General features: G+C 66.5%; 99 protein-coding genes, 1 other RNA gene, 1 pseudogene and 2 riboswitches (2 of these 103 cut by a window edge). Of the genes and pseudogenes, 40 read left to right on the forward strand and 61 right to left on the reverse strand.

Features of this window, described 5'->3' with window-relative positions:
- A protein-coding gene (locus CR919_RS12355; RefSeq protein ID WP_133119610.1) for a hypothetical protein crosses the window boundary here: on the forward strand, nt 1-1,231 show its 3' portion. The gene continues 842 nt to the left of window position 1, outside the view; the window shows 1,231 of its 2,073 coding nt (coding positions 843-2,073); its start codon lies off the left edge, out of view; it ends in the stop codon at nt 1,229-1,231.
- A 95-nt stretch (nt 1,232-1,326) separates the two neighbouring features.
- On the opposite strand, the gene CR919_RS12360 is transcribed toward CR919_RS12355, so the two are convergent.
- The 3 genes from CR919_RS12360 to CR919_RS12370 all read right to left on the reverse strand — a co-directional run bounded on the left by CR919_RS12360 (nt 1,327) and on the right by CR919_RS12370 (nt 3,884).
- Nucleotides 1,327-2,487 (reverse strand): MFS transporter, encoded by a 1,161-nt coding sequence (locus CR919_RS12360; RefSeq protein ID WP_099820260.1) that lies wholly within the window; start codon nt 2,485-2,487, stop codon nt 1,327-1,329.
- A 218-nt stretch (nt 2,488-2,705) separates the two neighbouring features.
- Nucleotides 2,706-3,455 carry a TerC family protein gene (locus CR919_RS12365; RefSeq protein WP_099820261.1) on the reverse strand — a complete coding sequence of 250 codons (750 nt, stop codon included), beginning with the start codon at nt 3,453-3,455 and terminating at the stop codon, nt 2,706-2,708.
- A gap of 33 nt (nt 3,456-3,488) precedes the next feature.
- Nucleotides 3,489-3,884, reverse strand: coding sequence for a diacylglycerol kinase (locus tag CR919_RS12370; protein ID WP_025877898.1), 396 nt, complete (start codon nt 3,882-3,884; stop codon nt 3,489-3,491).
- Between the two features lie 223 nt (nt 3,885-4,107).
- Between CR919_RS12370 and CR919_RS12375 the strand changes: the two genes are divergently transcribed.
- Nucleotides 4,108-4,806, forward strand: coding sequence for an SGNH/GDSL hydrolase family protein (locus CR919_RS12375; protein WP_099820262.1), 699 nt, complete (start codon nt 4,108-4,110; stop codon nt 4,804-4,806).
- Between the two features lie 242 nt (nt 4,807-5,048).
- Here CR919_RS12375 and CR919_RS12380 read toward each other — a convergent pair whose 3' ends face one another.
- The 3 genes from CR919_RS12380 to CR919_RS12390 all read right to left on the reverse strand — a co-directional run bounded on the left by CR919_RS12380 (nt 5,049) and on the right by CR919_RS12390 (nt 7,922).
- A complete protein-coding gene (locus tag CR919_RS12380) occupies nt 5,049-6,320 on the reverse strand; it encodes a HAMP domain-containing sensor histidine kinase (protein ID WP_099820263.1) in 1,272 nt (423 codons plus the stop codon).
- 150 nt (nt 6,321-6,470) lie between these two features.
- Nucleotides 6,471-7,184 (reverse strand): response regulator transcription factor, encoded by a 714-nt coding sequence (locus CR919_RS12385; protein WP_002811889.1) that lies wholly within the window; start codon nt 7,182-7,184, stop codon nt 6,471-6,473.
- A 90-nt stretch (nt 7,185-7,274) separates the two neighbouring features.
- Nucleotides 7,275-7,922, reverse strand: a complete 648-nt coding sequence (locus CR919_RS12390; protein ID WP_099820265.1) for an arylesterase — start codon at nt 7,920-7,922, stop codon at nt 7,275-7,277.
- A gap of 75 nt (nt 7,923-7,997) precedes the next feature.
- On the opposite strand from CR919_RS12390, the gene CR919_RS12395 reads away from it, so the two are divergent.
- Entirely contained in the window at nt 7,998-8,645 is a 648-nt protein-coding gene (locus tag CR919_RS12395) for an ATP-binding cassette domain-containing protein (protein ID WP_033832045.1), read from the forward strand.
- Nucleotides 8,642-11,155 carry an FtsX-like permease family protein gene (locus CR919_RS12400; protein ID WP_099820266.1) on the forward strand — a complete coding sequence of 838 codons (2,514 nt, stop codon included), beginning with the start codon at nt 8,642-8,644 and terminating at the stop codon, nt 11,153-11,155. The genes CR919_RS12395 and CR919_RS12400 overlap by 4 nt, the downstream gene beginning before the upstream one ends.
- 86 nt (nt 11,156-11,241) lie before the next feature.
- Here CR919_RS12400 and CR919_RS12405 read toward each other — a convergent pair whose 3' ends face one another.
- From CR919_RS12405 to CR919_RS12435, 7 genes are all read right to left on the reverse strand, one after another.
- Nucleotides 11,242-11,637, reverse strand: coding sequence for a hypothetical protein (locus CR919_RS12405; RefSeq protein ID WP_099820267.1), 396 nt, complete (start codon nt 11,635-11,637; stop codon nt 11,242-11,244).
- The gene (locus CR919_RS12410) at nt 11,631-12,389 is read right to left on the reverse strand and encodes a hypothetical protein (protein WP_243380119.1); all 759 of its coding nucleotides are present in this window, start codon (nt 12,387-12,389) and stop codon (nt 11,631-11,633) included. The genes CR919_RS12405 and CR919_RS12410 overlap by 7 nt, the downstream gene beginning before the upstream one ends.
- Nucleotides 12,386-13,321 carry a DUF6607 family protein gene (locus tag CR919_RS12415; protein WP_099820269.1) on the reverse strand — a complete coding sequence of 312 codons (936 nt, stop codon included), beginning with the start codon at nt 13,319-13,321 and terminating at the stop codon, nt 12,386-12,388. The genes CR919_RS12410 and CR919_RS12415 overlap by 4 nt, the downstream gene beginning before the upstream one ends.
- A 72-nt stretch (nt 13,322-13,393) precedes the next feature.
- On the reverse strand, nt 13,394-13,996 hold the full coding sequence (locus CR919_RS12420; RefSeq protein ID WP_099820270.1) for a Hemin transport protein: 603 nt from the start codon (nt 13,994-13,996) through the stop codon (nt 13,394-13,396).
- A 4-nt stretch (nt 13,997-14,000) separates the two neighbouring features.
- Entirely contained in the window at nt 14,001-16,187 is a 2,187-nt protein-coding gene (locus CR919_RS12425; protein ID WP_207761035.1) for a TonB-dependent hemoglobin/transferrin/lactoferrin family receptor, read from the reverse strand.
- A gap of 152 nt (nt 16,188-16,339) precedes the next feature.
- Nucleotides 16,340-16,534 (reverse strand): hemin uptake protein HemP, encoded by a 195-nt coding sequence (locus CR919_RS12430; RefSeq protein WP_005412278.1) that lies wholly within the window; start codon nt 16,532-16,534, stop codon nt 16,340-16,342.
- A 197-nt stretch (nt 16,535-16,731) separates the two neighbouring features.
- Nucleotides 16,732-17,703, reverse strand: a complete 972-nt coding sequence (locus CR919_RS12435; protein ID WP_099820271.1) for an aldo/keto reductase — start codon at nt 17,701-17,703, stop codon at nt 16,732-16,734.
- A 193-nt stretch (nt 17,704-17,896) separates the two neighbouring features.
- Between CR919_RS12435 and CR919_RS12440 the strand changes: the two genes are divergently transcribed.
- The 4 genes from CR919_RS12440 to CR919_RS12455 all read left to right on the forward strand — a co-directional run bounded on the left by CR919_RS12440 (nt 17,897) and on the right by CR919_RS12455 (nt 22,361).
- Complete coding sequence (locus CR919_RS12440) at nt 17,897-19,195, forward strand: nucleoside transporter C-terminal domain-containing protein (RefSeq protein WP_025877855.1); 1,299 nt, start codon at nt 17,897-17,899, stop codon at nt 19,193-19,195.
- A gap of 25 nt (nt 19,196-19,220) precedes the next feature.
- The gene (locus CR919_RS12445) at nt 19,221-20,186 is read left to right on the forward strand and encodes a ribokinase (RefSeq protein WP_099820272.1); all 966 of its coding nucleotides are present in this window, start codon (nt 19,221-19,223) and stop codon (nt 20,184-20,186) included.
- A 341-nt stretch (nt 20,187-20,527) separates the two neighbouring features.
- Nucleotides 20,528-21,523 (forward strand): tRNA dihydrouridine synthase DusB, encoded by a 996-nt coding sequence (dusB, locus tag CR919_RS12450; RefSeq protein WP_099820273.1) that lies wholly within the window; start codon nt 20,528-20,530, stop codon nt 21,521-21,523.
- Nucleotides 21,524-21,533: 10 nt separating this feature from the next.
- Nucleotides 21,534-22,361 (forward strand): class I SAM-dependent methyltransferase, encoded by an 828-nt coding sequence (locus CR919_RS12455; protein WP_099820274.1) that lies wholly within the window; start codon nt 21,534-21,536, stop codon nt 22,359-22,361.
- A gap of 90 nt (nt 22,362-22,451) precedes the next feature.
- Here the strand turns inward: CR919_RS12455 and CR919_RS12460 are convergent, their stop codons facing one another.
- The 3 genes from CR919_RS12460 to CR919_RS12470 form a co-directional block, all read right to left on the reverse strand.
- Entirely contained in the window at nt 22,452-23,486 is a 1,035-nt protein-coding gene (locus CR919_RS12460) for a metal-dependent hydrolase (protein ID WP_099820275.1), read from the reverse strand.
- A 154-nt stretch (nt 23,487-23,640) separates the two neighbouring features.
- On the reverse strand, nt 23,641-24,441 hold the full coding sequence (locus tag CR919_RS12465) for a UDP-2,3-diacylglucosamine diphosphatase (RefSeq protein WP_099820276.1): 801 nt from the start codon (nt 24,439-24,441) through the stop codon (nt 23,641-23,643).
- A complete protein-coding gene (locus CR919_RS12470) occupies nt 24,438-26,147 on the reverse strand; it encodes a lysophospholipid acyltransferase family protein (RefSeq protein ID WP_099820277.1) in 1,710 nt (569 codons plus the stop codon). Before CR919_RS12470 ends, CR919_RS12465 begins: the two co-directional genes overlap by 4 nt.
- A gap of 314 nt (nt 26,148-26,461) precedes the next feature.
- On the opposite strand from CR919_RS12470, the gene metK reads away from it, so the two are divergent.
- Entirely contained in the window at nt 26,462-27,673 is a 1,212-nt protein-coding gene (metK, locus tag CR919_RS12475) for a methionine adenosyltransferase (RefSeq protein WP_099820278.1), read from the forward strand.
- A 140-nt stretch (nt 27,674-27,813) separates the two neighbouring features.
- Complete coding sequence (locus CR919_RS12480; RefSeq protein WP_089238821.1) at nt 27,814-28,320, forward strand: acyl-CoA thioesterase; 507 nt, start codon at nt 27,814-27,816, stop codon at nt 28,318-28,320.
- Between the two features lie 67 nt (nt 28,321-28,387).
- On the opposite strand, the gene ppc is transcribed toward CR919_RS12480, so the two are convergent.
- Together ppc and CR919_RS12490 are read right to left on the reverse strand one after the other, a co-directional pair.
- Complete coding sequence (gene ppc / locus CR919_RS12485) at nt 28,388-31,099, reverse strand: phosphoenolpyruvate carboxylase (RefSeq protein ID WP_099820279.1); 2,712 nt, start codon at nt 31,097-31,099, stop codon at nt 28,388-28,390.
- A 447-nt stretch (nt 31,100-31,546) separates the two neighbouring features.
- On the reverse strand, nt 31,547-34,063 hold the full coding sequence (locus CR919_RS12490; protein WP_099820280.1) for a prolyl oligopeptidase family serine peptidase: 2,517 nt from the start codon (nt 34,061-34,063) through the stop codon (nt 31,547-31,549).
- A gap of 123 nt (nt 34,064-34,186) precedes the next feature.
- Nucleotides 34,187-34,269, forward strand: a riboswitch (S-adenosyl-L-homocysteine riboswitch).
- Between the two features lie 36 nt (nt 34,270-34,305).
- Here CR919_RS12490 and ahcY point away from each other — a divergent pair.
- From ahcY to CR919_RS12515, 5 genes are all read left to right on the forward strand, one after another.
- On the forward strand, nt 34,306-35,751 hold the full coding sequence (ahcY, locus tag CR919_RS12495) for an adenosylhomocysteinase (protein WP_099820281.1): 1,446 nt from the start codon (nt 34,306-34,308) through the stop codon (nt 35,749-35,751).
- A gap of 273 nt (nt 35,752-36,024) precedes the next feature.
- Nucleotides 36,025-36,789, forward strand: coding sequence for a lysozyme inhibitor LprI family protein (locus tag CR919_RS12500; protein ID WP_243380121.1), 765 nt, complete (start codon nt 36,025-36,027; stop codon nt 36,787-36,789).
- A 49-nt stretch (nt 36,790-36,838) separates the two neighbouring features.
- Nucleotides 36,839-38,209, forward strand: coding sequence for a peptidoglycan-binding domain-containing protein (locus CR919_RS12505; RefSeq protein ID WP_243380123.1), 1,371 nt, complete (start codon nt 36,839-36,841; stop codon nt 38,207-38,209).
- Nucleotides 38,210-38,380: 171 nt separating this feature from the next.
- Nucleotides 38,381-38,854 carry a Cys-tRNA(Pro) deacylase gene (ybaK, locus tag CR919_RS12510; protein ID WP_099820284.1) on the forward strand — a complete coding sequence of 158 codons (474 nt, stop codon included), beginning with the start codon at nt 38,381-38,383 and terminating at the stop codon, nt 38,852-38,854.
- Nucleotides 38,854-39,348 carry a hypothetical protein gene (locus CR919_RS12515; RefSeq protein ID WP_099820285.1) on the forward strand — a complete coding sequence of 165 codons (495 nt, stop codon included), beginning with the start codon at nt 38,854-38,856 and terminating at the stop codon, nt 39,346-39,348. The genes ybaK and CR919_RS12515 overlap by 1 nt, the downstream gene beginning before the upstream one ends.
- A 67-nt stretch (nt 39,349-39,415) precedes the next feature.
- Here CR919_RS12515 and CR919_RS12520 read toward each other — a convergent pair whose 3' ends face one another.
- Nucleotides 39,416-40,051, reverse strand: coding sequence for an energy transducer TonB (locus CR919_RS12520; RefSeq protein ID WP_099820286.1), 636 nt, complete (start codon nt 40,049-40,051; stop codon nt 39,416-39,418).
- Nucleotides 40,052-40,162: 111 nt separating this feature from the next.
- Nucleotides 40,163-40,720, reverse strand: coding sequence for a DUF3228 family protein (locus CR919_RS12525; protein WP_099820287.1), 558 nt, complete (start codon nt 40,718-40,720; stop codon nt 40,163-40,165).
- 105 nt (nt 40,721-40,825) lie between these two features.
- Between CR919_RS12525 and CR919_RS12530 the strand changes: the two genes are divergently transcribed.
- The 5 genes from CR919_RS12530 to CR919_RS12550 are packed head-to-tail and all read left to right on the forward strand — an operon-like array spanning nt 40,826 to nt 45,434.
- Entirely contained in the window at nt 40,826-41,950 is a 1,125-nt protein-coding gene (locus CR919_RS12530; RefSeq protein ID WP_099820288.1) for a type 1 glutamine amidotransferase domain-containing protein, read from the forward strand.
- 17 nt (nt 41,951-41,967) lie between these two features.
- The gene (locus CR919_RS12535) at nt 41,968-42,642 is read left to right on the forward strand and encodes a response regulator transcription factor (protein WP_198512185.1); all 675 of its coding nucleotides are present in this window, start codon (nt 41,968-41,970) and stop codon (nt 42,640-42,642) included.
- Entirely contained in the window at nt 42,639-43,943 is a 1,305-nt protein-coding gene (locus tag CR919_RS12540) for a HAMP domain-containing sensor histidine kinase (protein ID WP_099820289.1), read from the forward strand. The genes CR919_RS12535 and CR919_RS12540 overlap by 4 nt, the downstream gene beginning before the upstream one ends.
- Before the next feature lie 43 nt (nt 43,944-43,986).
- On the forward strand, nt 43,987-44,814 hold the full coding sequence (gene metF, locus CR919_RS12545; RefSeq protein WP_099820290.1) for a methylenetetrahydrofolate reductase [NAD(P)H]: 828 nt from the start codon (nt 43,987-43,989) through the stop codon (nt 44,812-44,814).
- 41 nt (nt 44,815-44,855) lie between these two features.
- Entirely contained in the window at nt 44,856-45,434 is a 579-nt protein-coding gene (locus CR919_RS12550; protein ID WP_099820291.1) for a DUF4124 domain-containing protein, read from the forward strand.
- Nucleotides 45,435-45,587: 153 nt separating this feature from the next.
- On the opposite strand, the gene CR919_RS12555 is transcribed toward CR919_RS12550, so the two are convergent.
- The 3 genes from CR919_RS12555 to CR919_RS12565 all read right to left on the reverse strand — a co-directional run bounded on the left by CR919_RS12555 (nt 45,588) and on the right by CR919_RS12565 (nt 50,498).
- Complete coding sequence (locus tag CR919_RS12555; RefSeq protein WP_099820292.1) at nt 45,588-46,541, reverse strand: Nudix family hydrolase; 954 nt, start codon at nt 46,539-46,541, stop codon at nt 45,588-45,590.
- A 96-nt stretch (nt 46,542-46,637) separates the two neighbouring features.
- Nucleotides 46,638-49,355, reverse strand: coding sequence for a preprotein translocase subunit SecA (secA, locus tag CR919_RS12560; RefSeq protein WP_099820293.1), 2,718 nt, complete (start codon nt 49,353-49,355; stop codon nt 46,638-46,640).
- Nucleotides 49,356-49,544: 189 nt separating this feature from the next.
- Entirely contained in the window at nt 49,545-50,498 is a 954-nt protein-coding gene (locus CR919_RS12565) for a M23 family metallopeptidase (RefSeq protein WP_099820294.1), read from the reverse strand.
- Nucleotides 50,499-50,510: 12 nt separating this feature from the next.
- Between CR919_RS12565 and CR919_RS12570 the strand changes: the two genes are divergently transcribed.
- Nucleotides 50,511-50,960: a DUF721 domain-containing protein gene (locus tag CR919_RS12570; protein WP_162292002.1), complete on the forward strand. Its 450-nt coding sequence runs from the start codon at nt 50,511-50,513 to the stop codon at nt 50,958-50,960.
- Between the two features lie 280 nt (nt 50,961-51,240).
- Here the strand turns inward: CR919_RS12570 and lpxC are convergent, their stop codons facing one another.
- The 15 genes and pseudogenes from lpxC to mraZ all read right to left on the reverse strand — a co-directional run bounded on the left by lpxC (nt 51,241) and on the right by mraZ (nt 68,112).
- Nucleotides 51,241-52,152, reverse strand: a complete 912-nt coding sequence (gene lpxC / locus CR919_RS12575) for a UDP-3-O-acyl-N-acetylglucosamine deacetylase (protein WP_099820296.1) — start codon at nt 52,150-52,152, stop codon at nt 51,241-51,243.
- A gap of 192 nt (nt 52,153-52,344) precedes the next feature.
- Nucleotides 52,345-53,580, reverse strand: coding sequence for a cell division protein FtsZ (gene ftsZ, locus CR919_RS12580; RefSeq protein WP_025876577.1), 1,236 nt, complete (start codon nt 53,578-53,580; stop codon nt 52,345-52,347).
- A gap of 161 nt (nt 53,581-53,741) precedes the next feature.
- Entirely contained in the window at nt 53,742-54,977 is a 1,236-nt protein-coding gene (ftsA, locus tag CR919_RS12585; protein WP_025876580.1) for a cell division protein FtsA, read from the reverse strand.
- Between the two features lie 68 nt (nt 54,978-55,045).
- Nucleotides 55,046-55,723, reverse strand: a pseudogene (locus tag CR919_RS12590) (cell division protein FtsQ/DivIB); the annotation flags it as partial.
- The gene (locus CR919_RS12595; protein WP_099820297.1) at nt 55,720-56,682 is read right to left on the reverse strand and encodes a D-alanine--D-alanine ligase; all 963 of its coding nucleotides are present in this window, start codon (nt 56,680-56,682) and stop codon (nt 55,720-55,722) included. The pseudogene CR919_RS12590 and the gene CR919_RS12595, both read right to left, overlap by 4 nt.
- The gene (murC, locus tag CR919_RS12600) at nt 56,679-58,115 is read right to left on the reverse strand and encodes a UDP-N-acetylmuramate--L-alanine ligase (RefSeq protein WP_099820298.1); all 1,437 of its coding nucleotides are present in this window, start codon (nt 58,113-58,115) and stop codon (nt 56,679-56,681) included. The genes CR919_RS12595 and murC overlap by 4 nt, the downstream gene beginning before the upstream one ends.
- A gap of 40 nt (nt 58,116-58,155) precedes the next feature.
- Nucleotides 58,156-59,244: an undecaprenyldiphospho-muramoylpentapeptide beta-N-acetylglucosaminyltransferase gene (gene murG / locus CR919_RS12605; protein WP_099820299.1), complete on the reverse strand. Its 1,089-nt coding sequence runs from the start codon at nt 59,242-59,244 to the stop codon at nt 58,156-58,158.
- On the reverse strand, nt 59,241-60,560 hold the full coding sequence (gene ftsW / locus CR919_RS12610) for a putative lipid II flippase FtsW (protein ID WP_099820300.1): 1,320 nt from the start codon (nt 60,558-60,560) through the stop codon (nt 59,241-59,243). The genes murG and ftsW overlap by 4 nt, the downstream gene beginning before the upstream one ends.
- On the reverse strand, nt 60,560-61,645 hold the full coding sequence (gene mraY, locus CR919_RS12615; RefSeq protein ID WP_025876592.1) for a phospho-N-acetylmuramoyl-pentapeptide-transferase: 1,086 nt from the start codon (nt 61,643-61,645) through the stop codon (nt 60,560-60,562). The genes ftsW and mraY overlap by 1 nt, the downstream gene beginning before the upstream one ends.
- A complete protein-coding gene (gene murF, locus CR919_RS12620; RefSeq protein ID WP_099820301.1) occupies nt 61,635-63,029 on the reverse strand; it encodes a UDP-N-acetylmuramoyl-tripeptide--D-alanyl-D-alanine ligase in 1,395 nt (464 codons plus the stop codon). The genes mraY and murF overlap by 11 nt, the downstream gene beginning before the upstream one ends.
- On the reverse strand, nt 63,026-64,585 hold the full coding sequence (locus CR919_RS12625; RefSeq protein ID WP_243380126.1) for a UDP-N-acetylmuramoyl-L-alanyl-D-glutamate--2,6-diaminopimelate ligase: 1,560 nt from the start codon (nt 64,583-64,585) through the stop codon (nt 63,026-63,028). The genes murF and CR919_RS12625 overlap by 4 nt, the downstream gene beginning before the upstream one ends.
- The gene (locus CR919_RS12630) at nt 64,582-66,426 is read right to left on the reverse strand and encodes a penicillin-binding protein 2 (protein WP_099820302.1); all 1,845 of its coding nucleotides are present in this window, start codon (nt 66,424-66,426) and stop codon (nt 64,582-64,584) included. Before CR919_RS12630 ends, CR919_RS12625 begins: the two co-directional genes overlap by 4 nt.
- The gene (gene ftsL / locus CR919_RS12635) at nt 66,423-66,686 is read right to left on the reverse strand and encodes a cell division protein FtsL (RefSeq protein ID WP_025876599.1); all 264 of its coding nucleotides are present in this window, start codon (nt 66,684-66,686) and stop codon (nt 66,423-66,425) included. Before ftsL ends, CR919_RS12630 begins: the two co-directional genes overlap by 4 nt.
- A complete protein-coding gene (gene rsmH, locus CR919_RS12640; protein ID WP_025876600.1) occupies nt 66,683-67,651 on the reverse strand; it encodes a 16S rRNA (cytosine(1402)-N(4))-methyltransferase RsmH in 969 nt (322 codons plus the stop codon). The genes ftsL and rsmH overlap by 4 nt, the downstream gene beginning before the upstream one ends.
- Nucleotides 67,652-67,665: 14 nt before the next feature.
- Nucleotides 67,666-68,112, reverse strand: coding sequence for a division/cell wall cluster transcriptional repressor MraZ (mraZ, locus tag CR919_RS12645; protein WP_025876601.1), 447 nt, complete (start codon nt 68,110-68,112; stop codon nt 67,666-67,668).
- Nucleotides 68,113-68,436: 324 nt separating this feature from the next.
- Here mraZ and CR919_RS12650 point away from each other — a divergent pair, with 324 nt between their 5' ends.
- Both CR919_RS12650 and CR919_RS12655 read left to right on the forward strand, forming a co-directional pair.
- Nucleotides 68,437-69,213 carry an NRDE family protein gene (locus CR919_RS12650; protein WP_099820303.1) on the forward strand — a complete coding sequence of 259 codons (777 nt, stop codon included), beginning with the start codon at nt 68,437-68,439 and terminating at the stop codon, nt 69,211-69,213.
- A gap of 251 nt (nt 69,214-69,464) precedes the next feature.
- Nucleotides 69,465-69,935 (forward strand): DM13 domain-containing protein, encoded by a 471-nt coding sequence (locus CR919_RS12655; protein ID WP_099820304.1) that lies wholly within the window; start codon nt 69,465-69,467, stop codon nt 69,933-69,935.
- A gap of 102 nt (nt 69,936-70,037) precedes the next feature.
- Here the strand turns inward: CR919_RS12655 and rnpB are convergent.
- From rnpB to rsmI, 3 genes are all read right to left on the reverse strand, one after another.
- An RNA gene (rnpB, locus tag CR919_RS12660) (RNase P RNA component class A) lies at nt 70,038-70,389 on the reverse strand.
- A 115-nt stretch (nt 70,390-70,504) separates the two neighbouring features.
- Nucleotides 70,505-71,272 carry a PDZ domain-containing protein gene (locus CR919_RS12665; RefSeq protein WP_165787270.1) on the reverse strand — a complete coding sequence of 256 codons (768 nt, stop codon included), beginning with the start codon at nt 71,270-71,272 and terminating at the stop codon, nt 70,505-70,507.
- 205 nt (nt 71,273-71,477) lie between these two features.
- Nucleotides 71,478-72,296, reverse strand: coding sequence for a 16S rRNA (cytidine(1402)-2'-O)-methyltransferase (gene rsmI, locus CR919_RS12670; RefSeq protein ID WP_099820306.1), 819 nt, complete (start codon nt 72,294-72,296; stop codon nt 71,478-71,480).
- Nucleotides 72,297-72,377: 81 nt separating this feature from the next.
- On the opposite strand from rsmI, the gene CR919_RS12675 reads away from it, so the two are divergent.
- From CR919_RS12675 to CR919_RS12690, 4 genes are all read left to right on the forward strand, one after another.
- On the forward strand, nt 72,378-74,099 hold the full coding sequence (locus CR919_RS12675) for a penicillin-binding protein activator (protein ID WP_099820413.1): 1,722 nt from the start codon (nt 72,378-72,380) through the stop codon (nt 74,097-74,099).
- Nucleotides 74,065-74,457 (forward strand): YraN family protein, encoded by a 393-nt coding sequence (locus tag CR919_RS12680; RefSeq protein WP_099820307.1) that lies wholly within the window; start codon nt 74,065-74,067, stop codon nt 74,455-74,457. The genes CR919_RS12675 and CR919_RS12680 overlap by 35 nt, the downstream gene beginning before the upstream one ends.
- Before the next feature lie 110 nt (nt 74,458-74,567).
- On the forward strand, nt 74,568-75,149 hold the full coding sequence (locus CR919_RS12685; RefSeq protein WP_099820308.1) for a metal-dependent hydrolase: 582 nt from the start codon (nt 74,568-74,570) through the stop codon (nt 75,147-75,149).
- A complete protein-coding gene (locus CR919_RS12690) occupies nt 75,146-76,531 on the forward strand; it encodes an FAD-linked oxidase C-terminal domain-containing protein (RefSeq protein WP_099820309.1) in 1,386 nt (461 codons plus the stop codon). The genes CR919_RS12685 and CR919_RS12690 overlap by 4 nt, the downstream gene beginning before the upstream one ends.
- 250 nt (nt 76,532-76,781) lie before the next feature.
- Here the strand turns inward: CR919_RS12690 and CR919_RS12695 are convergent, their stop codons facing one another.
- Nucleotides 76,782-79,718, reverse strand: coding sequence for an autotransporter outer membrane beta-barrel domain-containing protein (locus CR919_RS12695; RefSeq protein ID WP_243380129.1), 2,937 nt, complete (start codon nt 79,716-79,718; stop codon nt 76,782-76,784).
- Between the two features lie 129 nt (nt 79,719-79,847).
- Here CR919_RS12695 and CR919_RS21335 point away from each other — a divergent pair, with 129 nt between their 5' ends.
- The 4 genes from CR919_RS21335 (at nt 79,848) to CR919_RS12720 (ending at nt 85,077) form a co-directional block, all read left to right on the forward strand.
- Nucleotides 79,848-80,132 carry a hypothetical protein gene (locus CR919_RS21335; RefSeq protein WP_243380131.1) on the forward strand — a complete coding sequence of 95 codons (285 nt, stop codon included), beginning with the start codon at nt 79,848-79,850 and terminating at the stop codon, nt 80,130-80,132.
- A gap of 214 nt (nt 80,133-80,346) precedes the next feature.
- Nucleotides 80,347-82,758 carry an autotransporter outer membrane beta-barrel domain-containing protein gene (locus CR919_RS12700; protein WP_099820311.1) on the forward strand — a complete coding sequence of 804 codons (2,412 nt, stop codon included), beginning with the start codon at nt 80,347-80,349 and terminating at the stop codon, nt 82,756-82,758.
- A 378-nt stretch (nt 82,759-83,136) separates the two neighbouring features.
- Nucleotides 83,137-83,685 carry a hypothetical protein gene (locus CR919_RS12705; RefSeq protein ID WP_099820312.1) on the forward strand — a complete coding sequence of 183 codons (549 nt, stop codon included), beginning with the start codon at nt 83,137-83,139 and terminating at the stop codon, nt 83,683-83,685.
- A gap of 978 nt (nt 83,686-84,663) precedes the next feature.
- On the forward strand, nt 84,664-85,077 hold the full coding sequence (locus CR919_RS12720) for a hypothetical protein (RefSeq protein WP_099820315.1): 414 nt from the start codon (nt 84,664-84,666) through the stop codon (nt 85,075-85,077).
- A 110-nt stretch (nt 85,078-85,187) separates the two neighbouring features.
- On the opposite strand, the gene CR919_RS21340 is transcribed toward CR919_RS12720, so the two are convergent.
- The 4 genes from CR919_RS21340 to CR919_RS12740 all read right to left on the reverse strand — a co-directional run bounded on the left by CR919_RS21340 (nt 85,188) and on the right by CR919_RS12740 (nt 90,233).
- Nucleotides 85,188-86,105 (reverse strand): fimbrial protein, encoded by a 918-nt coding sequence (locus CR919_RS21340; protein ID WP_243380133.1) that lies wholly within the window; start codon nt 86,103-86,105, stop codon nt 85,188-85,190.
- 59 nt (nt 86,106-86,164) lie between these two features.
- Nucleotides 86,165-86,674, reverse strand: coding sequence for a fimbrial protein (locus CR919_RS12730; protein WP_243380136.1), 510 nt, complete (start codon nt 86,672-86,674; stop codon nt 86,165-86,167).
- A gap of 38 nt (nt 86,675-86,712) precedes the next feature.
- Nucleotides 86,713-89,127, reverse strand: coding sequence for a fimbria/pilus outer membrane usher protein (locus tag CR919_RS12735; protein WP_099820316.1), 2,415 nt, complete (start codon nt 89,125-89,127; stop codon nt 86,713-86,715).
- Nucleotides 89,128-89,474: 347 nt separating this feature from the next.
- On the reverse strand, nt 89,475-90,233 hold the full coding sequence (locus CR919_RS12740; protein ID WP_243380152.1) for a fimbrial protein: 759 nt from the start codon (nt 90,231-90,233) through the stop codon (nt 89,475-89,477).
- A gap of 442 nt (nt 90,234-90,675) precedes the next feature.
- On the opposite strand from CR919_RS12740, the gene CR919_RS12745 reads away from it, so the two are divergent.
- From CR919_RS12745 to CR919_RS12755, 3 genes are all read left to right on the forward strand, one after another.
- Nucleotides 90,676-91,188, forward strand: coding sequence for a fimbrial protein (locus CR919_RS12745; RefSeq protein ID WP_099820317.1), 513 nt, complete (start codon nt 90,676-90,678; stop codon nt 91,186-91,188).
- A 60-nt stretch (nt 91,189-91,248) separates the two neighbouring features.
- Nucleotides 91,249-91,971, forward strand: coding sequence for a fimbria/pilus periplasmic chaperone (locus CR919_RS12750; RefSeq protein ID WP_099820318.1), 723 nt, complete (start codon nt 91,249-91,251; stop codon nt 91,969-91,971).
- 199 nt (nt 91,972-92,170) lie between these two features.
- Nucleotides 92,171-92,581 (forward strand): hypothetical protein, encoded by a 411-nt coding sequence (locus CR919_RS12755; RefSeq protein ID WP_133119613.1) that lies wholly within the window; start codon nt 92,171-92,173, stop codon nt 92,579-92,581.
- Nucleotides 92,582-92,653: 72 nt separating this feature from the next.
- Here CR919_RS12755 and thiL read toward each other — a convergent pair whose 3' ends face one another.
- The 5 genes from thiL to CR919_RS12780 form a co-directional block, all read right to left on the reverse strand.
- Nucleotides 92,654-93,616 carry a thiamine-phosphate kinase gene (gene thiL, locus CR919_RS12760; protein ID WP_099820320.1) on the reverse strand — a complete coding sequence of 321 codons (963 nt, stop codon included), beginning with the start codon at nt 93,614-93,616 and terminating at the stop codon, nt 92,654-92,656.
- 126 nt (nt 93,617-93,742) lie between these two features.
- A complete protein-coding gene (gene nusB / locus CR919_RS12765; protein ID WP_049469504.1) occupies nt 93,743-94,222 on the reverse strand; it encodes a transcription antitermination factor NusB in 480 nt (159 codons plus the stop codon).
- Nucleotides 94,219-94,686: a 6,7-dimethyl-8-ribityllumazine synthase gene (gene ribH / locus CR919_RS12770; protein ID WP_025876639.1), complete on the reverse strand. Its 468-nt coding sequence runs from the start codon at nt 94,684-94,686 to the stop codon at nt 94,219-94,221. Before ribH ends, nusB begins: the two co-directional genes overlap by 4 nt.
- A gap of 221 nt (nt 94,687-94,907) precedes the next feature.
- Nucleotides 94,908-96,008 carry a 3,4-dihydroxy-2-butanone-4-phosphate synthase gene (gene ribB, locus CR919_RS12775; protein WP_099820321.1) on the reverse strand — a complete coding sequence of 367 codons (1,101 nt, stop codon included), beginning with the start codon at nt 96,006-96,008 and terminating at the stop codon, nt 94,908-94,910.
- Nucleotides 96,005-96,631 (reverse strand): riboflavin synthase, encoded by a 627-nt coding sequence (locus CR919_RS12780; RefSeq protein ID WP_099820322.1) that lies wholly within the window; start codon nt 96,629-96,631, stop codon nt 96,005-96,007. Before CR919_RS12780 ends, ribB begins: the two co-directional genes overlap by 4 nt.
- A 77-nt stretch (nt 96,632-96,708) precedes the next feature.
- A riboswitch (FMN riboswitch) is annotated at nt 96,709-96,855 on the reverse strand.
- A gap of 295 nt (nt 96,856-97,150) precedes the next feature.
- Between CR919_RS12780 and CR919_RS12785 the strand changes: the two genes are divergently transcribed.
- The 3 genes from CR919_RS12785 (at nt 97,151) to CR919_RS12795 (ending at nt 99,427) form a co-directional block, all read left to right on the forward strand.
- Nucleotides 97,151-97,774 carry an outer membrane beta-barrel protein gene (locus CR919_RS12785; protein ID WP_099820323.1) on the forward strand — a complete coding sequence of 208 codons (624 nt, stop codon included), beginning with the start codon at nt 97,151-97,153 and terminating at the stop codon, nt 97,772-97,774.
- Nucleotides 97,775-97,923: 149 nt separating this feature from the next.
- Entirely contained in the window at nt 97,924-98,805 is an 882-nt protein-coding gene (locus CR919_RS12790; RefSeq protein ID WP_099820324.1) for a hypothetical protein, read from the forward strand.
- 1 nt (nt 98,806) lies between these two features.
- Nucleotides 98,807-99,427, forward strand: a complete 621-nt coding sequence (locus CR919_RS12795) for a hypothetical protein (RefSeq protein WP_099820325.1) — start codon at nt 98,807-98,809, stop codon at nt 99,425-99,427.
- A gap of 63 nt (nt 99,428-99,490) precedes the next feature.
- Here CR919_RS12795 and ribD read toward each other — a convergent pair whose 3' ends face one another.
- The 7 genes from ribD to CR919_RS12830 form a co-directional block, all read right to left on the reverse strand.
- Nucleotides 99,491-100,576 carry a bifunctional diaminohydroxyphosphoribosylaminopyrimidine deaminase/5-amino-6-(5-phosphoribosylamino)uracil reductase RibD gene (gene ribD / locus CR919_RS12800; RefSeq protein ID WP_099820326.1) on the reverse strand — a complete coding sequence of 362 codons (1,086 nt, stop codon included), beginning with the start codon at nt 100,574-100,576 and terminating at the stop codon, nt 99,491-99,493.
- 151 nt (nt 100,577-100,727) lie between these two features.
- A complete protein-coding gene (gene nrdR / locus CR919_RS12805) occupies nt 100,728-101,249 on the reverse strand; it encodes a transcriptional regulator NrdR (protein ID WP_025876654.1) in 522 nt (173 codons plus the stop codon).
- Nucleotides 101,250-101,343: 94 nt separating this feature from the next.
- Nucleotides 101,344-101,778 carry a hypothetical protein gene (locus CR919_RS12810; RefSeq protein ID WP_099820327.1) on the reverse strand — a complete coding sequence of 145 codons (435 nt, stop codon included), beginning with the start codon at nt 101,776-101,778 and terminating at the stop codon, nt 101,344-101,346.
- A gap of 86 nt (nt 101,779-101,864) precedes the next feature.
- Entirely contained in the window at nt 101,865-102,302 is a 438-nt protein-coding gene (locus CR919_RS12815) for a hypothetical protein (protein ID WP_099820328.1), read from the reverse strand.
- A gap of 30 nt (nt 102,303-102,332) precedes the next feature.
- Entirely contained in the window at nt 102,333-102,761 is a 429-nt protein-coding gene (locus CR919_RS12820) for a hypothetical protein (protein WP_099820329.1), read from the reverse strand.
- A 123-nt stretch (nt 102,762-102,884) separates the two neighbouring features.
- Nucleotides 102,885-104,138 (reverse strand): serine hydroxymethyltransferase, encoded by a 1,254-nt coding sequence (gene glyA, locus CR919_RS12825; RefSeq protein ID WP_099820330.1) that lies wholly within the window; start codon nt 104,136-104,138, stop codon nt 102,885-102,887.
- Between the two features lie 185 nt (nt 104,139-104,323).
- Nucleotides 104,324-104,800, reverse strand: a complete 477-nt coding sequence (locus CR919_RS12830) for an RcnB family protein (RefSeq protein WP_099820331.1) — start codon at nt 104,798-104,800, stop codon at nt 104,324-104,326.
- Between the two features lie 256 nt (nt 104,801-105,056).
- Between CR919_RS12830 and ettA the strand changes: the two genes are divergently transcribed.
- The 3 genes from ettA to CR919_RS12845 all read left to right on the forward strand — a co-directional run bounded on the left by ettA (nt 105,057) and on the right by CR919_RS12845 (nt 109,034).
- A complete protein-coding gene (gene ettA, locus CR919_RS12835) occupies nt 105,057-106,721 on the forward strand; it encodes an energy-dependent translational throttle protein EttA (protein ID WP_025876664.1) in 1,665 nt (554 codons plus the stop codon).
- A gap of 243 nt (nt 106,722-106,964) precedes the next feature.
- The gene (locus tag CR919_RS12840; protein WP_165787271.1) at nt 106,965-107,654 is read left to right on the forward strand and encodes an outer membrane beta-barrel protein; all 690 of its coding nucleotides are present in this window, start codon (nt 106,965-106,967) and stop codon (nt 107,652-107,654) included.
- 63 nt (nt 107,655-107,717) lie between these two features.
- A complete protein-coding gene (locus CR919_RS12845) occupies nt 107,718-109,034 on the forward strand; it encodes an NCS2 family permease (protein ID WP_099820333.1) in 1,317 nt (438 codons plus the stop codon).
- A gap of 51 nt (nt 109,035-109,085) precedes the next feature.
- Here CR919_RS12845 and bcsZ read toward each other — a convergent pair whose 3' ends face one another.
- The 3 genes in view from bcsZ to bcsB are tightly spaced (at most 6 nt apart) and all read right to left on the reverse strand, a layout consistent with a single transcriptional unit that may run on beyond the window.
- Nucleotides 109,086-110,222: a cellulose synthase complex periplasmic endoglucanase BcsZ gene (gene bcsZ / locus CR919_RS12850; protein ID WP_099820334.1), complete on the reverse strand. Its 1,137-nt coding sequence runs from the start codon at nt 110,220-110,222 to the stop codon at nt 109,086-109,088.
- Nucleotides 110,206-113,778: a cellulose synthase complex outer membrane protein BcsC gene (gene bcsC / locus CR919_RS12855; protein WP_243380139.1), complete on the reverse strand. Its 3,573-nt coding sequence runs from the start codon at nt 113,776-113,778 to the stop codon at nt 110,206-110,208. Before bcsC ends, bcsZ begins: the two co-directional genes overlap by 17 nt.
- 6 nt (nt 113,779-113,784) lie before the next feature.
- Nucleotides 113,785-115,343, reverse strand: the 3' portion of a protein-coding gene (gene bcsB / locus CR919_RS12860) for a cellulose biosynthesis cyclic di-GMP-binding regulatory protein BcsB (RefSeq protein ID WP_099820336.1). Its footprint extends 814 nt past the window's final position; 1,559 of the gene's 2,373 nt are visible here — the last part of the coding sequence; the start codon falls outside the window, past its right edge; the stop codon is at nt 113,785-113,787.

Here is a 115,343-nt window from a genome sequence, read left to right on the forward strand (position 1 = left end):
CCTCCCAGTCGGCCCCGAAGCTTCATTGGATGCCATCTCGCATCTATTCAAGTCAATCGATGAGGCGCCGGTACGGCGCATCGCCGCGCGCCCGCCGATGGACGGCGAGAAGATGTCATTGCAGTGGCACCCCATCCAGGGAATTCAACCCGGCAGCAACGCCGGCCAGATTCGTCCGCTGTCCGATGACCAGTTCCATATCGCGCCAGGACGCGAGGGCGCCGATGGCTTCCTCGCCGCAGCCACCACCAGTTCTTACGGTTACATCGTCGCGAAGAAAGATGGGGGCGTTGTGGCTCGGCCGATTGGCGGAGCCCAGCCGATCATCGAGACGAGGGTCGACCGACAGGGACGCCTATGGGCTCTGACAGCGGTCCGGCCAAGCCTGACGCAACAGGTTCTCACTTCCTGTCCAGTACGGATCAGCGGTAATGAGGTGGGTTCGAGCCAAAGCAATCGTTGCATGCAGAGCACCCTGGCTCCCGGATGGCAGCTCGACGTCAAGGGCAACTCTTATCTCTACTCGGAATCTCATATGGCAACAGAGGCCCGCTTTCCTGAGCGAATCATGGAAACAAGATCAGGAGAATCCGTGGAGATGAAGTGGCTTTGGAAAGACAGATCCGCGTTGACCCGGCGCGTATTCGGCAACCTGCACTCCTGTTCCAAGGAGCCCGCACCTGACCTGGGTGACGGACTTTTCTGGTTTACCAGCTGCGGCTTGGTAGGTGTTTCGCCCGCGTCAGGCGATGCAGTCAAGAGCTTTCCTGTAACGCTGGCAAACCAAGAGCGCGCGGTGTTCGGGAGCGCCGCTGGTGACTGGGTCGTCGCAGAAGCAATTGATCCAATCGACCTGAAGAGCCTTTTCCGGGTCCATCGTCTTTCCAGCGGGAAAACGGCCTTTGAGATGGCACGAAGATCCGGCACTTACGCACTGGCACGCACGGCTCATGGCAGGCTGCTCGCGATGACGGTCACAGGAGATTCGCAAGGGCGATACGTCGATGTCTGGCGCATGGAATCCGGCGAGCACGCCTCACGCCTTGCCATTCCAGAAGGAATCACCATCAAATCCCTCGCATTCAATCGAGCCGGGACCGAGCTCTGGATTCATGCAGATCGTCTCGCCGACAATGAATCAGGCGTACTCATCTGGACAATACCGGGGTCATTGCAGGACGTCGCTGACGACAGCTGGGGACCTGAAGAGGCCGTGATCGAGAAACGCTGAGGAATCAAGTTCCACCTCGTATTGGTCTCAAAGTCGTCCAGAGCCAGTTTGGCTCTGGACGTTGCGTCGGAGGGCACGCGGCCCATCCTCCACCCTCAGCAGGCTTCGGCCACCGCAGTGCGGCTGCGCCCCAGCCACGCCAGCAGCAGCGCCGACGCCGCCAGCAGGCCACCGGCCACCGGAATCGCGGCGTAGCCCAGCCCCAGGCTGATCACCGCACCACCCAGCGCCGCGCCAAGTGCATTGCCCAGGTTGAACGCACCGACGTTGATCGACGACGCCAATCCCGGCGCCTCGCTGGCGGCCTGCATCACCCGGATCTGCAGCGGCGGCACGATGGCGAAGGTTGCCGCGCCGAACAGCAACACGCCAAGCGCTGCGGTCGCGTGGCTCATGAAGGCCAGCGGCAGCACGAACATCAGCACCGCCAGGATGGCCAGCAAAATGCGCGTGGCGCCGTCCAGCGACCAGTCGGCCATGCGTCCACCGATGCCGTTACCGAAGGTGAAACCAATACCGATCAGTGCCAGCGACAACGCGATGAAGGCATTCGACGCGCCGGTCAGCTCGGTCAACACCGGCGCCACGTAGGTGTAGAGGGTGAACATCGCGCCTGCGCCCAGCACCGTGGTCGCCATCGCCAGCAGCACCTGCGGCTGCATGATCGATTTCAGTTCACGTCGAACATCCGGGCGTGCACCTGCGGCCGACGGCGGCAGCGCCATCGCCAACGCGGTGATCGCCACCACGCCGAGTACGGCAGTGCCGGCAAAGGCCAGGCGCCACCCCAGCTGCTGGCCGACCCAGGTCGCCAGCGGTACGCCGCCGATGTTGGCGATGGTCAGGCCCATGAACATCGTTGCCACTGCTGCCGCCTGCTTCTCCTTGGGCACCAGACTGGCGGCGACCACCGCGCCGATGCCGAAGAACGCGCCGTGATTGAGGCTGGTCACCAGCCGCGACAGCAACAGCAGGCCGTAGTTCGGGGCCAGCGCCGACAGCACGTTGCCGACCACGAAGATCGACATCAGCAGCATCAGCGCGGTGCGCTTGCCGAAGCGTCCCATCAGCAGGGTCATCACCGGCGCGCCCAGCATCACGCCCACCGCGTAGGCGGTGATCAGCATGCCGGCAGTGGGGATGCTGACCCCCACCCCGCTGGCGATGACCGGCAACAGGCCCATCGGGGTGAACTCGGTGGTGCCAATGGCGAAGGCGCCGACGGCGAGTGCCAGCAAAGCGGCTCTGGAATTCATGGGGGTTGCCTGCGTGGGGCAGGCCCTGTGGAAAATGAGCGCGTAGCCTGCGCGCTTTGCCGCCCGAGAGTAAGCCTCGGCGCGGGAAAACAGTGTTGATCCCGATTCACAAGTGGCGGGCAGGTCGGCCATCCGGGTAGCGCCGGGCCATGCCCGGCGAGCGCAGCGGGGCCCGGAAAACAGAACCCCCGGCGCTGGCCGGGGGTTCGGGGTAATGCTTACCAGTCGCCGGCACCCGGCACGTGGTGTTCGCGTGCGCGGCGGCGCATCAGCAGGTTCAGCCACTCCACCAGCACCGAGAAGCCCATCGCGGCGTAGATGTAGGGCTTGGGCACGTGCACGTCCAGGCCGTCCAGGATCAGCACCGCACCGATCAGCAGGATGAAGGCCAGGGCCAGCATCTTCACGGTCGGGTTGGCGTCGATGAAGCGGCCCAGCGGGTTGGCGGCCAGCAGCATCACCGCCACCGACAGCAGGATCGCAGCCACCATCACCGGCACGTGGTCGGCGATGCCGACGGCGGTGATCACCGAGTCCAGCGAGAACACGATGTCGATGATCGCGATCTGCGCGATCACGTAGCCAAACACGGCCGAGGTCTTGGTGGTGGTCGGATCCTCGTCCTCGCCACCGGAGATCATTTCCTTGATCTCCATCCAGCCCTTGATGATCAGGAACAGGCCACCGACGATCAGCACCAGGTCGCGGATGGAGATGCCCATGCCGGCCACGGTGAACAGGTTCGCCTGCATGTGCGCCAGGTACGCCAGCGACACCAGCAGGCCGATACGGGTGATGCACGCCACCGCGATGCCGAGGCGGCGCGCGAACGGGCGGCGCTCTTCGGGCAGCTTGCTGACGGCGATGGAGATGAACACCAGGTTGTCGATGCCGAGCACGATTTCCAGCGCGCTCAAGGTGAACAGGGTCAACCAGACATTCGGATCGGCGAGAAGCTCAAGGGACATGGGAAGTCTTCAACAAGGGGGGAGGAAGAAGGATCAGCCGACGCTGGCCGGGAACAACCGCGGCACCAGCACCAGGGCCCAGCACAGCAGCACGTTCATCATCAGCACGAACACTGCCGCCGAGCCCATGTCCTTGGCACGGCCGGCCAGTTCATGGATTTCCGCGCCATAGCGCTCGATCACCGCCTCGATGGCCGAGTTGGCCAGTTCCATCGCCAGCACCAGCAGCATCGAGCCGATCATCAGCGCGCGCTCCACCGGTGTCTGGCCCAGCCAGATCGCCAGCGGCGTCAGCAGCACCAGCAGGTAGACCTCCAGCCGGAACGAGGACTCGTGCAGCCAGGCGGCTCGCAGGCCCTGCCAGGACCAACGGGCGGCCTGGAAGATGCGGCGCGGGCCGCGGGGCATGTGGCCGAACTGATCAGCCACGGGTGAAGGATCCAGCAACAGAGGCGCGGCGCAGCGACCGCTCAGACGCACGGCAGGGAATCATGGGTGCACAGGGATAGGCAGACAGCCCCCATTTTGCCACAAGGGCGGCAATGGCAGCCCGGAAGCCCCGCCGGGAGGCCCTGCGAACGGCCCAGCACGGCCAAGCGCAGGGCCGGACCAGCTTCTATGATGGATGCCCCCTGCCCTGCCGGAGTGCCTGATGACCCGTCCCCGCACCTGCCTGATCCTGCTTGGCCTGCTGGCCGCGCCGCTGGCCCAGGCCCTGAGCCCGCCGGCGCCGCCGCAGGTACCCGCGCAGGTCTCCAACGTGGCCTGGGCCGCCGACATGGCATCCTTCGCCACCGCCGACCGCACCAATCCGCCGCCGCGCGGCGGCATCGAATTCATTGGCAGCTCGTCCTTCCGCATGTGGGACAGCCTGGCCGAGGACTTCCCGGGGCAACCGGTGTTCAACCGCGGCTTCGGTGGCTCGGAAGTACGCGACAGCACCTGGTACGCCGGCCAGGCCATCGTGCCGTACGCGCCGTGCAAGGTGTTCTTCTACGCCGGCGACAACGACCTCAACAGCGGCCGCAGCGCGACCCAGGTACGCGACGATGTGGTGGCCTTCGTGCAGCGCGTGCATCGCGACCTGCCGAAGACCAAGGTGGAGTACGTCTCCATCAAGCCCAGCCCGTCGCGGGCGCACCTGCTGCCGGCGATCAACGACGCCAACGCGAAGATCAAGGCTGCGCTGGCGAAGCTGCCCAACACCGGCTACACCGACATCTACACCCCGATGCTGGGGGCCGATGGACAGCCCGATGCCTCGCTGTTCCGCGAGGACATGCTGCACATGACCCCGGCCGGCTATGCGATCTGGACCAAGGCGCTGGCGCCGAAGGTCAACTGCAACTGAGTGATGCTGGGGTTGCCGGCCAGCGGCCGGCACTACCGGGACGCTTCATCCACGCATGGCGTGGATCTACTGCAGATCGCGGAACCTGTCGAAGGCGGGGCGCTGTGGGTTTGCAGGACCGTTGGCGCCATGGATGGCGCCATCGAGCCCCCATGGATGGGTTTACGGCGTGTCCTGCAAACCCACAGCGCCCCGCCATCCCACGGAATGTCCGCTGTTGCTGTTGCTTCGCAGCCCGGCCCTCAGCGGAAAATCACCGTCGCCTCGGTGCCCTTGCCCAGCTCGCTGGTCAAGCTGACCTTCCAGCCGAAGCGTTCACACAGGCGACGCACGATCGACAGGCCCAGGCCCGTACCCTGCGGACGGCTGGGATCAGCACGATAGAACGGCTCGAATGCACGCGACAGCGCGTCGGCGGACATGCCGATGCCGGTATCGCTTACCACCACCCGGTCGTTGTGCACGTGCACGTCGATGCGACCTTCGTCGGTGTAGCTGCAGGCGTTGCGCACCAGGTTGCTGACCACCACCTGCAGCACCCGCGGCGGTGCATGCAGCTGCACGGCTGCGTCACTGTGCAGGTGCACCGCCAGTGGCCGGCCCACCAGCAGCTCGTTGGCGTTGTCCACTTCGTAGCGGACGATGTCGCTGACGTCGAACAGTTCCACCTGCGGCTCGACGTCGGCCTCGCGGGCCAGGATCAGGAACGCATCGATCACCGCTTCCATGTCCCGCCCGGCACGCTGGATGCGCTGCAGGCTGCGGCGCAGGCGCGGCTCCAGGCTTTCATCGCCCAGCGCCATGTCGCTGGCCACCCGGATGACCGTCAGCGGCGTGCGCAGTTCATGGCTGGCATCGCGGGTGAAGTTGCGTTCGCGTGCCACGTGCGCAGTCACCCGGTTGGCCAGCGAATGCAGCGCCGCCGCCAGCTGCCGGGTCTCGCCCTGCATGTCCGCGGGCAGCTTGTTCGGCTCCAGATCGGCCGCTTCCGGATGACCCGGATCCCAGCGCGAGACGCGCCGCGCCAGCCAGTTCACCGGTGACACCAGGCGTTTGGACGCGCGGTAGGTGATCCAGGAGGCGCCATACACCGCCAGCAGGGTCAGCAGCACCGGCACGATGCCGAACCAGAACGCCAGCATCTCCGCGCGCGAGCGCAGGAACACCAGGTACAGGCGGCCCTCTTCGCGGGCGTCGACCAGCACCAGCTGATCGTCGTCGGGCAGTTCGTGGAAACCCGGTTCCAACGTGCGCAGGTTGGCGGGCAGCGACAGGCTCGATTGCCCGCGTTCCAGCAGGTAGCCACGGATGTTCTGGGTATTGGGCGGCGGCTGCACGGGCGAGGCCTCGTGCAGCGTCCAGTAGTACGCCGCTTCTTCGCGCAGGGCAGCGCCGACCAGGCTGTGCTTGATCACCAGCGAAACCAGCCAGGCGCCCAGCAGGATACCCAGGCTGGCCAGCACGGCTTGCAGGATGAAGGCGATACGGATCTTGCGCGGCAGGCCGTGCGGCATTGCGGTATCCCGGTCAGAGCGCTGCGATTATAGGCAGCGCGCTGTGCCGTGATCGTGCATGGACGATGACGACCGGGCATCCGGAACGTTCACCCCTTCCCTGCCGACCACAGCCGTGCCGGTTCTGCTGCAACACCGGCACGACGTCGATCAGGCCATCGGCTGGGCGATATCGGCGATGCGATAGCCCGCGCTCTGCACGGTGTGCAGCAGCGGCCGATCAAACGGCTTGTCGATGATCTTGCGCAGGTTGTACAGGTGGCTGCGCAACGTGTCCGAATCAGGCAGGCCGTTGCCCCAGATTTCGCGCTCGATTTCCTGGCGGGTGACCACACGCGGCGATTCGCGCATCAGGATGGTCAGCAGGCGCAGGCCGATCGGCGACAGCTGCAGCTCGGTGCCGGCACGCGTGGCACGCATGCTGACCGGATCGAGCACCAGGTCGGCGACCTTGAGCACTTCCGAACCGACCTGGCGACGTTCGCGGCGGATCAGCGCGCGCAGGCGGGCTTCCAGTTCCTGGATCGCGAACGGCTTGGTCAGGTAATCATCGGCACCAAAACCAAGGCCGGTGAGCTTGTCATCCAGCGTGTCACGCGCGGTCAGCATCAGCACCGGGGTCGACTTGCGCGCATCGTTGCGCAGCCGGCGGCACACTTCGATGCCATCCAGTCGCGGCAGCATCAGGTCCAGCACGACCACGTCGTAGCTGTTCTCGGCAGCCAGACGGTAGCCGTCCAGGCCATCCTGCGCATAGTCCACCTCGAAGCCACGGCCTTCCAGGTACTCCCCGATCATCTCGGAGATGTTGCGGTTGTCTTCGACTACCAGCACCAAGCCGGAAGTCTCCTTCGTCTGACGCATGAGAATCCCTTTTTCTTCAGCTTTGTGAAACATGCCCGATCGACGGTGCACGCGATGTGAAGTTGCGTCAATGAAAAGAAGATGGCGTGCTCACAGCAGCGGTTTCAGCAGCGGCCATACGTTGTCCAGCACTTTCGGCTGCGCCTGCGCGGTCGGGTGCAGGCCATCGGCCTGCATCAAGCCCGGCTGCAGGGCCACGCCTTCCAGCAGGAACGGCAGCAACGGTACCTTGTACTGGGTGGCCAGGGCCCGGTACGCCGCCGCCAGGCGCTGGCGGTAGCCGGGCCCATAGTTGGGCGGCACGTCGATGCCCAGCAGCAGCACCTTGGCACCGGCCTTCTGGCTGGCCTGCACCATTTTTTCCAGGTTGCCCTGCACCTGCGCCGGGGTCAGGCCGCGCAGCGCATCGTTGCCGCCGAGGGCGATCACCACCACCGTGGGCTTCTCCCGCGCGAGCAGGCCCGGCAGCCGGGTCAGCGCGCCGGCGGTGGTTTCCCCGCTCATGCTGGCGTTGACGATGCGCGGCGGAGTTTTCGACTGCTGCCTGACCCGCTGCTGCAGCAGGCTGACCCAGCCTGCGTCGGCCGGGATATTGTGGGCGGCACTGAGGCTGTCACCGAGCACCAGCACGGTACCGGTGGCCGGACCTTTGGCACACGCCAGTGCCGGCAACAGCAGCAACCCTAGCAACAGCACCATCATTGCGCCGGCTTGCCGGCTCCATCCCGTCTTGTGCATTGGAGTCTCCTCATCGACAGCCTGTCCCCCCGCAGCGCGCCCGTCGCCATCGCCGTCGACCAGGTCGGCAAATCCGTGCATGGCCCGGAGGGTGAAGTCCACATACTGGACAACATCACCCTGACCGTCCATGAAGGCACCAGCGTGGCCATCGTCGGCGCCTCCGGTTCCGGCAAGACCACCCTGCTCGGCCTGCTGGCCGGGCTGGACCTGCCCAGCCGCGGCCGCATCACGCTGGCAGGCCAGGATCTGACGGCATTGGACGAAGAAGCCCGTGCACAACTGCGCGCCCGCGACGTCGGCTTCGTGTTCCAGAGCTTCCACCTGCTGCCGGCGCTGACGGCGGCCGAGAACATCGCGCTGCCGCTGGAACTGGCCGGGCGCGAGGACCGCACGCGGGTGGACGAGGTGCTGGCTGCGGTCGGGCTATCGCACCGCGCCCGCCACTATCCGCGGCAGTTGTCCGGCGGCGAGCAGCAGCGTGTGGCCCTCGCCCGCGCGTTCGTCAGCCGCCCGCGCATCCTGTTCGCCGACGAGCCCACCGGTTCGCTGGACCAGGCCACCGGCCAGCACATCAGCGATCTGCTGTTCGAACTCAATGCCGGCAGCGGTACCACGCTGGTGCTGGTCACCCACGACCTGCGCCTGGCGCAGCGCTGCCAGTACATCCATCGCATCGACAACGGCCGCCTGCAGCCGGTGGAACATGGAGTGGACGCATGAACCTGCTGCGGCATGCGTGGCGCGCACTGCGCCGCGAAGCCCTCGCCGGTGACCTGCTGACCGTCTTCGCCGCCCTGGTACTGGGCGTGGCGGTGATGACGGCGGTGGGCACGCTGGTCAACCGGGTCAACCTGGCCCTGACCGGTAGCGCCGCGGAAATGCTCGGCGGCGACCTCGGCGTGTCCGGGCGCGATGACCCGCCTGCGGCATTCGCCGACGAGGCGCAGCGACGCGGCCTCGCGCACACGCGGCTGGCCAGCTTCGGCAGCGTGCTGTTCCAGGGCGATGCCAGCCAGATGGCCAGCATCAAGGCCGTGGAAGCAGGCTATCCGCTGCGTGGCGCGCTGCGCGTGCGCGCCACGCCGGGCGGCGCGCTGATCGCCGATGCCGGGATGCCGGCCAAGGGCCAGGCCTATGCCGATCCACGCCTGCTGCAGGCGCTGGGCCTGAAGGCCGGCGACGATCTGGAATTTGGTGCAGGCACGCTGCGCATTGCCGGCATCATCGAATCCGAGCCCGATGCCGGCGGCGACCTGCTGACGCTGTCGCCGACCCTGTTGGTCAACCGCGCCGATGTGGAAGGCACCGGCCTGCTCGGCCCCGGCAGCCGTATCAACTACCGGCTGATGTTCGCCGGCCCGGCCACCGATATCGCTGCATTCCGGCAATGGCTGCTGCCGCAGGTGAAGGGCATGCGCCTGCTCAGCGTGAACGATACCCAGCGCGGGGTGCGCCAGGCCTTCGACCTGGCCGGTCGTTTCCTCGGCCTGAGCGCGCTGCTGGCGGTGCTGCTGGCCGGCGTGGCCACCGCACTGGCGGCCAACCGGTTCGCCCTGCGTCGCATCGACCAGGTGGCGATCCTGCGCTGCCTGGGCGCACGCCAGCGCGACATCCTGGCTGGCCTGGCCCTGCAGCTGCTGATGCTGGCCGTGCCGGCCTGTGCGATCGGCATCGGCCTGGGCATGGCGGCGCAGGAAGGACTGGTGCAGGTACTGGGCAGCCTGGTGCCGCAACGCCTGCCGTTGCCCGAAGCGATGCCTGCGCTGACCGGCGCGGGGATTGGCCTGTTGCTGCTGTTCGGCTTCGGACTGCCGCCGCTGCTGCGCCTGCGTGGCGTGCCGCCGATGCGTGTGCTCAACCGCTCGTTCGCCGCCTTGCCGCCTGCTTCGCTGTTGGCCTATGTGGCCGCACTGGCCGCCAGCCTGGTACTGGCGGTGCAGGTCACCGGTGATCTGAAGCTGGCCCTGTGGGTGCTGGGTGGGCTGGCCGGGCTGGCGGTCGCCGCAGGCGTGGTCGGGTTCCTGCTGCTGCAGCTGCTGCGTGGCCTGCAGCACCGCCTGCACGGCAACTGGCGATTGGGCCTGGCGGCGCTGACACGGCGGCGGATGCTGGCGGTGATGCAGCTGGTGGGGCTGTCTCTGTCGCTGTGCGCCCTGCTGTTGCTGGCGGTGATCGGCCCCGGCCTGCTGCAGCAGTGGCGCGAGCGCCTCCCCGCGGACACGCCGAACTACTTCCTGATCAACATCCAGCCCGAGCAGCGCGACAGCGTGCTGGCCGCGCTGCAGGGCCTGGGTGCGGATGATGCCAGCATCGAACCGATGGCCACCGGCCGCCTGATCGCAATCAACGGCAAACCACCGCTGCGGGTGGACCGCACGCCGGCCGACGACACCCAGCCGCAGGGCGAAGGACAGCGCGACGACGATGACGAGAACCGGCCACTGAACTTCAGTTGGCGCAGCACGTTCCCGCCGGCCAACACACTGGTCAACGGCACGTTCTGGAAACCGGACAGCACCGCCGCCGAGGCATCCGTGGAGATCGGCTGGGCCAAGCGCTATGGCGTGTACCCGGGTGATCGCATCACCATTGCGGTGGGCGAACAGGAGCGCGAGTTCACCGTCACCAGCGTGCGCAAGGCCGACTGGAACACCTTCCGGCCGAACTTCTTCGTGCTGTTGAACCCGAATGCGGTGGGCGATACGCCGCACAACCTGCTGTCGGCGTTCCACCTGCCGGCGGGACAGGCGGCGGGTCTCGGGGCCCTGGTGCGCGCGCAGCCGAACCTGTCGCTGCTGGACGTGGATGCGGTGATCTCGCAGGTGCGCGATGTGATGGAACGGGTGGCGCAGGCGGTGCAGCTGGTGATGGTGTTCAGCCTGCTGGCCGGCGTGCTGGTGCTGCTGGCGGCACTGCAGGCGACGGCTGGCGAGCGCCGCTATGACAGCGCGGTGCTGCGCACGCTGGGTGCAACGCGGCGCCAGCTGCGTGGCGCGGTACTGGTCGAGTTCGGTGCGCTGGGCGCGCTGGCGGCGCTGTTGGCGGTGGGTGCGGCAGCGGTGATAGGCGTGGCGGTGTCGCAGAAGGTGTTCGAGCTGCCGCTGCTGCCGCCGTGGCCGGGTCTGCTGCTGGGTGGGCTACTCGGTATTGCGCTGAGCCTGCTGGCCGGCTGGTTGGGCACGCGGCGGATCCTGCACACGCCCCCGGCATTGGCATTGCGCGAGGCCTGACGCTGTTGTGAAAGCAAAGGCATCCACGCATGGCGTGGATCTACCAGCGATGGCCCCAGTAGATCCACGCCATGCGTGGATTCGGGTCACGACGCCTGTTGTTGCGCCCAGGCCAGGGCCGTGCCCATCGCGCGCTGCATGCCCGGCAACGTTATGAACAGGCAGAGCTCGTCCTTTTCGTCGTTGTCTCCCACCCGCTTATGGACTTCGCTGTATTCAGGCGAACTATCGAAAATGACGATACGGACGATGTGGCCGCTGGGCAGGTGCTTGGCGGAGAAGATCGGGTTGGCATCGCGATCCTTGGTGCCATCGACGAAGAAGGTGTTGTAGTGCGGGCTGCGAAAGTCTCCAACACGCAGTCCGGCCGCTTGGATTCCGGTCGCAAAGGTGTCGAGGAAATGCTGTTCGAGACGATCATAGATCTGCGGATCTGACAGATAGGTTTCGAACATCAGGCGTTCTGGCACGACCATCAGCACGCCTCATTTCCATGCATTGGAATCGCATAGACACGAACCACTTCGTAACCCGGAGGGCCATCGGTGCGGCTTTCGCAGAAGCGGAAACCTGCGAGCAGACCAGCATCTTCGAACACGGAGCGCACGGCGTCGATTTCCGTCGAGGTGTTCCTTCCGCATTTTTCCCCGCACCTGTTTCCAAACGCGATCCCCTCCGAACCCGGATAGCAGAAAACGTTGGGGAGCAGAACGCCATCCTCCGCCTGCAGCTCGAAGTCGGTAAAGCTCAATGCCAGAAACATCTTCGTGCCGGCTGGGTCGCGCGCGCTGCCGGCGATACGAACGGTCGCCAGCACATGCATGCAGAGACTGAGCAGATAGGCCGATGTCCATCGAGGTCCCAATCGCTCCAGCAAGTCATCGATCCGACTCAAGCGCGAAACAAGCGGCACCTCCTCGAAGTCATCGATTTCGAGGAAGAAGCTCTCGATGTCATCGCACGCTTCGCCGGGCAGCAGCTGACTGCAGAGAGTGGAGAGTTTCATCGACGGGGGAAGATCGTGGACAGCATGGGCTGCCCATCCTATCGCGTGCCCGCCTCTCGCAGAAATGCGCGAAAAATCGTGGTGAAACGCGTCATAGCCAGGCGCATTCGGCGCCAAACAACGCGGCACGACGCGTGGATGCCGGGTGCAATCACCGTCGGAGAGCGTGCCGAGCAAGCTCGGCACCCACCAGTGCAGTGCACGTCCGGCACCCTGCGCGCCGATCAACCTTCCTTCGGCGCCTTTTCCACGTACTTGGCGAAAACTTCGTCGATCTGGGTGTCCTTCACCTTCTTGCCGGCCTGCACGTCTTCGGCCTGAGTGAACAGCGGGATGATCATCGCCATGCCGTCGAGCTTGGTCTTCAGGTGCACGCCCGGGGCCTGGGTCAGGAAGCCGTCCCAACGCTGGCGCACCTTGCTCCAGTAGCCGGCAGTGGCCTTCCAGTAATCACGCGCCGGGGTGAAGTCGACCTCGGTGGTCCTGATGTAGTCGTTGAAGCCGAATTCGCGGGCGATTTCGACCTGGCTGCCATCAGCGTTGCGCTGCACCTTGGTGTTGAACTGCTCGTGGGTCCAGCCGTTCGGGGTGAGCGTGTGGCGGTTGACCACGGCCAGCGCGTTGTAATCGCTGCGCTTGGTGTACTCACGCCGCGGCAGCGGGCGCCAGCTGATGTCGCTGGTCCAGGTCGGCACGTTGTTGCCGTAGGTCCACGTGCCGGTGCCGCAGTAGCGCGGTGCATCGCTGACTTCGTACACGCACTGGGTCCAGGCGCCCTGGTTGGTCGCCGCCGGAATCGTGCGCACCTGCCAGGTCTGGTCGGCGCTGAACTCGAAACGGTTCGGCGCTTCGTACACCCAGTCCTGACGCCAGTGCTTGGTCACATGGCCGCTCTTCTCGTCCAGCAGCAGGTGCTGCAGCACGATGCGCTTCGGGCTGTCCTCGACCACGATCACCACTTCGTTGCCGCCGCTGCGCATGGCCGGTGCGCGCTCGTAGCCCGGCTTCAGCAGCACCGTCTCATCGAAGGCAAAATCCACCGTGTACTCACCCTGCATGGCCAGGATGCTGTCGTGGTCGCGGGCGATGTCGGAGGGCTGCGCGTCGGCGGCGCCACTGGCGGCGAGCAGCACCATCACGCTGGCTGTCTGGAACTTCATCGGGTCTTCCTTCGGGGTTGCAGGTTTCGTGGAAAGGCCATCCTGGCCAGCAGGCGATCCATCGCAATCAGGTCACAGGCGGACCAGCGGCAGGTCGCCGGGAGCGCGCGCGGCAGGGCGGCGTGCGGCATCGGCACAACAACAATCGTCGATCGCCAGTTCGCCTTCGGCGCCTTCGATGCGCGCGATCCGGCGCGCGGTGGCGGCTCCCAGCGACGACAACGTGGACAGGCTGGCAGCGAGCGTGCGGCCTTCGTCGGCGGCGTGCAGGCGCAGCGTGCACAGGCGCCAGCGTTGGCCGCCCAGGTGCCCGGCCAGGCGCCGCCACAGGCGCTCACCAACGCTGCCCTCGGCATCGTGCGAAGGACCGGGCGGCAGCGTCGCCACCAGCCGGTCCCAGGCCAGGAAATCACTGTCCGGCAACAGGTACAGGCGCCACACGCAGCGGCCGCGTGCATCGAGGAAGCACAGGCTTTCGCGCAGGCCCTCGCTGTCCACGCCCTGGCAGGCATGCACCGATACCGCCTGGCGCCAACCGCCCAGCTCGTTGCCATCGGCGTGGTACAGGCACAACACGGTGCCGAGCGCTGCCAGCTGTGCCGGCGCAGGCCAGGCCCGCAGCGACGAACGCGACAGGGAGGACGGCAGGCGACGTGCAGACAGGGCTCGGCTCATGGGATCACCAGGACACGGCAAGGCTGGCCGACAGAGTGCGGCCGGGGCTGGTATAGCGGTCCAGAACGGTGCTGCTGGCCGACAGGGTCGAGCCGACGTTGGACCAGTCGATGTAACGCTTGTCACCCAGGTTGAAGACACCGACGTTGAAGGTGGCGCCCGGGGCGAAGTTCCAGTGCGCCATCAGATCGGCCACGCCGTAGCCGGCCGGTCGATAGATGCTGGCCGAGGCCACGCGGTCCTTGCGCTTGACGAAGGTACCGGCCAGTTCGACGCCCCAGGAGTCGGTGTCGTACATCAGGCCGACGGTGCCGCGCATCGGATCGACCGAATCCAGCGGCACATCGGCGGTCTTGTTGTCGCCGCGCGACCACGCCACCGCACTGCGCAGCGCCCAACCCTGCAGCGCCGGGCTGATCTGGCCGAAGTCGACCCCGGCCTTCAGTTCGGCACCGTAGATGCGTGCGTCGGCGATGTTGCGCGACTGGAACACCATCAAGCCCTGCGCGTTGGTGCCCACCAGCGTCTGCGACTCGATGAAGTCCTTGTAGTCGTTGTAGTAGCCGCTCAGGCTCACGTACGCCGCCGGCGACAGGAAGCGCATGCCCAGTTCGACGCCGTCGCTGGTTTCCGGCTTCAGGTCCGGATTGGGAATGGCGGTGTAGCCGAAAGCGAAGTTGGTGAAACCGAGGTTGACGTCGTTGTAGGGCGGCGAGCGGAAGCCACGCGAGTAACCGGCAAACAGCGACCACGCGTCGGTGAAGCGATAGACCAGGCCGAACTTCGGCGACACGCTGGTCTTCTTCAGCTCCGACACGGCCACGCCGGGGTTGTCCTCGGCGAAGATGCTGTCCACGTCCGGCTTCAGTTCGTAGCGGTCCACGCGCACGCCCGGCACCAGCGACAGCTTGCCGTCGGCCAGGCGCATTTCATCCTGCGCGTACAGGCCCAGCTCGGTGGTCTTGCTGATCGGGAAATCGCGCACCGGGAACGCGTCGGGCAGGATCGTCGTGCTGACCACGCCACGGTTGCTGACCTGGTAGCCATCGCGCTTCTGGCGGATCTCGGTGCGGGCGCCATCGAAGCCATAGGTCAGCGCGTGTTCGACACTGCCGGTGCTGAAGGCCTTGTTGAACACCGCCTGCAGGCCATACACGCGCTGGTCGAAACTGAACTCACGATGGCGGCGGCTGCCATTGGCGCGCGCTTCATCGGTACGCTGCGTGGTTTCGCTGTCCTGCGTGTAGACCTGCCAGTGCAGGCTGTCGGCGAAGCCCTTGTCCAGCGCATCCATCTCGTGGGCGAAGGACACGCGGGTGCGGTTCTGCGTGTCGCGCGCCTTCATGCCGGTGGTGGTGGTGCGGTCGATCGAGGACAGCACGTCGGTATCGGTGTTGTCTTCGTTGCCTTCCACGGTCAGGCGGAAACGCTGGTCGTCGCTGGGCGCATAGACCAGCTTGGCCAGGCCGCTGCGACCATCGCGGTCCTGCGGGTTGGCCGCGGTGCGCGTGTTGTCGCTGCTGCGCACGTCGCCCTTGTTGTCGGTTTCCTGGCCCTGGCGGTGGTTGATGTTGACCATGCCGCTCCAGTGCTCGCCACCGAAGGCGCTGGTGACGCCGCCGAGCAGGCCTTTCCACTCGCCGTCGTAGCCGAACTTCAGGCCGACGTAGCTGTCCTTGCCATCCTTGAGGTAATCGGCCGGGTCCTTGGTGACGAAGGCAACCACGCCACCGAGTGCGTCCGAGCCGTACAGCGAGCTGGCCGGTCCGCGCACGATCTCCACGCGCTTGAGCGTGTCCAGGTCGGTGAAGTTGCGGTTGGCGTTGGAGAACGAGCCGATGTTGAAGCTGGTCGGCATGGCGATGCCGTCGGTCTGGATGCGCACACGGTTGCCGTCCAGGCCGCGGATGCGGATGCTGCCGAGGCCGAAGCGGGTGGCGCTGCGGCTGACCGACAGGCCCGGCTCGTAGCGCACCAGATCCTTGATGTCCTGCACCAGCTGCCGGTCCATCTGCTCGCGGTCGATCACATCGACGGTGGCAGCGACATCGCTGACCGCACGTTCGGTACGGGTGGCGGTGACCTGCACGCGATCGAACTCGCGCGCGTCGGGCGCGGCGTCGGCAGCAGCATGGGCGGACAGCGGCAGGGCCATCCACAGGGCAATGGAAAGGGCAGTCGGGCGGGTCATCGGCATCGTTCGGTCAGGCAGGGGAACCCCCGGCCACCGCCACGCCAAGCAGGCATGAACGGTAGACCGAGGGGGAGAGAGCAGGAGCGGACGGGTCGCCCACCCTGCCGGCGCGGCCGACAGGAGGGAGGGAGGCGGGCGACCAGACCGCGTTACTTGGTCAGGATCAGCTTGTCGTTGCTGGTATGACGCAGACGGTAGAAACGATCACCGTGCTGGATCAGGATTTCACGACGGCCCTTGAGCAGGGCTTCGCTGTCGATGACCTCTTCCGGCGGCACGACACGAACCGGGCGGTCGCGGAGGGTCAGCGTTTCGGGGCGCAGCAGTACAGGTTGAGCATTCATGAGCATCTGGACTCGTGCGAGGGACGAGTTAAATGATAATGATTCTCAGTTGACAATCAACAATCATTCTCAACTTAATTGATGGAATTAATGATCGAAATTAAAAATTCGATAGATTTCATCTATTGAAACGAGCCGAACTGGTCGAGGTAAGGCCGGCCAAGCGTGGGCTCGGCCCTACAACCTGTCCCCGGCCCTCAGGCGAATACGGCTTCCACCTGCGCCCAGCCGGTGTCGTCCACCTGCGCCAGCACGTCCAGCGCCTGCAGGTTCTGCAGCAGCTGGCTGACCCGGCTGGCGCCGAGGATCACGCTGGAGACGTTGGGGTTGCGCAGGCACCAGGCGATGGCCAGGCTGGCCGGGGCATGGCCCAGCTCGCGGGCCACGGCACTGAAGCGACGCACCCGGGCCAGGCGCTCGTCGGCGTTGTCGCCCAGCACCAGGTCCTGCAACCAGCTCATGCCTTCGCGGCCCAGCCGCGCATCGGCCGGCACACCGTCGTCGTACTTGCCGCTCAGCAGGCCCGAGGCCAGCGGCGAGAAGATCGTGGTACCCAGCCCGGCGGTGGCATACAGCGGCGCGTACTCCACCTCCACCCGCTCCCGATGCAGCAGGTTGTACTGCGGCTGCTCCATCGAAGGCGCCTGCAGGTTATGGCGCGCGGCGATGTCCACCGCTTGCTGGATCTGGTTGGCCGACCATTCCGAGGTGCCCCAATACAGCACCTTGCCCTGCCGGACCAGGGTATCCATGGCATGCACCGTCTCAGCGATCGGGGCGTCCGGATCCGGGCGATGACAATAATAAAGGTCCAGGTAGTCCACCCGCAGGCGCTTGAGCGCGGCGTGGCAGGCGTCGGTCACGTGCTTGCGCGACAGGCCACGCTGGGTCGGCCGCGGGTCCTTGGCACTGCCGAAGAACACCTTGCTGGACACGCAGAAGCCATCACGCGGCAGCCGCAGGTCGGCCATCACATCGCCCATCACCTGCTCGGCGCGGCCGTTGGCATAGCCCTCGGCGTTGTCGAAGAAGTTGATGCCATGATCCCATGCCGCCGCCACCAGGTTGCGCGCCTCATCGCGTGGCACCTGGTCGCCGAAGGTCACCCAGGCGCCGAAGGACAGGGCGGACATCGGCAGGCCGGTGGAGCCAAGGCGACGGTAGAGCATGCGATTCTCCTGCTGCGGGCCCGCATTCGGGCCGGGATCAAGCCACCATTCTACCTGTCCCGGCAGGCGCAACCCCTTGCTGTTGCTGGCCTGATCGGAGCCGATGGCCGCGCGCAGACCGCTTTTCCTTGCTCCGGCCCCTGCCCTGCACTAGGCTTCCCGTTTTTCGCGACGCCCCAGGGGAGTCACTCAGATGGTCGAAGGTTTGGGCAGGATCGGCTTCGGCCTGTTCGGTTTGGCGGTGCTGATCGGCATCACCTGGTTGTTTTCCAACAACAAGCGCGCGGTGGACTGGAAGCTGGTTGCCACCGGCATCACCCTGCAGATCGCCTTTGCGGCACTGGTGATCCTGGTACCGGGCGGGCGCGACGTGTTCGATGCGCTGGGCCAGGGCTTCGTGAAGGTGCTGAGCTTCGTCAACGAAGGTTCGAAGTTCATCTTCGGCTCGTTGATGGACGTCAAGAACTACGGTTTCATCTTCGCCTTCCAGGTGCTGCCGACGATCATCTTCTTCTCGGCGCTGATGGGGGTCATGTACCACCTCAACGTCATGCAGGCGATCGTGCGGGTGATGGCCTGGTCGATCACCAAGGTGATGCGCGTGTCCGGTGCGGAAACCACCAGCGTCTGCGCCAGCGTGTTCATCGGCCAGACCGAGGCACCGCTGACGGTGCGTCCGTACATCGCCAAGATGACCCAGTCCGAGCTGCTGACGATGATGATCGGCGGCATGGCCCATATCGCCGGCGGCGTGCTTGCCGCATACGTGGGCATGCTCGGCGGTGGCGATCCGGTGCAGCAGGCGTTCTACGCCAAGCATCTGCTGGCGGCCAGCATCATGGCGGCCCCGGCCACCCTGGTCGTGGCCAAGCTGCTGATTCCGGAAACCGGTACCCCGCTGACCCGCGGCACGGTCAAGATGGAAGTGGAGAAGACCTCCAGCAACATCATCGACGCGGCCGCTGCCGGCGCCGGTGACGGCCTGAAGCTGGCACTGAACATCGGTGCGATGCTGCTGGCCTTCATCGCCCTGATCGCCCTGCTCAATGCGCCGCTGACCTGGATTGGTGAAGTCACCGGCCTGGCGGCTGCGATCGGCAAGCCGACCGACCTGTCGACCATCTTCGGCTACGTGCTGGCGCCGATTGCCTGGGTGATCGGTACCCCGTGGGCCGACGCCACCACCGTCGGTTCGCTGATCGGCCAGAAGGTCGTGATCAACGAGTTCGTCGCCTACACCGAACTGTCGAAGATCGTGAATGGCCAGGTGCCGGGCATGAGCCTGTCCGACGAAGGTCGCCTGATCGCCACCTACGCGCTGTGCGGCTTCGCCAATTTCAGCTCGATCGCGATCCAGATCGGCGGCATCGGCGGGTTGGCACCGGAGCGACGCCACGATCTGGCCAAGTTCGGCCTGCGCGCGGTGCTGGGCGGTACCATCGCCACCTTCATGACGGCTACCATCGCCGGCGTGCTGACGCATTTCAGCTGAACCCTTGTTTGAGAAAAGATTCCCTATGAGCAGCAGTGTCGTTGTCGTCGGTTCCTTCAATGTCGATCACGTGTGGCGGTGCGAGTCGCTGCCGGCGCCGGGTGCGACCATTGCCGGCCGCTACAGCACCGGTCCGGGTGGCAAGGGCTTCAACCAGGCCGTTGCCGCCTGCCGCGCCGGCGCTGACACCAGCTTCCTGTGTGCGCTGGGCGACGATGCGGGTGGTGCCACCGCCCGTGACCTGGCCGCGCAGGATGGCTTCGCGCTGATCGCCGAAGCCAGCAGCGAGCCGACCGGCACCGCCGGCATCTATGTCGATGCCCGTGGCCGCAACACCATCGTCATCGGCCCGGGCGCCAACGCGGCGCTGAGCACCGACTTCGTGCAGCAACAGCAGGCCCTGCTGACCAGCGCCAAGGTGGTGCTGGTGCAGCTGGAATCGCCGGTGCAGACCATCGAAGCGGCGCTGGCCGTGGCCCGCGAGGCCGGTGTCACCACCGTGCTCAACACCGCACCGGCCGACGCTCCCTCGACCATCGGCCTGCTCAAGCTGGCCGACGTGATCACCCCGAACGAGACCGAGTTCGCTGCCCTGCTCGGCCGTCATGTCGGCGAGCGCGTGGATGCCAACGACGTCGCCGCGCTGGACGGCGCCAGCCTGCATGCGCTGTGCCGCAAGCTGGTCGGCAACGGCACGGTGGTGGTGACCCTGGGTTCGGTGGGCGTGTTCGTGTCGCATGCCGACGAGCACCTGCGTGGCGACGCCCAGCCGTATTACCGCGTGGGTGCCGAACAGGTGCAGGCGATCGACACCACCGGCGCCGGCGATGCCTTCAACGGTGCGCTGGTGGCCTCGCTCGCCCAGGTGCCGGACGCTCCGTTCGCCCGCCACGTGCGCTTCGCCAACCAGTTCGCCGGTCGTTCGACCGAGAAGGAAGGCGCGGCGGCGGCAATGCCGCGCTTCACCCCGGCCGACGCTGAAGTGAAATAACGCCACCTCCCTGCGGGGATGATGATCGGGCCCGGGCATGCAGATGCCCGGGCCTTTTCACGTTCATGGGCAAGGCCCCATCCACGCATGGCGTGGATCTACCGGGACGCGGGGCGCAACGGCGCCGTCCGACCGGGTCGGGCCCGTAGTAGATCCACGCCATGCGTGGATGCGCGCTACCGGTAGACCCAGCCGCCCACCATCACCCGCCCTTGGGGGCGACGGAAGCAACCGTCAAGCATCTGCTGATGCCCGTGCGGCATGAGGTCGGTCCGGATCGGCCTGAACCGGCAGGCCGCCCCCCCCCCGCCGGGGCGCCGGCCGCGCCCTACAATGGGCGCATGCAGATTGGCCCGTACTCCATTGCCCCCAACGTCGTGCTTGCGCCCATGGCCGGCGTCACCGACAAGCCCTTCCGCCTGCTGTGCAAACGGCTGGGCGCAGGTCTGGCCGCCTCGGAAATGACCATCAGCGACCCGCGCTTCTGGAACACGCGCAAGTCGATCCACCGCATGGACCATGCCGGTGAACCGGCGCCGATCAGCGTGCAGATCGCCGGTACCGAGCCGCAGCAGCTGGCCGAGGCGGCGCGTTACAACGTCGACCATGGCGCGCAGATCATCGACATCAACATGGGCTGCCCGGCCAAGAAGGTGTGCAACGCATGGGCGGGCTCTGCGCTGATGCGCGATGAGCAGCTGGTCGCGCGCATCCTGGAAGCCGTGGTCAACGCGGTGGACGTGCCGGTGACGCTGAAGATCCGCACCGGCTGGGACTGCGACCACCGCAACGGCCCGGTCATCGCCCGCATCGCCGAGGCCAGTGGCATCGCCGCCCTGGCCGTGCACGGCCGTACCCGCGACCAGCACTACACCGGCCAGGCCGAGTACGCCACGATCGGCGAGATCAAGGCCGCGTTGCGCATCCCGGTGATCGCCAACGGCGATATTGATTCGCCGCAGAAGGCCGCCTTCGTCCTGCAGCAGACCGGCGTGGACGCGGTGATGATCGGCCGCTCCGCACAGGGCCGGCCGTGGATCTTCCGCGAGGTGGCGCATTACCTGGCCACCGGCGAGGAACTGCCGCCGCCGTCGCTGGCCGAAGTGCGCGACATCCTGCTCGGCCACCTGCACGCACTGCACGATTTCTATGGCGAACCGCAGGGCGTGCGCATCGCGCGCAAGCACCTGGGCTGGTACGCCAAGGACCGGCCGGAGAATGCCGCGTTCCGCGCGGTGGTCAACCGTGCTGAAGATCCGGCCAGCCAGATCGCGCTGACCACCGACTATTTCGACCGCCTGATCGCCGGGGAACCGGCGATGTCTTCTGCTGCCTGAGCCCGCCATCATGACCCCGCCGATTTCTTCCCCGACCTACCTGCACGGGTTCTCCGGCACCGAGCAGCAGCGCCTGATGACCCAGGCGCGCCTGCTGGAATCGAGCATCTTCGGCCAGATCGATTACAGCGGCGCAAAGCGCCTGCTGGAAGTCGGCAGCGGCGTGGGTGCACAGACCGAGATCCTGCTGCGCCGCTTCCCCGAGCTGCACGTGACCGGCGTGGACCTGAGCGAGACCCAGCTGGAAACCGCACGCGAAAATCTGGCGCGCACGCCGTGGTGCAGCGACCGTTACACGCTGCAGCAGGCCGATGCCGGCGAACTGCCGTTCGAGGCGCGCACCTTCGATGCGGCCTTCCTGTGCTGGGTGCTGGAACACGTCCCCTCGCCCGCGCGCGTGCTGAGTGAGGTCCGTCGCGTGCTGGCCCCGGGCTCGCCGGTGTACATCACCGAGGTGATGAATGCTTCGTTCCTGCTTGATCCGTATTCGCCGCACATCTGGCGCTACTGGATGGCCTTCAACGATTTCCAGTACGACCATGGCGGCGACCCGTTCGTCGGCGCCAAGCTGGGCAATCTGCTGCTGGCCGGCGGCTTCCGCGATGTGCACACCGAGATCAAGACCATCCACCTGGACAACCGCGAACCGGCACGTCGCAAGACGATGATCGCGTTCTGGGAACAGCTGTTGCTGTCGGCGGCCGACCAGCTGCTGCAGGCCGGCACGGTGGATGAAGCGACGGTGGAGGGCATGCGCCGCGAGTTCCGGCTGGTGCAGAACGATCCGAATGCGGTGTTCTTCTATTCGTTCGTGCAGGGCCGCGCAACGGTGTACTGAGCGGTCCCGGCACTACCGATTGAAGCAGTAGAGCCACGCCATGCGTGGCTGCCGCCGCCGATGCACACCCTATCCACGCGTGGCGTGGATCTACTGTTCGGGTTCGTGCCAGATGCGCTGCCACATGGCCGACAACCGGCGACCGGCATCGGCACGCGCGGCCGGGCTGCTGTAGTCCACCCGCAGCTGCTCGGGCACGATCGCGCGCCACTGGCCGTCAACCTGCTCGGCCACCGCGAAGTTGAAGGTGTAGTCCGGCTCCAGGCCCATGCGCAGGTCGCTCAGCACCAGCCGGCCGTCCACCACCTGCGCGCGCATGAAGCCACGGTTGAACCACTGCAGACGCTGTACTGCTGGAATTCCCCCGGCTTCGCGCAATGCCTGCACGTTGGACGGATACCCCTCGAAACGCATCGGCGCGTGGTCGGCCACCAGCGAGCGGTCACCGACCACGTAGCCATTGGGGGTCATCGCCACCACCCGCCACAACAGGGTATTGAACGGCATCGGCACCGAGAACCGCGGCGCGTCGCCCAGGCCCATCGCGGCCAGGCTCTGCTGCGCGGCACGGTCGACCTGTGCCTTGGCGATCAGCCCCCAGCCCAGGTACGCACTGCTGAGCAGCAACGCAGTGCCAAGCACCTTGCCCGCCCACGGCCGCGCGCGACCGAACCAGGCCAGCACGCAGCCCAGCAGCAACCACACCGTGTAGCCGGGATCGATGATGAAGACACTCGAGCCCATCGCCGGATGCGGCTGCAACGGCCACCACAGCTGCGTGCCGTAGACGGTGAACGCATCCAGCACGGGATGGGTGACCAGCGCCAGCTGGATCGCCCAGAACCAGCGCACCGGTGACTGCGCCACCCGGCCCTTGCCGAAGCGCTTGAACAACCACCAGATCAACGCGGCTACCCACGGCAGCACCAGCAGCGAATGGCTGAAACTGCGGTGGTCGGTCATGTTCGCCACCGGGTCGGCGGCGGCAAAGCCCAGCCACAGGGCGTCCAGGTCCGGCAGGGTACCGAGCGCGGCACCGGCCAGCAGAGCGGCACGGCGGTGTCCGGGCGGGGCGATGGCGGCAGCGACAGCGCCGCCGAGAACGATCTGGGTCAATGAGTCCATCGGCCGATGCTAGCGGGTTGCGCGCGGTGTATGTAGAGCCGAACCCATGCTCGGCTGCGCTTCGTTCGGCGCCACGACAGCCGAGCCTGGGCTCGGCTCTACAGGGGGACACCTTGCACGCCCGTCGAGCATGGCTCGACGCTACAGGAGCGATTTACGCCGCCTGCGACAATCGCGCGCCGGGCAGCTCGACCAGTGTCTGCCCGTTGTGGTCCAGCAGCCGCAACGCGCCGTCGTGGTCCTCGGCCAACGCGGTCAGGCTCTCCACCCAGTCGCCGTCATTGGCATAGACCAGACCGTCACGTTCGATCAGCGCGGCGCGGTGGATGTGTCCGCAGACGATGCCATCCAGGCCGCGACGGCGCACATCATCCAGACCGGCCTGCACGAAACGCTCGATGTAGCGTTCGGCTGCACCGCTCTGGCGCTTCAGGAATTCGGACAGCGACCAGTAGCGCATTCCGAGTCGACGCCGCACCGCATTCAACAGATGGTTGCCGGTGAGGATGCGGTAGTACAGCCAGTCACCAAACCGCTCCTGCAGGCCGCCGAAGTGAGTGACACCGTCATAGTCGTCGCCATGCGCCACCAGCAGCCGGCGGCCATCGGCCGTGGTGTGGATCGCGCGGCGGCGCACCTGCATCGCCGGCAGCATCAGCCCACATACCTGGCGCAGCGACGCGTCGTGGTTGCCGGGGATGTAGATGATCTCGGTACCGGCGCGCCGCAGCGCGTGCAGGGCCAGGATGACCTCGCTGTGCGACTGCCGCCAGTTGGCGCGCCGGTGTGCCATCCACCACAGGTCGATGATGTCGCCGACCAGGTACAGGCGCTCGCAGCGCAGCGTGCCGAGGAAACGCGCCAGCTCGGTGGCATGGCAATGCCGCGACCCGAGATGCACATCGGAGACGAACACGGCGCGACGATGCGGTGCCAGGTTCGCCAGCGTGCTCATGCCGGCATCCCCGCATCGCGCAGGTAGCGTTTGCGCTTGTGTGGCCGGATCGCGTGCAGGTCGACTTCGATCAGGCCGTCGATCGAGTCGCTGAAATCCGGGTCGACGCCGAAGGCCAGGAACCGTGCACCGCCGGGTTCGCACAGGTCGGTGTACTGCCGGTACAAGGTGGGCACACCGGTGCCGAGCGCGGCGAGGTTGGCCTTGAGCACGTCGAAGGCGGCCGCCGCGTCCAGTTCACCGAAGCACGGTGGCGCGGCGAAATACTGGAACGGCCGGTTCGATTGCACCCGACCATCGGCCGCACCGTAGTAACGCTGGTAGTAGGCCACCAGCTGCTCGCGTGCGTCGCGTGGCAAGGCGGCGCTGATCGACACCGCACCGAACAGGTAGCGGATGCCGGGCTGGCATTGCAGATAGGCGCCGATGCCCTGCCACAGATAATCCAGGCTGCGGCTGCCCCAGTAGTCGGGCACCACGAAGCTGCGGCCCAGTTCCAAGCCTTCGGCAATGCGTGGGATGGCATCGTCGGAATAGAGGAACAGCGAAGCGCTGTAGAGCCCGGCCAGGCCCCGGCGCGCCAATGCCTGCGCGCCACGCATGATCCGGTAGGCGCCGGCGATGCGCTGGGCGGTGCCGTCCCAGATCACGATGTGCTGGTAGTGCAGGTCGAAGTCGTCCAGGTCGCGACTGCGCCCCGTGCCCTCGCCCACCTGGCGGAAGGTCAGTTCGCGCAGCCGCCCCAGCTCGAGCAGCAGTGGCGAATCAGCCGCGCAGCGGGCCAGCAGGATCTGTTTGCCATCGGCGGTCTGCCCCAGCACGGTGGCGGCGGCAATCCCGGCGGCGACCTGTGCCGGCGGCACCGGCGCGGCCAGCGGCTCGGGCCCTGCCGGACAGCCTTCGGCAACCGGCGCAGTGCGCCCCAGGGCGTACACCGCGCGGCGCACCGCCAGCAGCTGCGCGCCGGGGTCACCCTGCCCCAGCTGCATCGGTTCGCCGATGCGCAGCCGCAGCGGCCGGCCACGGCGGGCAAACATCTCGCGTGCCAGCAGGGCCGTACCGGCCGGCTTGAACAGGGTCGACGCGCCGTAGAACAGCGCCGAGTTGCGCGCTTCCACCCGCACCGGCAGTACCGGTGCGGCGGCGGCGCGGGCAAAACGGACAAACCCCCGCTGCCAGCGACCATCGCGGATGCCGAGCAGCGACAACCGCGAGACCTCGCCAGCCGGGAACACGATCACGCACTGCTCGGCCGCCAGCGCCTGCTCCACCGCCTGCAGGCTGGTGCGCTGGACCTTGCCACCGAGAATGCGGACCGGCAGCAGCAGGTCCTGCAGCGGCCCGATCGCGCCCAGCAGATCGTTGGCGACGATGCGCACGTCGCGGCGGATGCGGCCGACCGCATCCAGCAGGGCCAGGGCATCCAGCGCGCCGGAGGGATGGTTGGCCACGATCAACAGGCGTCCGGTGGCCGGGATCCGCGCCAGCGCGGCAGGGTCGACGTGGTAGCGACCCTCGATGAACTCCAGCCCGGCGGCGACGAAGTCGAAGCCGCGCACGTCGGCGTTGCGGCGCAGGAACGCCTCGATCCGGTCCAGCCGCGACCAGCGTCCGACGCTGCGCAGCAGGGGCCGGGCCAGTTGGCCGCGACGGCCATGGAACCAGTCGGGATAGCGTTGCTGCAGACGCTGTTCGAGTTCCTGCATGGCGTGTCCACTCCTGCCCGGCGGCCGGGTTGGCCGAGAGCCTGCGCCCGACAGGCGGCAGCCAGATGGCGGTTTGGCGGCAGAATGATGACGGCGCCTGCACCGGCCCCTCCGGAGCCTGGCGGGGGCGGCAATGGTCACGCCAGTGGAACACTGCCTGTGCACGATGCCCCCGCAATGCCCGCCAGGCCTTGCCCGGGCGGGCACAACACCTTAACCACCGGCAACCCATACCGGTTCACAATGCACAGGCGGCGCACCCCGTGTATCATTCGCGCCCATCTTTCCATCCGAATCAAAGGATATTAAGCCTGATGTCCAGCTACCTCTTCACCTCCGAGTCGGTCTCTGAAGGCCATCCGGACAAGGTTGCCGACCAGATCTCCGATGCGGTGCTGGACGCGATCCTGACCCAGGACCAGCGCGCCCGCGTGGCCTGCGAGACCATGGTCAAGACCGGCGTTGCCATCGTTGCCGGCGAAATCACCACCAGCGCCTGGATCGACCTGGAAGCGCTGACCCGCAAGGTCATCGTGGACATCGGCTACGACAGCTCCGACGTCGGCTTCGACGGCGCCACCTGCGGCGTGCTGAACCTGATCGGCAAGCAGTCCCCGCACATCGCCCAGGGCGTTGACCGCAAGAAGCCGGAAGAAATGGGCGCTGGCGACCAGGGCCTGATGTTCGGTTATGCCACCAACGAAAGCGACAGCTACATGCCGGCGGCGATCCACCTGTCGCACCGCCTGGTCGAGCAGCAGGCCAAGATCCGCAAGAAGCGCAACTCGCCGCTGTCCTGGCTGCGTCCGGACGCCAAGAGCCAGGTCACCCTGCGCTATGAAAACGGCGTGGTCTCGGCCATCGACGCGGTGGTCCTGTCGACCCAGCATGCCCCGGGCATCAAGCAGAAGGACCTCATCGAGGCCGTCCGCGAAGAGATCATCAAGCCGGTGCTGCCGGCCAAGTGGCTGCACAAGGGCACCAAGTTCCACATCAACCCGACCGGCAAGTTCGAGATCGGCGGCCCGGTGGGCGACTGCGGCCTGACCGGCCGCAAGATCATCGTCGACACCTACGGCGGCTGGGCCCGTCACGGTGGTGGCGCGTTCTCCGGCAAGGATCCGTCCAAGGTCGACCGTTCGGCCGCCTACGCTGCCCGCTACGTTGCCAAGAACGTGGTGGCCGCCGGCCTGGCCGACCGTTGCGAAGTGCAGGTCTCCTACGCCATCGGCGTGGCTGAGCCGACCTCGATCTCGGTCACCACCTTCGGCACCGGCAAGATCAGCGACGACAAGATCGAGAAGCTGATCCGCAAGCACTTCGACCTGCGCCCGTACGGCATCATCAAGATGCTGGACCTGGTCCACCCGATGTACCAGCAGACTGCGGCCTACGGCCACTTCGGCCGCAAGCCGAAGGAGTTCAGCTACATCAACGGCGAAGGCGAGACCGTCAACGCCACGGCCTTCTCCTGGGAGAAGACCGATCGCGCCGCCGCCCTGCGCGCCGATGCGAAGCTGAAGTAAGAAACACGAAGGGCCGCGCAAGCGGCCCTTCTGCTTTCTGTAGAGCCGAGCCCGTGCTCGGCTTTTTTTTGCCTGCACAAAGAGCAGCCGAGCATGGGCTCGGCTCTACAAGGGCGATGCGTGCCCGATACAATCGCCGCATGTCGACCGAACTCAAATCCCACCAGCTGTCCATGACCGTGCTGATGTCGCCGGAGATGGCCAATTTCTCCGGCAAGGTCCACGGCGGCGCGATCCTGCGCCTGCTCGACCAGGTCGCCTATGCCTGCGCCAGCCGCTATGCCGGCCGCTACGTGGTCACCCTGTCGGTGGACCAGGTGGTGTTCCGCCAGCCGATCGCGGTGGGCGAACTGGTCACCTTCCTGGCCTCGGTGAACTACACCGGCACCTCGTCGATGGAAATCGGCGTCAAGGTCGTGGCCGAGGACATCCTCAAGCGCAGCGTGCGCCACGCCAACAGCTGCTTCTTCACCATGGTGGCGGTGGACGAGGAAGGACGGCCGACGCCGGTTCCGTCACTGCAGCCGGCCAGTTCGGACGAGAAGCGCCGCCAGGCCGCCGCACTGATCCGCCGCCAGCTACGCCAAGAAATGGAACAACGGCATCTGGAGCTGCTGGCGTCGAATCCGCCGTCGCCGGAAGAATGAAGGCGTGCGGGGCAAGCCCCGCATCCACCGAAGCAGGTAGCGCCGGGCCACACCCGGCGGATGCATTTCACCCAGTGTTCTGCACGCCCTGCGAAACACCATTCACGCAGGCCACCAGCGCGCGCAGCAGGTCGTCGTCCTCGCGCCCGCTTTCGCGCCAGCGCTGCAGCAGGTCCACCTGCAGCACGCTGATCGGGTCCACATAGGGGTTGCGCAGGCGGATCGACAGCGCCAGCCGCGCGTCGTGGTCCAACAGGGTCTGCTGCTCCATCAGCGCCAGCAGCCAGTGCCGGGTCAGTTCCAGTTCGCGCTCGACCTGCGGGAAGAACGCATCGTGCAGCTCGCCTGACAGGCGCGAGAACTGTTCGGCGATGGTGATATCGCCCTTGGACAGCACCATTGCGATGTCATCCAGGAAGGTGCGGAAGAACGGCCAGTCCCGCGCCATCTCGCGCAACGTGGCTTCATGGCCAGCATCCACCGCCGCCTGCAGGCCGCTGCCGACGCCATACCAGCCGGGAATCACCGCGCGCGCCTGGCTCCAGGCGAAGACCCACGGAATCGCGCGCAGGTTGGTCAACGCCGCATCCTGGCCGAGCCGGCGCGACGGCCGCGACCCCAGCGTCATCCGTTCGATCACATCGATCGGCGTGGCGGTGCGGAAGTAATCCATGAAACGCGGCTGGCCGACGAACGCCCGATAGACCTCGCTGCTGGAACCGGCGACCACGTCCATCACCGGCCGCCAGTCCTCCTCGCGCGGCTCGGCGGCACGCGGGCGCAGGCTGGCGCGCAGTACCGCACCGGTGGCCTGCTCCAGCGAACGCAGCGCCAGCGCGCGGATGCCGTACTTGCGATGGATCACCTCGCCCTGTTCGGTCACCCGCAGGCGACCATCGATGCTGCCGCGGGGCGAAGCATCGACCGCGTGCGTGGTCTTGCCGCCACCGCGGCTGATCGAACCACCGCGGCCATGGAAGAAGGTCAGGCGCAGGCCCGCTTCGGCCGCGACCTCCAGCAGTTCCACCTGCGCGCGTTGCAGGCCCCAGCGCGAGGCGGCAATGCCACCGTCCTTGCTGCTGTCCGAATAGCCGAGCATCACCATCTGCACGTCGTCGCGTGCACGCAGATGCGCGCGGTACACCGGATCGGCCAGCAGATCGCGCAGTGTTGCAGTGCCACGCTTGAGGTCGTCCACGGTTTCAAACAGCGGCGCGATATCCAGCGGCACGTCGCCAGCGTCATTGACCAGGCCACCGCGACGCGCCAATGCCAGCACCGCCAGCACATCGCCACGGTCGTGCGCCATCGAGATGATGTAGCTGCCCAGCGCATCGCCACCATGCCGCGTGCGCGCATCGGCCAATGCGGCAAACACCGCATCCAGGCGCTGGTTGCCCTCATCATCGCCAACCGGCAGGGGTGTTTCACCACTGGCATGGGGCGCCAGCAGGCGGGCGCGACCGGCTGCATCCAACGCATCCCATGCCGCGTCACCGCCCAGCGCGGCCGCCAGCGCGCGCGCATGCACGCTCGATTCCTGGCGCACATCCAGCCGCGCCAGATGGAAGCCGAAGGTCTTCACCCGCCACAGCAGGCGCTGCACGGCGAAGCCGCCGGCATGTTCGCCACGGTTCGCACGCAGGCTGTCGAGGATCAGCTGCAGGTCGTCGATCAGCTCACCGGGACCGGCATAGGCGCCGTTCGCATCATCCAGCGCGGCCTGCAGGCGTGCGCGCATGCGGTCGTTGAGCAACCGGTACGGCATGTCGGCATGGCGTGGCCGCGACTGCACCTGCGGCAGCAACTGCTGATAATGCGCGACACGCGCCTGCAGTGCATCGCTCACCCCCACCCGTTCGGTGGATTGGCTGAGCAGGCTGGCCAGCTGCAGCAGTTCCTTCTGGTACTGGCCCAGCACGGCAACGCGCTGTGCACCCAGCGTGTTGCGGATGGTGTGCGCATCCACATTGGGATTGCCGTCCATGTCGCCGCCCACCCACGTGCCGAAACGCAGCAGGCGTGGCAACGGCAGTTCCTCGCCGTAGGTATCACGCAGCGCCTGCTGCAGCGATTCGTACAGCACCGGGATGACCCGGTACAGCACCTGCACCAGATAGAAGCCGACGTGTTCGCGCTCATCGTCCACGGTCGGACGCACCGGCGAGGAATCGGTGGTCTGCCACGAGGCGGTCAACGCCATGCGGAAGCGCGCGGCGTCGGCGGCGGCCTCACCCGGCGTGCGCTGACCGTCGAGGTTGTCGACCAGGCTGGCCACCATCAGCTGCTCTTTTTCCAGCAGCGCGCGGCGTACGGCCTCGGTGGGGTGCGCGGTGAATACCGGCTCGATATCGATGCGCGGCAGCCACTGCGCCAGTTCGTCCAGGCCGACGCCCTGCGCCTTCAGGTGCTGCAAGGCATCCTGCAGACCATCGGGTTGCGGTGCGGCGGCAACGGCGCGCTGGTAGTCACGACGGCGGCGGATGCGATGCACGCGCTCGGCGATGTTGACCACCTGGAAGTAGGTGCTGAACGCACGCACCATGGTCTCGGCCTGCTGCGGCGCACGCCCGGCCAGGCCATCGGCCAGCTCGGACAGCGGCGCCTGGTTCTCGCGACGGGCGATGGCACGCGTACGCACGTCCTCGACGTCATCGAGGAAAGCGGCCGACACCTGCTCGACCAGCAGGTCGCCGACCAGTGCACCGAGACGGCGCACGTCGTCACGCAGGGGAAGATCGGGGGAAGCGAACTCGATACTGCTGCGGTACTCGTTCATCGGCGACGCACAGGCCTCGGTCAACGTATCCAGACCCCAAGCCTAAACCAGATTACGCACGATGCTGCGATGCGGAAATGGTTTCATCTGCACGTATCCGCAGCAGAAGCAGCCGAGCGTGGGCTCGGCTCTACAGACGTCATCACGCGCCATGCCGCGTAGCGCCCGAGCCCATGCTCGGGCGGCGGCGCAGCCGCACGTATCCGCAGCAGAAGCAGCCGAGCGTGGGCTCGGCTCTACAGACGTCATCACGCGCCATACCGTGTAGCGCCCGAGCCCATGCTCGGGCGGCGGCGCAGCCGCACGTATCCGCAGCAGAAGCAGCCGAGCGCGGGCTCGGCTCTACAGACGTCATCACGCGCCATACCGTGTAGCGCCCGAGCCCATGCTCGGGTGGCGGCGCTGCCGAACAGGCGGCCCCCGTTGCGGGGGGCGCCGTCATGCGCGTCAGCGCTTCTTCTTGGCTTTGCCCTGCTGCACCGGACCCAGGGTCTGCTCCAGCCAGCGCTCGCTTTCGGCCAGCATGGTCATGATCGATTCGCGTGCGCGGTAGGCATGCGATTCGTTCGGCAGCATCACCAGGCGGGCCGTGCCGCCCAAGCCCTTCACCGCAGCGAACATGCGCTCGCTCTGCAGCGGGAAGGTGCCCGAGTTGTTGTCGTCCACGCCATGGATGAAGAGGATCGGATCCTTGATCCGGTCGGCGTAATTGAACGGCGCCATCTTCTGGTACACGTCCTGCGCCTGCCAGTAGTTGCGCTCTTCGGCCTGGAAACCAAACGGGGTCAGCGTGCGGTTGTAGGCACCGCTGCGGGCGATGCCGGCCTTGAACAGGCGGGTATGCGCGAGCAGGTTGGCGGTCATGAACGCACCGTAGGAATGGCCGCCGATGGCGATGTGCTCGCGATCGGTCACGCCACGCCGCACCACCTCGTCCACCGCGGCCTGCGCATTGGCCACCAGCTGTTCGATGTAGGTGTCATTGGGTTCCTTGTCGCCTTCGCCGATGATCGGCATCGACGGGCTGGCCAACACCACATAGCCCTTGGCCAGGAACGCCTGCGGGCCCCAGTAGCTGATCGCGTTGAAGCGGTACGGCGAATCGGTCACCTGGCTGGCGGCCGCCGCGCTCTTGAACTCACCCGGGTAGGCCCACATCAGCAGCGGCCGCGGACCATCGCGCTTGGGGTCGTAGCCCGGCGGCAGCAGCAGGGTCGCGGTCAGGTCCACGCCATCCTTGCGCTTGTAGCGGATCTGCTCTTTCTGCACGCCCTTCAGCTGCGGCAGCGGATGGGCGAAGTGGGTCAGCGCGCGCGGTGCGGCATGGGTGTCGGCCAGCGACTGCACGTAGAAGTTGGTCGGTTCATCCGGGCTCTCGCGGCTGATCAGCAGCGAACTGGCCTGCGCATCCAGCAACGTCACCGGTGCGGCGTAGGTCGGTGCCTGCGAATGGAACAGGCGGGTCGCCTTGCCGCTGGCCACCTCGAAGCGATCAACGAACGGACGGTCGCCTTCCGGCGATGCACCGGCCCCGGCCAGGTACAGGCTGCCACCATCGGCGGTGGTCTGCAGCAACGAGCGGCCGCGGTCATCGCTGGTCATCAGCGGCCGACCCGGATCGGCGTAACGGTCCTGCGCATCGCGGTCCCACAGCAGCCTGGCATCAGCGCTGGCGTTGTCCGGTGCGATCAACCAGGTCTTGCTGCGACGGGTCTTCCACCACGATTCGTTGAGCAGGGCCAGGTCGCCACGGCCCCAGCTGATGCCGGCGTAGCGGCTGCCGAGCTGGGCCAGGGTCACCGGCGGCGTGTCGAACGGTGCGGCCTGCATGAACACCGCATCGCGCACCTTGGCCTCCTTGTTCGGGTCGCCGCCGTCCTGCGCTTCGGCCCACACCAGGGTGGCATCGGCGTCGCCGCGCCAGCTGATGTCACGCACGCCGGTCACTTCGGCATCGTTGCCGGTCGGCAGGCCTTCCACCAGCGGACGCACTGCCACAGTATGCACCAGCTTGCCGGTGCTGCGGTCGAGCACTTCGATGCGGCGCGGGAAACTGCTCACCGGCACCACGTAGGAGTACGGGCGCTGCACCGGCTGACTGAGCACGAAGCGGCCATCGGGCGAGACCGCAAAGCCCATGAAGATGCCGGCCGCACCGATGGCACGGCGCTGCCCGTCCAGGCTGACCTCCATCGGCTGGGTGGTGGCGTAGTAATCGAACTGGCGCGCATCGGCTTCGTTCTTCAACAGGTCCTGATAGGTGCGGATGGAGACCACGCCACCCCCCTGGCTGGTCTGCTGCACGGCCGGGCCGGTCGGAATGCCATCCGCGGCCGGCGCGGCGCCCAGGTTGGCCGGGCGGGTGAACACCACCAACCCACGGCTGTCCGGCAACCACTGGTAGCCACTGCCCAGGACGGTGTTCAGGCCGGCGACCAAACGACGGGCACTGCCGCCGGCCACGTCCACCAGCCACAGTTCATTGGCACCGGTAGCGGCATCGACCTGGTTGAAGGCCAGCCACTTCTGGTCCGGCGACCACGTCAGGCTGGCGATCGACAACGTCGCCGGCAACCCGCTGATCTGCCGCTCCTTGCCGTCGGCCACATTCATCAGCCACAGCTTCTGGCCGAAGCTGAAGCGGCTGTCGGAGAAGGTTTTCGGATTGATGCGCAGGCCCGCGAGTTTCAGCTCCGGCTGTGCCACCACCTGGATCGACGGCAGCGACGGCATCTGCATCAGCGCGGCCACATCGCGGCGTGGCGACAGGTACAGCGACGGCGCCCGCGGGGCGTCGACCACCGCCTGCAGTGCGGCCGAGGGCAGCTCGTAGCCGGTCACGCCCTGCGCTTGGGTCTGTGCCACCTGCGGGGCTGCGGCCCAGGCCTGCGGGACCACCGCCAGCAGGGCCATCGACAGGACCAGGCCGGTCAAGCGCCGGTTGCGGCGTGCGTGCGTGCTCATCATTGTTCCACCTGTTCGCTGCGTGAAGCCCTCGACCTTAACAGGCCATGCACATCCGCCCATCTGCCGATGGTTGGGTCATCGCTGTGTCACAGCGGAGGCGCGATATAATGGGCATCCTCCCCTGCCGAGGGGCGCTGCGACCGGATCCTCTGAGACCGGCCAGGCTCGGCCAGGTGGCTTTGCAACAACGGCGCCCGGCCAGATGCGAGCATCCGCTCGCCCACAACCGGAGCTACTGCATGAATGCTGTTGCCAAGACCTTCTCCACCGAAGGCGATTACAAGATCCGCGATATCACCCTGGCCGACTGGGGCCGCAAGGAACTGGACATCGCCGAGCACGAAATGCCGGGCCTGATGTCGATCCGCCGCAAGTACCAAGCCGAGCTGCCGCTGAAGGGCGTGCGCGTGACCGGTTCGCTGCACATGACCATCCAGACCGCGGTGCTGATCGAGACCCTGAAGGACATCGGCGCCGACGTGCGCTGGGCCTCGTGCAACATCTTCTCGACCCAGGATCACGCCGCTGCGGCGATCGCCGCCACCGGCACCCCCGTGTTCGCCTGGAAGGGCGAGTCGCTGGAAGAGTACTGGGACTGCACCCTGGACGCGCTGACCTTCACCCTGGCCGACGGCACCCTGACCGGTCCGGAACTGGTGGTCGACGACGGCGGTGACGTGACCCTGCTGATCCACAAGGGCTACGAGCTGGAAAACGGCAGCACCTGGGTCGACGAAAAGGCCGCCTCGCACGAAGAGCAGGTGATCAAGAACCTGCTCAAGCGCGTGGCCAAGGAGCGCCCGGGTTACTGGGGCCGCGTGGTCAAGGACTGGAAGGGCGTCTCCGAAGAAACCACCACCGGCGTGCACCGCCTGTACCAGCTGGCGCAGGCCGGCACCCTGCTGATCCCGGCGATCAACGTCAACGACTCGGTCACCAAGAGCAAGTTCGACAACCTGTACGGCTGCCGCGAGTCGCTGGCCGATGGCCTCAAGCGCGCGATGGACGTGATGCTGGCCGGCAAGGTCGCCGTGGTCTGCGGCTACGGTGACGTGGGCAAGGGCTGCGCCGCCTCGCTGCGTGCCTACGGCGCGCGCGTGGTGGTCACCGAGATCGACCCGATCTGCGCCCTGCAGGCGGCGATGGAAGGCTTCGAGGTCAACACCATCGAGTCGACCCTGGGCCGTGCCGACCTGTACGTCACCACCACCGGCAACAAGGACATCATCCGCATCGAGCACCTGAGCGCGATGAAGGACCAGGCCATCGTCTGCAACATCGGCCACTTCGACAACGAGATCCAGGTCGATGCGCTGGTCGCCTTCCCGGGCGTGAAGCACGTCAACATCAAGCCGCAGGTGGACAAGTACATCTTCCCCAACGGCAATGCGATCTTCCTGCTGGCCGAAGGCCGCCTGGTCAACCTCGGCTGCGCCACCGGCCACCCGAGCTTCGTGATGTCCAACTCGTTCGCCAACCAGACCCTGGCCCAGATCGACCTGTGGGCCAACAAGGGCAGCTACGAGAACAAGGTGTACCTGCTGCCGAAGAAGCTGGACGAAGAAGTGGCCCGCCTGCACCTGGAGAAGATCGGCGTGAAGCTGACCACCCTGAGCCAGGAACAGGCCGACTACATCGGCGTGCCAGTGGAAGGTCCGTTCAAGCCGGATCATTACCGCTACTGATGCCGTGCGCGGGTCGGATCCCTTTCCCCAGGAAAGGGCTCTGACCCCAGTAACGGATGCACACGGACGGGCGCCTTCGGGCGCCCGTTCTGCATTCCGGCACCCGCCAGCCCGATCCGCGCGCCCTGTCACAGAGCCCTACGACGTCGCTTGCTACGCTCTGTTCCCCCCGACGGCCCCCCAGTTCCATGGTTCGCCCCATGCCTGCGGCCCGCAGGCCATGCGCCAGGACGCAGACATCAAAGGATAGACATGCAGCGCAGCAGTGAACGTATGACCCGCGCCATCAAGCCCCTCATGACCCTGTGCTGCGTGGCCCTGCTGGCCGCCTGCAGCCCGCCGTCCGGCGATGCCCAGGCCACGACGCCTGCAGCAGCCAGCGGACAGGCCAACACCGACGGCAGGGCGACCAGCGCCCCCGCAGCGAGCGCCGGCAGCACCACCTGCGCCGATTCGGCATCGCCGGTGCAGGCCCTGATCTGCAACGACCCCGCCCTGTTGAAGCAGGAAGGCGAGCTGGCCAAGGCCGAAGCCACCGCAAGCCAGACCCTCGATGCCGCCGGCAAGGCCAAGCTGCAGGCCGAGCAGCAGCGCTGGATCCAGCACACGCGCGACCTGTGCAGCGACGCGCACTGCCTGCAACAGGTAGTTGCCGACCGCCTCAAGGTGCTGTCGGCCACGCGCGACGGCCTGGTCGACCAGGACGCCTGCGAAGTGCCCGACGGCCAGCAGCAGTGCGTGGACATGCTGGTGCTGCGCGACCCCAACAGCCAACTGGCGACCTTCAACACGCTGCTGGGCGAAAACGGCCAGGAAGGCCGCCTGCTGGGCTGCACGGCGGCTACCAACATCGGCGGCGGCCACAACGCCCAGCTTGCGGCCAACTGCACCCAGGAAACGGCCAGCGGCAAGCGCAACGTGCAGCTTTGCAGCAACCAGATGGTCGGCCAGTTCGCCATCGAGCCGGCGCCCGCCGCCTACGGCACCGAGGCCACCCGCCAGCTGCTCGGCTTCACCCAGCAGCACTGCGCCGGCTGACATCCGCCAGGCGGGCCCGCACCTTTTCCCTCATTGAAGGACGATGACCATGGCAACGGATTCCACCCTCACCCGCGAGCAGCTGTCCACCCTGTTCCTCAACACCGAACTGGGCGGCAACACCCGCCATCTGGACCATTTCTCCTACGCCAAGGAGGGCACCAGCACCTACTCGTTCGGCCTGGTGCAGTTCGACGTCGGCGGCAACCCCCAGGCCAGGCGCTTCCTGCGCGACAACGGCTTCAGCAATGGTGACATCGAACTGCTGTCCCAGCAGGGTGGGCTGAGCACGCAGCAGCTGGCCGCGCTCGACGCCAAGCTGCAGGCCATTCCGCAGGCCAACATCGATCAGCTCACCAACGCCAAGCTGGACAGCGCCATCGCGCGCGTCGACGAGGCCATCACCAAGGTGCGTGCGAGCAACCCGGCCGCCGCCGATGCCATCGTGGCAAACCCGGAACTGCAGCTGGCCATGGCCGACTATGACAACCAGTTCGGCAGCATGGGCCCGCAGTTCATCAACTATCTGTCCGGCAATGCGGAAACGCTGCAGGGCGGTACCATCCAGGCCGGCGATCCCCCCACCCGGGCCGACGTGCAGACCTTCGTCGATGCGACCAAGTACGGCATCCAGTCACCTGCGGCCGTGACCAGCCGCGATGAACGCTTCGACACGGCCATGACCCAGCTGGGCATCGCCCAGACCCATGCCCCCTCGCACGGCTCGCCCACCACTCCCGGTGCGCCGGCTGGCAGCGGCGTGCTGGTGAACGGCACAAAGGGTGATGAAGTGCAGGCCATGCAGCAGAAGCTGGCCGACCTCGGCTACACGGGCAAGGACGGTGCACCGCTGGTGGCCGACGGTCACTTTGGCCCGGGCACGCTGCAGGCAGTCCAGCAGTTCCAGCGCGATCACCAGCTGACAGTGGACGGCAAAGCCGGTAACGGCACCTTGGGCGCACTGGACGCGGCAAGCCAGCAGCGCCAGCAGCAGGCCGAACCAGCGGCGCCCGCAGCAGCACCGAGCATGGCCACGCCCGGGCACGCCGACAATCCGCGCTACCAGCAGGTGGTGGAGAAACTGGAGGCGCTTGAACAGCAGCGCAGCCAGGGTGGGCTCTCGCCGCTGTTCCATGACCGCGGCCAGCTGGAAAATGCCGCTGGACAGGTCGCCTACGAATCCAAGGTCGTCGGCATGTCACAGGTGGACACCGTGGTGGCGCGCCCGGATGGCCAGGGCGTGTTCGCGGTACAGGGCCAGCTGGGTGATCCTGCCGCGCACCGCACCTACATCGACCTTGCGCAGGCGGTCGGCCAGGACCTGCCGTCCAGCACACGCCAGAGCGAAGCGTTGAACGCCGAACAGACACAACGGCAGGCGCAGGAACAGGCACAGGCGCAGCAGCCGATGTCGCGCTGATCTGCGATGGATCGGGTGGATCCACGCATGACGTGGATCCATCTATTGCCGGCTATCGCGGACGTGATGAGTTGCCCGCGCCGGGATGCCGGGGAGCCGCTTCCCATCACCAGCCGATGCAGCAGTAGCCTCGGTCAAGTCAGCAGGGAAAGGCCGCGTTACGATTCCCCCATGACCCCGGCCATCAACCTGCTCAAGCGCGAGAAGATCGCCCATACCGTGCACAGCTACGTGCACGACGCCCATGCCGAATCCTACGGCGGCGAAGCCGTCGAAAAGCTGGGCCTGGACCCTGCACAGGTATTCAAGACGCTGCTGGCCAGCACCGAAACCCACGAACTGCTGGTAGCGATCGTGCCGGTGGCCGGCCAGCTCGACCTGAAAGCACTGGCCGAAGCCGCCGGCTGCAAGAAATGCGAGATGGCCGCCGTCGATGCCGCGCAGCGCGCAACCGGCTATCTGGTCGGTGGCATCAGTCCGCTGGGGCAGAAGAAGCGCCTGCGCAGCTTCCTTGATGCCAGCGCGCAGACGCTGCCGCAGTTGCATGTCAGCGCGGGGCGGCGTGGACTGGAAGTCGAGCTGGCACCCGCCGACCTGCTGCGCCTGACCGGCGGCTATTACGCCGCGATCGGCAGGCCCCGTTGATGCGCTGGCCAGGGTCCGCATCGCCGCCACCGCGGCTGGATGATCCGCAGGCCGACGTGCTGCTGCAGGATCTGCTGTCGCGCGATGCCAGCCGTATCCACGCGGCGAGCAGCCAGCTGGCGCGGTTGTTCAGTGCCACTACGCTTGACGCACTGGCACCCCATGCCGAACGGATCGAACACGCCTGCGATGGTGTGCAGCTGGGCGGGGCGCTGCTCAGCAACGATGCGCACCTGAAAGCCGCACTGCGCCGCCTGCGCTATTGGCGTGAACGCAGCGGCTGCCTGTGCGCGCTGTATCCGGACTATCTGTTCTTCAACCCACGCCGGCTGATCGAACAGGGGCATGTGCGGCTGCTGGAACAGGGCGTGGCCGAGGATGGCTGGGGCGACCGGCATCGGGTGGCCTGCACCAGCTGCGGCCTTCGGTGGGACGCTACCGATCGCGAGTACCACTACCCGTGGTGGGAGTGGATCGTTGTGACCGATGATTGAAGCCACGCATGGCGTGGCGCTACTGCGGTAGTGCGCAGATCAATACCCTGCGTGGGCGGCATGGCCGCTACTCCACCAGTTCATAGCGCATCGGCACGCGCGCAATGCTCAACTCGGGCGCCGTGCCCTTCGTATCCGTGCGGATGAAACGCCAGCCGCGCAACTCGTCCACCGCCGCCTCATCCAGCAGCGCATGGCCGCTGGACCGCTCGACAACGACAGCGGCAACCGTCCCCTGCGCATCGATCAGCGCCTTCAGCAGGCTGCGGCCGGAGAGGCCCTGCTCCATGGCTTCGCGCGGATAGCGCGGCAATTTTCCGCGCGGCAGTGTCCAGGGGACACCTTCGCCCGCGAACAGGTCGCGGCTGCTGCGAGCCGCACAGTGCTTCGGCAGGCGCAGCTGCAGCGATACCCTCGCCTCGTCCACGGTCACCTCTGCGGGCGCTGCACACGCCTGTTGGACGAGTACCACCAGCAGCTGTTGCTGCCGACGCAGCGCCTTGCCATCGGCCGCGATCACCTCGACCACGCAACGACCGTCGCTTGGCTGCATCGACAGCGAGGTCACTCCCGCATCGCGCAACCCGGTAACGGCCGCCAACGGCGAACAGGCCGTCTCAGCGCCCGGCGTTGCCGCCAGCACCGCGGCAGCCGGCAACATGCCTGCCAGCAGCAGCGGAATGATCCTTGCCCCGATACCCATGCCCCGCCCTCCGTGCGTTTGCCTGCCCGATCATAGGGCATCCGCGCGAACCGGCATGTCAGGCGTGGATCCGTCTGTAGATCCACGCCATGCGTGGATGACAGCGACCGGTTACGGGCGCCAGTTGGCGTTGCTCTCCCAGAACGCCACCGCACGCTGGTACGCCGCGCGATCCAGCGGCACGCCCGAACCACCCTCTTCCACACCCAGTGCATTGCGCATCATGGTGATCGGCGCCATCGGCACTTCTTCCGGTTCGGCGGTGTAGATGCAGCCGACGATGCCCCAGTCCGCATCAATGGGCGAGCCCTCCTTGGCCAACTGCTCGGCGCTGTACAGGATCACCACCAGATAGTTGGCACGCGGCGATTCCACGCCCTCGAACCAGCGCACCAGCACCGGCAGTTCCTCGCGGTTGCGCGCCTCGTAGCCGCTGCGCAGCTGGTGGCGGTTGGCGTCGGTGATCGGCACCGTCAGGCAGCGTGTGCTGGTCCAGTTCTCGTACACGAACAGTTTGCAGAACGGTGCATAGCCATCGAGCACCTTCAACGGCGGATGCGCGTTGAGGTGCGCCTCGAACTGCTCGGCGCTGCAGTCCTGGATGGTGTTGCCGCGCGGCACGCGGGGGAACAGGCGGGGGCGGGCGAAATCGGTGAGGACGATGGACATGGCGATGTCATGCGGAAACAGGAACTCAGGTTAACCGCCGGCGTGCTTGAAGTCTGCTTCACATCTACCGCGCAGACTGCGCCGCACACCCAAGGAGAGACGAGCATGTTCCGATTCCACCCGAGCCATCTGCTGGCGCTGGTCCTGCTGCCGTTGGCCGTTGTTGCGGCCCCCGCTCCGCCAGAGCCGCCGCGCGTGCTGCTGGTGGTCAGCAGCGAGGGCCGCGACCAGGGCAAGAGCCGTCCGGGTTTCGAGATGGACGAGTTCGCCCAAGCCTGGTTGATCCTCAAGCGCAACGGCTTTGCCATCGATGTGGCAAGCCCCCGCGGCGGTTCCGTGGAAGCAGACAAGTACAACCCCGCCGAAGCATTCAATGCCGCGCTGCTTGCCGATCAGCAGGCCGTTGCCAAGCTGGCGGCCACGCTTCCCACAGAACAGCTTCGTGCCGCCGATTACCAGGGCGTGCTGGTGATCGGCGGAAAAGGCGCGATGTTCGACCTGCCCGGCGACACCGCCCTGCAGCAGACCATCGCCAGCATCTGGGAACAGGGCGGCGTCGTTGCCGCCGTCTGCCACGGCCCCGCCGCACTGGCGGAGGTACGCCTGGGCAATGGACGCCCGCTTGTGCAGGGCCGGGCGATGACCGGTTTCACCGAGGAAGAGGAAACCCAGTTCGGCAAGCGCTGGGCGAAGGAGTTCAGCTTCCAACTGGAACCGCGCATGCGCGAACTGGGGGCGGACTGGCAGGAGGCGCCGCTGATGATGCCGAAGGTGGTGGTCGATGGCCGGCTGCTGACCGGGCAGAACCCGTTCTCGACCGCGGCCCTCGCCGATGCCTTCGTGCGTGCCAGTGGTCGCACTCCAGCAGCGCGCGAGCCCTGGCGTGACGAACGCAGCATGGCCCTTGTCGAGCAGCACCTGCAGCGACGCGATGACAGCGCAGCGCGGCAGCTGGCAGCGCGCAGCACCGATTTCCATGTGGAGCTGATCGGCATGCTCGGGTACGTGCAGCTGCAGGGCGCAGCCGATGGCACTCAGGTCTCCGATGCACTGGCCATCATGCAGCTGGCCCGCCCGCACATGCAGGAACCGCGACTGGACGTGGCCATCGCCGATGCGCACTGGCGCCTTGGCAGGACGACCCAGGCACGCGAGCAGTTGCTGGCACTGCTGGAAAAGCAGCCGCAGCTGGACGAAGCTAAGGCTCTCCTGGCCCGCATGCAGCCCTGATCATGGACGCCGAGCGCCTGCGCCTGCTGTTGATCGAAGACAACCTGCCGCTGGCCTCGGCCATCGTCGACCTGCTGCAGGCCCAGGGCCATCAGGTCGACTTCGCCGCCGACGGCCAGGTCGGCCTGCGGCTGGCACTGGCAACACCACCGGACGTGCTGCTGCTTGATGTAGGACTGCCAGGCATCGACGGCATCACCCTGTGCCGGCGGTTGCGTGAATGCAGCGACCGTCATGTGCCGGTGTTGATGCTGACTGCACGCGATGCGATCGACGACAAACTGCAGGGTTTTGCTGCTGGCGTGGACGACTACCTGGTCAAGCCGTTCGACGACGCAGAGCTGCTGGCCCGTTGCCTTGCCCTCGCCCGGCGCCATCGCGTGGGCCAACCGAACCTGCTGCAGATCGGTGCGTTGAGCATCGACCGGCGCAGCGGCCAAGCCTGGCGCGCGGGCACGGCGCTGGAGCTGCAGCAGGTTCCACAGCGCATCCTGCTGGCACTGGCCGAAGCCTGGCCACGCACCGTCACCCGCAGCGAACTGGTGCAACGCCTGTGGGGAGATGAAGCGCCCCCCTCCGATCCGCTGCGCTCGCATCTGTACCTGCTGCGCCAGGTACTGGACCGGCCATTCGACGGTGAGATGCTGCGCACCGTGCACGGCGTCGGCTTCCGGCTGGAGGCCTCGCCATGAAGCGGCGGCCGATCCAGCGCCTGCGCCGCCGCCTGGTCGTCGCATTTACGTCCTTCACCCTGCTCATTGCCACGGTGTTCGGGCTGTATTCGCTGGTTTTCATGTACGCCGTGGAAGACAGCGTTTTCAATGCACAGCTGGCCCGTGAAGCGAAGGCGCAGCTTGCCGTCCATGCAGCTAGGGGTCGGTGGCGCGAGCCGGGTGATGCGGCCATCGGCCTGTATCAGGACACGGCCGCGTTCCCAAGCGATCTGCAGGCCGCATTCACCCAGGAGCCGTGGCGTTCTGAATTCAGCGGCAACGAGGGCCGGCACTACCACGTGCGGCGCATGGATCCGCCACCGCCGTCACCACCTGCCTGGCTGATCGCCGAGGTCAGCTCACAACTGGCGGTGCGCCCGATCCGCGATGGCGTGGTGGCCCTGCTGGCCGGCACCGCGCTGGTGATGGTGCTGCTGGCGATCCTGCTGGGCGTGTGGCTTGCGCGCCGTGGCACGCGCCCTCTGTACTCGCTCGTGGCGCACGTGGAGGCGTTGCCACTGCTACCGCAGGCAGACACCGCCCTGGCTGCTCACTTCGAGGATGACGAGATCGGCGTGCTGGCGCGTGCCGTGGACCGGCTGTCCGCTCGGGTGGCCGCCTTTGTTGCCCGCGAACACGCCTTCACCCGCGATGCCAGCCACGAACTGCGCACACCATTGGCGGTGATTTCCAGCGCTGCCGGCCAGTTGCTGCACGAACCCGGGCTGTCCGAGCGCGGGCAGCAGCACCTGCAGCATATCCGCCTGTCCGCGCTGCAGCTTCAGCAGGCGGTGGCGGCACTGCTGGCCCTGGCCCGCGAGGACGAGGCGCCACCCGCCGCGCAGGTGCGTCTGATACCGCTGCTGGAGCGGGTCATCGTTGAACAGGCTCCTCTGCTCGGCGCACGGCCAGTGGAGGTACAGATGACAGTGACCGACGATGCGGCGCTCTGCGCGCCGGAGCCGGCCCTGCGCGTGGTGCTGTCCAATCTGATCGGCAATGCCTTCGCCCATACACCGCTGGGACATGTGCGCATCAGCATGGAAGCAGGCGAACTGTTGGTGTACAACAGCACTGGCAGCGACGCATCCCTTGGCCACTGGCCCGATCCACGCCCTTTTGAAAAAGGCCAGGACAGCCTTGGTAGCGGCCTCGGCCTGGAGATCATGCGTCGCCTGTGCGATCACCATGGCCTGCAGCTGCGGATCGAACGACACGCCCTTGGCGTGCGGGCGATTCTGCGCGGCCGACCTCATGCAACAATTGCACATCTATCTTGATGGAGCGATATACTGACCCACACCCGCCGCCGCCGCCCGTGCCATGACCGCCATCAGCTTCGAGTTCTATCCGCCCAAGACCGACGAACAGCGCACCCAGCTGGACCGTGCCGCGGCCAGGCTGAAGGCGTATGCCCCCGAGTACGTGTCCTGTACTTTCGGCGCCGGTGGCTCGACCCTCAGCTACACCTCCGAGACCGTGCGCCATCTCAACCAGCACCACGGCTTCGACGCGGCGCCGCATCTGTCCTGCGTGGGTGGCACCCGCCAGGAGATCCGCGAGCTGCTCAAGCTGTACCGTGCCATCGGCTGCCGGCGCCTGGTCGCGCTGCGCGGCGACCTGCCGTCGGGCATGGGCTTCCCCGGCGACATGCGCTACGCCTCCGAACTGATCGCCTTCATCCGCGCCGAACACGGCGATGCCTTCCGCATCGAAGTGGGCGCGTATCCGGAAACGCATCCACAGGCGCAGGACGCCCTGCTCGACCTGAAGCACTTCAAGGCCAAGATCGACGCCGGTGCCGATGCGGCCATCACCCAGTATTTCTTCAACCCCGACGCCTACTTCCACTTCGTCGACGAGGTGCAGCGGCTCGGTGTGCAGGTGCCGATCACCCCGGGCATCATGCCGATCTCCAACTTCAGCCAGCTGCGCCGCTTCTCCGAACAGTGCGGTGCGGAAATTCCGCGCTGGATCAGCCGCAAGATGCAGGCCTACGGTGACGACGCCGAATCGGTGCGTGCGTTCGGTGCCGAAGTGGTGGCCAAGCTGTGCCAGCGCCTGGTTGAAGGCGGCGCACCGGGCCTGCACTTCTACACGTTGAACCTGGCCAAGCCGACGGTCTCGGTACTGACGCTGCTGCGCGGCTGAAAAGTACGCTGCGTTGTCGCAATCGGCGCTACGCTGCGTCGATGAAGGTCGCCCTGTCCCTGTTGCTGCTCCTGCTGCTGCCCGGCGTCTGCGCCATCGCGCAGGCGCAGTCCACGCGCTTGAACCGCTGCACCGATCCGCAGGGGCAAAGTGTCTACACCGACCGCCCCTGCGACAGCCTGGGTGCGCAGTCCCGGCGTCCGCCGCCGGCGCCTTCCGGCAATACCCTGCAGCGCGACAGCCTCGGCAGCAGCTGCCCACGCCGGCTGAGCGAACTGGTGCAGGCCTTGCACACGGCGGTCGCCGTCGGTGATGTGAACCGGCTTTCTTCGCTGTACCTGTGGGGCGCGGTGTCCGATGCGGGCGCTCAGCGGATTCTTGGCCAGCTGGAATCGGTGGTGCGGCGGCCGCTGGTGGACGTGGTGCCGGTGTATCCGCGGCAGGATCTGGACGAGGGCCAGGACATCGCCGCACAGGATTCGCAGACGGAGCCGGTAGCGGCTGCGCGGCGACATCCGGTCGGGTTGCGGTTGGAGCAGACGCTGCCGGGCAGCGCCACGCGCGCGGCGACCGTGCTTGGGCTGCGGCGGCAATATGGGTGTTTCTGGATTACGCTGTGAGCGGTGCTGCGGAACCGCCATCCGCGCATGGCGTGGATCTACTGGTCCCTGCGTGGCGGGGGTCTGCTCATCCACGCATGGCGTGGATCTACTGCCTGCGGTGAGGGGTCGGATCCCTTTCCAGCGGAAAGGGCTCCGACCCCGAGTATGGCGCTACGCCGGCCACAGTCCGCGGATGGCGGCGATACCCTGCCCGCCGTGACGGCGGGCCTCGGCGACATGCTGCGGTGTCATGCCGCCAAGCGCGTAGATCGGCAGCGAGACCTGTGCGCGCATCGCGGCGAAGGCCTCCCATCCCAACGGCACGGCATCGGGATGGCTCGCAGTAGCCTGCACCGGCCCCAGCACCGCGAAGTCGCAGCCGAGCCGCTGTGCCGCCAACAGCTGTTCAAGGTCATGGCAGGAGGCGGCCACCAGTTGCCCGGCCGGCAGCGGCCGTTCCTGCAGTGATTGCAGCTGCTCGCTTCCCAGGTGCACGCCGACGCCGAGGGTACGTGCCAGCTCGATATCGCGGTTGAGCAACCACTGCACGCCGCGCCGATGCGCGCGTACGGCCTGCTCGATCATGCCCTGCCGCTGCGGATGCTCGGCGGGCAGGCGCAGCTGGATGCGTTGTTGCCCCGAAGCGACCGCCTGCTGGAGCTGGCCGTGCCAACGCTGCAGGCCCCCCTCATCCGCCTCTGGTGCGGGGGTGATCAGGTAGCAGTCCGGCTGGCGCAGCACAGCCACCACCGGCAGGTCGGCCGGCGGCATGGAATAGCGGGCCAGCTTGTCCGGCGCCACCCAGGTGATGGCCTGGCCCTCGCGTCCACGCGGGCTGCCCTTCCAGCTGCGCACGTGCCGCACCTCCAGGATCAGGTCCTTGTCCGGGTAGCGCTGCGGCACGTCCATGATCCACTCACCGACCTCGGCCTCGATGCCCAGCTCCTCATGCAGTTCGCGCGCCAGCGCCTGTTCGGAGGTCTCACCGGGCTCGCGCTTGCCGCCCGGGAATTCCCAGAGGCCGGCCATGTCGCGGCTTTCGGTACGGCGGTTGAGCAGGATGCGGCCGCGGGCGTCAGTGATGACGGCGGCTACGACGTGGATCGATCGTTTCGGGGAAGGCATGGGGGGAGCATGCCGAAAACCGGGGCACCGGCGCAATCGCCGAACGCTTCAAGGCCCAGAACAGGAAAGCCCCGCTTTCGCGGGGCTCTCCAGGGGTCAGCTCAGCTGGCCGTGGCAGTGCTTGTACTTCTTGCCGCTGCCGCACGGGCACGGATCGTTGCGACCGATCTTCGGCTCGTCACGCTGCAGCTGGGCCGCCTCGACCTGCGCTGCTTCCTCGTCGGCGCTGTAGCCGCCTGCGTCCTGGTGCTGGAACTGCGACTGCTTCAGGCGGGCTTCCACCTGCTGGCGCTCGGCCGCTTCCAGGGCCTGCACTTCCTCGTCGCTGCGGATGCGCACGCGGGCCAGCAGGGTCACCACTTCGCGCTTGACGTTCTCCAGCATGTCCGAGAACAGCTCGAAGGCTTCCTTCTTGTATTCCTGCTTCGGCTGCTTCTGCGCATAACCACGCAGGTAGATGCCCTGGCGCAGGTAATCCATGCGCGCCAGGTGCTCCTTCCAGCTCTGGTCGAGCACGGTCAGCATCACGTGCTTCTCCAGCGCGCGCATGGTCTCTTCGCCCACACCCGCCTCCTTCTCGGCGAAGTGCTGGTTGATGCGTTCCTGCACCTTGGCGGTGATGCCTTCGGCATCCAGTTCCTCGTGCGACTTGACCAGATCGGTCAGCGACATGTCCACGCCGAAGTCCGACTGCAGGGTGGCCTCCAGGCCACGCAGGTCCCACTGCTCGTCCACCGAGTTCGGCGGCACGAAGCGGGCGACGATGTCGAAGATCACGTCGTCGCGGATGCCATCGACGTTGTCCTTCACCGACTCGGCGTCAAGCAGTTCATCGCGCTGGGCGTAGATCACCTTGCGCTGGTCGTTGTTGACGTCGTCGAAATCCAGCAGGTTCTTGCGGATGTCGAAGTTATGGGCTTCGACCTTGCGCTGCGCCTTTTCAATCTGGCGGCTGACCAGGCGATCCTCGATGACGTCGTCTTCCTTCATGCCCATCATGCGCATGGCCTTCTGCACCCAGTCGGAGGCGAAGATGCGCATCAGGTTGTCTTCCAGCGACAGGTAGAAGCGGGACGAGCCCGGGTCACCCTGGCGGCCCGAACGGCCACGCAGCTGGTTGTCGATACGACGCGATTCGTGGCGCTCGGTGCCGACGATGTGCAGGCCGCCCGCCGCCTTGACCGCGTCATGGCGCTTCTGCCACTCGGCCTTGATCGCCGCCTTCTGCTCGTCGGTCGCGCCTTCGCCCAGCTCGTGGATTTCCGCTTCCAGCGAACCACCCAGCACGATGTCGGTACCACGACCGGCCATGTTGGTGGCGATGGTCACGGCGGCCGGACGACCGGCGTTGGCGACGATGGTCGCTTCGCGGTCATGCTGCTTGGCGTTGAGCACTTCGTGCTTCACACCCGCCTTGCGCAGGTGCTCGGACAGCATTTCCGAGGTTTCGATCGAGGTGGTACCCACCAGCACCGGCTGGCCGCGCTTGGCGCATTCTTCGATGTCGGCCAGCACCGCATTGAACTTGCCCTTGCGATTGAGGAACACCTGGTCCGGGCTGTCCTTGCGGATGGTCGGACGGTTGGTCGGGATCACCACCACTTCCAGGCCGTAGATGCTCTGGAATTCGAACGCTTCGGTATCGGCCGTACCGGTCATGCCGGACAGCTTCTTGTACATGCGGAACAGGTTCTGGAAGGTGATGCTCGCCAGCGTCTGGTTCTCGCGCTGGACCGGCACGCCTTCCTTCGCTTCCACCGCCTGGTGCAGGCCATCGGACCAGCGGCGGCCGGCCAGGGTACGGCCGGTGAATTCGTCGACGATGACCACTTCGCCATCGCGCACGATGTAGTCCACATCGCGCTGGTAGATGGCGTGCGCGCGCAGGGCGGCGTTGAGGTGGTGGACCACGGTCAGGTTCTGCGCCGCGTACAGGCCTTCGGTCTCGGCATCGAGGATGCCCGCTTCGACCAGCAGCTGTTCGGCGTGCTCCATGCCCGCTTCGGACAGGTGCACCTGCTTGCCCTTCTCATCGACCCAGAAGTCACCCTCACCGTCTTCCGCTTCCTGCTTGACCAGGTTCGGCACGATGCGGTTGACGCGGATGTACAGCTCCGGGGAATCGTCGGCCGGGCCGGAGATGATCAGCGGGGTGCGCGCTTCGTCGATCAGGATGGAGTCGACTTCGTCGACGATGGCGTAGTGCAGGCCGCGCTGGTAGCGGTCGGCCTTGGACAGCGCCATGTTGTCGCGCAGGTAGTCGAAACCGAATTCGTTGTTGGTGCCGTAGGTGATGTCCGAACCATAGGCTTCACGCTTGTCGCTGTGCGGCATGCCCGGGTAGACCACGCCCACGCTCAGGCCCAGCCAGTTGTACAGCTTGCCCATCTGCGCGGCATCGCGGCGGGCCAGGTAGTCGTTCACGGTGACCACGTGCACGCCCTTGCCTTCCAGCGCGTTGAGGTACACCGGCAGGGTCGCCACCAGGGTCTTGCCTTCACCGGTGCGCATTTCTGCGATCTTGCCCAGGTGAAGCACCATGCCGCCGATCAGCTGCACGTCATAGTGGCGCATGCCCAGCACGCGCCGACCGGCCTCGCGGCAGACCGCGAAGGCTTCCGGCAACACCTTGTCCAGGGCTTCGCCACCGGCGATGCGCTGCTTGAACTCCGGCGTCTTGGCCTGCAGCTGCTCGTCGGAAAGCTTCTCGATCTCCGGCTCCAGCGCATTGATCTTGGCGACGATGCGGTTGAGCTGGCGCAGCTGTCGTTCATTACGACTGCCAAATACGCGGGTAAGCAGGCTGTTGATCATTGAAGGAACCGGGTTGGATGGGAATGCCGCACGGCTCCGGGAGGATCCGTCCGCCGCAAACGAAACAGGGCGCCTGGCGCCCTGTCGATGGCAACACCCATTGTAGCTTGGGATGGGCGGCAGGGGTTTCAACCCTTTGGCGATGGGGTCAGAGCCCTTCCGCGGCGCGGAAGGGATCCGACCCGTGGTTCAACCGCGGGTGATGCGCCCGACCGGGGTATTGCCGCCATCGCCGAGGAACTTGCGCGGGTTGACCACGTTGCCGTTCTCCCACACCTCGAAGTGCACGTGGGCGCCGGTCGAACGACCGGTGGAACCGGCCTTGGCCACTTCCTGGCCGGCACGGACGAGGTCGCCGACCTTCACCACCAGGCGCGAATTGTGCGCGTAGCGGGTGACGTAGCCATTGCCGTGGTCGACATCGACCACGTTGCCATAACCGCCCTTGACCCCGGAGAAGCTGACCACGCCATCGGCCACAGCCATCACCGGGTCACCGACGCGGGCGTGGAAGTCCATGCCCTTGTGGGTGGCGGCACCGCGACCGAACGGGTCAGCGCGGGTACCGAAGCCGGAAGTGACGTAGCTGTTGCGGATCGGCATGCGCGAGGGCACGGCGTTCTGCTGCAGCTGGTGGTCGAACATCAGCGATTCCATCACCGACAACTGGCGGCCTGAAGCAGCGAAGCGCTGCTCCAGCACCTGTAAGTCAGCGTTGACGTCCTTCACCGGGATGTCGGCGGTCGGGCCGCCGGCATCGCCGTCACCGAGGCCGGGGGTCTCGTTGAAGTCGAATTCGCCGTCTTCCAGCTTGCCCATCTGGGTCAGCCGCTCGCCCAGGGCGTTCAGGCGGGTGGCCTGTGCCTGCAGCTCGCCGAGGCGGGCGGCCAGCGCGTTGACCTGGGTCTGCGCATCGCGCTGGACCTTGGCCAGCTCGGCCTCCTGGCGGTCGACCTTGGCCTGCAGGCGCGAATCATTGAGCGCACTGGCGCCAATGCCGCCGGCAAGGCCGATAATGCAACCTGCGCCGAGCACGCTGCCCAGCAGGGCTCGGGGGCGGTCCTCGAAGTAGAACCGCAAACGCGTGAGCGCCGATTTGGCCTGTCCTTCACGCGTTTTGATTACGATCTTTTTGAATGCCATCAGTGAGTTTTCATGTCTGAGCCGAAATCCAGCGTTCGTCCCGCATCCAGACCGAAACCGGCCCTGGATGTAGTGATGGCGGACAAAAGCGGGAACCCGCTGCGGCGTGCCCTATGGCTCGACGCGCTGGACCGTCAGTTGCGCCCCCAGTTGCCGCCACCTCTGCGCAGCCGTTGCCGGCTGGCCAATGTGGACGGGGAACACCTCGTTTTTCTCGTCGAGTCCCCGGTCTGGCATGCCAAGTTGCGGCTTGCCGAAGCCCAGTTGCTCGACGCGGCCCGGTCCATCGGGCTGAAGGCCACCAAGGTGACCGTCAAGACTGCGTCTCCCACTCCCACGCGCTCCCCAGCGCTCGACAACCGGAATGGACCCCACGCAGTTTCAGCCGCCACGCACAAAGGGCTACGCGACGCCTTGGCAGCTCTGCAGGACCTTCCTTCGAAACCGAAGCGGGAAACCTGAAAGCAGCGGAGCGTCCTGCTCCACTCCCCGTCGCGCGTGTCACCGCAGCGTGAAACATTTCGGGGGCCGGGTCGCATCCTAGCTGGCCCCGGTGGGGCAGTCGTTAGATTGTTGTTAAAACAACGTTAAATTCAGGCTTCGGATCCAACAGGTTCACAAAACCGTGACCTCGGCCCGGCCGTCGCGTCACCCACTGCGCCACCGCCTCACGGAACCTCGGAAACGCAAACGCCGCCCTGGCAGGCGGCGCTTTTGCATTCAAATTCAACAACTTGTGCGATCAGGCATAGGCGGGTGTGGCGTACACGACCGGGTCCGGCACCGCCGGCGAGTCGTAGGTGACCCATTCCCAGGCATTGGCATCGGCCATCAGCGCCCGCACCAGCTTGTTGTTGAGCGCGTGGCCGGACTTGAAGCCCTCGTAGGCGCCCAGCACCTGGCCGCCGGCCAGATAGAGGTCGCCGATCGCATCGAGGATCTTGTGGCGCACGAATTCGTCGGCGTAGCGCAGGCCGTCTTCGTTGAGCACGCGGAACTCATCGAGCACGATGGCGTTGTCCATCGAACCGCCCAGGCCGAGATTGCGCTCGCGCATGTATTCCAGATCGCGCATGAAGCCGAAGGTGCGCGCGCGGGAAATTTCCTTGGTGTAGGCCATCGTCGAGAACTCGATTTCCTGGCGCGACTGCTTGGCCGGGATCATCGGGTGGTCGAACTGGATGGTGAAGCCCAGCTTGTACCCCTCATACGGGGTGAAGCGGGCCACCTTGTCGCCCTCGGTCACTTCCACGGTCTTCAGCACGCGGATGAAGCGCTTGGGCGCATCCTGTTCCACGATGCCGGCCGACTGCAGCAGGAACACGAACGGGCCGGACGAACCGTCCATGATCGGCAGCTCGGCCGAGGACAGTTCGACGATGATGTTGTCCACACCCAGGCCGGCCAGGGCCGACATCAGGTGTTCGACGGTCTGGATCTTGGCGTCGTTGCAGGTCAGGCCGGTGCACAGGGTCACTTCGGTGACCAGTTCGGCCTTCGCAGGTACTTCCACCACCGGGTCCAGGTCCACGCGCCGGAACACGATGCCATGGTTGACCGGCGCCGGACGCAGGGTCATATAGACCTTGTCACCGCTGTGCAGGCCTACGCCGGTGGCGCGGATCGTGTTCTTGAGGGTGCGTTGCTGGATCATGGGGGACGACCGGAAGTGACACAGTAGATTAACACGCAGGGTCCCCTACCCCGACTGAAACGCCGGCAGGACACACCGGCGCGCCGGTAGGACGCGCGTGAAGCAGGGCGGCCGGGCCCATCCTGGCCCGGCGCCCGCGTTTTCAGGACATGGTGGCGCAACCCGGGGGGGACAAGCCCCGGGCAGCGTCGATCAGTCCGCCTGGCGGCGCAGGAACGCCGGGATGTCCAGGTAATCGTTCGGCAGTTCCGCCGCGGCCGGGGCCGAGGAGGCCGGAGCCGACGGGGTGGAAGCTGCCACGCTGTCGCTGCTGGCCCGACGCAGGCCCAGGCCCATGCCGCCGACGGCCTTGGACACGGCATCGCCGCCGTTGTCGAACTCGCCGAACTCCGGCTGGCCGGTGGTGGCGTTGCGGACCAGCTTGATCGGTGCACGCTCGCCCGGACGCTGGGTCTTGCTGGCCGAGACGCGGTTCAGACCCGTGGCGACCACGGTCACGCGCACTTCGTCCTGCATGTCCGGATCGAGCACGGTACCCACCACCACGGTCGCGTCTTCCGAAGCGAAGCCGTCGATGGTGCGGCCGATCTCGTCGAACTCGGCCATGGTGAAGTCGGCACCGGCGGTGATGTTGACCAGGATGCCGTTGGCGCCGGCCAGGTTCACATCGTCCAGCAGCGGGTTCTGGATGGCCGACTCGGCCGCGGCCTGCGCGCGGTCATCGCCGCGGGCGGTACCGGTGCCCATCATCGCCAGGCCCATTTCGGACATGACGGTGCGCACGTCGGCGAAGTCGACGTTGATCAGGCCTGGACGCACGATCAGGTCGGCGATGCCCTGCACGGCGCCCTGCAGCACGTCGTTGGCGGCACGGAAGGCCTGGATCATGGTCGCGTTGCGACCCAGCACGGTGATCAGCTTCTCGTTGGGGATGGTGATCAACGAGTCGCAGTGCTGGCTCAGTTCTTCGATGCCCTTCAGCGCGACCTGCATGCGGCGACGGCCTTCGAACGGGAACGGCTTGGTGACCACGGCCACGGTCAGGATGCCCATCTCCTTGGCCAGCTGTGCCACCACCGGCGCCGCGCCGGTACCGGTGCCACCGCCCATGCCAGCGGTGATGAACACCATGTCCGCGCCCTGCAGCGCGTCCATGATGCGCTCACGGTCTTCCAGCGCAGCCTGGCGGCCGACTTCCGGGTTCGCGCCTGCGCCCAGGCCCTTGGTGACATTGGTACCCAGCTGCAGCTGCAGCTTGGCACCACAATTCTTGATGGCCTGCGAGTCGGTGTTGGCGGTGATGAATTCCACGCCATCCACCGCCGAGTTGACCATGTGCGCCACGGCATTGCCGCCGCCGCCGCCCACGCCAACCACCTTGATCACCGCATTGGGTGCCATCTTTTCGATCAGTTCAAAATGCGCCATGTCCGTGTCCTCGTTGTATCCGCTTTCGATTGCATGGGCCTTCGGGCGTCCTGCCTTCGTGCTGCATGCCGTCGTTGCGGCTGTGTGGGTTATGTGTTGCCGGTGTTGCGTCGTGTTGCCGGTGTTGCAACCGGGCGAGCCCGGGTAGTGCAGGTTCCGCGTCAGAATTCGCCGCGGAACCAGGTCTTCAGTTTCTTGAACATGCTTCCGGCGCGACCGGTCGGCAGCGACGGCCGGCGCGGATGCTCGATCTGGCTGCCCATCAGCAGCAGGCCCACGCCGGTGGCATGCACCGGGTTGCCCACCACTTCGCCCAGCCCGGTGACGTGCTGCGGAATGCCCACGCGCACCGGCATCTGCAGCATTTCCTCGGCCAGTTCGACCACGCCTTCCATCTTCGAGGCACCACCGGTCAGCACCATGCCGGCGCGTACCAGTTCCTCGAAGCCGGAGCGGCGCAGTTCGGCCTGCACCATTTCGAAGATCTCTTCGTAGCGGCCCTGCACGGCCTGCGCCAGCGCGTGGCGCGGCATGCGGCGCGGCGGACGATCACCGACCGACGGCACCTGGATGCTTTCCTCGGCGGTGGCCAGCTGGGCCAGGGCACACGCGTAGCGCACCTTGATCTGCTCGGCTTCCGGGGTCGGCGTACGCAGCATGTGCGCGATGTCGTTGGTCACGTGGTCGCCGGCGATCGGCAGCGAGGCGGTGTGGCAGATCGCGCCCTGCACGAACACCGCGATGTCGGTGGTGCCGGCGCCCATGTCGACCAGCACCACGCCCAGCTCGCGCTCGTCGGCGGTCAGCACCGCCACGCTGGAGGCCAGCGAGGACAGCACCAGGTCGTCCACCTGCAGGCCGCAGCGCTGCACGCACTTGCTGATGTTGGCGGCGGCCGACTGCGCGCACACCACCAGGTGCGCATGCACCTCCAGGCGCACGCCGGTCATGCCGACGGGGTTGCGGATGCCTTCCTGCGAATCATCCAGCACGTACTCGCGCGGGATCGCATGCAGGATCTTCTGGTCGGCCGGGATCGCCACGGCCTTGGCCGCATCAAGCACGCGATCCAGGTCGCCCCAGGTCACTTCGCCGTCGCGGATCGGCACGATGCCGGGCGAGTTCTTGCACTGCACGTGGTTGCCGGAGATGGAGGCATACACCGAGCGGATCTCGCAGCCGGCCATCAGCTCGGCTTCTTCGACCGCACGCTGGATCGACTGCACGGTCGATTCGATATCCACCACCACGCCGCGCTTGAGACCGCGCGACTCGTGCGAGCCGATGCCGATCACTTCGATCGGGTTGCCCGGCGAATACTCGCCCACCAGCGCCACCACCTTGGAGGTGCCGATATCCAGGCCGACGATCAGCGATTTGTCACCCTTGCGATTCATGTTCTTTCCTGCGTCCTTCGTGCCGGGGTGCCCGGTGCATTGGCGGGGGCGGCCGGAGTGCCCCAGCTCAGCGTGAAACCATTGGTATATCGGAGGTCGGCGCGCTCGATCGGCGCGGCCTGGTTGGCCAGCTGCGGCAGCACGCGCACGAAGCGCTGCAGGCGCGAACGCGCATCGTCGCGGCCGACCACCACTTCAGTGCCGTTGCTCAGCAGCAGCGACCAGCTGCCGCGCGCGTCCATGGTCAGCCGGCGCACATCGACGCCAGCCGGCGCGAACAGCGCGCGCGAATCGTTGTAGAGCTTGACCACTTCCTCGGTCTGGCTGTCCGGGCCGTCCAGCTCGGGCAGCTGCAGGTCGGCCAGTTTCTTCGGCGTGGGGAACAGCTTGCCCTGCTCGGACAGCAGGCGACCTTCGCCCCAGCGCGCGAACGGCTTGTGCTCGACCAGCGTCACTTCCAGCACGTCCGGCCACTGCTTGCGCACCTGCGCGCTTTCCACCCACGGCAGTTTTTCCAGTGCGTCCTGCGCATCCTGCAGCTTCACCGCGAAGAAGCCGGCATGTGCATACGGCAGCAGCACCTGCTGCAGCTGTTCCGGCGGTACCCGCTTGAACTCACCGTGCACGCGCAGCTTCGCCAGCGGCCAGCGCTCGGCGCCGACCCAGCCATTGACCACGGCCACCACCGGCAGTGCAACCACCGACAGCGCCAACAGCCAGACGAAGATGCGCAGCACCGCGTTCATGCGTGCGATGCCTCCAGGGTCTGTTCCAGCACGCGCCACACCAGCTCTTCGAAGCTGATGCCGGCCTGCCCGGCCGCCTTGGGCACCAGCGAGTGGCTGGTCATGCCCGGCGCGGTGTTCACTTCCAGCAGGAAGAAGCGGCCGCTGGTGCGGTCACGCATCACATCGACGCGACCCCAGCCACGGCAACCTGCGGCGCGGAAGGCAGCCAGCGCGATGCGGCGGATCTCTGCTTCGTCCTCACCGTCCAGGCCCGGGCACAGGTACTGGGTGTCTTCGGCGATGTACTTGGCGTTGTAGTCGTACCACTGACCCTTGGGCACGATGCGGATCGACGGCAGCGCGACATCGCCGAGGATGGCAACGGTCAGCTCGTCACCCACCACCATCTGTTCCATCAGCAGCTGGCCGTCGTAGCGCGCGGCCAGGGCCACCGCTTCGTCCAGGCCGGCGTCGTCGGTGACCCGGCTGATGCCCACGCTGGAGCCTTCATTGGCCGGCTTGACCACCACCGGCAGGCCGAGCTCGGCGGCCAGCGCGTGCACCGTGGAGGCATCGACCTTCCGATACTGCGGGGTCGGCAGGCCCAGCGACAGCCACACCTGCTTGGTGCGGATCTTGTCCATGCTCAATGCCGAGCCCAGCACGTTGGAACCGGTGTAGGGCACGCCGAAGGCATCCATCAGGCCCTGCACGATGCCGTCCTCACCACCACCGTTGTGCCCGTGCAGGATGTTGAACACGCGATCGATGCCGCCAGCCGCCAGCGCCTTGGCCAGCGCCGGAATGCCATCGATGGCGACCGCATCGACGCCGCGCGACTGCAGTGCTTCCAGTACGTTGCGGCCCGAATCCAGCGACACTTCGCGTTCACTGGAGCTGCCACCGAGCAGCACGGCGACGCGGCCGAACACGGCCGGGTCGGTGCTGCGCAGCGGCGGGAAGGTCAGCGTGCTCACGCCTCGCCCTCCGCCTTGAAGCCTTCGACGGCAATGTGGCTGGCGACGGCGCCGATGTCGCCGGCACCCATCATCAGCAGCAGATCACCGTCCTGCAGCACGTCCGGCAGCACGGTGGCCAGCTCGGATGCCTTGCCCACGACCACCGGTTCGCTGCGGCCGCGCGCGCGGATGGCGCGGGCCAGCGCATGCGAATCGGCACCAGCGATCGGCTCTTCACCGGCCGGATAGACCTCGCTCAGCACCAGTGCATCGACGCTCGACAGCACCGCGGCGAACTTGTCGAACTGATCGCGGGTACGGCTGTAGCGGTGCGGCTGGAAGGCCACCACCAGGCGCTTGTCGGCCCAGCCGCCACGGGCAGCGGCGAACACCGCTTCCAGCTCGCTCGGATGGTGACCGTAGTCGTCGATGATGCGGACCTTTGCACCAGTGGCGGTGGTCACTTCGCCCAGATCGTTGAAGCGGCGACCGACGCCCGCGAAGCTGGCCAGCGCACGCGCGATCGTGTCCGGAGACACGCCCAGCTGCCAACCCACCGCCGCCGCAGCCAGCGCGTTGAGCACGTTGTGCTTGCCCGGCAGCGCCAGCACCACTTCCTGGCTGGTGCCCTGCGGCAGGCGCAGGGTGAAGCGCATGCGCGAACCTTCCTGCACCACGTTCTCGGCGCGCACGTCGGCCTGCGGGCTCATGCCGTAGCTCATCACGTGGCGCGGGGTCTTGGCGGCCAGTGCGGCCACTTCCGGATCGTCGATGCACAGCACCGCCAGGCCGTAGAACGGCAGGCGCTGCAGGAACTCGGCGAATGCCGCCTGCACGCGGGCGAAGTCGTTGCCGTAGTTCTCCAGATGATCGGAATCGATGTTGGTGATGATCGACATCAACGGGTTCAGGCGCAGGAAGCTGCCATCGCTCTCGTCGGCCTCGGCCACCAGCCACTGGCCACCGCCGAGCTTGGCGTTGGCACCGGCTGCCAGCAGCTGGCCACCGATCACGAAGGTCGGGTCCAGCCCGCCTTCGCTCAGCACCGCAGCGGTCAGGCTGGTGGTGGTGGTCTTGCCATGGGTACCGGCCACGGCGATGCCGCGGCGGAAGCGCATCAGTTCGGCCAGCATCGCCGCGCGCGGCATGATCGGGATGCGCTGGCTGCGCGCTTCCATCAGCTCCGGGTTGTCCTCGCGGATCGCGCTGGAGACCACCACGCAGTCGGTGCCCAGCACGTTGGCAGCGGAATGGCCGCGCATGATGCGCGCGCCCAGGCCGGCCAGGCGGCGGGTGGCAGTGTTGTCGGCGTTGTCCGAACCGGACACTTCGTAGCCCAGCGTCAGCATCACTTCGGCGATGCCGCTCATGCCGGTGCCACCGATGCCGACGAAATGCACGCGCGGGAACGCGCGCACCAGATCGTTGGTGTCATGCAGGCGGCGGATCATGCGCGGCCTCGCGCAGGGCAGGCGCTGGAGCGTGCCTTCTTCATACAGCTTCCTCGAGAATGATATCGGCGATGCGCTCGGCGGCATCGACCTTGGCCAGGGCACGCGCGGCTTGCGCCATCTGCATGCGGCGGGCGGGATTTTCGGACAGATCACGCAGCAGCGCGGCAATGCCGTCTGCCAGCGTTTCATCCTGCTTCAGCAACACGGCCGCGTCGCGCTCGACCAGATACTCCGCATTGCGGGTCTGATGATCGTCGACGGCGGCGGGGAATGGCACCAGCACACTACCAACGCCGACCGCACAGAGTTCGGCCAGCGTGGACGCGCCGGAACGGCACACCACCAGGTCGGCCCAGGCAAAGGCTTCAGCCATGTCGGCGATGAACGGCGTCACGTCGCCCGGCACGCCCGCCTTGGCATAGGCCTCGACCGCTTCGGCATGCAGCTTCTCGCCGCTCTGGTGACGCACCACCACCGGCACCTGCGCACCGAGCGCGGCCAGTGCCTGCGGCACACCACTGTTGAGCGCGCGAGCACCCTGGCTGCCGCCCAGCACAAGCAGGCGCAGCGGACCGCTGCGATCGGCCAGCCGCTGTTGCGGCGGCGCGACCGCGGCAATTTCGGCGCGCACCGGGTTGCCCACGAATTCCTCGCGTGCAGCGAAGGTGCCCGGGAACCCGGTCAGCAGGCGGCGCGCGTAGCGCGACAGGATGCGGTTGGTCAGGCCCGGCGCGCGGTTCTGTTCGTGCACGATCAGCGGCAGGCCGTGCAGGCGTGCGGCCATGCCACCGGGGCCGGAGGCGAAGCCACCAAAGGCGACCACCGCACGCGGCTGGCGATCACGGATGATCAGGCCGGCGGCACGCAGCGCGCGCATCAGGCGCCACGGCGCGGCCAGCAGGGCCAGCTTGCCCTTGCCACGCAGACCAGTGATGGCCAGCGTATCGATGCGGATGTCGTGCTGCGGAACCAGACGGGTTTCCATGGCGCCATCAGCACCCATCCAGGTGACCGGCACGCCACGCGCGCGCAGCACGCGGGCCACGGCCAGGCCCGGGAAGATGTGCCCGCCGGTACCACCGGCCAGGATCATCACCGGCCGGGCGTTGTTCTGGACCGCGCTCATCCGAGCCTCCCGAAGGTAGGTTCGACGCGCGACTGAAGGCGGCTGGTGCCGCGCACGGCAGCCGACTCGGCAGCGGCCGGCTCCGCGGCCATCGGCACCTTCTTCGCCACCGGTGCGGCTGGCGCCTCGGCCGGAGCCGGGCCAGCAACGTCGTCGGCGGCGCCCATGCGCACGGCCTGGCGGCGCTCGGCACGCTTCAGCTCATACGACACGCGCAGCAGCAGGCCCATCGCCACGCAGGTCATCAGCACCGACGAACCGCCCGACGAGATCAGCGGCAGGGTCAGGCCCTTGGTCGGCAGGATGCCCAGGTTCACGCCGATCGAGACGAAGGTCTGCATGCTGATCCACAGGCCGATGCCGAAGGCGATGTAGCCGGAGAAGTGGCGCTTCATTTCCACGCAGCGCATGCCCAGCCAGAACGTGCGGCCGACCAGCAGCGCATACAGGGCCACGATGGTGCAGGTGCCGAGGAAACCGAATTCCTCGGCGGTGACCGAGAAGATGAAGTCGGTGTGCGCCTCGGGCAGGTAGTACAGCTTCTGCACCGAGTTGCCCAGGCCGACGCCGGTCCACTCGCCACGGCCCACCGCCATCAGCGCGTTGGACAGCTGGTAGCCGTCGCCCTGCTGGTCGGCCCACGGGTCGAGGAAGGAGGTGATGCGGCGCATGCGGTACGGCTCGATGATCGCCAGCGCGCTCATGCCCACCAGGCCGATCACCACCGGCATCGACATGCGCGGCATGTTCACCCCGCCCAGCACCAGCATGCCGGCGGTGATCGCCAGCAGCAGGGTGGACGAACCGAAGTCGGGCTGCAGCAGCAGCAGTACCACCAGCGCACCGGCCACGCCCAGCGGCTTGAGCATCGCCGGCCAGGTGGCGTTGACCTCGTCGCGGAAGCGCACCAGGTAACTGGACAGCCAGACGATGTAGAGCACCTTCACCGCTTCGACCGTCTGGAACTTGGAGATGCCCAGGTTGATCCAGCGGCGGGCGCCGTTGACGCTGCTGCCCAGGCCGGGGACGAACACCACCACCAGCAGCGCGAAGCAGCCCAGCAGCAGCATCTGGTTGTACTGCTCGATGGTCTTCAGCTCGGTGCGCGCGGCCATGATCGCCAGCACGATGCCGACCGCCAGGAAGATCAGGTGGCGGTTGAGGTAGTAGAACGGGCTGCTCATCAACGCGATCGAACTGGACGCGACCATCACCACGCCCAGCCCGGTGAGCGCGATCATCGCGCCGAGCAGCCACTTGTCGTAGCTGCCACCGATGGCCTCAAGGCGTGTTGCCTGGTGCGACAGGTCATTCATCAGCGTACCTTCAACGTGGCCAGGCCAATCAGCACCAGCACGACGGAGATGATCCAGAAGCGCACGATCACGCGCGGCTCCGGCCAGCCCTTCAGCTCGAAGTGGTGGTGGATCGGCGCCATGCGGAACACGCGCTTGCCGGTCAGCTTGAACGAGGCGACCTGGATCATCACCGACAGCGTTTCGATGACGAACACGCCGCCCATGATCACCAGCACCAGTTCCTGGCGGGTGATCACCGCGATGGTGCCCAGCACCGCGCCCAGCGACAGCGCGCCGATATCGCCCATGAACACCATGGCCGGATAGGTGTTGAACCAGAGGAAGCCCAGCCCTGCACCAGCGATTGCCGCGCAGATGATGACCAGCTCACCGGCGCCCGGAATCTGCGGGATCTGCAGGTAGTTGGCGAACACGGCGTTGCCCGAGGCATAGGCGAACACGCCCAGCGCGCAGGCCACCAGCACGGTCGGCATGATCGCCAGCCCATCCAGGCCGTCGGTCAGGTTGACCGCGTTGGAGAAGCCGACGATCCAGAAATAGGCGATGGCCACGAAGCCGATGCCGGCCAGCGGCAGCGCCACCGACTTGAACATCGGGATATAGAAGGTCAGCGCCGCCGGCACGTCGGCGGTCTGGAACAGGAAGATGCCCGCGGCCAGGCCGAAGATCGACTGCAACAGGTACTTCCAGCGCGACTTCAGGCCGTTCGGGTCGCGGCGGACGATCTTGATCCAGTCGTCGTACCAGCCGATGGCACCGAAGCACAGCATCACCGCCAGCACCAGCCACACGTAGCGGTTGCGCAGGTCGGCCCACATCAGCACCGACAGGGTGACGGTGAGCAGGATCAGCGAACCGCCCATGGTCGGCGTACCGGCCTTGGAGAAATGGGTCTGCGGACCATCGGTCCGGATCGGCTGGCCGCCCTTGAACTGGGCAAGCTTGCGGATCATCGCCGGGCCGAGCCACAGCGACAGGAACAGCGCCGTCAACGCGGCAAGGATGGCGCGGAACGTCTGGTAGTTGAACAGCCCGAACAGGCTCTCCAACTGCTGCAACCATCGAGCCAGTTCATACAACATGCGGGGATTCCTCTCCTTGCGCCAGCAGCGCTTTGACAATCGTGTCCATGGCGCTGCCACGGGAACCCTTGACCAGGCAGCGCACGCCGGCGTGCAGCTCGTCCTTCAGCGCCTGCGACAGCGCGTCATGGGTGGTGAAATGACGTCCGCCCTCGCCAAACGCGGCGGCAGCGGCAGCGCTGAGCGGACCCAGCGCATACAGGCGCTTGAGGCCGGCGGCACGCGCGCGGAGACCCGCCTGTGCATGCAGCGCCTCGGCATCGGGGCCGAGTTCGCGCATGTCGCCCAGCACCAGCCAGCCCTCTTCCGGTGCGGCGGCCAGTGCGTCGATGGCGGCGGCCAGCGAACCGGGGTTGGCGTTGTAGCTGTCGTCCACCAGCACCGCGCCGTTGTGCAGCTGATGGGCGATCTGGCGGCCCGGCACCGGCTGCGCTTCGGCCAGGCCGGTGGCGACCAGTGACAGTTCGATGCCGGCGGCAAGCGCCAGGCTGGCGGCGGCCAGTGCATTGCTGATGTTGTGGCGACCCGGCAGACCCAGCACCACGCCCGCCTCGCCCATCGGCGTGACCAGGGTGAAGCGGCTGCCCTGCGCACCGGCGCGGATGTCGCGCGCGGTGACGTCGGCGGTGTGTTCCAGGCCATAGCGCAGCACCCGGCAACGTGCCGGGGTACCGATGAAATGCTGTTCGAACCAGCGCCCGTAGGCGTCGTCGACATTGATCACCGCCACGCCATCGGCCGGCAGTGCGGCGTAGATCGCGCCCTTGGTCACGGCCACGCCGAGCAGGCTGCCCATCCGCTCCAGGTGGGCCGGGGCGATATTGTTGACCAGGGCATAGCGCGGGCGCGCGATGTCGGTCAGGTAAGCGATGTCGCCCGGCTTGCCGGCGCCCATCTCGTAGACGGCATAGTCGGCATCTTCCGGTGCGTCGATCACTGCCAGCGGCAGGCCGATCTCGTTGTTGCGGTTGCCCGGGTTGGCGTAGACCACCTTGTGCGCGTGCTGGGCCACCTGCTGCAGGATCGCCAGCAGCAGGCTCTTGACGCTGGTCTTGCCGTTGCTGCCGGTGATGGCGAACAGTTCGGTGGCACGGTCGCGCTGCATGCCGGCGGCGATCTTCGCCAGCGCGCGCTCGCTGTCGGCCACCAGCACCTGCGGCAGGTCCAGCGGCAGCAGGCGCTCGACCAGCAGCGCGCTGGCGCCTCGTGCCTGCGCATCAGCGGCGAAGTCATGGCCGTCGAAGCGTTCGCCACGCAGCGCCACATACAGGCTGCCCGGGCCAAGGCTGCGGGTATCGTTGCTGATGGCGTCGATGGCCACGTCGTCGCCGTGGATCTCGCCACCGGCCCAGTGGGCGATCAGCGAAAGCAGGGTGCGCTTCATGCCGCGCCCTCCCCGGCCTGCGGGCCCTCTTCCGCGTCCTGCGGCCGGGCCACTAGCGCATCCATGCGCGTCGCTGCTAGAACGCCGGTCTTGGCGGCCAGTGCCGCGGCGGCCACTTCGGTGTCGTCGAAGTCATGGCGCACGCCATTCACTTCCTGGTACGGCTCATGGCCCTTGCCGGCAATCAGGATGATGTCGCCGGCACCGGCGCGCTTCACCGCCAGGCCGATCGCACGCGCGCGGTTGCGCTGCACGGTCACGGTGGAGGCGTCTGCGAATCCGGCCAGGATGTCGGCCACGATCACGTCGCCATCTTCGCCACGCGGGTTGTCGTCGGTGACGATGACCTGGTTGGCCAGACGTTCGGCAATCGCAGCCATCTGCGGACGCTTGCCGGTATCGCGCTCGCCGCCACAGCCGAACACGCAGAACAGCGTGCCCTGCAGGTGGCCGTGCAGGCTGTCCAGTGCCTGTTCCAGCGCGTCTGGGGTGTGTGCGTAGTCGACCACCACGGTCGGCAGGCCGTCTTCGCCGCCGAGTCGGTTCATGCGGCCACGGATCGGCTGCAGCGCCGACAGCACCTCGGCAATGCGCGGCAGCGGATGGCCCAGCGCATGCAGGCTGCCGGCCACGGCCAGCAGGTTGTCCACGTTGAAGCGGCCCAGCAGCGGCGACTGCACCGCAGCGCGCTGGCCGTCGATGATCAGCTCGAAACCGATGCCGCGGCCATCCAGCTGCAGCGCGTCGGCGCGCACGCTGGCGCCGTCGGCACCGCGCGAGCTCAGGCCGATGGCCTGCACGCCCGCCGGCAGGCCGGCGAACAGCTCGCGACCGAACGCATCGTCAAGATTGATCACCGCGGCCTTCAGGCCCGGGCGGTGGAACAACCGCGCCTTGGCCGCGCCGTAGCTGGCCATGTCGCCGTGGTAATCGAGGTGATCGCGGGTGAGATTGGTGAACACCGCCACGTCGTAGTGCACGGCATCCACGCGGCCCTGGTCCAGCGCGTGCGAGCTGACTTCCATCGCCACCGCACGCGCGCCGTCGTCGCGCAGCTGTGCCAGCAGCGCATGCATCTGCAGCACCAGCGGGGTGGTGAAACCGGTCGGCTCGACCGCACCATAAAGTCCGGCGCCCAACGTGCCGATACTGCCACTGGGCGTACCGAGCAGGTGCCAGGCCTGGGCCAGCAGCTGCACGGTGGAGGTCTTGCCGTTGGTACCGGTCACGCCAACCATGGTCATCGCCCGCGAAGGCGCGCCATGGAACTGGTCGGCCATCGCACCCAAGCGCGCACGCAGGTCCGGCACGGCGATGGCATCGGCCGGTGCAGGCAGTTCGGCGGGCGCCGGTGCTTCGAACAGGATGGCGCCGGCACCGGCTGCGCGCGCCTGCTCGACAAAGCCCAGGCCATGCGCGCCGAAACCGGCGATGGCGACGAAGGCATTGCCGGGGCGCACGGCACGGCTGTCCAGCACCAGGCCGGTCAGAACGGGATCATGGCCCGCCAGGGCCACGTCCGGAAGCAACTGCGAAAGCAACATCGAAGGGCTCATTGCGTGCCTCCCGTAGCGGGTGGCACATGGGATTGCGCGCTGGGCAGCGCGGCATCGAATTCAGCGGCGGCATCCGCCGGCAGTGCGGCTTCAGCTGGCGGCACCGGCAGCACCGAGGCCGAATGGCCGATCTTTCCGGACTGCTGGGCAGCCAGCCACGACTGCAGGTCGTCCAGCGGCACGTCCATCAGGCGCAGGGTGCCTTCCATCACGTTGTGATAGACCGGCGCCGACACCAGGCCGCCGTAGAACTTGCCGCCCTGCGGGTCGTTGATGACGATGACGGTGGCAAACCGCGGATTGGTGGCCGGCACCACGCCGGCGAACAGCGCGTTGTAGTGGCCACGCTCGTAACCACCGGGGCCGGTCTTGCGCGCGGTACCGGTCTTGCCGGCCACGCGATAGCCCAGCACCGCCGCCTGCTTGGCGCCGCCCTGGGTGACCACCGTTTCCATCATCGCCACCACCTGCTTGGCGACGTTCTCGTCGATGATCTGATGTGCCTCGTTGCGCTGGCCCTTGACGAACGTCGGCGCGATCAACTTGCCGCCGTTGGCCAGCGCCGAATAGGCGGTGGCGATCTGCAGCGGCGTGACATTCAGGCCATAGCCGTAGGACATGGTGGTCTTGGTGGCACCGTCCCAGTTGGCCGGGCGACGCACTACGCCGCCGGATTCACCCGGGAAACCACTGTGCGGCACCGAGCCGTAGCCGAAGCGGCGCACCCCATCGTAGAACACCTGGTCCGGCATCTTCGCCGCGACCTTTGCCGCACCGATGTTGGAACTGCGGGTGATCACGCCGGTGACGTTCAGCACGCCGTTGTTGCGCGGCACATCGCGGATGGTGAAGCGGGCTACCTGCATGTAACCCGGGTTGGTGTCGATCACGGTGTCTTTGGTCACGACCCCGGCCTGCAGCGCCGTGGCGATGGTCAGCGGCTTCATCGTCGAACCCGGCTCGACCAGATCGGTCACCGCACGGTTGCGGCGCGTGTCCGGCACCGCGCCGTTGAGCGAATTCGGGTTGTAGGTCGGCAGGTTGACCATGGCCAGGATCTCGCCGGTGGTCACGTCCATGATCACCATCGAGCCGCCGGCCGCCTTGTTGGCCACCAGCGCATTGCGCAGTTCCTTGAAGGCCAGGTACTGGATGCGGCGGTCGATGCTGAGAGTCAGGTCCTTGCCCGGCTCGGCGGCACGCAGCAGATCGCTTTCGACGGTTTCGCCCTTGCGGTTGCGGATCACCCGCTTGCCGCCGGGCTTGCCACGCAGCCATTCGTCGAACGCCAGCTCCAGACCTTCCTGGCCGCGGTCGTCGATGTTGGTGAAGCCCAGCACGTGCGCCATCGCTTCACCCTGCGGGTAGAAGCGGCGGAACTCGCGCTGTGCTGCCACGCCCGGAATCTTCAGCGCGACCACGCGCTCTGCCTCGTCCGGATTGATCCGGCGGCGCAGGTACATGAATTCCTTGTCCGACTTCTGCGACAGGCGGCTGCTCAGCTCGTCCACCGACATGCCCACGGCCTGCGCCAGCTCGGGAATGCGCTCGGGCGAACGCAGCAGGTCCTGCGGGTTGACCCAGATCGAGGCGACCGGCGTGGACACGGCCAACGGCTCGCCGTTGCGGTCGGTGATCATGCCGCGCGAAGTCTTGATCGGCAGTTCGCGCAGGTAGCGCGCTTCGCCCTGGCGCTGGTAGAAGTCGCTGTTGATGATCTGCACGTAGGCGGCACGACCGACCAGCGACACCGAGCACAGGCCAAGTGCCAGGGCCACCCAGCGCAGGCGCTGGCGCAGGTTGAAGGCGTTGCGGGGACGGTTGCGGCCGGTCTTGCTCATGGGCGCACCACCACGACGTCGGCGGCCTCGGGGAACTTCATGCCGAGCTTTTCGCGGGCGATGCTGTCCACGCGGTTGGCTTCGGCCAGGGTCGCCTGCTCCAGCTGCAGGCGGCCGAATTCGATGTTCAGGTCATCGCGCGCGCGCTCGGCGCGCGACAGCTCGATGAACGTCTGCCGGTGACGGTGACGCACGAACACGACGCCGATCGCCGAGGCCACGGTGCAGGCCAACAGGATGATCAGCAGCAGCCGGCTCATGCATCGGCCTCCCGCTTCTGGGCCACACGCAGCACGGCGCTGCGGGCGCGCGGGTTCATCGCCAGCTCTTCGTCGGTCGCCTTGATGGCGCCACCGATCAGGTCCAGCGTCGGCACGAATGCCTGCGCTTCGGGCAGCCGGCGGTTGGCCGGCGGCGCCTTGGCCAGGCGGTTCATGTACTGCTTGACGATGCGGTCTTCCAGCGAGTGGAAGCTGATCACCGCCAGGCGGCCACCGGGCTTGAGTCGCTCCACCGCCGCATCGAGCCCGGCTTCCAGATCGGCCAGTTCGCGGTTGATGTGGATGCGGATGGCCTGGAAGCTGCGCGTGGCCGGGTGGATCTTGTCCTTGCCACGCGGCATCACCGAGGCGATCAGCTCGGCCAGTTCGGCGGTGCGGGTGAACGGCTGCTTCTCACGGCGGGCCACGATGGCGCGGGCGATGCGCCGGCTCTGCCGCTCTTCGCCGTAGGTCCACAGCACGTCGGCGATCTCACGATCTTCCACGCGGTTGATCCACTGCGCAGCGCTTTCGCCACTGTCCGGGTCCATGCGCATGTCCAGCGGGCCGTCCTTGCCGAAGCTGAAGCCACGTTCGGCCACGTCCAGCTGCGGCGAGGACACGCCAAGGTCGAACAGCACGCCGTCCAGGCCTTCGGCGGTCTCGTTCCACTGCAGCAGCTGGGCGAAGCTGCCGCGGAAGATCGACACGCGCGGGTCCGGCGCGAAATCGCGCTCGGCAACGGCAATGGCTTCCGGATCCTTGTCCATGACCAGCAGGCGTCCCTCGGGACCGAGCTGGGTGAGCACGCCACGTGCATGACCGCCACGACCGAACGTGCCATCCAGATAACGTCCGTTTTCGATCACCCTCAGGCCTTCCAGGACCTGGGTGTACAGGACCGGCAGATGCACCGCCGGCGACTGCGACACCGGAAGGTGACCGGTCTGCGCTTCTGGGCGCATCCGGGCACCCCGGCTCACAACTTCAGGTCGAGCAACCCATCACCCAGATCCTCATCAGACAACGTCTGCTGGATCAGGGCCCGATGCGCCTGCTCGCTCCACAATTCGAATTTGTCGCCCATACCGAGCAATACCGCCTTCTTCTCAATGCCCACCGCACCGCGGTGGCTGGCGGGAATGCTGATGCGACCGTTGCCGTCCAGCTCCAGGTGGGCGGCTGAACCGACCAGCTTCTGCTGCAGCAGACGTACGACGCGCTGTGTGTTGGGTTTGGACATGACGTCGTCGCGTACCCGCTCCCATTCCGACTCGGCATACAGCCACAGGCAGCCGGACTCGAAGGGGTTGTAGGTCAATACGAGACGGTTGTTGCTGACGCGCGCAACCAGGTCGCGGTGAGCGGTGGGAACCGCCATGCGTCCTTTGTCGTCAACTGTGATGGCCGTCTCGCCCTGGAACACGACGCCTGCACCTTATCCTTCGCCCGGTGAAACATTGAACCACGAAAATCCACAAAACACCCGGATTTCCCTCTGATGCCCACCTTAGCAGCGGCCCAAGGGTTGTCAACAACTTTTCAGCAGGGAAATCGCCAGCCGCATCAATGGCTTGCGCCAATGTTTAGAGAGTTGTTCAAGGTTTATCCACAAGTTGCTGATCCGTCTCAATTTTTGAGATTGAACGGAAGTTCAGGGGTGTGGAGGGCGCGTGAAACATGGCCTGCGCATTCATCCAGAACGGGCCGAAAGCGACGCCGCTCTGCGCAAACCGGGCACAATGGCCCCATGTGCCTGCTTGCTCTTGGCTGGTTGCACCATCCGCGCTGGCGGTTGGTCATGGCCGGCAACCGTGATGAGTTCCACGCCCGCCCCACCGCGGCCCTGGCCCCCTGGCAGGATGAGACGTCCGTCATCGGCGGGCGCGACCTGCGCTCCGGCGGCGGCTGGGCCGGCGTCGGTGCCGGCGGCCGGATGGCGGTGGTGACCAACGTCCGCGATCCGCAGGCGTCCCAGACCGGGCCGTCACGTGGCGCCCTGGTGGCCGACTACCTGCGTGGCCGCGATCCGGCGGGTACGCATATAGAACGTCTGGCCGGAATCTCCGCTGCCTACGCACCGTTCAACCTGCTGCTGGCCGATGGCCACAGCCTGGAATACCTGGGCAACCACCCGGCCGAACGGCAGACCCTTGGCCCTGGCGTACATGGCATGTCAAATGGCGCTATCGACGCGCCCTGGCCGAAGACCCGACGGTTGATGGACTCGCTTTCCGCTTGGCTGGAACAGGACGGGGTCAGATCCCTTTCCCAAGCGGAAAGGGATCTGACCCCACTGTGGAACGCCCTGGCCGACGAACACCGCCCGGCCGACAGCGACCTGCCCGATACCGGCATCGGCCTGGAGCGCGAACGCTGGCTCAGCCCCGCCTTCATCCGCGGCGACGATTACGGCACCCGCGCCAGCACCGTGCTGCTGATTGACGCGAACGGCCACGGCGAAATCCACGAGCGCCGCTTTGGACCGCAGGGTGTACCCAGCGGGCAGAGTCACGTCATTTTCTGACCGGAAGGGTGGTGCCAGCGCTCGGCGTGTCGTGTTCTGCATCGAATGAGCCGTTGGCGGAACAGACCAAACGCGTCATTCAGCGTCCGGGCGCGACCAATACCCGCCTCTGCCACAAGGGCTGCAGCACCACAGGCACCCCGCTGTGCCCTTTTCGCCATCGGCACTGTGTCTATAAATGTCGCCCTCAGCCTCCCAAGGTGGTCCTGCCCGGCGCCCTGCCGCGCGATCCACACCCACAAGGAGGCCCCGTGCGCCGCATCCTCATCCTGCTCGCCACCCACGTACTCACCCTCGGCCTTGGCTTCGGCCTGGGCGTGTATTTCCTGCCCATCCTGATCGCGCCCGACGACCCGCCGGTCGAGCAGGTACAGACCGCGATGGCCGACGCCACCTATCGCACCACCTTCCGTCGCGACCTCAAAGGCAGCGACGCGGTGCATTGGGCCGAGGGCAAGGTCAGCGTCAGCGCCCGCCAGGTCGCCTTCGACGGCAAGATGGGTCCCGGTCCGGACTACAAGGTGTATCTGGTCCACGACTTCGTCGACAACAAGGCCGATTTCCTGAAGATCAAGGACAAGGCCCAGCGCATCGGCGAGGTCAAGACCTTCAACCGCTTCCTGGTGGAGGTGCCGGACAACGTGGACGTGGATGAGTTCACCACCGTGGTGGTGTGGTGCGAGCGCTTCTCGCAGTTCATTTCCGCCGGGCAGTACCGCTGACCGCAACGGGGTCGGATCCCTTTCCGCAGGAAAGGGCTCTGACCCCGAAATCCCAAGCCGGTAGTTCCACGCCATGCGTGGATGGCTGTGGATGGAATGAAGGGGCGGAGCCGGCCGATAAGCCGGGTTCTGTCGTGGACAGTCATTCCTCTAGGCGTTACGTCGCCGCAACGCTCAAGCAACCTACCCGGATCCAACGCGGGCCGCGCCAATGGATCCCTATTTGGTCTTGCTCCAGGTGGGGTTTGCCGTACCGGTCTGTTGCCAGACTCGCGGTGCGCTCTTACCGCACCATTTCACCCTTACCGGCCTTCCGAAGAAGACGTAGGCGGTATCTTTCTGTTGCACTTTCCGTCGGCTTGCGCCGCCCAGGCGTTACCTGGCACCTTGCCCTATGGAGCCCGGACTTTCCTCGGCACCCCCGAAGGGATGACGCGACTGTCTGGCCGACTCCGCCGCGCGCATTCTACCGCACGCGCGCCTGCCCTGCCGGGTTGATCGCGGCGCGCGGTTCATCCGCCCCGGCAGTAGCGCCACGCCATGCCTGGCTGCACAGCGCCCCCGCAGGCTCAACGCGCCTGCGCGGGCGCCAGCAACGCCGCCCGCGATTCCAGCACCATCGCGATATCCAGTTCCTGCGACGACGCCCCGGTTGCCAGAGCCAACGCCGTGCGGCGCACCTTCAGTTGTATGCGGTCACCCGGCGCGTATGCGCGAAGGACCTGTTCGATGCCGTAGGTCGTTGCCACGGCGGTGCCCTGCACCGACAGCACCACATCATTGGCGCGCAGACCGGCCCGCTCGGCGTTGCTGCCGCTGAGCACGTGATTGACCAGCGTGCCTCCCGCCATTCCCAGCCCCAACGCCGGACGCAAGGCATCGGCGCGATCATCGACAGCGCCGTTGGCAGAGCGCGACATCTCGGTGTGGGCAAGCAGGCGCCCCTCCAGCCGTTCATCGAAATACGGGGCCTGCAAGGCAAACCCGCCACATTCCAGCACGCCACGCAGCGGCGGCTGTTTGTAGCTGCCGTGAAGCGTTTGACGCAGCTGCGTCCACTGCTGGGCGCTGACATACCGGTGCTGGCTGGCTGCCATCTGCTGGTAGGCCTGCTCGATTTCTTCGCGCGCGGAAGGATCCACCTGCGGGCACCCCTCGGCCAGGTCCACTGCTTCCCGCGCCGCCGTGTAGATGACCATCGCGTGGTTGCCTTCCACATACGGCCCCTGCTGCAGCTGCACCAGGCCAGGATCGAACAGCGCATAGCCGATGAAGCCAGGCTCCAGATCGGCGGGATGGAGCGCCTCGCCTGCCCAGGCGTGGGCAGAAACCGCCATGGCCAACACCAGTGAAAATCCTTTTGCCGACATCGTTTTCGTCCTTGTCTGCGGTTTCTTCATCCACGCATGGCGTGGATCTACTGCACATCGGGCTTTCTTCATCCACGCATGGCGTGGATCTACCGTGCACGCGCAATGGCGTGGATCTACCCGCACCGCAGTAGAGCCACGCCATGCGTGGCTGCGATTCACCCAACCCCGATCAACTGCCGTACAACGCCTTGCGCGGTGCACCGGTCAACTCGGCCGCCAGCTTGGCCGCGGTCGACGGCGGCAGGTGCTCGCTCAGCTTGGCGTAGACCTGGCGGCCATGGGCCAGCTGCGCCTCGGCATCATCACCAGCGCCCTGCACCATCACCACGAACTCGCCCTTGCGCTGGTTGTCGTCCGCTTCCACCTGCGCCAGCAGCCCGGCCAGGTCGCCGTCCAGCACGGTCTCGAACAGTTTGGTCAGCTCACGCGCCAGCACGGCCGGGCGCTCGCCGCCAAAGATCGCCGCCATGTCGGCCAGGGATTCGGCAATGCGGTGCGAGGATTCGTAGAACACCATCGTGCGCACTTCGCCGGCCAACCCCTGCAGGCGGTCGCGGCGGCCGCTGGCCTTGGCCGGCAGGAAGCCTTCAAAGGTGAAGCGGTCGCTGGGCAGGCCGGCCACGCTGAGCGCGGCAATGGCAGCGCAGGCGCCGGGAATCGGGCTGACCTTGATGCCGGCCGCGCGCGCCGCACGGACCAGGCGGAAGCCCGGATCGCTGACCAGCGGGGTGCCGGCATCGCTGACCAGCGCCAGCGACTCGCCCGCCTGCAGGCGCGCCACCAGGCGCTGGGCCAGGGCCTCTTCGTTGTGCTCATGCAGGGCCACCAGCGGTTGCTGGATGCCGAAATGGGACAGCAGCTGGCCGCTGCGGCGGGTGTCCTCGGCGCAGATGGCCGCCACCGAACGCAGCACTTCCTGCGCGCGCGGGCTCAGATCGGCCAGGTTGCCGATCGGCGTGGCGACGACATACAGGGTTGGGACACTCATTTCAGCGGTACTCACGGGGCAAGGGTAGAATCCTAGCGTGTACCTGGCCAAGGCCGCTGCCCTCATCGCATGGACCCGATCATGAACAAGCCCGCCGCACGCATCTCTGCCCTGTCGCTGTCGTTGATGCTGCTGGCCGGTTGTGCCACCACCAGCCTCGTCAGCGCGCCCGAATCGCCGGCCCAGAGCCAGGCGCTGGCGCTGATCGAACAAGGCAAGCCGCGCGACGCCGCCCTGCAACTGGAAGCGCTGGCCGCCACCCTGCGGGGTGGTGCCCGCAGCAACGCCCTGGCCGATGCGGCCTGGGCCTGGCACCTGGCCGGCGACAGCGCCCGCGCGCGCAGTCTGCTGGGCCAGGTGACCGCCCGCCAGGTGAACGGTGCCAGCCTGCAGCGTTACCAGCTGGCCAGTGCCGAGCTGGCGCTGGCCGACAAGCAACCGGCGCAGGCGCTGGCCCTGCTGAAGGATCATGGCGACAACGTGCACCCCAGCCTGCGCACGCGCTGGTCCCTGGCCCGCGCCAATGCCCTGCAGGCCACCGGCGATGCCTTCGGCGCCGCCACCGAACGCGCCCGTGCACATGCCGGTCTGACCGGTGCCGCGCGCAGCGAGAACCAGGCCGCGATCTCCGGCCTGCTTGGCACCCTCGACGATGCCACCCTGCGCAGCCGCGCCGCCGCCTTGCCGGCCAATGACCCGCTGTACAACTTTGCCGGCCGTGCGCTGATCGCGCGTGGCCTGCCGCTGCCGCGCCCGTTCGATCGCGATGGCGCCGCCCAGTTCGACACCAGCAAGCGCCCGCCGGCGATGAGCGATGGCTACCGACCGCCGGCCAAGCTGGCGGTGCTGCTGCCGCTCAGCGGCCGCCTGGCCACCGCCGCGCAGCCGGTGCGCGATGGCCTGCTCAGCGCCTACTACGGTGAAACCCGCCGTCGTCCGGAGGTCAACTTCTTCGACACCGCCGGTACCCCGGCCGGTGCGCTGGCCGCGTATGACAAGGCCGTGGCCTCCGGTGCCGACTTCGTGGTCGGCCCGCTCGGCCGTGACGAAGTGGATGCCGTGTATGGCCGCCAGCAGCTGCCGGTGCCGGTGCTGGGCCTGAACCGCGGCAAGGATGCGCCGCCGGCCGGCAGTGCCGGTTTCTCGCTGGCGCCGGAAGACGACGGCATCGTCGCCGCCGAATACATGCGTGGCCGCGAGCGCAGCAAGGCGCTGGTGATCAACAGCAGCGACGACACCGGCCGCCGCGCCGCTGCCGCGTTCGCACAGCGCTTTGCCCAGCGCGGCGGCAGCGTCGCCGCCACCATCGCTGTCAGCGAAACGGTGGGGGATGTCAGCGCGCAGGTGCGCAACGCCGGCGCGGTCGATGCGGTGTTCCTGGCCGTACGTGCACCGCAGGCCCGCCTGCTGGCGCCGCAGCTGGCGCTGGCCGGTGCCGGTGGTGCCACCCGCGTGGGTACGTCGCAGCTGACCACCGGCAGCGGCAAGGTCGAAGAAGACGTAGCGCTGGACGGCATCATCTACCCGAATGAAGCCTGGAACGTGCGCAGCGTGTCCGGCGTGCCGTCCGCTGCCCAGGTCGCGCAGACCCTGCCCAGCGCGCGCGGTGCGGCCAGCCGCCTATTCGCCTTCGGCGCCGATGCGTGGAAGATCAGTGCCTACCTGGACAAGCTGGCCACCGAAGGCGGCCTGGACGGCGCCACCGGCACGCTGTACCTGGACAGCAACGGCAACATCCTGCGCCAGCCGGCATGGTCGACCTTCAGCGGTGGCCGGCCGATGCCGATCGCCGGTGGTCGCTGAGCACCTGCAACGTGGCTCGGCGGTGGAAACCGCCGCCGAGCAGCATCTGCAGCAGGCCGGGTTGCAGCCGCGCGCACGCAACGTGCGTTATCGCGGCGGTGAACTGGACCTGGTGATGGATGACGCCGGCACCGTGGTCTTCGTGGAAGTGCGCTATCGCGCGCGACAGGACTTCGGTGGCGGCGCGGCCTCGGTCGATGTTCGCAAGTGCAGGCGTTTGGCCCATGCCGCCCTGCTGTATCTGCAGGACCATCCTGCCTTGGCCGATGCGCCCTGCCGTTTCGATGTGGTGGAAGCCAGTGGTGATCCGCCGCAGCTGAAGTGGCTGCGCGACGCCTTCCGGCTGGACGACTGCTGATGTGTACCGTCCGCTTTGGTAGAGGCCGACCTTGGTCGGCGCTTCTGTGCCAACCAAGGTTGGCACCTACCAGAGCGCAGCCTGGCCGGCACTACCATGGGGCGTGACTGATGCCATCGATCATCACCCATGCGGCCGTGCCGCTGGCGCTGTGGTGCGCGGCTGATCGCGGCCGCATTCCACCGCGCCTGCTGGCCGCCGGTGTGATCGCGTCAATGCTGCCCGACGCGGATGTACTGGCCTTCGCCCTGCACATTCCCTATGCCGATGCGTTCGGCCATCGCGGTGCCAGCCATTCGCTGGTGTTTGCTGGCGTGCTGGCCGCGTTGGCCGCCGTGTTGGCGTTCTTTGGTAGTCGCCGACCTTGGTCGGCGGGTTTGTGCCAACCAAGGTTGGCATCTACCGTTCAAGCGGCGACGTTCGTCTTCGTCTGCGCCGCCAGCCATCCGCTGCTGGATGCGATGACCTCCGGCGGGCTGGGCGTCGCCCTGGCCTGGCCGTGGAGCGAACACCGCTTCTTCGCGCCGTGGCGGCCGATCCGCGTTTCGCCCTTCGCCCCCCAGTTCTTCAGCGCGCGCGGCCTGGCCACGCTGCTGTCGGAACTGCGTTGGGTGTGGCTGCCGCTGGTCGGCGCCGTTGTTGCGTGGAAACTGATTCAACCCGCCCCTGCTGCCCCACGAGATCCGTCATGAGTACTGCCCTGCCCGCTGCATTGATTGCCGAACTGTCCGCCCTGCTGGGTGCCGATGGCTGGCGCATGGATGACGGCGCGCTGGAGGCGAACGCGCAGGACAACTCCTGGCGCCACCAACGTCCGATGGCTGTGGCACTGCCGGCAGATATCGAACAGGTACAGGCGCTGGTGCGCGCCTGCCGCACGCACGGCGTGGCACTGGTTGCGCGTGGCGCCGGCACCGGCACCACCGGCGCGGCCGTTCCATTGCCCGGCAGCATCGTGCTGTCGTTCACCCGCATGGACCGCATCGTCGAGATTCGTGCCGGTGACCGCTGCGCCGTGGTGCAGCCAGGCGTACTCAATGGAACGCTGCAGCAGGCGCTGGCACCGCACGGCCTGTTCTGGGCACCGGACCCGTCCAGCGCGGAGATCTGCAGCATCGGCGGCAACCTGGCCTGCAATGCCGGCGGCCCGCGCGCGGTGAAGTACGGCACCAGCCGCGACAACGTGCTGGGCCTGGTGGCGGTCACCGGCACCGGTGAGGTGATCCGCTGCGGCGGCGCGTATACCAAGGATGCCACCGGCTACGACCTCACCCATCTGCTGGTGGGCAGCGAAGGCACGCTGGCGCTGATCGTGGAAGCCACCCTCAAGCTGACCCCGTTGCCGGTCAGCCAGGCGGGCCTGCGCGTGCTGTACCGCGACGCCGATGCGGCCGCCGCTGCCGTATCGCGGCTGATGTCGCAGCCGGTGGTGCCCACGCGATTGGAATTCATGGACGCACGCAGCCTGCAGCTGCTGCGCCTCAACGGTGCCGACGTGCCGGAGGCTGGTGCGATGCTGCTGGTCGAGGCCGACGGCGACCACGACACCCTGCCCTACCTGCTGCAGGCGCTGGCCACCGCCGCCGAGGGCGACGGCATGATCGAACTGGACGTGGCGATGGAAGGCCGCGCGCGCGACCAGCTGTGGGCCGCACGCAAGGCGCTGTCGCCCGCACTGCGCAGCGTCGCCCCGGGCAAGATCAACGAAGACGTGGTGGTGCCGGTGTCGCGCATTCCGGAACTCGTCTCCGGCGTGCAGGCATTGGCGCGCGAGTACGCGCTGACCATCGTCACCTTCGGCCATGCCGGCAACGGCAACCTGCACGTCAACATCCTCTACCACCCGGACGACGCCGACGAGAACGCACGCGCACATGCCGCGCTGCCGAAGATCTTCGAACTGACGCTGGCGCTGGGTGGCACGTTGTCCGGCGAACACGGGATTGGATTGGCCAAGCGCGATTTCATGGCGCAGGCATTCACCCCGGCGACGCTGGCGGCGATGCGCGCGATCAAGCACGCACTGGACCCGGACGGAATTCTCAACCCAGGCAAAGTGCTGCCGCCGGTGTGACAGCCGCCGGGCGTGGCCCGGCGCTACCGATTGCGCGGGGTCGGATCCCATCGCAACGGCGATGGGCTCTGACCCCGTCATGTGTAGCGCCGAGCCCACGCTCGGCCGCTCTCCGGTCAGATCACGAAGAACGCCGCGCTTCGCGCGGTGAGCCGAGCATGGGCTCGGCTCTACAGAGGTCCGCCCGCCGGAACGGTTGGGGTCGGAGCCCATTGCCTGCGCACTGGGATCCGACCCCGGCATTCGCCGCTTACCAGGCCATGCGCATGCCCACCTGGCCACCCACGTTGCGGTAACCATGGTCACCGCGCTGCACGGTCATGCCAGCCCACACGCCCCAGCGCTGGCCCAGCTTCAACTCGGCACCGGCCTGCACTTCATAGCGGTTGCGCGGCACATCCGCACCCAGCGTGTCACCGTTGAACTGCAACGTGCCGGTACCGCTGCTGCGCAGCCAGTTCACGCCCAGATAGAGCTGCACCACGTTACCGGCCACCGTGCTTCGGCCGAATGCGCGCACGCCCACCCGGCCGTCCAGGCCGCCTGCCTCACTGCCATCGACCACCGTACCGTTGCCTTCCACATGGCGGTCGGCCCGGAAATCCACGTAGGACAGCTGCAACTGCGGCTGCAGGTACAGCGCTGACGATGCACCCTGCCACGCGTTGAAGGTATAGCCACTTTCCAGCGAGGCACTGGTCATGCGCGCGTCGTAGTTCTCGCGCTCCAGCCCGACGCCGTGCACGCGGTTGTCGAAACGTCCGACCTGCACGTTGGCATCCACGTACGCCCCCTCATCCCCGCCGCCGCTCTGCAGCCAGGTGCCGTACACGCCCACGGCACTGCCGCGCACGCGGCCCTTGGCACCATAGCCGGTCAGCTGCGAAACCACGCTGCTGTCGGCGCGGCCATTGCCCAGCATCACACCGAACACCACGTCACCGCGACGCAGCAGGTCACTGCCGATCTGCAGCACCGACGTCGAGCCTTCCACGCTCAACTGGCCGCCCACCGCGCTGAAGTCAGCCTGCTGGCGGCCCACGCGCGCCCAGGCATTCCGCCCGTCGCCACTGCTCGGTGCACCAATCCGATCGCCCAGGCGATGGGCGAACATGTTCACCGCCGCCGACTGGTTGGCCAGATAAGCTCCGGCCTCCGGGCGCAGCACCGGCGGCGGCCGGATCGGATCGACCGGATCGATGCCCTCCCCACCTTCGCCGCCTTCGCCGCCTTCCCCACCTTCGCCCGGGTCTGGGCCCGGCCCCGGATTGACCGCGCAGCCCGGCGCCGCCGGGTCGTCCTCGCAGACATCGAACCACTGCGAGCGCAGGTACCAGTTTCCATCGGTCGGGTCGGTCATGCCGCCCTGGTACAGGAAGTACTCGTACGCACCACCCACCGCGCGCCCGGTCAGGGTGTAGCTTGCCAGCGATGCACCGTCCACCTCGATGAGCGGGATGCCATCCACGGTGGGCGCGCCCACACCGCCAATGTTGTTCACCGCAATCAAGGCATAACCGGAGGTATCGCCCCGCACATGCAGGTGGTCGATGGCCGAATCATCGCCGGCCAGTGCGCCCTGGAACACGAACGCCGCACCTTCGCTGTGCAGGTCGCCGTCCACGGTCAGCGTATTGAAGCGGCCACTGCCATCGGACAACGTCACCACACTGTCGCGCGCCTGCAGTTCACCGACAGTGGCGTCGCCGGTCAACGTCCACTGGCTGCCACCTTCCAGCGCCAGGGTCTGCACCAGAGTGGACGTACCTGCCCACAGGGCGCTGTCGGCCAACCGCACATGCACGTCCGACTGCGGCACCAGTCCGGCGTCCTCGTCCTCGGGGGTGATGACGATGTCGCCGAACAGCTGCGAACGTCCTTCCAGCGCCACATCGAAGCGCCCGGCTACGGCAGCATCCAATGCGAGGCCAATGCCATTGCCGCCCGATACCACCGCGCCGTTGCGCAAGGTCAGGCCCGGGTCACGGCTGCTGCGCAGCCACACGCCACCATGCTCGGCGCTGACCAGCGAGCCGCCGTTGATGGTCATGTGGCCGTTGTCGTTGATCACTGCCGCCCATGCACCCTTACCTTCGGTACGTACATGGGTGTTGATGAGCGTGACCTCTCCGGTGCCGCCGGCCAGCACGCCGTACGCATTGACTCCCGTGGTGCTGACCGCACTGTCGACCAGGTGCGCGCTTCCACCGAGGCGCGCGATCACACCACTGGAGCCATTGCCCACCGTTGAGATCTCGCTCGCCTCCACCTGCAGCTTCGGACGCGACCGGTTGTTGCCATCGGCATAGATGCCGTGCGCGCTCTGCCCATGCGTCCGCAGCGTGCTGTGCTGTATCTGCACCTCTCCTCCGCGAACATCCACGGCCAACCCCCGATCTCCACTGGCTTCCACATGCGAATTGCTCAGGTGCAGCGTGCTGCTGCCGGGAATCCAGATCGTGGTGCCGTTGCGGGTACTGAGCGAGCTGTTGGCGACCACACCCTGGTTGCCAGTGCCATTGAGATCCAGTGCGTGATACTCCGCGTGCACTTCGCTGTCGCGCAGATTCACCACGCCACCATTCATCACGCGGATGCCTTGGGTGGCGGCCAAGCGCGAGTTGTCGATGTTCAACTCGCCCCGCGAGGCTTCCACGGCGCGTCCGTGATCTCCAATGACCGTGATGCGGCTGTTGCTGATGTCGACTCTGCCCCCCAGGGAAACACCCGTGCCGGCGTCCCCCTCCAGTTCGATGTCCACATCGTTCAACTGCAGCGACGCGCCGATGTGCGCGGTTGCGCCGGTAAGGGTGTATCCAGTACCCGAGATGCGCGATGACACAACGTCCAGCTGCGCACCACCGGTGGCCAATGCACCGCGATGTGCAGCGCCATCCAGTTCGATCTGGCTACCCTGTATCCGCGCGATTCCGCCGTTGACATAGACGCCGTGCTGACCTTGTCCGCTCAGCTGCACATGGCTGTCCCGCATCTGCAGCGCGCCGCCGTTCATGTGGATGCCATCGCCACTGGAACGGATGCCCACACGATCCAGTACTGCGCTGGCGTCGTTGAGCAGAATCCCGCGCGCGCTGCGTCCGGTCGCGTCGATCTGGGTACCGACCGCGTGCACCGTGGCGCCGGCCGCCGCAGACAGCCCCGCCGCCGACTCCCCGTTTACCAGCACACTTCCCCCCTGCAGCGTGATGGTGCTGCCAGCACCCTCAGCATGAGCGGCGTGCGCCCCACGCCCCTCAGTTGACAGATTCACCTGTCCAGCAGGAGCAATACGACCGCCATTGATGGCGTAGAACGCATGACCGGACGGATCGCCCGGCACTACCGGCAACGTGGTGCGGTAATCGCCAGCAGGCGGAAACTGCTCATCACCATCGGCCACGACCTGTTGCGCGGTCGCGGGAAGACTGGTGAGTACAGCGATCGCGAGCGCAACGGCCAAGGCGCGACGGCGGGGAATGGTGTTCTGCAAGGGGAGGCTCCGTGTAAGGCGCCGCCATGCTGGAGCCTCACCCTCGCTGTCACCATCGAATACATTGCAAGGCAACTGCGGCGAAATGTCGCAGTGCTGGACGACACCTGAAGCGATGCCGGGTGTTGAGCACGCTTTGCAACTTTTTGCATGGGATGGCTGCGCGTTGGCGGTGACACTGCGGCCAACAAAGACACGTGCTATCGCTTTAAGTCCCTATCCTCACGGGATTTTCACGGCAACGGGGGCTATACGGCTCCTGACCTGAATACGCTTGGGCCGTTGTGGTGGCGCGTGTCTCCCTCCCTGACACAAGGATTCATCCATGAAGCTCGCCGCCGATACCCGTTCAACCTGCGGGCCCACCGTGCGCCCCCTCCTCCGCAGCCTGCTGGTCGCGCTGGCAACCCTGCCCGCAGCCACTGTGATGGCGGGCGATCTTGATGGTCAGACCGCGGAAGTCGTCGCCGGCGATGCGATCGAGGCGTGGCGATTGATTAATGGTTCACGCCTGAGCGTCAACGGTGGCCAGACCGAACAGATTCAGGCGGACGACACCTCGCAGGTCTTTCTGGACAATGCGCAGGTAACCCGCTCTGGCAACCAGACCGCCGCCATCCAGCTGTGGGAACAATCCTCGCTCGACGCCAATGCGTCCAGGATCAACGGTGAAGTGGTGCTGAGAGGCGGCAGCACCTCGCTTACCCTCAAGAACAGCGTCATTCGCGTGACGGCCGCAGAGTTGGATGCGGGCGCTCAAGCATCGGTGGGAATCGGTCTGTCTCAGGGAATCGACATCAGTACGAGAGACACCCCTTATGCCTTGGTCGACAACACCTCCATCTACGTGGACGATGTCGCTGCGCCCGCTCGCCCCCACCTCAGCGGGCTCGGGGTGCGTCTGTTGGTGGGCCAGATGGACATCGTCAACGGCTCCCATGTCACTGCCGCCAACGCGGGCGCCGTGCTGTGGGGCGAGCGAAATGGCGACGGTCTGCTGCGCCTGCATGTCAACAATTCCACCCTGCAGTCCGGTCGAGGTGCCGCCATCTGGGTGATGCCCAGGTTCGACAACACCTACGACATTGCCGCGCTCAATGGCAGCCACCTGATTGCAGGTGATGGCAACCTGCTATTGGTCAGTGCAGCTGGCGTTGCGTCCAACGGGCGTACAGACGTGGACTTCACGGTCGATGATTCGCGCCTGATCGGCAACGTCAGCTTCGACCCAACTACGGTGACCAACGGTACGTTGGATGTTGCCCTGCGCAACAGCGCACAGATCGATGGCCGTTTCATCAACGTCACCAGCGCCACCATCGACACCGATAGCGCCTGGCTGATGACCGGCGACAGCAACGTCGGCCACCTCACCCTGGGCAGCACCGGTACCGTGGCGCTGGGCGATGGCAGCCGCTTCAACACCCTCAGCGTGGATACCTTCACCGGCAATGGCGGCACGCTGGCCTTCAACACTGTGCTGGGCGATGACAACTCGGCCACCGACAAGCTGATCATCGCCGGCGATGCCAACGGCCAGGCCAACGTGCGCGTGCACAACGCAGGCGGGTCTGGCGCGAAGACCGACAAGGGCATCGAACTGATCCGCGTGGGCGGTGCATCCAACGCGCAGTTCGACCTGCAGGGTCGCGCGGTTGGCGGCCAGTACGAGTACTTCCTGTTCAAGGATGCGACCAACGGCGGCTGGTACCTGCGTTCGGAACTGGCGACCACGCCGGACCCGTGCCTGGCCGACCCAACCCTGCCGCAGTGCAAGCCGATCGTCGATCCGATCGACCCGATCGATCCGATCACCCCGATCCCGGTGCTGCGTCCAGAAGCGGGCGCCTACCTGGCCAACCAGTTCGCCATGGACCAGCTGCTGCGTCATGGCTGGCGTGACCGCCAGGGCGGCGCCGCTGCGGCCGATGGCGTCCGTGGCTGGGCCCGTGTTGACGCTACGCAGAGCAAGCTGGGTGCAGTGGATGACCAGTTGGACCTGCGCGTGGACCGCTCGCGCCTGCAGCTGGGTGCGGACGTGGGTGTGTTCGACAACGGACAGGGCCGCGTGGGCGTGATGGGTACCGTCGCGCAGTCCAGTGCAACTTCGCGTTCACAGCTGACCGGCTACAGCGCGCGCGGCAAGGTGGAAGGCGGCGCACTGGGCGTGTACGGCAACTGGAACAGCGATGCGTTGTATGTGGATGCCAGCGTGCAGCGTGGCCAGTTCCGCAACCGTGTACAGGGCGAAGGCCTGGCTGTAGAGCGCTACGACTCGGATCTGTGGCAGTCGTCGCTGGAAGCCGGTTACCGCATCGGCATTGGTGTAATCGGCAGCACCGCGCTGAGCCTGCAGCCGGAGCTGCAGCTGGTCTACACCGACGCCAATACCGATCGCCACGAAGAAGGCAACGGCACCGTGGTGCGCAGCCTGGGCGACAGTGGTCTGTCTGGCCGTGTTGGCCTGCGCCTGCAGGGTGATGGCCACAGCGCTGCCGGCGCCTCGGTCAGCCCCTACGTGGTGGCCAACTGGTACAGCGATGGCGCCAGCAACGGCATGGCCTTTGACGATGAAGCGTTGAAGGCCAGCGTGCCGCGCAACCGCTACGAGCTGAATGCCGGTGCACGCGTGGATTTCCGTTCGGGCCTGAGTGCCTGGGGTGGCTTCGGCGTGATGCGCGGCGATCATGGTTATCGCGAAGCGACTGCCAACCTGTCGGTGGCGTACACCTGGTAATGAAACGAAAACGGCGCCGGAGCAATCCGGCGCCGTTCTTGTATCTCATCACCGGACTTGGATTGAAAGGCCCTCAGGCAATCTTCTGCCGACGGCGAGCCATGCTTTCCTTAATGATCCCACGACGTCAACGTTTCGCCCGTAGCGATCCTCCCCGACGCGTGAAAGAGGCCATAACTCTTTGCCCGCCTCCTGGAATGCCCACGATTCAACCGCGACAACAACCCGCTGTCGCTGTTGACCTTGAGCGCCGCACGTCTTCGCTCATAGACTCCCGGCCCACTGGATGCCGGAGCGCAGAGTCGTGCATCACAGCACCCTTTTGTCCATCTGACCACGCCAGGCTTCAGCCATCTTCCCTAGCCATTGGTACCTCACATGAAATGCGCGATCAGCCTACTCCTGCTCCTATCCATTGGCCTTCTTACGGCATGCGATGCCCGCCCACATACGCGCGGCTACATTTATCCAAATGACCGCTATCTGGAGGAAAACGTAGCGAAGTGGAACAGCACGGTCGGCACGGTGAACACGTGGAAAGACGGCCCATGGGCGGAGGAGTTCCATGAAGCAATTGATAACGGGGATGACCTCTCCAAGTTTCGCTTTCGACTGCAGAATGCACACAAGGACGTCGTCGAGAGGCGCACAGCTGCAGAACGCATGACACATCGCTCCGAGGCAGCTGATCTGCACCAGCATCTGCTCACATCACTGCATAGCGTCGAAGACATGTTCTCGATCATGGTGACCATGGCAGAGCTTCCAGAAGGCTACACCACTGAACAATCCGCATCGATTCTTGCTCGTTTGGAACCCGCCATCGAGCGCATGGATGCAGATCTACAGAAGCTGAGTGACGCCCAAGACGCCTTTGCCAAGTCAGAGAAAATCGAGCTTACGACAAGCGACCCCACCAGTCGCTAGATCCGATTCGTCAGCCGACGCGAAGTACTGAAGACGGGTCAACTTGCAACTTGTTGTATCGCACACACCAGACAGGCTCGATACGCTCGGCGACCGGCCCATCATCCAATCTCAATATGATCAGTCTTGCACTACGTCCCTTCCGTCTTTTCGCCCGTTTCAAAGGGCGATCATCACGACGCGAGTTCTGGCTCTTCTTCCTTCTTCAGGTCATGGTTAGCGTGTCGATCATCGCTATCGCCGCATACACCTCCCGCCGACTTCCGCCTGCGCCCTTGGGAGAAGGCATGCGATTGAACGACCTGCTTGCATACGTTTGGTTTGGCTACATCGTTCTCAGCCTCGTCCCGTTCTACGCGCTTGTCGCACGCAGATTTCGGGATCTCGGGCAATCTGGGTGGATGTGCCTTACGTTGATGATCCCTGCACTCGGACCCGCCTTTGTACTGCTTCAAATGCTTCGCCCTGGCCAGGAAGGCGACAACCTCTATGGACCTGCGCCGGGCTGTTGAGTTGAGAGCCTTTGGCACGCTGCGCGATGCCGATGCGACCATCGAGCACTGAATGCCCCTTCTGCCTGATAGGAGTTAAGGACGCTGCGCGAATGCTGACGCAATCGCCTCACTCTGCATGGCCTCGCTGCGTGTACATCCAGATTGAAACAATTTTGAATTTGAAACTTGTCTGATTGGTATCACAGCGCTTCCGTGCACATCATGATGCGCCACCGACAACGGGTGGCACGGGCTTGCAATCCCGTTTGGCAACTCTGTTGTTTACGCTTGCCTGTCGGCGTCGCCCCTTCCTTGTTGGGCGGCGTCGGCAGGCAATCCGTCCGTGCCCTATGGCGGGCGGTGCGTGGGGGCCTCGTGCCCGCCGGCGTTTCGCAGAGTCGCCACCGGTATTGCAACCACGCACCGTCCGCCGCCCTCGCCCAGTGCGAGGGCGGCCCCTTGCTTCGCACTCAAGGACGCCGCCATGACTTCTTCGCTCTATCCCTACCTCTTCGCCACCCTCGGCGATGCCGTCGAACGCCTGCCGGATGACCTGGCAAAAGCACTGGAAACCACCTTGGGCAGCACGATGGGCGCCCACGCTGACGAAGGCATCACCCTGCTCGGCTGCCTGCAGCGCATTCGCCACGTGGAAGCCGCCGACGGGCGACCTTGGCCCTGGAAAGCCCGCAATCAGGGTCATGGCATCGCGATGGCCCGCCTCGACCGCGCCAATGCCGGGCTGACACTGCTGCTGGAACTGCTGCACGCCATCGAGCGCGTGCGCGTGGATGGCGATGAGGATCAGCAGGTGGGCGATGACGTGCGCGAGGGGTTGCTGCTGGCCTGCCGTGGGCTGGCCGAGTATGTGGATGTGCAGTTGCGGGAAGCCGTGTAACGCCGAGCCATGCTCGGCTGCTATTCATCATGGCTTTTGGAATGCCGGCGAGCCATGTATGCAGACGAGCATGCGGCTCGACGCTGCAGCCGCAGATCAGGCGCGTTCCATTACCAGTAGTCCACGTTCAATACAGCCTCGCCTTTGATCAACCCAGGCTTCAAGTCGTCCGCCAGCCGAATGTATCGCGCCGTGTAGTCGAACGTATGCACGCCACCTCCACCGGGGTTGAAGAACCAGGGCCTACCCAACTGGACCTCGCTTCCACCGCTCAACAGCTGCACAGCCACACCCTTCGCTGTGGAATCCGACGTCGGGGTGAGCACACTTCCGGCATTGCTGGAGTCATGCGTATCCGTCAGTACGATATCCGCGCGCGGAATCACAACACCGCAGTCCATCAAGAGCGACACCGACTTCTCCCGCGCGGTGTCGCCAGGATCACGCAGTTCGGCGATCGACACATCCTGCAGCACTTCCGAAACATCCTGCATGCGGCAGGTCGTCGGCGGGAAACGCATATCGATGCTGATCGGCACGGCACCCACCAGCGACGGGAACAGCGGCGCACTCAACTGCATTGATACGTTGGTCTGGAAATCCTCCATCCTGCTGCCCCGGCTGAGTACGAACAGCATTGGAACCGCATTTCTTGGGCCAGCCCCAAAATGGATGGCGTTTGGACCAAGGCGCAAAGGGCGGAGGGTATCTCCGAAGAATCCAAACCCTATCAACGCCGAGTTTGGGCCGGTCTCGTAGAGAGGCAAGCGTCCCTCCACCGGCCAGGCGGTGAAATCGAAATCCATGACCCAGCGCAGATCCGCTCCTTGCAGGTCTACCGTCAATTCGAGCGGGGCTGTGTTGGGACATCCATTGAAGGACACATTCGTGCCTTCGTCCCAGATCATGCGGATGGTGTCGGAGTAGCCCGGCCTGTCACGGTCAACGATGATCGGCGCCTGCACCGTGGCGGTGCAGGCCTGCGCCATTCCTGCAACGGCCATCACCCCCACTACCGCCGAGATCATTCTTGTCAAACAGCGGTGGCCGCCACGCGGTTGCACACGATGGGCATCCACATGCGCTATCACTCGTAATCCGCCGTCACCACGATTTCAGTCTGCACCGCACCTGCGCTCACCCCCGCCACGGCCGGCAGGTAGTAGCCGGCCCGCAGCGGGTAACTGGCCGTCGCACCACTCACCACGACCTCGATGCCGGTGTCACCGTTCTTCAGATAGGTACTGCCTGAAGCACCGGCCAGCAACGCGACCGAAACACCATCGGCCGGATCGGCGGCAGCGGTGTTCTTCCAGCGTTCGGCGTCGCTATCGGCCGCAGTACCTGCGAAAGACAGCGTGGCCTTGCCCACGCCCACGCAGCCGGTGAAGTCCAGGCTGCCGGCTTTGAGCTTGTTGTCGCCCTGCACCAGCTCATCGGCCTTGATCGGATCGAGTGCGATGGCCGGAGCCGCCAACGTACAGGTGCCCGGCAGCACACGGCCGGTGATGGTGAGTGTGGCCTGGTCGGCGAATGCGGTCGAAGCGCCCATGCACAGCGCAGCGGCAGTTGCCAGCTGAAGGAAGGAACGGGACATGCGGAAACTCCTGTGAGCGATGAAAGGGAAAACGGGAATCACGGAGCGGTGCGCTCGGCCGCTTCTGGCGCGCCCACCTGCAGGCTCTCCGGCGGCTGCGGCTGCGGCACGCACACGGCCTGGCTCCACGACAGCCCGTAGGCGTCCGGCGCATCGGGCATGCGGTAGTCGATGCGGCAGCGTCGCTTGCCATCGGGGTCGACGATCAACGCGCCACTGTCCTGTGCACCCCGCAGCTGGATCACCCCGCCCTGCCCCACTGCGCCGGCCGGCGTGCCGTCTTCGGTCTGCACCACGGCCGCAAACGGCAGCGGCTGGCCCAGCGCGTCGGTGGCGTCGATGAACAGCGTGCGCTCGCGGCGCACCTGGAACGGCACGCGCACGATGCCACCGGCGGTGGGCGCCACGCGCTGTGAGGTCTGCAGCAGCTCCACCTCGATCGGCAGGCCCGAGGGGTCCAGGTCAATGGTGTTCCAGCGATAGGGGCTGATGTGCGGCAGCAGCGCATAGCCGTTGCGCGCCACGCGCAGGTCGGTACTGCTGCCGATGCGTGCCCCCTGCGCACCCGGCGCCTGCACCAGCGCGAAGCCCTCGCCCACCGGTGCGCCCAGGTTGAGACCACCGCCATGCAACACCACGCTGCCGGAAGCACCCAGCGACAGGCTGCGGTAGTCGCCGCTGCGGCTGTAGCCGGCATTGAGATTGCCACCGCTGCCCTGCCAGGCGGCATAGGCACTGTGGCTGCTCTGTCCGTTGCCCTGTGCACCGGACAGGCTGTAGCTGAGCGCACGTGACTCACCCAGGCTGCCGCTGATGCCCAGCTGCGACTGCCGCCCACTGTCGGCCTGGCTGAGCTGGGTGCTGGCACGCGGCGCGTTGGCACTGCGGCCCAGCGGCACGCTGAGGGTGAACGCGTAGCGGGTGTCCTGGCGCCCATCGCCCAACCGATAGCGCAGGGCGGACACGCCATAGTTGACCCGCCCCAGCGTGCTCTGGAAGCCCAGCTGGAAATCGTTGCGGCGTCGGGCACTGTCCCAGTACGCCACGTGGCCGCCGCTGAGATACAGGTTGCTGCGCTGCCCCACCTTCTGCGAGAAGTTCACCTGGTAGCGCTGGCGGGCGCGCTGGCCGTAACCCCAGTCGTCGTTCTGCGCACGTGCCACGTCGTTGAGGCTGAGGAACCCGCGCGTACTGTAGCGGTACGCGGCCAGGCCGAAGTTGGTGCCGGTGCTGGCCACGTAGCGCTGGTAGTTCAGGCGGAAGCTGTTGCCGGTGACCGTCTCGCTACCGCGCAGGCGGGCGCGCGAGTGGGTGACATCGGCACCGAACGCACCGATGGCCGTGTTGACCGCGGCACCGGCGAGCAGCGCGCGATAGTCCTCGCCCAGCTGCGCGCCACCCAGCACGGTGAGCCGATTGTTGACGCCGCGCGCATAGGTGCCTTCGGTGAAGCGCAGCGTCTGCAGCGTGTTACCGGTGTCGCGCAGCTCACCGGCGGTGACCGCGAAGCGCGACGACCCGGCGCGCAACGCCTGCGGCACGGCGGAGAAGTTGACGCTGAAGCGCTGCACGCGGCCATCGGCTTCGGTGACGCTGACGTCCAGGTCGCCGCCAAAGTTGGTGGGGTACAGATCCTCGATGGAGAACGGACCGGGCGCCACGTTGCTCTCGTGGATGATGTTGCCGTTCTGGCGGATGGTGACCACCGCGTTGCCTTCGGCGATGCCCTGCACCACCGGTGCATAGCCACGCAGCGAGTCGGGCAGCATGCGTTCGTCGCTGGCCACACGCACGCCGGTGAACGGCACGCTCTCAAACAGCTCGCCACCCGTGTTGCCCTGGCCCAGCAGCAGCTGGCTGTTCCAGCGCGGAATGTCGCGCTGCAGATGGCTGCTGATGACGTCGTGGCGGCTGCCTTGGCTGCCCTGGGTGAACGATGCGCGGTGGCGCAGGCGCCAAGCGCCGAGGTTCAGGCCCGCCTGCATGCCGAGGTAGCTACTGTCTCTGCCCTGGCTGCGGTAATGGTTGGCGCTGTAATCGATGAAGGCAGCGGTGATGCCGTCGTCGCGCAGTTCCGGCGCCACGAAGCCGCGCGCGGCGATGGCTTGCGCCGCTTGCGGAATGCTGAGGGACAACTGTAGTTCGCCGCTGTCGAAGGTGGTGCTGGCGCCCTCCACCAGCGCTGGCAGATCCACGCAGGTGTTTTCCTCGGCCGGCAGTGCCTCCAGGAACGCAGGCTTCAACGGCAACCCGCGCACCAGCACGGGTGACAGGCAGGCCACGGCAATCTGCGGATCGTCTTCGATGACGAAACGGATGTCCTGGCTGCGCAAGTACTCGCCGTTCACGTGCACGTCCACCGCGTAGTCGCCGGCCGGCAACGGATTGCCGTTGGCGTAGCGCGCCATGTCGATGGCTTCGCCGCCGATCAGGAAGCCTTCGCTGAATTCCATGGCGCCCGCGGGCGTTGCCGTTGCCAATGCAGGTGCGCTGGCCAGCAGGGCGCAGGTGATTGCCTGGGCAAGACAGTGGATGGGGAACGTGGCACGGCGGGGCGCTGCAGGGTTCGCGGTGGGCGACTTCATCGAGGACGATAGCCGGTGCCGAAGCAGCGGCATGAGGAAGGGGAACCGCAGGCTAGAGGCTGCAGCACATGCTCCCCATCCAAAAAGTTGCAGATCGCGTCGGACATCGTCGCATTGCAACTCGTTCGATGTGCGAGCCCCACGGAGCCGACGACACTGTGGGCACTTGCACAGTACAAGCAACGGGCATGTACCCTGCACCACGGCGTCGTTCGTCATCGGTAGTCGGCGGTGAGCACCGCCTCCCCTTTCACCAGTCCTGGCACCAGCGGATCGACCGTGCGCAGATAGCGCGCACTGAACGGGATGGCCTGCTGGCCCTTGCTGGACCAGCCGTGCGGCCACGCCTGGCCGAACTGCACCGGCTGGCCACCGCGCAGCAGCTGCACCTGCACACCGCCGGCGGTAGCGCCGGGAGCGGGTGCGAGCTGGCCGTTGCTGCTGCCTGGGCCATTCGCGTCGGCCAGCGACAGCTGCACGTCGATGTTGTCCATCGGGCAGTTCATCGCGACGTCGAAGCTGGATTCCTTCGCGTTGCTGCCGCTGGCGGCGAGCTCGTTGGCGACAACGTCGTCGAGGGTGTGGGAAGCGTTGGCGAGGGCGCAGGTGACGGGGGGGACCGTGAACTCCACCGTGAAGGAATGCCGGAATGGATTGGCCGGATTACTTGCCGGCCATGTCTCTACCGTACCCAGGAATGAGCGAGGCACGCTCTCCATCGCGCCACCGCGGAAGAAGATCCGCAGCTGTATGTAGTGCTCGATTGTCGATGCCGAGGTGAGCGACGTGCCTGGATTCCGGTTGAGCATTCCGTTGCGCAATGGAATGGACGAGAGAGAGCCTCCGGAACCACTGGAACCGCGCACGCCGTGCAGGAAGATCACCAACGGCGAGCGTGGACCCAGACTGTAAGCGGGAACTGACTGCCCAGCGTAGGAAATATCACGCTCATAGGCGAGCCCCGAGAGGTTCATGCTCACCAGGAACTCCTCCTGTCCGGGCGGACACTGGTAGGAATCTGGGAGCGTTGCACCCCCTCCAGCAAAGTGCTGATCGGGCCGATCAAGGTTGGGAACCGTCCGGACAAGCTCATCGACCCGATCGTCGAGCAAGAGTCGAACACACGCGGCGGCGGTTCCAGCGGTGATTCCGAGCAGCATTGTTGCTGAAGCCAATACCCGAAGCCCTGCTGAAAGGGAAGGCGGAGTCCACACGGCGATTCCTTCGGCAACCAGTCAAGGCGACGCAGTCTATGCAGCGCCACGTCCGCATCCCATGGGATTAATTGCAATTGGCGAACATCAACGCGCTTTTGCAACTAATTTCATTCCGCAGCTGGAGGCACGCATCGAAACTGGCCACGCTGCCTGCCCTGGGCGGTCATTGCGTGTCTTCATTCCACTAACGAGAACTGTCATGTCCCTGACGCTCCGTCTGCTGTCCCTTTCCATCCTCGCCGTTGCGGCGCCCTCGGTGTCCGCCGAATCGCTGGAAATCACCGGTGAACTGACGACCTCCACCTGTTCGGTGGGCTCCACCGGCGGCACCATCACCGTGCCGATGGGCAAGGTCGATCTGGCCTCGGTCAACGCCAGTGCCCGCGCCGGCCAGAAGAACTTCACCATCGCCCTGGACTGCTCCGGCTCGGGTGCGTCGCAGGACGTAGGTGTGCGCTTCGGCGGCACGCCCGACGGCAGCACCGGCAATCTGGCACTGACCGCAGCCTCGACCGCCACCAACGTGGGCGTGGCGTTGTATGACGCCGTCGGCAACCAGCAGAAGATCGGCGAGGACCCGGCCGTGTGGGTGACCATCGCCGCCGGTGGCAGCGGCCAGCTGGACTACAGCGCGTGGTACGCCTCGCCGGCTACCAATGCCACCGCTGGCACCGCCAATGCCTCGGGCGACTTCGTGGTGCTCTACAAGTAATCCGCTTCCGGCAGGCCAGCACCACGCTGTGCTGGCCTGCACCTTTCAATGAGGTTGACCATGAAACTCCGCGCCATGACGTGGGTATGCGCGCTTCTGGCCGTGTCGGTGGCGCTGCCGGCATCGGCTGCGGTGACACTGCAGGGCACGCGCATCGTGCACGACGCCAGCAAGGGCCGCGACGTAACGGTCAAGGCCAGCAACGTGGGTGAATTGCCGGCGATGACCCAGGTCTGGATCGACGACGGCGACAGCCAATCGCGCCCGGAGAACGTACGCACGCCGTTCCGGCTGACACCGGCCGAGCCACGCCTGCTGCAGCCGAAGCAGGGCCAGGCATATCGCGTCACCTATGCACCGCGCCCGTCGGAGGCACCGCTGCCAACCGATCGCGAATCGGTGTTCTATTTCAATCTGCTGGACATTCCGCCCAAGCCCAGCGATGCCAGTGGCAAGAACCTGTTGCAGTTCGCAGTGCGTACGCGGGTGAAGCTGTTCCATCGCCCCGCCGGGCTGCCGGGCAATGCACGCGACGCAGCGGCCACGCTGCAGTGGTCTGCCGATGGTGATGCGCTGCAGGTGCGCAACCCGAGTGCGTACCACGTGACGCTGAGCCGACTGACGCTGCCGGATGGTCGCCAGATCGAGGTGGACATGCTGGCTCCGGGGACCCAGCAGACGTTGTTGCTGCCCGCTGGCAGCACGATGCCGGCTTCGGTGACGTTCCAGTGGCTGGACGACTACGGCACCCCGCGCGACCTGGATGCGAAGGTGTCTTCATGATGCGGGCGTACGCGGTCCACGGCCACATGTTTGATACGCAGCAACAGCGTCGTACTGCCGGCGCTACCGGTAGCTGTGACCGCAGCCTGCATCGGCATGTGCGGGCCGGGGATCACTCCAGGCAGCATCGGCGGCACTGCATTGCTGCAAGCAGGTTCCGCAGCAGTGGCACTGCTGCCCTTTCGTGGAGAATATCGACATGAGCCGAACCAGGTTTCCGAATGTGATCGCCGCACTTGGCGATGATGCCGCACGCCTGCCGCATGACCTGGCGCCGAAGCTGGAAGATGCTCTCAGCGCCGTTCGCGCGAACCAGCCACGCGATGTGGCGGCCCTGCCGAGCGGACTGCGCTGCACCTGCGAAGCAGAGATCAGCAACGAACCGTCGTGGTTGGAACGGCCGCTACCGCAAAGCCGATGCACGGCACTGGCGCGTGCGGATCGTGCAGCCTCGGGGCTGACCACGTTGCTGGAAATCCTGCATGCCGCAGAACGCGCGCGGATGACCGCCGACAGCGACGCGCAGATCGGCGACGGCCTGCACCGAGGGCTGCTGCAGGCCTGCTGTGAGCTGGCGGTGTATGTGGATGTGCAGCTGCGGGCGGCGTAGTGCATTTACGCTGGGCCGTTCCGGGCACCATCCACGCATGGCGTGGATCTACTCCTTGGTGCCCGGCGCCTGTCAGGCGAAGTGCTCGTAACCACTCGGGCCGTCGTGGCCTTCGGTATGCACGCCCTGCCCTTCCATGATGCGGCCGATGCGGGTGATCGGCAGATCCAGCGATTCGGCAACGAAGTGCAGCGCGTCGCGCTGGTCGGCGGCGGCGGTGAAGCACAGTTCGTAATCGTCGCCGCCGTGCAGCGCGCACTCACGTGCAGCATCGCGGCCCAGCAGTTCGCGCAGCGCCGCTGACATCGGCAACGCATCGGCATCGACTTCGGCGCGCACGCCGCTGCGTGCCGCGATGTGGCCAAGGTCGGCCAGCAACCCATCGGAGATATCCACGGCGGCATGCGCGAATGCACGCAGGCGCAGGCCGAGGGTGACGCGCGGGGTGGGACGCAGCAGGCGCAGGCGCAGGGTTTCGTAGTCGGCCAGCAGCGTGGCGGCGGTCACGTTCAATGCGCCCTGCTGCCACAGGCGCAGCGCACCGGCAGCGTCGCCGAGGGTGCCGCTGACCCAGATGTCATCGCCAATCTGTGCGCGATCACGACGCAGTGCCTGGCCGCGTGACACCTGCCCCATCGCGGTGACCGACAGCGACAGCGGGCCACGCGTGGTGTCGCCACCAATCAGGGCGATGTCGTGCTGGTCGGCCAGTGCGAAGAAACCATCGGCGAACGCCTCGATCCAGTCTTCGCTGGCCTCGGGCAGTGACAGCGCCAGCGTGCACCACGCCGGGCGCGCGCCCATCGCAGCGAGGTCGGACAGGTTGACGGCCAGCGTCTTCCAGCCGATGTCGAATGCCGGGGTTTCGGCCGGGAAATGCACGCCGCTGTTGAGCGTGTCGGCGGTGACCACCAGCTGTTCATTCGGGCGCGGCTGCAGCAGTGCGGCGTCGTCACCGATGCCGAGCACGATGTCGTCGCGCTCGACGGTGCGGGCGCGGATGCGGTCGATGAGGGTGAATTCGGCCAGGGACATGGGGGCGTTCTGCTTTCTTGTAGAGCCGAGCGATGCTCGGCTGCAGTTGGATCACGCGCCGCACTGCCGGACGCAACCGTGCGCTGCACGGTGAGCCGAGCATGGCTCGGCTCTACAGGAATCGGGTCAGTGACCCGATTCGACCTTGCGCCATTCCACGGCGGCACGATCCAGCACGCCGTTGACGTAGGTGTGGCCATGTTCGGAACCGAAGCGCTTGGCCGATTCGATGGCTTCGTTGATGACCACGCGGTACGGCACGTCCAGGCGGTAACGCAGTTCGTAACCGGCCAGGCGCAGCACGGCGCGTTCGATCGCGTCCACTTCGTCGATGCTGCGGTCCAGGTACGGGCCGAAGGCTTCGTCGATGTCGCGACGGTTGTCGAGCACGCCATGCACCAGCGCTTCGAAGTACGCCAGGTCAGCGATTTCGCGGGCCTGCTCGTGGGCGAACTGGGCGATCAGCGACTGGCCGTTGCCGCCGGAGATCTGCCAGGCGTAGATGGCCTGCACGGCACGACGGCGCGCGCGCGAGCGCAGCACCGGATCGATGCCATCGCGGCGGACGGGTTTACCGGAGGGCTTGCCCTGGGTGTTCTTGTTCATGGCAGCTGCTCCAGAAGGTTGACCATTTCCAATGCGGCGAGTGCGACTTCCTCGCCCTTGTTGCCGTGGCTGCCGCCTGCGCGGGCCTCGGCGTCTTCCACGCGTTCCACCGCCAGCACGCCGTTCAGCACCGGCACGCCGAAGTCCAGCTGCACGCGCATCAGGCCTTCGGCACAGCGGTCGGCCACGTGTTCGTAGTGGCGCGTGTCGCCGCGGATCACGCAGCCCAGGGTGAGGATGGCGGCGTGTTCGTGGGCGGCGGCCAGGCGCGCGGCCACCAGCGGCAGTTCCCAGGCACCCGGCACGCGGATCACGTCGATGTTGGCTTCGGCAATGCCGTTGCCGGCCAGGCTCTGGCGGGCGCCAGCGACCAGCACGTCGGTGATGCGGGCATTCCAGCGGCTGGCCAGGATGGCGAAGCGCGCCGATTCGGGAGTGCGAAGATCGCCTTCGTAGTGGCTCATATGCGGCTTGGGATTCGATTAAGGGGTAATTCTACCGTGGATGGGCCACGGCCGTGGTTGGCGGGGGCCTGGGCGCGTGCCGACCAACGGTCGGCACCCACCGGTGGCACGGGGTCGGCACCCACCGGTGGCACGGGGTCGGCACCCACCGGTGGCACGGGGTCGGCACGCACCAGAGGGCAGATGGTGGGTGCCGACCGTTGGTCGGCACGCCAAGGGGTTTACGGGGTGACCGTCTCCACCACTTCCAGGCCGTACCCGGCCAGGCCGATCTGGCGGCGCGGGGTACCCAGCACGCGCAGCTTGCCCAGGCCCAGGTCGGACAGGATCTGCGCGCCGGCACCGTTGCGGCGCCACTGGCTCACGTCCTTGTCCTTGCCCGGCACCACCGGCGCCGGCTGCTGGCGCAGGCGGGCCAGCAGGCCTTCGCCGTCGCGCGGGGCCTGCAGCACCACCATCACGCCGGCGCCTTCGGCATCGATCGCGCGCAGTGCATCGGTCGCGGCCACGCCGAAGTCGTCGCGACGCCAGTGCAGCAGGTCGGCCAACGGATTTTCCACCTGCACGCGCACCAGGGTCGGGGTGTCAGCATCCGGGGTGCCACGGACCAGGGCGAAATGCAGGTCGTGGGCGATGCGGTCGCGGTAGGTGACCAGCTTGAACGGGCCGAATTCGGTCTCGATCTCGCGCTCATCGACGCGCTCGACCGTCTTTTCGGTGGCCAGGCGGTAGGCGATCAGATCGGCGATCGAGCCCATCTTCAGACCGTGCTCGCGGGCGAACACTTCCAGTTCCGGGCGGCGCGCCATGCTGCCGTCGGGGTTGAGGATCTCCACCAGCACGCCGGCCGGTTCCAGCCCGGCCAGCATGGCCAGGTCGACGCCGGCTTCGGTGTGGCCGGCGCGGGTCAGCACGCCACCGGGCTGGGCGATCAGCGGGAAGATGTGGCCCGGCTGGTGCAGGTCGGCCGGCTTGGCGTTGGGCTTCACCGCGGTGCGGATGGTGTGGGCGCGGTCATGGGCGGAAATGCCGGTGGTCACGCCTTCAGCCGCTTCGATGCTGACGGTGAAGTTGGTCTGGAACTGCGCGGTATTGGCCTGCACCATCGGCGCCAGGCCGAGATCGGCGGCGCGGGTGCGGGTCAGCGGCAGGCACACCAGGCCACGGCCATGGGTAACCATGAAGTTGATGTCGCTGGCCTTGACCAGCTCAGCGGCCATGATCAGGTCGCCTTCGTTCTCGCGGTCTTCGTCATCGACGATGACGACCATGCGGCCGAGGCGGATGTCTTCCAGGATGTCGGGAATCGGAGCGAAGTTCATGCGGCATCTCCCTGTGGGTGCTGACCGTTGGTCGGCACACTGATCAGGCGCTCCACATAACGCGCGACCAGGTCGATTTCAAGATTGATCGCGCTGCCCACGCCGGTGGCGGAGAACGCGGTGTTGGCCACGGTGTGCGGGATCAGCGCGACTTCAAAACCTTCGTCATCCACTTCGTTGACGGTGAGGCTGACGCCGTCCACGCAGATCGAGCCCTTCTTGGCGATGTAGCGGCGCAGCGCGGCCGGCGCGGCGAAACGCCAGCGCTGGGCACGGGCATCTTCGTGGATGGACAGCACCTGGCCGAGGCCGTCGACGTGGCCGCTGACCAGATGGCCGCCAAGGCGGTCGGTCGGGCGCATGGCACGTTCGAGGTTGATGACGGCGCCTTCGGCCAGCTGGCCCAGCGTGGTCAGGCCCAGGGTCTCGGTGGACGCATCGGCCTGGAAGCTGCTGGCGTCGAACGCGATGACAGTGAGGCAGACGCCGTTGATGGCGATGCTCTCGCCCATCTGCACGTTGTCGAACGGCAGATTCCCGACAGTGAAAGTAAAGCGGACATCGCCGCCGATGGATTCGCGAGCGGCCAGACGGCCGACGCCTTCGATGATTCCAGTAAACAAGTAACGTTCTCCGCGAAAAGTGAGCGAAAAACGCCGCAAGGCAAACAGGCGGGCGCAGGGCCGCGAAGGCCCTGTGGCACCGTCTTCTTTCATCCGGACTATGACCGTCGGCTCCGGCATTGGACCGGATCTGCTGACCCCCGGCGGTAAGGCCGGGGCGCTCGCGGGCTCGTGCTTGCGCACCTACCGCCGGTGGGGAATTGCACCCCGCCCTGAAGACGTTTGTGTACCGGCGAACCGGCCCGCCCAGTGTAACAGCCCGGGCTGAACGGGGTCGGATGCCCAGGGGTCGGATCCCTTTCTGCAGGAAAGGGCGCTGACCCCGGTTCGCTACAGGGGCCATAGGGTCAGAGCCGTTTCCCGTGGGGAAACGGATCCGACCCCGTCGCACCCCAGCTGTGACGGCCGTCGCTCGCATTTCGTAAAACTTTCATTAAAATCGGCGGTCGGACGACATGAGGTCGCCACGGACTGCCGCATAGGTGGACCGCCAATGGACTGAAATTCACAGGAATTCCCATGCGCAAGATCCTGATCGTGGCCGCCCTGCTGGCCGCTGCCCCGTTCTCAGCCTCGGCCGATGCCCTGAGCTACACCTACGTCGAAGGCGGCTGGACCCAGGTCAAGACCGACGACGACGTGTTCAACGATCCGAAGGTCGATGGTGGCTACGTGCGCGGTTCGATCGCGCTGGCCGAGCAGGTGCACGTGTTCGGCGGCTGGAACTACGGCAGCAAGTCGTACGACTACGACTACGGCTCGATGAAGCTGAAGTTGAACCAGCCGGAGCTGGGCATTGGTTACCACATGCCCTTCAGCGACCGCGTCGACTACACCGCCGACATCGCCTGGGTCCGCCAGCAGGCGGAGATCACCGTGAAGGACGTGGACTACGGCCGCTTCACCGTGAAAGACCACACCAACCTGGTGCGTGCCACCATGGGCCTGCGTGGCAAGCCTTCGCGCATGACCGAAGCCTGGATCAAGGCCGGTTACATGGACGGCGGCAACGAGTTCAAGGGCACCTGGGTCGGCACCCTCGGTGGCCAGATCAACTTCACCCGTACCTGGGGCCTGGTCGGTGAGATCTCCGGCTATCGCGACGTCACCCAGTACTCGGCCGGCGTGCGCGCCAGCTTCTGATTGCCCGATCCTCGTCGTGTGATCGAACGGGTCCCGCAAGGGGCCCGTTTTTTGTTGGCCGCCGCGCGCAATATGCTTGGCTGTCGCGCACCATCGAATGCCATGGCAAGTGCGCTAGGCTTGCCGCCCTCTGGAACAGGAACACCGTCATGAAGACCCCGATCCGCGGCCTGCTGGCCACCGCGCTGCTGTGCGCCCCGTTGTTCGCTTCGGCCGCACCGGCGCAGCTGACGCCGGAACAGACCTTCGATCTGTACGCACGCGCATTGCTGGAAGACGATGCCGCTGCCGCGCGCACGCTCAACGACGCGCTGAAGCCGGCCTTCGACGGCCAGGACTCGGTAACGCCGGTGCCGGGCATGATGGCCCAGGCCCTGGCCGAACCGTGGCAGACGGTGTTGGCCGTGGCCGGCGTGAAGGGCGATCCCGCAGCGGCCGAAGCGATGTACGCCAAGGCGCTGAAGGCCTCGCAGTGCCGTGCCACGCGCAGCACGGTGGAAGACAACGAGTACGTGGACGACCAGAAGATCGCCAGGGTCGATTTCAGCTGCCAGCTAGCCGACCTGGGCAATGTGCAGCCGTTGTTCCTCGCCAGCCTGACGGGTGAGGACAAGGCTCCGCGCGCGCGCTTCACCGATGCCTATACCAAGGCCGTGCAGAGCGGCCCGCGCAAGGCCGTGACCGGCACCCTCACCCTGTACACCGCGAAGGACAAGGGCTACTGGTACAGCAGCAACTTCGACGATCTGGTGGGCCCGGTGCTGGGCGCGCTGGCGCCGTTCGAAGAATGGCTGCAGGACGTTGAAGCGGCCAAGGCACCGAAGGTGACCGGCGTGCCGGCCTGCGATCTGCTGTTGCAGCAACACCGCAGCTGCGTGGCAAAGATCGCGCCGGACCAGATCAGCGGTGTTGATGCGATGGCCGAAGAGCTGAAGGCGAAGACGCAGGTGATGTCGGCCGAGGAGATGACGCAGGAGTGCAAGTCGCTGCGTCCGATGGCCGAGATGATGTGGACCGACGAGTGCGCCTGAGGTGGTTCTGCTGAAACAGCTGGGGCTGGCTGCGCTGCTGCTGGCCCCTGGTACTGCACTGGCGTCGGCACCTGCGCTGACGCCCGTGCAGGCATTCGACCTGTATGCACAGGTGATCGTGCACGGCGATGCAGCGGCACAGGCAACGCTGGCCCGCTATCTCGATACGGACAACGGGGCTGACTTCGCCGCGGCATTGGCGGGCGCAAGCCATCTGGACGAGGCGCCCGAACTGGCTGATTGGCCGAAGGCCGCGGCGGCGCTACGCAAGCGGCAAGCCTCGGTGCATTGCGCCACCGACAGCGTGCGCCATGCGCAGACCGACAGCGCCGACGTCGACTATCGCTGCCACCTGCCCGACCTGTCGGCACTGCTGCCCGTGTATCGACAGCATCCCGTGCCGTTCAATGGACCGCACCCGCCGCAGATGGCGAGGGAGCTGGCGACGGCATATACGCAGATGATCGCCGTGGCACCGGACCGGGAAAGGATCATCACGGTGTCGTTCCACCGCGACCCTGACGGTGGTGCCTGGCGCGTGCAGAACCCAACCCCGCTGATGAGCGGACTGGCGGATGCGTTCCTGCCGTTCTTCGAGTGGAACGAGCACCTGCCGAACTGAAAAAGGGACGGAGGGGATTGAGTCGTTTGTGGCATAAACGACTTAATCCCCTCCGTCCCTTTTTCAGGGGCGCAGCAGCAACCGCAGATCCTCACCCACCTGGCGCTGATCGACCACGCGCAGGCGGCGCTGCTGGTCCATCGTGTCGATGCCAAGACCTGCCAGCAGCGGGCGGCCGCTGTCGCCGAGCAGGGTCGGTGCCTGGTACAGCAGCAGTTCGTCCACCCAGCCGCCGCGCAGCAGTGCACCGGCCAGCGTCGCGCCAGCTTCGGTATGCACTTCGTTGATGCCGCGTTCGGCGAGGAGTGCCAGTACCGCGCCCAGATCAAGGCGGCCGTGGCGGACAGCGACGCTGGCGAATGCCGCGTCGGCTGCGTCGGGCGGGCTGATCATCGCATCGTGCAGGTACAGCGTCGGTGCTCCACCTTCGCGCACGCGGCTGCATTCCAGCGAACGCAGGCGCGAATCCAGCACCACGCGCAACGGTGGCATCACTTCGGTGTCAGCCAGGCGCACGGTCAGCATCGGGTCGTCGGCGATCACGGTGTCGGCACCGGTCAGGATCGCACCGGCACGAGCGCGCCAGTGCTGCACATCCTCGCGCGCGGCGGGGCCGGTGATCCACTTCGAGCTGCCGTCGGCCATCGCGGTACGGCCATCCAGGCTGGCTGCGAGCTTCACCCGCAGCCACGGACGACCGCGCTCCACGCGCGACAGGAAGCCCTTGTTGAGTTCTCGCGCCTGCTCGGCCATCAGGCCCTCGGCGACCTCGATGCCAGCTTCGCGCAGCAGATCGAAACCACCGCCATCCACTTTCGGGAACGGGTCGCGCATCGCGGCCACAACACGCGACACGCCGGCGTCGATCAGCGCCAACGCGCACGGCGGCGTGCGGCCGTAATGCGCGCAGGGTTCCAGGGTGACGTAGGCGGTGGCACCACGCGCTTCGGCGCCGGCCTCGCGCAGGGCGAACACTTCGGCATGCGGGCCACCGGCACGCTGGTGCCAGCCCTGCCCGACCACGCGCTCGCCATGGGCGATCACGCAGCCGACCATCGGATTGGGGCGGGTGGTATAGGCGGCACGCTCGGCCAGACGCAGTGCGTTGGCCATGTGCAGGTGGTCGAGGACGGAGAACGATGTGCTCATGCCTCCATGGTAGCGCCGTTGGTATGGATCCACGCCATGCGTGGATGGCGGCACGACGCCAACCAAGGTTGGCAGAGTCCAGTAGATCCACGCCATGCGTGGATGACGGCGCAGCGCCAACCAAGGTTGGCATCTACCAGGGCAACGGGCGTCAGCCCTTCTTCTTCTTGGTCAGGGCGATCACATCACCCAGCAGCTGCAATTGTTCGGTGCTCGACGGCAAGTCGCGTTCGAGCTTCTCGATCTCCTCGCGGAAATCGGCCACGTCCTCGAAGCTGCGGTACACCGAGGCGAAACGCACATAACCAACATGGTCGAGCTTGCGCAGTTCATTCATGACGAACTCGCCGACCTTGATCGAGGGCACTTCGCGTTCGCCGCTGATACGCAGCTGATGCACCACCGCGCGTACCGCCGCTTCGATCTTCTCTTCCGGTACCGCGCGCTTCTGCAGCGCGCGGTCGAAGCCGGCGCGCACCTTGCGGGCATCGAAGGCTTCGCGGGTGCCATCGCTCTTGACGATGGCCGGCAGCTTCAGTTCGACGGTTTCCAGGGTACTGAAGCGTTCGTTGCACGCCTCGCACTCACGCCGACGACGAATCGTCGCGCCGTCTTCGGAGACGCGCGAGTCGATGACCCGTGTATCGGCATGCTGGCAGAAGGGGCAATGCATTGAACGCCTGGCTCAGGGAAATACCTGCTGCCACGGTCGTGGCAGCGTCGCAACGGTACCTGAGAAGGGGCCAGGCAGCAAATTCCGTTTTTCTTCACTCGCGCCCGCTGGCCTTCGACAGCCATCGGAAGTGGCAGGCGAGGCTGATCCAGGGAGCCCCCCAACCGATTGCCAATATCAGCAGTATCGGATGCACTCCAAGACTTGAAACTGTTATCACCAACGCGGACACAGCCTGAGCAGCTGACACTAGAAACAGCGTCTCCAGCACTGGCGCGGCGGGCTTCAATCCATCCGGTCCGCGCATCTGCCACGTGTTTACGAGCTGATAAACAGGTGGGATCGCCGTCACGGACAGCACACCCCACATCGCAAGCAATCCAAGAACTGCGCTGTTGTCACCGCCCTGCGCCCATACCCCTAGCAGCAGCAGCAGCGAACCCAACAGGCCGGCCAACGCGCAGGGAATGGAAAAAAGAAGGCTGTGGAGAAGCAGGTAGAAGCCGTGTCGGCGGCGCCAGGATTGCATCGGGGGCTCCTTTCAGTAGCTCTGAAGACCCTAGTCCTGACGCCTGCAGCACACCATGCAATTTCTCTGAAACTTCCAACCGCCAGTCACACAGCGTCGGTCGCACCCCGCCGCAGCCACACCAGATGCGCAGCCGGTACCAGCAACGGCACGCCCAGTACCAGATACCCCAGCACCTGCCAGGGGCTGCCGGCAAACAAGCTGAAGAGCACCACACCGACCACGGCCAGTGCCGCGATGGCGCCGAGCACCAGCCCGATCCATGGCAGCGCCGGTGAGCGCCACAGGCCTTCGCGCCCCTGCCGCAGATAGCGGATGCTGAGCCACAGCCATGCCAGCAACCCGGCAACACCCGCACTCGCCCACAGGAACAGCACGGCACCTTCGTCGCCGCGCATCAGCCCATGGCTGATCAGGAAGGTGTAGATGCCGAACCCGGCGACGCCACCACCGGCCACCAGCGCAGGCAACCCCAGCAGCAGGCATTGGGCGATATACAGGCGTTTGTGCAGACGCTCATCCATGCGTTCGAATCTCCTTGCAGATCGCTCGCTTCACGCGCGCGGTCGCAGCCACAAGAGCATGCCGGCCGGAACCAGCAGCGAAGGCCCCGTCAGCAGCAGACCCAATCCCTCAACACCGTGTGTGATTCCCAGCCACAGCCCCATGCCCAACAGCGGCAGCGCCGCGAGCATGCCGAGCAGCAGCGCGCCCCACTGCACCCGGCTGCGGGTGCGCAGCGCGCTGCGTCCTCCAAACAGGTATCCGCAACTGAGATCGAGCCAGGCGAGGCAACCGGCGAGGCCGGCCAATCCCCACACCAGCATCAACGCCTGGCCGGGCAATTCGACGGTGCCGTCTGCAAGTGAAAGCACGCTTCCCGCCATGCCGATCACCGCCATCGCCCCGCCGAACAGCACGCTGGGTGCGCCCAACGGCACCGCCAGCGCTGCATAGAGATACTTGAGGCGGCGCTCGTCCATGCGCGTTACTCCGGTACTGGGGTCAGAGCCCTTCCCTGCGGGAAGGGATCCGACCCCTGCTTCGATCCGGGCTTCGGGGTCAGATCCCTTTCCGTCAGGAAAGGGCTCTGACCCCTGCGGCGATCAGCCGTAGACCGGGTACTTGCGGCACTGCGCGCTGACCGCATCGCGCACGCGGGCAATGACGGCTTCGTCGGCCGGCGCGTCGAGCACGTCGGCGATCCAGTTGGCCAGGTCCACGCAGTCCTGTTCCACGTAACCACGGGTGGTCACCGCCGGGGTGCCCAGGCGCAGGCCCGAGGTCACGAACGGCGAACGCGGGTCGTTCGGCACCGAGTTCTTGTTGACGGTGATGTGGGCCTTGCCCAGCGCGGCTTCCGCGTCCTTGCCGGACACGTCCTTGCCGATCATGTCGACCAGCATCAGGTGGTTCTGGGTGCCACCGGAGACGATCTTGTAGCCGCGCGCGATCAGCGTGTTGGCCATCGCCTGGGCGTTCTTCACCACCTGCTGCTGGTAGGCCTTGAAGCCCGGCTCCAGCGCTTCCTTGAAGGCCACCGCCTTGCCGGCGATGACGTGCATCAGCGGACCGCCCTGGATGCCCGGGAACACGATCGACTGCAGCTTCTTGACCAGGTCCTCGTCGGCGCCCTTGGCGACGATGATGCCGCCGCGTGGGCCGCGCAGGGTCTTGTGGGTGGTCGAGGTGACCACGTGGGCATGTTCCAGCGGGCTCGGGTAGACACCAGCGGCAACCAGGCCGGCGACGTGCGCCATGTCGACGAACAGGTAGGCACCGACCTTGTCGGCGATGGCGCGGAAGCGCGCCCAGTCGATCACCTGCGAGTAGGCCGAGAAGCCGGCCACGACCATCTTCGGCTTGTGCTCCAGGGCCAGGCGCTCGACTTCGTCGTAATCGATCAGGCCCTGGTCGTTGACGCCGTACTGCACGGCGTTGAACAGCTTGCCCGAGGCGTTGACCTTGGCGCCGTGGGTGAGGTGGCCGCCGTGGGCCAGGCTCATGCCGAGGATGGTGTCGCCCGGCTGCAGCAGCGCGAAGTACACCGCCTGGTTGGCCTGCGAACCGCTGTGCGGCTGCACGTTGGCATAGTCCGCGTCGAACAGCTGCTTGAGGCGGTCGATCGCCAGCTGCTCGGCGATGTCCACGTATTCGCAGCCACCGTAGTAGCGCTTGCCCGGGTAGCCTTCGGCGTACTTGTTGGTCAGCTGGCTGCCCTGGGCTTCCATCACCGCCGGGCTGGTGTAGTTCTCGCTGGCGATCAGCTCGACGTGGTCTTCCTGGCGCTGGGTCTCAGCGGCGATGGCCTTGGCCAGTTCGGGATCGTAGGTTTCGATGCGGACGTCACGCGGGAACATCGGGTACTCCAGCAGGCGGGGAAAGGGGTACGACTCAGCCCTAGATTGTAGCCCCGCCCCGGCCTGCTGGGGCCGAAACGACCGGGGCCGGATTCGACGAACGAATCCGGCCCCGTATGGTTTCGAATGGGCGTTGTGGGGTCAGAGCCCTTTCCTGCGGAAAGGGATCCGACCCCGGCGCTGCATCAACGGTTGTTGATGATGTAGTCGGCGATGATGCCGGTTGCCACGGCGACCAGCAGCATGTTGCCGCGGTCATCGCGGATCCAGTGGTGGCCGTACGGCGGGCGGCGCAGCTGGTAGCGCGGGTAGTCGTTCACCACGTAGATCGGGCCGCGGTAGTAGTCGCGGTAGCGGTGGCCGCGCTGCCAGCCATAGCCATAGCCGGGCCGGTAGCCCGGGCTGTAGACCACGCGCGGCGGCGGCGGTGCCGGACGGTAGTAGCCATGGTCGTAGCGGCGATCGTGACGGTAATCGCGGCGCGCTTCGCGACGGTCGCGTTCCCAGTCGCGGCGGTCGTGACGCCATTCCCGGCGATCCTCGCGCCACTCACGGCGGTCATGGTCGCGGCCACGGTGGTCGTTGTCGGCGAAAGCCGGGGCGATGGCACCCAGCGCCAGTACGGAGGCCACGGCGCCGGCCATGAGTCGATGGAGTTGCATGGGAGACCTCTGCTGGGTGGGTGGGTGGTGATCCCATCTTGCGCATGCGATCTGAACGGTTTCCGGCTGGAAACGCTTCCCGCTGCGGGACTGTGACCGGGTATTCAGGCCGCGGCCAGCCCCGGGCGCTGCGGCCAGCGCGGGCCGGAACCGGTTCCGGCTATAATTGGGGGTATTCCATTCAGTCTGTGCCCGCTGCCGCAACGGGAAGTTCCCCGTGACGGACCGGGCGCAGGGTCGCGCCTACGGAGACCTCATGTCCTCGCAATACATCTACACCATGAACCGCGTGTCCAAGGTGGTCCCGCCCAAGCGGCAGATCATCAAGGACATCTCGCTGTCCTTCTTCCCGGGCGCGAAGATCGGCCTGCTGGGCCTGAACGGCGCCGGCAAGTCCACCGTGCTGAAGATCATGGCCGGCGTGGACACCGATTTCGAGGGCGAAGCCCGCCCGCAGGCCGGCATCAAGGTCGGCTACCTGGCCCAGGAACCGGAGCTGGACCCGACCAAGACCGTGCGTGAAGCGGTTGAGGAAGGCGTCGGCGAAGTGCTGCAGGCACAGGCTGCGCTGGACGCGGTCTACGCGGCCTATGCCGAAGAAGGCGCCGATTTCGACGCGCTGGCCAAGGAACAGGAGCGCCTGGAGGCGATCCTCGCTGCCGGCGACGCGCACACCCTGGAAAACCAGCTGGACGTGGCCGCCGATGCGCTGCGCCTGCCGCCGTGGGATGCCATCGTCGGCAAGCTGTCCGGTGGTGAAAAGCGCCGCGTGGCACTGTGCCGCCTGCTGCTGCAGAAGCCGGACATGCTGCTGCTCGACGAACCGACCAACCACCTCGACGCCGAGTCGGTGGAATGGCTGGAACAGTTCCTGGCGCGCTACACCGGCACCGTCGTGGCGGTCACCCATGATCGCTACTTCCTGGACAACGCCGCCGAGTGGATCCTGGAACTGGACCGCGGCCGCGGCATTCCGTGGAAGGGCAACTACACCGACTGGCTGACCCAGAAGGATGAGCGCCTGAAGCAGGAAGACAACCAGGAAAAGGCTCGCCAGAAGGCTATCCAGAAGGAACTGGAGTGGTCGCGCCAGAACGCCAAGGGCGGCCGCACCAAGGGCAAGGCCCGTCTGGCCCGCCTGGAAGAGCTGCAGTCGGTCGATTACCAGAAGCGCAACGAGACCAATGAAATCTTCATCCCGCCGGGCGAGCGCCTGGGCCAGGCGGTGATGGAATTCAAGAACGTCTCCAAGAAGTTCGGCGACCGCCTGCTGTTCGACAACCTGAACTTCCTGGTGCCCTCGGGCGCCATCGTCGGCATCATCGGCCCCAACGGTGCCGGTAAGTCGACCCTGTTCAAGATGATCACCGGCCAGGAAAAGCCGGATACCGGCGAGATCGTGGTCGGCCCGACCGTGCAGCTGTCCTATGTCGACCAGAGCCGTGATGCGCTGGAAGGCAACCACAGCGTGTTCCAGGAAATCGCGGGCGGCCTGGACATCCTCAACATCAACGGCATCGAGATCCAGTCGCGCGCCTACATCGGCCGCTTCAACTTCAAGGGCCAGGACCAGCAGAAGATGGTCGGTTCGCTGTCCGGTGGTGAGCGTGGCCGCCTGCACATGGCCAAGACCCTGCTGCAGGGTGGCAACGTGCTGCTGCTCGATGAACCGTCCAACGATCTGGACATCGAAACCCTGCGTGCGCTGGAAGATGCGCTGCTGGAGTTCCCGGGCAACACCTTCGTCATTTCGCATGACCGCTGGTTCCTGGATCGCATCGCGACCCACATCCTGGCGTTCGAAGGCGATTCGCACGTGGAGTTCTTCCAGGGCAACTACCGCGAGTACGAAGAAGACAAGCGCCGCCGCATGGGCGACGACGCTGCGCCGAAGCGCCTGCGCTTCAAGGCGCTGAAGTAAGGAACGACGAAAGGCCGCGCTCGCGCGGCCTTTCGCCTTTCAGGGGCCGCAATCGATTTTTGTTGACGCTTTTGACCCTTTCGCGCCGCGCTCCAGCGCCACTCGGCTGAAGGCTGCAGGTGTAAAGCAGCGTTAATTACTTGTCGCATACGGCAAGCTCCGCACTTTGCAACTCGTTGTATGTTCCTGGCCCAACGCTTCGGTTTTCCTACGCACCCGATTCATCCCCCACGTAGGAAACACATGAAAGCACTGATCTCGACCACGGCGGCACTGCTGCTGTCCGGCACCGCCGCTGCCGCGCCGGCGAACTGGGAAGGCATCCATCTGGGGGCACATGCCACCCATGGCGAAGGCCACAGCCAGGACCGCAGCAATGCCAATGCCACTGAAAAGAGCATCCGCGGCTTTGCAGGCGGGCTGCAGGTCGGCCGCAACTGGCAGTTCGACAACAACGTCGTTGCCGGGATCGAAGGCACCCTGTCCTTCGGCAACATCAACCAGGAGTGGAAGGACCGCGACAACCATCAGTACAGCCCTTACTACGGCAAGGATGCGGTGACCCGTTCGGGCGCGATCAACCTGACGCTGGGTTACGCCGCAGGCCAGTGGCTGCCGTACGTCAGCGCCGGCGTGACCGTGGCCCGCCAGGAGTTTTCGCTGGGCTGCGACAAGTCCCTGGTGGAGGCCACCAATGGGTGTCGCGTCGCCGAATTTGAAACCCGCGCGTCCCATGTTTCCACCGGCGGCAACGTCGGCGCAGGTGTGCTTTACCGCTTCAACGACCAGCTCTCGGCGGGTGCCGAGTACCGCTACACCCACCTGGGCTCCAGCCCGGTTTACCTGGAAGATCCCAACTACCCGGCTGCGGCGCGACGCAGCTTCCATACCAACTACAGCAGCGTTACGCTGAAGTTGAACTACCACTTCTAACCGCCTGGCGACGCATCCGCAGGCCCTCTGGGCGGCAGGGCGCGCAGGTACGAGAGATCTGCGATGTCCCTGTTCGAACGCCTGTTCCAGCTGCAGCAGCACGGCACCACCGTGCGCACCGAGCTGCTGGCCGGTGTCACCACCTTCCTGACGATGTCCTACATCGTCTTCGTCAATCCCGAGATTCTCGGCACCACCGGCATGGATGCAGGTGCGGTGTTCGTGGCCACCTGCCTGGCCGCAGCGCTGGGCTCGGTGGTGATGGCACTGGCGGCCAACTTCCCGGTGGGCATGGCCCCGGGCATGGGCTTGAATGCGTTCTTCGCCTTCACCGTGGTCGGTGCTGCCGGCCTGCCCTGGCAGCAGGCGTTGGCGGCGGTGTTCATTTCGGGCCTGGTGTTCCTGGTGCTGTCGCTGACCGGCGTGCGCGCGTGGCTGGTGTCGGGCATTCCGGCGTCATTGCGGTCGGCGATCGTAGCCGGCATCGGCCTGTTCCTGGCGATCATCGCGCTGCAGAAGTCCGGCGTGATCATCGGCAACGAGGACACGCTGGTCGCGCTGGGCCCGCTCAATTCCGCGCCGCCGCTGCTGGCACTGGGCGGCTTCCTGCTGATCGCGATCCTGGAAGCGCGGCGCGTGCGCGGCGCGATCCTGATCGGCATCCTGGCGGTGACCGCGGCCGGCTGGGCACTGGGCGATCTGCAGTACCACGGGCTGGTGTCGTTGCCGCCGAGCCTGGCACCGACCTTCCTGCAGCTGGACCTGCCCGGCCTGCTGCACCACAACGGTGGCGCACCGATTGCGGTGCTGCTGCAGGTGGTGCTGGTGTTCGTGCTGGTGGAAGTGTTCGATGCCACCGGCACGCTGTATGGCGTGGTCGGCCGTGCCGGCCTGTTGAAGCTGCCGGGTGCACAGAAGCGGTTCGGCCGTGCGCTGCTGGCCGACAGCACGGCGATTGTCGCCGGCTCGCTGCTGGGCACCAGCAGCACCACCGCCTTCGCCGAGAGCGCCTCTGGCGTGCAGGTGGGTGGCCGTACCGGATTGACCGCGCTGGTGGTGGCCGCATTGTTCCTGGCCGCACTGCTGTTCTCGCCGCTGGCGGCGATGGTGCCCGGCTATGCCACCGCGCCGGCGCTGCTGTTCGTGGCTGGCTTGATGCTGCGCGAACTGGTGGAAGTGGACTGGAGCGACCTGACCGAGTCGGTGCCGGCGGCGTTGTGCGCGCTGGCGATGCCGTTCACCTATTCCATCGCCAACGGCCTGGCCTTCGGCTTCATTGCCTATGCCGCGCTGAAGGCCGGCACCGGCCGCTGGCGCGAGGTGCATCCGGCGGTGTGGCTGGTGGCGGTGCTGTTTGTGCTGCGTTACGCGTTGGAGTGAGGCGCAGCGGGGTCAGAGCCCTTTCCCGTGGAAAGGGATCTGACCCCATGGTCACCGCCAGCGCGGTTGCAGGCGTCCATCGGCGGCGAAACGCCAGCGGCCTTCCGCCCAGCCGCGACCGAACAGGGTGAGCATCTGCGAGTAGTACGCGGGCGCATCGGCACGCTGCTGTTCGGCACTGGGCAGGCTCTGCAGCAGTGCCGCCGCGCGGGCTTTTTCGCCCTGTGCCAGCAGGTAGGGCAGCAGTGCGGCACGGAACCCATAATTGCCCTCGCCCTGCCCTTTGCCGGTACGCGTGTCGACTTTCTCCCACATCGGTGCGCCATTGCGCAGGCGCTGCAGTGGGCCTGACAGGGCAGCCAGCTGGCGACGGAACAAGGGGTCACGCGGCGCGGTCATGCCAGCCCACGTGTAGCAGCGGATGGCGTCGTAGCCGCCTACAGCGCCCTTCACCGGATCAACGACGAAGGTGCCGTCCTTCCAGGCGGCCCAGTCCGGCGCGAAGCCGTGCGGACTGGTCTGCTGCAGCACGGTGACCGTGTTGTCGGCCAGGGCCTGCCAGGGACCACCGCGGTCAACCGCTGCAAAGCGCCTCAACAGCGGCAACGGCAGGTAACTGGGATTGACCCGTGTGGCGCCGTCCTCGATGAATCCCTGCGGCCCCGGCAGCAGCATCGGCCCCAGCGTGGGCAACTGCACGATCTCGCGTGCACGCACCTGTGCCAGCATGCCTTCGGCGATGGCCTGCAACGCGGGGCGTCGCCACAGGCGCGCGGCTTCCAGCAGTGCGTAGGCCAGCCACAGATCCGAATCGGATGCGGAATTTTCGTCCAGCAGGCCCCAGCCGTCTTTGTCCTTGCGGCCCCACAACCAGCCGGGCAGGCGCACGGACATGTCGCCACCGGCGAGATTGTCCTGCGTCCAGGCCAGGAGGCGGTCGAACAGCGCAGGATCGTTGTCGACCAGCGCAAAGAACAGTGCGTAGGACTGACCTTCCGATGTGCTGCGCTGATCGTCCTGGCTGCGGTCGATCATGCGCCCATCGCGGCTCAGGCTGCTGTCCTGCAGAACCTGCCAGGCCGGCCAGCGGGTTGCGGCGAGCGCACGGCCGCCGACGCTGCCCAGCAACGGCAGCAGGACGGCGGCCTGCAGCAGGCGGCGGCGTTGCGGGTCAGCGGAATTCGCCATACGGCACCAGCGGAGAGACGGGCAACGGCAGATTGCCCTGCCACGGTTTGAAGGAATAGCGCAGGTAGAGCTGGAACGTGTTCGGCGAGAAATCGCGGCTGCGCTGCAGGGTGCCGGCCGCACCCAGCACGACGTGATCCCCCAGGCGCCGCTCCACTGCGGCATACAGGCGATAGCCGGTACCGGTGCTGCTGCCGTCGGTGGTGTACAGGCCATCCGGGTCCAGCCGCAGTGGACCGTACTGCGATTCCAGCTGTGCGATCACGCGCTGGATCAGGGCCTCGTCGGGGAAGCGGCTGATCGAGCGGGTGCGTGCATTGGAAACGCTGACCGAACCATCCACGCGCACCGACCAGTCATCGTTGCGCCAGGCGAAGCCCACCGGCAGGCTCAACGAAGCGTAGCGCTGCGGACTGTAGTAGCCGCCCTGCCCCAGCGAATAGCCGCCGAGGTCCTTCTGGTAGCGCCAGTACATCGCGCTGGTGCCCACATCCAGGCGCATGTCCGGGCGTTGGATCAGCTTGTGGTACCAGCCAACCATCGCCCGCGCACGGGTGTTGTCCACCACGTTGTGCCCGGTCAGCTGGTGCCAGCTCCAGTTCGACCACACGCCGTTGCGCCCGCCTTCGTCATAGCCGAGGCTGAAGGTCACGCCATTGGCGGTGACACCGCCCCAGGCAATGCCGCTGCGTGGATCGATCGCGCCGGCCTGCGACAGCAGTGAATTGGTCATCGGCCGCCGCGATACGGTCGCTCCCCAGCCCAGCCGGCCGAGGTCACCATTGAGGGTGACGCCGCCCAGCCAGTTGCCCACCACGTAGTTGGACGGGGAATGGCCGATATCGAAATTCCAGCGATCATCCAGGGTGCGCCAGCCCACGGCAAAGCCGGCTCCCGAATTGCGCCGCTGGTGTACGTCGCGGGTGCAGCCCGGGGCCTGCAGGCGCGTACCGTCGGCCTGCAGCAGGCCCAGGTCGCAGCTGCCGAAATCATCGCTGTAGGCGCCATCGGCATCGGCCTGGAAACTGCCTGCGTCGAAATGCACCTGTTCGATACGCGCCCAACCCAGGCCGCCAGCGAACGGTGCGTCAAGATGGGCGATGCGGGTGTCGCGCGTTAGTTGCGAGATGCCGGGTGTGCCGTCGCTGCGGCGGCCGGAATCCTGCATCACCGTCAGCGTCGGGTTCTCCTGCTGGTACAGGGTGTCCACGTCGCTGCGCAGGCTGCGCCGCAACCAGTCGTCACTGGCGGTTTCGCGGCTGGCCAGGGTCAACGCGCGGTTGTCGCGCGGCTGCGCCTGCGAGGGCGCGATCAGGCCGTTGTCGGCCATCGCCCGTGCGTACATGTCCAGCGCCTGCTGCGGATCCTCGCGGCGCACAAGCCGCGCCGCATCGCGCCAGGACTGCGCGTCCGCTCCGCTCTGGCGGGCAAGCAGCGCGCGCAGGATCTGCAGCGCCTTGGCGTCTTCATGCAGGTCGGTCCAGATGTTCGCCAACTGGCGTTGCTGGCCGATCGCATCATCGGCCACCACGGGCGGCGCGTCGTGCATCTGCCGGCGGGCGCTGGCCAGATCGCCGGTGCCGATCCAGGCCTGCACCTGGCCCAACTGCGCATCGAGGTTGTCTGGCTGCACCGCCAGCACCTGCTGGTAGTAGTGCAGTGCCTGTACGTGGTCGCCACGCAGGCGCGCCCATTCGGCCAGGATCAGCTGGTTGTCCGCGCTGGGGGGCTGTTGCTGCAGCAGGGCGATGGCTTCTGCTTCCCGGCCCTGTGCGCGCAGCTCCCACAGATGATCGATCAGCTGCTGTCGCTGCAGGCGTGCTGACAATGCGCGCATGTCATCGTCCCACTGCGCACGCGGCACGCCATCGAGCACGGCCAGCGCCTGCGGCAGGCGGTCGGAGCCTGACAGGTACAGCGCCTGCGCGTAACGCGCTTCCATGCCGGCATTGCGCGCAGCCATATCGGCAATCACGGCATCCGCTTCAATCTGCTGGCCGGCTGCCCGCAGTTCATTGCCCAGCGCATACGCCAGCCAGGCATCGCCGGGCAGCTCGCCGCGCAGCTCTCGCCCCAGCGCGATGGCGGCATTGGCATCGCCGGTGGCGAGCGCCTGCTCGCGACGCTCGCGCAGGCGATTGATCTGCAGCTGGCGCAGGTCTTCGGCGTACAGCTTGCGCTGCGCTGCAGGCAAGGCGTTGATGAAGGCTTCCAGGCGCTGTGGATCGGTGCGGCCATACAGCTGCACAAGCTTGCGGATCACATTGGCATCGCGTGGGGCGATCCGCCGCGCGGCCTGCAGCTGTCGCTCGGCGGACGCATCGTCGCCACGCGCCACCGCTACATCGACCAGGCCGAGGAGGGCGTTGACCTCGCGTGGCTGTTGCCGGCGAGCCTGCGAATAGAACGCCTCGGCCTCATCAAGCCTGCCCTCGGCCAGTGCGGTGTCGGCCTGGTCCAGCAGCAGCCAATAGCGGGTGCTGGTGATCAGGTCGCGCCATCTGTCGCTGGTATCACCGGCGGGCGTGGCCTGCACGGCACGCTGGAAGTACGCGATGGCCTGCTCGCGGCGCCCTTGTCGCATCAATGCCAGGCCCAGCCCACCGAGGAATTCCGCTTCGCGCGGATAGCCGCGCAGCGCCTGCAGGTACGCGCGTTCGGCATCGGCATTGCGACCGGCATCAAGCTGTTGCTGGGCACGCAGGCCGGCGCGCCAGGCCGGGTCGCTCACCCGTTTGTGCTGTTCGGCATAGCGCTCGCGCACCAGCGCGATATCGCTGAAGGTGGGATTGCGGGTGATGAATTCCTGCAGGCGGCGCACGTTGCGCTCGTCGGCGGGCTGGTCCTGCAGGTAGCCCCACTCGGCGTCCGCGGCCAGCGCGCGCGCTTCCGGATTGCGCCCCATGCGCTGCAGCGCGGCCAGCGCATCGCTGTCACGACCGGCCGCGAACAACAGTTGCGACAGGGTCTGCAACAGGGTGGTGTTGCCGGGATAGGTGCGATCCAGCGCCGTCAGTGCGCGGATCGCTGCATCGCGGCCGCTGGCCTGCGTGCCCCGCAGGCGCCAGTACTCCAGGCCCAGTTGCAGCCCCGGTGGATCGTCGTTGAACAGGCGGCGGTAGATCGCCAGCGCTTCTTCGCTGCGGCCACCGGCGGCGAACAGGCGCGCCTGCTGCAGTTCCTGCTGCAGGTCGCCCCGGTAGGCACGCCACAGGCGCTCGCCGGCGGCCAGTTCGCGGGTGCCAACGCCGAGCTGGCGCAGCCGTTGCAGGGTCGCATCGGCGTCCTCCATTTTCTGCTGCGACAGCTGCACTTCCAGGATCGCCAGCAGGGTGCTGCGATCGTCCGGCGCCAGCATGCGCAACCGCGCCAGGGCATCTTCGATCAACCCCTGGCGGCCGCTGGCCTCACCGATGCGCACCTGCTGCAGCAGCCATTGCCGCTGCTCGGCAACCGTGCCGCCGGGCGTATCCGGCAGCGCCTGCGCCGCGCACGGGCCGGCCAGCCCGATCAGGACCAGGCCGGAGGCGGCGACCAGCGAAGACGGCGTGCGCACCATCAATCAGTGCCCCGGATCCAGCCGCTTGGCCGCCACCCAGCGCAGCACCCGCCAGAACAGGAAGGCCACCATCAGCACCACCACCGTGGCCAGTACCGCCAGCAGCGCGGGGTGATCAGCCAGGTGGTACCAGAGCAGCAGCCACCACGGCAGCGCGCCCACGTAGTAATGGTCGCCGACGAACTGGCTGTGGATGCCCGAACTGCGCAGGATCGCCACCGAGCCGGCAATCGCCTGGCGCTTGCCGGTATCGCTGAGTGCGTCGTCGAGCAGGCCGTAGTCGGCGGCATTGCTGGCTGCCAGCGAGACGATGCTGCGCTGCGCATGATGCGGCGACTGCAGGCCGATGATCGCCGCGAAGGGCGCTTCGGCGGTGACCGCCACCTGGGTGACCGCCGGATCACCGGCGCGGCTGCCGCGACGGGCCTGCTCCATCGCCAGCTGGGGCGACGGTGACTGGCCATTGAGCAGGCGCGTGCGCTGGTCATCGATCAGCAGCGACAACTGATCGCTGCCGCGCAGTTCGGCCGGCATTGCACCCAGCATCAGCAGGTCGGCATCCATCGCGCTGGCCTGCTTCCAGTCATCGGACAGGCGCAGGCCATAGGCCGGATATCCGGTCTGCACGCCCAGGCCCCCCACCAGATTCAACAGCAGGCTGACCTGCGATTCGCTTGCCGTTGCCGGCACCAGCACCACTGTCTCGGACAGATCGGCCATGCGGCTGAAGGGGAATCCACTGAGCGCGAATGCGGACAGGTCCGGCAGGCCCATGTAGTGGTGGAAACCGGAGAAGTCGATGGTCGAATCTTCTTCGATCGCCGCCTGCAGGTTCGGCGGCAGCACGGTCTGGCAGTGGTCGCGCTGGGCGCTGCCCATCACGCTGGCGAAGTTGAAATCAAAGCGCAGCTGGTTGCGATCACCCAGCTTGAGCGAGGGAATCAGCAGGCGGCCGTCGTCGGCACCGGCGTCACCGGCCAGCACCGGCAGGCGGATTTCCTCCAGGCCCTGCTTGCCGTTGCGGCGCACCAGCGGGAAGCTGGAAATGAACTGTTCGTTGATTGCGACGCCCAATCGCGATTCGTCGCTGCCGAACGGTGGCGTGTAGCGGTAACGCAGGTTCAGCGGAATGCCCTGGTTGCGCCAGATGAAAAGATCCGGTGGCAGGTTGAGGTTGACCGTGATCGGCTGCGGAGACACCCCGTTCGCATGCAGCTGCTGGGGATAGTCGAGCAGTTCGGCCAAGCGCACGGCACGATCGGTACGCACCCAGTTCGGTGCGTCGTACGGCTTGCGTGGGGCCAACGGCTTGACCTCATCGATGCTGACCTGGCTGCCACGGAACAGCGCGTTGCCCGCCGCCATCGCCGCCACCGCCTTCTGCAGGTCGTCGTCGTTGCGGCCCAGCACCAGCAGCAGTTTGCGCTGCGGGTCCTCCGGCAGCGCCATCAGTTCAACCACCGGGCCCTTCACCGGTGCATGGTTGGCGATCACCGGCGGGAACTTGCCATTGACCGCCAACACCACGGCATGACCCTGCGCCGGCAGTTGGCCGAAGCTGA

The sequence above is a fragment of the Stenotrophomonas sp. LMG 10879 genome (genome assembly GCF_002750935.1).
Lineage (GTDB): Bacteria > Pseudomonadota > Gammaproteobacteria > Xanthomonadales > Xanthomonadaceae > Stenotrophomonas > Stenotrophomonas lactitubi_B.

Coding starts and splice junctions, on each gene's coding strand:
- murG (WP_099820299.1), bottom strand. CDS start 59,244: ATGAGCGCGGTCCAGAACAACGCCCGGCCGGTGATGATCCTGGCCGGT.
- ettA (WP_025876664.1), top strand. CDS start 105,057: ATGTCCTCGCAATACATCTACACCATGAACCGCGTGTCCAAGGTGGTC.
- CR919_RS12385 (WP_002811889.1), bottom strand. CDS start 7,184: ATGCGTCAGACGAAGGAGACTTCCGGCTTGGTGCTGGTAGTCGAAGAC.
- bcsZ (WP_099820334.1), bottom strand. CDS start 110,222: ATGGCGAATTCCGCTGACCCGCAACGCCGCCGCCTGCTGCAGGCCGCC.
- CR919_RS12690 (WP_099820309.1), top strand. CDS start 75,146: ATGAGTACTGCCCTGCCCGCTGCATTGATTGCCGAACTGTCCGCCCTG.
- CR919_RS12730 (WP_243380136.1), bottom strand. CDS start 86,674: ATGTCCCGTTCCTTCCTTCAGCTGGCAACTGCCGCTGCGCTGTGCATG.
- CR919_RS12530 (WP_099820288.1), top strand. CDS start 40,826: ATGTTCCGATTCCACCCGAGCCATCTGCTGGCGCTGGTCCTGCTGCCG.
- CR919_RS12820 (WP_099820329.1), bottom strand. CDS start 102,761: ATGGACGAGCGCCGCCTCAAGTATCTCTATGCAGCGCTGGCGGTGCCG.
- ftsZ (WP_025876577.1), bottom strand. CDS start 53,580: ATGGCGCATTTTGAACTGATCGAAAAGATGGCACCCAATGCGGTGATC.
- CR919_RS12570 (WP_162292002.1), top strand. CDS start 50,511: ATGTCTGAGCCGAAATCCAGCGTTCGTCCCGCATCCAGACCGAAACCG.
- CR919_RS12625 (WP_243380126.1), bottom strand. CDS start 64,585: ATGAGCCCTTCGATGTTGCTTTCGCAGTTGCTTCCGGACGTGGCCCTG.
- ybaK (WP_099820284.1), top strand. CDS start 38,381: ATGACCCCGGCCATCAACCTGCTCAAGCGCGAGAAGATCGCCCATACC.
- metK (WP_099820278.1), top strand. CDS start 26,462: ATGTCCAGCTACCTCTTCACCTCCGAGTCGGTCTCTGAAGGCCATCCG.
- ahcY (WP_099820281.1), top strand. CDS start 34,306: ATGAATGCTGTTGCCAAGACCTTCTCCACCGAAGGCGATTACAAGATC.
- CR919_RS12665 (WP_165787270.1), bottom strand. CDS start 71,272: ATGGCGGTTTCTGCCCACGCCTGGGCAGGCGAGGCGCTCCATCCCGCC.
- CR919_RS12630 (WP_099820302.1), bottom strand. CDS start 66,426: ATGAGCAAGACCGGCCGCAACCGTCCCCGCAACGCCTTCAACCTGCGC.
- CR919_RS12380 (WP_099820263.1), bottom strand. CDS start 6,320: ATGCCGCACGGCCTGCCGCGCAAGATCCGTATCGCCTTCATCCTGCAA.
- CR919_RS12790 (WP_099820324.1), top strand. CDS start 97,924: ATGAAGACCCCGATCCGCGGCCTGCTGGCCACCGCGCTGCTGTGCGCC.
- murC (WP_099820298.1), bottom strand. CDS start 58,115: ATGATCCGCCGCCTGCATGACACCAACGATCTGGTGCGCGCGTTCCCG.
- CR919_RS12435 (WP_099820271.1), bottom strand. CDS start 17,703: ATGCTCTACCGTCGCCTTGGCTCCACCGGCCTGCCGATGTCCGCCCTG.
- CR919_RS12440 (WP_025877855.1), top strand. CDS start 17,897: ATGGTCGAAGGTTTGGGCAGGATCGGCTTCGGCCTGTTCGGTTTGGCG.
- CR919_RS12415 (WP_099820269.1), bottom strand. CDS start 13,321: ATGAAGTTCCAGACAGCCAGCGTGATGGTGCTGCTCGCCGCCAGTGGC.
- CR919_RS12735 (WP_099820316.1), bottom strand. CDS start 89,127: ATGGAATTCAGCGAAGGCTTCCTGATCGGCGGCGAAGCCATCGACATG.
- CR919_RS12375 (WP_099820262.1), top strand. CDS start 4,108: ATGACCCGTCCCCGCACCTGCCTGATCCTGCTTGGCCTGCTGGCCGCG.
- ribH (WP_025876639.1), bottom strand. CDS start 94,686: ATGAGCCACTACGAAGGCGATCTTCGCACTCCCGAATCGGCGCGCTTC.
- CR919_RS12740 (WP_243380152.1), bottom strand. CDS start 90,233: ATGAACCTCTCGGGGCTCGCCTATGAGCGTGATATTTCCTACGCTGGG.
- rsmH (WP_025876600.1), bottom strand. CDS start 67,651: ATGCGCCCAGAAGCGCAGACCGGTCACCTTCCGGTGTCGCAGTCGCCG.
- lpxC (WP_099820296.1), bottom strand. CDS start 52,152: ATGATCCAGCAACGCACCCTCAAGAACACGATCCGCGCCACCGGCGTA.
- thiL (WP_099820320.1), bottom strand. CDS start 93,616: ATGTCCCTGGCCGAATTCACCCTCATCGACCGCATCCGCGCCCGCACC.
- CR919_RS12365 (WP_099820261.1), bottom strand. CDS start 3,455: ATGTCCCTTGAGCTTCTCGCCGATCCGAATGTCTGGTTGACCCTGTTC.
- ftsW (WP_099820300.1), bottom strand. CDS start 60,560: ATGAATGACCTGTCGCACCAGGCAACACGCCTTGAGGCCATCGGTGGC.
- rsmI (WP_099820306.1), bottom strand. CDS start 72,296: ATGAGTGTCCCAACCCTGTATGTCGTCGCCACGCCGATCGGCAACCTG.
- ftsA (WP_025876580.1), bottom strand. CDS start 54,977: ATGAATCGCAAGGGTGACAAATCGCTGATCGTCGGCCTGGATATCGGC.
- CR919_RS12445 (WP_099820272.1), top strand. CDS start 19,221: ATGAGCAGCAGTGTCGTTGTCGTCGGTTCCTTCAATGTCGATCACGTG.
- ribB (WP_099820321.1), bottom strand. CDS start 96,008: ATGAACTTCGCTCCGATTCCCGACATCCTGGAAGACATCCGCCTCGGC.
- CR919_RS12550 (WP_099820291.1), top strand. CDS start 44,856: ATGAAGGTCGCCCTGTCCCTGTTGCTGCTCCTGCTGCTGCCCGGCGTC.
- ppc (WP_099820279.1), bottom strand. CDS start 31,099: ATGAACGAGTACCGCAGCAGTATCGAGTTCGCTTCCCCCGATCTTCCC.
- murF (WP_099820301.1), bottom strand. CDS start 63,029: ATGAAGCGCACCCTGCTTTCGCTGATCGCCCACTGGGCCGGTGGCGAG.
- mraY (WP_025876592.1), bottom strand. CDS start 61,645: ATGTTGTATGAACTGGCTCGATGGTTGCAGCAGTTGGAGAGCCTGTTC.
- CR919_RS21340 (WP_243380133.1), bottom strand. CDS start 86,105: ATGATCTCGGCGGTAGTGGGGGTGATGGCCGTTGCAGGAATGGCGCAG.
- metF (WP_099820290.1), top strand. CDS start 43,987: ATGACCGCCATCAGCTTCGAGTTCTATCCGCCCAAGACCGACGAACAG.
- CR919_RS12555 (WP_099820292.1), bottom strand. CDS start 46,541: ATGCCTTCCCCGAAACGATCGATCCACGTCGTAGCCGCCGTCATCACT.
- CR919_RS12520 (WP_099820286.1), bottom strand. CDS start 40,051: ATGGGTATCGGGGCAAGGATCATTCCGCTGCTGCTGGCAGGCATGTTG.
- CR919_RS12705 (WP_099820312.1), top strand. CDS start 83,137: ATGAAATGCGCGATCAGCCTACTCCTGCTCCTATCCATTGGCCTTCTT.
- CR919_RS12430 (WP_005412278.1), bottom strand. CDS start 16,534: ATGAATGCTCAACCTGTACTGCTGCGCCCCGAAACGCTGACCCTCCGC.
- CR919_RS12480 (WP_089238821.1), top strand. CDS start 27,814: ATGTCGACCGAACTCAAATCCCACCAGCTGTCCATGACCGTGCTGATG.
- ftsL (WP_025876599.1), bottom strand. CDS start 66,686: ATGAGCCGGCTGCTGCTGATCATCCTGTTGGCCTGCACCGTGGCCTCG.
- nusB (WP_049469504.1), bottom strand. CDS start 94,222: ATGAACAAGAACACCCAGGGCAAGCCCTCCGGTAAACCCGTCCGCCGC.
- dusB (WP_099820273.1), top strand. CDS start 20,528: ATGCAGATTGGCCCGTACTCCATTGCCCCCAACGTCGTGCTTGCGCCC.
- CR919_RS12785 (WP_099820323.1), top strand. CDS start 97,151: ATGCGCAAGATCCTGATCGTGGCCGCCCTGCTGGCCGCTGCCCCGTTC.
- CR919_RS12810 (WP_099820327.1), bottom strand. CDS start 101,778: ATGCAATCCTGGCGCCGCCGACACGGCTTCTACCTGCTTCTCCACAGC.
- CR919_RS12815 (WP_099820328.1), bottom strand. CDS start 102,302: ATGGATGAGCGTCTGCACAAACGCCTGTATATCGCCCAATGCCTGCTG.
- CR919_RS12470 (WP_099820277.1), bottom strand. CDS start 26,147: ATGCAGGAACTCGAACAGCGTCTGCAGCAACGCTATCCCGACTGGTTC.
- CR919_RS12400 (WP_099820266.1), top strand. CDS start 8,642: ATGAACCTGCTGCGGCATGCGTGGCGCGCACTGCGCCGCGAAGCCCTC.
- CR919_RS12745 (WP_099820317.1), top strand. CDS start 90,676: ATGTCCCTGACGCTCCGTCTGCTGTCCCTTTCCATCCTCGCCGTTGCG.
- CR919_RS12465 (WP_099820276.1), bottom strand. CDS start 24,441: ATGAGCACGCTGGCGAACCTGGCACCGCATCGTCGCGCCGTGTTCGTC.
- CR919_RS12720 (WP_099820315.1), top strand. CDS start 84,664: ATGACTTCTTCGCTCTATCCCTACCTCTTCGCCACCCTCGGCGATGCC.
- CR919_RS12565 (WP_099820294.1), bottom strand. CDS start 50,498: ATGGCATTCAAAAAGATCGTAATCAAAACGCGTGAAGGACAGGCCAAA.
- CR919_RS12845 (WP_099820333.1), top strand. CDS start 107,718: ATGTCCCTGTTCGAACGCCTGTTCCAGCTGCAGCAGCACGGCACCACC.
- CR919_RS12650 (WP_099820303.1), top strand. CDS start 68,437: ATGTGCCTGCTTGCTCTTGGCTGGTTGCACCATCCGCGCTGGCGGTTG.
- CR919_RS12840 (WP_165787271.1), top strand. CDS start 106,965: ATGAAAGCACTGATCTCGACCACGGCGGCACTGCTGCTGTCCGGCACC.
- CR919_RS12540 (WP_099820289.1), top strand. CDS start 42,639: ATGAAGCGGCGGCCGATCCAGCGCCTGCGCCGCCGCCTGGTCGTCGCA.
- CR919_RS12390 (WP_099820265.1), bottom strand. CDS start 7,922: ATGCACAAGACGGGATGGAGCCGGCAAGCCGGCGCAATGATGGTGCTG.
- CR919_RS12675 (WP_099820413.1), top strand. CDS start 72,378: ATGAACAAGCCCGCCGCACGCATCTCTGCCCTGTCGCTGTCGTTGATG.
- CR919_RS12505 (WP_243380123.1), top strand. CDS start 36,839: ATGGCAACGGATTCCACCCTCACCCGCGAGCAGCTGTCCACCCTGTTC.
- CR919_RS12525 (WP_099820287.1), bottom strand. CDS start 40,720: ATGTCCATCGTCCTCACCGATTTCGCCCGCCCCCGCCTGTTCCCCCGC.
- CR919_RS12425 (WP_207761035.1), bottom strand. CDS start 16,187: ATGACCCGCCCGACTGCCCTTTCCATTGCCCTGTGGATGGCCCTGCCG.
- CR919_RS12460 (WP_099820275.1), bottom strand. CDS start 23,486: ATGGACTCATTGACCCAGATCGTTCTCGGCGGCGCTGTCGCTGCCGCC.
- CR919_RS12515 (WP_099820285.1), top strand. CDS start 38,854: ATGCGCTGGCCAGGGTCCGCATCGCCGCCACCGCGGCTGGATGATCCG.
- nrdR (WP_025876654.1), bottom strand. CDS start 101,249: ATGCATTGCCCCTTCTGCCAGCATGCCGATACACGGGTCATCGACTCG.
- CR919_RS12685 (WP_099820308.1), top strand. CDS start 74,568: ATGCCATCGATCATCACCCATGCGGCCGTGCCGCTGGCGCTGTGGTGC.
- CR919_RS12500 (WP_243380121.1), top strand. CDS start 36,025: ATGACCCGCGCCATCAAGCCCCTCATGACCCTGTGCTGCGTGGCCCTG.
- CR919_RS12750 (WP_099820318.1), top strand. CDS start 91,249: ATGAAACTCCGCGCCATGACGTGGGTATGCGCGCTTCTGGCCGTGTCG.
- CR919_RS12420 (WP_099820270.1), bottom strand. CDS start 13,996: ATGAGCCGAGCCCTGTCTGCACGTCGCCTGCCGTCCTCCCTGTCGCGT.
- CR919_RS12700 (WP_099820311.1), top strand. CDS start 80,347: ATGAAGCTCGCCGCCGATACCCGTTCAACCTGCGGGCCCACCGTGCGC.
- CR919_RS21335 (WP_243380131.1), top strand. CDS start 79,848: ATGACCGGACGGATCGCCCGGCACTACCGGCAACGTGGTGCGGTAATC.
- CR919_RS12455 (WP_099820274.1), top strand. CDS start 21,534: ATGACCCCGCCGATTTCTTCCCCGACCTACCTGCACGGGTTCTCCGGC.
- CR919_RS12830 (WP_099820331.1), bottom strand. CDS start 104,800: ATGCAACTCCATCGACTCATGGCCGGCGCCGTGGCCTCCGTACTGGCG.
- glyA (WP_099820330.1), bottom strand. CDS start 104,138: ATGTTCCCGCGTGACGTCCGCATCGAAACCTACGATCCCGAACTGGCC.
- ribD (WP_099820326.1), bottom strand. CDS start 100,576: ATGAGCACATCGTTCTCCGTCCTCGACCACCTGCACATGGCCAACGCA.
- CR919_RS12360 (WP_099820260.1), bottom strand. CDS start 2,487: ATGAATTCCAGAGCCGCTTTGCTGGCACTCGCCGTCGGCGCCTTCGCC.
- CR919_RS12490 (WP_099820280.1), bottom strand. CDS start 34,063: ATGAGCACGCACGCACGCCGCAACCGGCGCTTGACCGGCCTGGTCCTG.
- CR919_RS12755 (WP_133119613.1), top strand. CDS start 92,171: ATGAGCCGAACCAGGTTTCCGAATGTGATCGCCGCACTTGGCGATGAT.
- secA (WP_099820293.1), bottom strand. CDS start 49,355: ATGATCAACAGCCTGCTTACCCGCGTATTTGGCAGTCGTAATGAACGA.